This window comes from Duganella sp. CY15W, assembly GCF_009857555.1.
Lineage (GTDB): Bacteria > Pseudomonadota > Gammaproteobacteria > Burkholderiales > Burkholderiaceae_D > Rugamonas > Rugamonas sacchari.
This window is the reverse complement of the sequence record NZ_WWCQ01000009.1, coordinates 1-114,795: the sequence shown is the minus strand read 5'-3', so window position 1 is coordinate 114,795 and position 114,795 is coordinate 1. Positions and strand designations below refer to the sequence as shown.

Here is a 114,795-nt window from a genome sequence, read left to right as displayed (position 1 = left end):
ACATGATCCAGTGCTGGCCCTGCCAGTACAGCGGCATCGGGTCGGCCCAGAACACCTCGGGCGGCGGCACGATGAAATGGAAGCGGTCCAGCTGATGCCACGGCGTCGTGGCATCAAACGTGAAGGCCAGCTGCCACTGGTCCAGGTGGCGCTTGCGCTCGAGCCGGTTGTGCACTACCCGTTGCGCCACGCCCAGCAGTTGCGCCATGCCGCCCGGCGGCGTGGTGGTGGTGGTGGTGGCTGGCGCGGGCAGGTCGGCCTGGGCCGGCGGCACCAGCGGCCGGCCAGCCAGCCGCGCCGCCAGGCAGCGCGCCATGAAGGCTTGCGCCTTGTTGAGCGCGCGGCGGCGGGTGGCCGACAGCGAATTGGTCACTGCCGCGCTGACTGAGCGGTACAGCAGCGCCGGCGGCGTGGCGGCGTAATCGAGCAGCTGGGTTTCACACAGATGCGGTGCGTTCAGCATGGCGTGGGCGCCCGCGCGCGGGTCGGCGGCCGCCATGCCGTCCAGTGTCAGCAGCCACAGGCCCAGGCCTGGCGGCACCGCACTTTCCAGCTGCGGCGGCTGCGGCAGCAGCCATACCACGAGGTCGATGCCGGCCAGCTGCCAGGCGTGCAGCGCGGCGGCTGGCAGCTGGATGCGGCCATCCCGGCGCGGCCAGTCGGCGCCGGTGATGGCCGGTGGCTGCGGCAGCGTGGCTGGGGCGTCCACGGACGGTCCGGTGGCCATCAGGCGGCGGTCCACCGCGTGGTACAGGCGTTCTGCCAGGCCCAGCGTGGTGGCGCTGGCGGCCGCCACGGTCCAGCCCTGCCAGCTGGCGCCTGGCTGCGCCAGCATGGCCGCGACCATATTGCGCGCCCACAGCGGCAGCGTGGTGCTGCTGCTGACCAGGTGCAAACGGATGCTGTGGCCGCTCATCGCGCGTCCACCAGGCGGGACAGCAGTTCCAGATAGCGCTGCGCCGTCGCCGCCGGCGCGTGTTCGCGCTGGAAGTAGCTATGGCCCAGTTCTGCCAGTTCGGCATGGGCGGCCGGCTCGCTCATCAGGCGCGCCACCCATTGCTCGAGTGCGGCGTCGCTGTCGGCCAGCGCGTACGGCGGCTTGCCGTCCACGCGCGAGCCGGTGTCGAACAGGGCGGCGCTGGGGACTTTGCGCGACCATGCCTGCAGGAAGGTGTTGGGGAAGCCTTCATGGTCGGAGGTGTTGACCAGCAGCGCGGCGCGGTCGAAATAGCTGTCCGCCTCGGCAAACGGCACAAAGCCCATGAAGTGCAGATTGGGCAGGGTGGCCGCTTCGCGCGCGATGGCGTCGTAGTAGGCCAGCACCTCGGGCGCGTCGCCCATGGCGCCGCCGATCATGCGGAACTGCACGTGCGGCAGCGCGCGCGCCAGCGCCAGGAAGCGGTCAGGCCGCTTGACCTTGCGGATCATGCCGATCCACAGCACTTCGCGCGCGCTGCCGGCCGGTGCGGTCTGGCCGGCATGGTCGGGCGTGGCGTAGCAGCTCGGGATCAGCGTGCCGTCGCGGCCATGGTTGGCCTGCAGCAGCTCGCGCTGGCGCGGATTCTGCAGCACCACGGCTGCAGCCTGGCGCAGGCCGCGGTTGAACAGCCAGCGGTCGCGGCGGTTGTGCACGTTGGGCGGCCCCGGCTGGAAGTCGAGGTCGGACGCGCCGGCGTAGATGGCCGGCTTGTGATGCCAGCGGCACCAGGCCGTCATGAGGCCGGTGGTCATGCCGGAGCAGCGCTGGTAGTAGACGTCGGCGTTGGCGCGCCGCATGGCCTTGAACAGGCCGGTCACGCGCGGATGGAAAAAGCGCAGGCCGCGCACGCCGTCGTTGGGGCCGTAGGTGCGGATCACGCGGATGCCGTCAATCCATTCCTCTTCCGGCTGGCCGTAGTCCATGCAGATAAAGGTCACCTGGATGCCGGCGCGCACCAGCGCGCGCGCAATCATCACTTGCTGGACCTGGGCGCCGCCCAGTTCGCGCGAATCGCGGCGGCCGGCCAGCACCGGGTAGGCCGTCAAGGCCAGCATGCACAAATGGAGTGGTTTTGTCACAGTGTCGGGGTCGGCTGCGGGGCCGTATAAAGAGCGTAAATGGAAGCCAGGGTGTCGACCGCGCAGTCCAGCGAGGCGTGCTGGGCGACCCAGGCTTGCTGCTGGGCCGGCAGCGTGCTGTCGCTGGCGGCGCGGTCGATGGCCGCGGCAATCGCGGCGCCGTCGCGCTGGCCGACGACTTGCCAGGCGTTGGGCAGGATCAGGTGGATGTCGGAATACGCGGTGCTGACCACCGGCACGCCGGCCGTCATGGCTTCCAGCACCACGTTGGGGAAGCCTTCGCGCGCCGAGGTCGAGAACAGCACGTCGCACTGCGCCATGAGTTCGATCACCTGCTTGCTGTTGCCGAGCCGGTGTACCTGGCCATTCTGCGGCAAGCTGGCGAAGGCCGCTTCCACCTGGCTGGCGTAGCTGGTCAGTTCGGTGCGGCCGCCGGTGGTGTAATTGAGGAATTCGCCGATCGGCGCGCCGATGAACACGATGTGCCACGGCCGGCCGGCCTGCTGCTGCAGCGCGCGCGTGACCGCCACCGCCAGCAGGAAGTCCTTGTCCGGCTTGACCGAGCCGACAAAGCAGGCGATGCGCGCAGAAGGTGGAATGGCCAGTTCGGCACGCAAGCCCTGGGCCTGGGCGGCGCGGCGCTGCACGGCATCGACGTCGATGCCGTTCCAGGCGACGTGGATGTGCGGTTCCAGGCCGGGATACATGCGCTTGGCCAGCGCGGCGCCGGCCCAGGAATTGGCCACCACGCCCGTGCTGCGCCAGCGCGTGGCGCGGTGGGCCCACTGCTGGGCCGGACGCAGGTCGTAGTCGCTGCTGCGCTCGGCGCACAGCACCGGCAGGCCGGTGCCCAGCACGGCCAGGCGCGCGTACAGATTGCCGTCAAACAGATAGCCGTGCAGCAGGTCGGGCTGCCAGGCGCGGATCACGCCGCGCATGCGGCGCAGGACCTGCCAGTCCATGCGGCTGCGCTTGCTGTCTTCCCACAGCGGGATGCCGGCCGCGCGCACTTCCTCCACGCGCGCCGTGCCTTTCACCAGCAGGTACAGCGCCACGGCGTGGCCGCGCGCCTGCAGGCCGCGTGCCATGGCGATAATCTGGGTTTCCGCGCCGCCATAACCGAGGCCCGGGCATACAATCAGAATCCGCATGCTCAAGCCTTTCCGCGCAGTTGGCGCAGCCAGCGGTACAGGCGGCCGCGCCAGGTCAGTGCAAAGACGCCATCATATTCGCGCGTCACCTGGCCGCCGAATTCTTCCTTGAAGGCGTTGATCTGCAGCTTGGCCTTGTCGGTGCTGCCGGCGTACCAGCCGCCGAAATCGTAGGTGCTGCAGCCGGCTGCCTTGAGCGCCTGCATGTCCTTGAAGTGCAGCCAGCGGTTGGCGCGGCCGATCATGGTGCGCTGGGCGCTGTCGGCACTGGCGCGGAACAGCGAGGCCGATTGCAGCAGGCGCGCGCGGCCGCGCGACAGGATGTAGCTGTGGGTCACCAGCGGCGCCCCATCCTGTTCGGCCCAGCTCAGCAGCAGGGCGCCGGCCTGGGCCGCCTGCAGCAGGTAGTGGCGGTCGCACAGCGGCAGGCTTTTCTGCGCCGCAAAGGCGTCGTAGAAATCGCCATACTGCTGGACCTCGGCGGCGCTCGGCGCGTCCAGCAGGCGAAAGCCCAGCTGGTCCTTGGTCTCGGCGCGGCGCACCTGGTACTGGGTGTCTTTTTTATAGGCTTGCTGCCAGACCTCCTGCGCCGCGCTGAGGTCGACCAGCAGCGTGTGCTTTTCGCTGACGCTGCCTTGCCAGTCGGCGCTGGGCCACTGGCGCGCGATCATCAGGTCGCCGCGCGGCTGCCCCGCCGGCCGGCCAAACCAGGCTTCGGTGGTGTCGACCCAGCGGCCGCTGTGGTGGATGCAAGTGGGTTCGCTCATGCCGCCTCCGCGCTGCTGGAACCGGCTTGCCACTGGGCGGCAAAAGCGCCCAGCGTCATGCCGTGGTGGGTGCGGGCGATGGCCGCAAACAGGGTGCGCATATCGGCAAACAGCTGCTCGATATCGTGCGCGCCGGGGAAGTAAGGGCTGCCGCCCGGCATGAACTCTGACGAGTGGATCATGAATTCCAGGTAGGGCGAGCGCACGGCTTCGCGCTGCACCAGCTGCAGCACGCTGGCCAGGTTGTTGCGCTTGAGGCGCAGCCAGTGCACCGGTTCGGCGACGCGGTAGGCCAGCGAGCGCAGCACCGGGATGCGGTACAGCTGCGGCGCGCTGCGCTCGATCCACGAGGCGCGCGTGGTCATCGGCACTTGCAGCAGCGCGCGCTGGCCGGCGCGTGCCGGCCGTGCGATATTGTCCGGGTCCATATAGTAGGGCTGCTCGGGGAAGTGGCGGTAGTCGCTGCCGCCGGCGCCGTCCGGCGCGCCCGGCTGGCGCTGCCACGACACGCCCGGCGTCACCGAGCAGTCCACCGTGTAGCCGTGTTCCAGCAGCAGGCGCGCATAGCGCTCGTCCATGGCCCAGCGGCCGGCCCGGTGCGACACCATTTTGCAGCCAAACGTGTCTTCCAGCAGCTGCGTGTGGCCGGCCACCTTGGCGCGCATGACCTGGTCCGGATACTCGATCAGATACGGATGGTGGCGGTGGTCGTCCGCAGTGCGGGCCACCTGCGGCGGGCTGTCCCAGGCATGGATGTGGCAGCCGACCTCGGCGCGGTCCTCGGCAATGGCGGCGCGCGCCATGTGCACGAAAGGCTGGGCGTGCGCCATTTCCCAGTTGGTCAGGTAGGTCGGTTTGAAGCCGAATTCGTCGCACAGATCCTGGAAGCGCGGGATGTACTCGGCGTTGCGGGTGCCCGGGGCGCCGGCATGGCGGCCCCACAGGTTGTCGCCCTCGGTATCGATGGTGATGATGAATGGTTTCATAGTTCAGCTCTGACGTAGCGCTGGGGTCGCCAGCAGCGTGTGTGGCAGCCAGCCCGCTTTGCGGGCGACCAGGAAATAAGGCAGGGGCAGCACGGCGCCAACCAGCAGCATGCCGAGCAGCGGATGCATGGACAGCGGCCGCCATTCATAGGCCAGCCGGCCCAGCGCCGCCAGCGCCCCGGACAGCGCCAGCATGGCCAGCAGCATGCCCCAGGATTGCAGCTGGCCTACCGGTAATTGTAGCGTGCGGCTCAGCTGGCGCAGCAGCAGGCTGCGTTCCAGGAAGGCCATCACCACGCCGCCGGCCGCCGCGCCGGCCAGGCCAAAGGCATACGCGGCGCCAAAGCTGATCAGCAGCGACACCAGCAGCAGCGGACCGCCGATGCGCACCGCGTAGCGCATCTGCCCGGCCAGCATGATCAGGCTGTTCAATTCAACGATCTGCAGCAGCCAGCTCACGGTCAGGATGCGCATCACGGCCACTGCGCCCACATATTTTTCAGTATAGATCAGCGTATAGATCGGTTCGCCAAAGCACCAGATGAACGCCAGCAGCGGCACCGCAAAAAACGCCACCACCAGGTTGGCGCGGTTGTTGGTGTCGATCACGGCCTGCCAGTCGCCGCCGGCCTCGTGCTTGCTCATCGACGGCAAAAAGGTGCTGGAGACGGCGCGCCGCATCATCAGCACCAGCGAGCCAAACACGGCGCCCAGCGAGAACACGGCAAATTGCACCGGGCCGAACAGGAAGGCGGCAATCCACTGGTCGGCCTGGCGGCGTGCCGAGATCATCAGCGACGACAGGCCCAGCGGCCAGGCGCGGTCAACCTGGCGCCGCCAGTGCGCGGCACTGGGCAGGGTGCTGCCGAGCTGGTGGTGCACGCGCGCATAGCGCAGCAGCAGCAGCAGGCGCAGGGCGGCGCTGATGGCCAGCGCATAAAATACATACTCGACCTGGCCAAACGCCAGCGCGGCAGCCGAGGCCAGCGTGGTGCGCACCACGGCCACGCCAATCACCACGCGCGCCTGCCAGTCGCCGCGCTCGTCGGCCACCGGCAGATAGTCCAGCATGACGCCGGTGACCCACAGCGCGGTGAAGCCGCCGGTGATCCAGGCCATGGCGCGGAATTCAGCGCTGGGGCCGATCAGGGCGGCGCCCAGCGCCACCAGCAGGCCGGTCAGCAGGCCGGCCGCCACCATGTATAGCGCGGTCACGGCGACGTGGGCGCGGCGGCCGTCGCGGTCTTCGCGCGGCAGGAACAGCGCCAGCGTGTCGGGCATGCCCATCGGCACCATGGTGGCTGCGGTGGACGCGATCAGCCAGACCAGCCGGTAGTCGCCAAACGCGGCCACGGTCAGGTGGCGCACCAGCACCATGGGCAGGATCACCTGCAGGCCAAGCTCGACCATTTGCGACAAGCCCAGCCAGAAAGAGCGGCGGCCCAGACTCATGCTGGAATACCTTGCATCAAGTAAGTAACATGCGAAGGGCGCAACAAACGACAGAGACGGCTCAGGCTCATGATCAAGGGTAGTGGGTGCGAGGAAAGGAACAAGGTGTCCGGGGGCGGACCGTGATTGCTGGAATATTGTACAACATGCCGGTGAAAATTGGCGTACTGATAAGATTAGCGTGCGGCTACCAGATCGTTGTAAATTGAGTGACTTGCTGGTGCTTAGCAACAGATAATAGTGAGTGGCAACATGATTCCGTTGCCGACAGACGCCGTTCAGCGTATCGTACCAGTTCATACTGCCATCGCAGGGAAAATTTCTTTTACAGCAAGTCGTTGATCAGTGCACGTGAACTGGGGGCGTCCGTTGCAGACCCCGAGTCCGGTTCCGGCGCCCCAAACAGCATGATTTCCGGCTGTGCAACGCATGCCGGCGTAGGAGCCCCAGCAGCTTGGGCCACCACAGCCATGACCATTACTAATATCGATGAGTATTCAGGAGCATATTATGCTGAAATCTAAGCTGGGACGCCTGTCCGTTCCGATGATGCTGGTCTTGTCCGCCTACAACCTGCCCGCTGCAGCAGGTCCGGTGGCCACCCCGCTCGCTTGTACACCGACCAATCTGACCTCGGAATGGCCGCAGACCTCGCCGTTCTACCGTTCGCTGCAGCCGATCGACTGTGCTGTCATTGAGCATGATCCACCGGTCCTGGCCTGGTCGAATGTGAACGGCGCCACCGGCTATGAAGTCAAGGTGAGCCGTGCCAACGACGCCACCTTCAGCATACTGAATCCGCTGACCACCACGGCCAGCGCCACCCCGTGGCTGTATTACCCGACCAAGCTGGGCGCCGGCTATTACACCTGGAATGTGCGCGTCAAGGGCGCCACGGCCTGGGGACCGTCGCGCCGCTTCCAGATCAGCAGCGGCGCCGCCGACTTCAGCGTACCTAGCGTGGATACCGCATTTGCCAGAGCCTCAGCGCTGGCGCGGCCGCGTGCGCAGCCGGTCGGCGCTGAGCGCAGCGCCTGGCTGGCGGACCTGCGCACTGGCAGCCGTGCGGCCGATTACAGCGGCTTGCGCAAGCGCGTCACCGCCAAGCTGACCGAAGTCATGCCACTCGATCCGGCCTCCAAGTCGGCCGTGGCGGGCTACGCCACGGCAGCGATTGCCACGGCCAACCTGGCGTATATGAACCAGATGGTCAAGCTGGCCGAAGGCGCGCGCGAAGCGTCGCTGGTGGCCTCGCTGGAGCGCGAACCGGCGGTGCTGGCCGACGCCCGCCGCCGCGTGCTGTTCATGGCGCGCCTCGATCCCAACGGCTCGACCTCGTGGGCCACCGAAACCCTGTCCGCGTTCCGCCTGGTGTGGACCATGGCGGTGTGCTACGACTGGCTGTATGCCGATTTTACCGCCGCCGAACGGGCGGAAATCGAAGCCTCGGTGGCGGCGCGCGTGGCGCCGATGCTGGCTTCGCTGACCGACATCAAGGAAGGCCTGGCGGCCAAGCCGCTGGACAGCTTTGCCATTGATACGCTGCAGGCCACCGTGTCGATCGCGGCCCTGATGGCCGGCAATGTGGCCGATGCCAAGAACTGGTTTGCCGCGAGCTACCCGCTGTTCCCGCAATGGCTGAGCCCATGGGGCGGCGACGACGGCGGCTTTGCCGGCGGCACCAACTATTCGATCTGGGCGCTGGAGTCGGCCGAGATCTGGGACATCATCCGCTGGACCACCGGCATGGACATCACGCACAAGACCTGGACCCGCAATTTCGGCCGCCAGCTGGTGTACTTCTATCCACCGGGCAGCCCGTTTGGCATCTTTGGCGATGGCGCCGAGGGCGACAACACCGAGGCCAACGGCCGTCTGTTCCGTCCGTACGCGGCGCGCATCAACGATCCGCTGTACAACTGGTATAACACGCAGTGGGTGGGGGGCGACTACTCGCGCCTGCAAGCCATCCTGGCGCCGGTGTTTACGCGCCAGACCTCGCTGCCGGCGGGCACCCCGAATTCGATCTACCTGCCGTCCGTGGGCTGGACTGCGATGCACAGCGACCTGGCCGACCGCGCGCGGACCTCGGTCTACTTCAAGAGCAGCAACTATGGCTCGTATGGCCACGCGCATGCCGACCAGAACACCTTTGTACTCAACAGCAAGGGCCGCGCGCTGCTGGTGGAAACCGGTGTGTATGACTATTATGGTTCGTACAACTACGTCAACTGGCTCAAAACCACCGCGGCCCACAATGGCATTACCTACAACGGCGGCATCGGCCAGGGCAATTCGTCCAACGGTCGCGGCGATGTGACGTCGACCGGCAATGTCACCGCGTTCAAGAGCACCGCTGCCGTGGATATCGTGACCGGCGACGCCTCGAAAGCGTACAGCAGCGCCGTGGTGGCGAACAGCCCGGTCACCACCGCCACCCGTACCCTGGTGTATATCCGGCCGTCGACGGTGCTGGTGTTTGATACGCTGAGCGCCAAAACGGCCGTGACCTGGGAGTGGAATGTGCACGGCCAGGTGGCGCCGACCGCGTCCGACAATTCCAGCTTTACCATCAAGAATGTCGATGCCACGGCCTGCGGCAAGGTGTCCGGCGAAACGCCGCTGGTGCTCAAGCCGATCACGGCGCCTAGCGGCGCTGCCGTGGCTGGCCAGTGGCATGGCCGCTATGCGATGGCCACGCCGGCGCTGAACACCACGTTTGCCGCCGTGATGAGTGTCGACTGCGCCACGGCGCTGCCGACCGCAGCGCGCAAATCGGACGGCAGCTGGGTAGTGACCGGTCCAACCTGGACCGTGACCTACGCAGCAGGCAAGGCGACCTACAATCCCCGATGACGCTGACCCGATAACCACCGACGACTAAGGTATTGCCCTGAAGTATTACCCGGAAACCCCTGCAAGACAGCTGTCTTGCAGGGGTTTTGTATTAGCCGATGCGCGACGGCCCGCTGGACTTGAGGCGCTCCAGCAGCGTGGTCCATCCCTGGTGCAGGGTAAACAGCACGGCTTTGTGCGCCATGACGCGTTTTTCCACCAAGTGCCACGACGCCATGGCAAACAGCAGCGCCAGCGGGATCGATAGCAGCAGATTGCCATACCACTCGCGGCCAAACGGTACCAGCTGCACCACCACCTGCTGCAAGGGGTAGCCGTACAGGAAGATGCCGTAGGAATAATCGCCGCTTTCCAGGAAGGTGGATTTGCGCGGATTAAGCAGGCCCAGGTAGACGGTCACATAGGTGGCCGGCAGCGCCATGAAGTAGCCGGCCTTGGGATAGGCCAGGCAGGCCACGGCGGCCGCCAGCGCCACCAGCGCCGCCACGGCGTTGAGGCGGATGAATTCGCGGAACTGGTAGAACGAGACGCCGCTGCAGAAGCACAGCAGCAGCACCCGGCCCAGGTGGGCGTCTTCGCCGCGCAGCTGGATTTTGGCCTGGGAATAGGCCAGCAGCGCGCAAAATATCAGCAGCATGACGCGGCGGTAGCGGCGCAGGCCCAGCAGGCCCAGCACGCCCAGCACGATGTAGCACTCCAGCTCGACCGGTATGGTCCACAGCTGGCCGTTGACCTTGTGCGACGGATTGCTGTCGAACACGCCCGGCAGCTCAAAGTGGATGATGCCCAGGATGTTCTGGAAGTAGGCGTGGAATTGCGGATGGCTCAAATAATCGGCCAGCGGCAGCGTCGTCAGCAGCGGCCCCAGCAGCAGGGCGCACACCAGCGTGTCCATCGCCAGCGCCGGGAAGATGCGGAACACGCGCAGGCCGAGGAACACGGCAATGCTTTTTTGCCGCTCCAGGCTGCCCGCCACCAGAAAGCCGCTGAGCGCAAAGAACATCGGCAGGATCAGATTCCAGGCCACGCCCGGGAAGCTGCTGGTGATGTCGCGCTGCACCTCGGGGCCGTAGCAGGTGATAATGGCATGGAAGCAGATGACTAGCGTGGCCAGGCCGAAGCGCAGATAGTCAAAACCGGTGGGGCGGCCGCCGGTCGCGTCCATACGGTCGCTGAGGCGGGGGCTGGCGGTAAGCTGAGATAGCACAGTAGACTCCGGAAACAGTGTTTTGAAAACAAGAAATGCTAATATTCATGAAGAAACATTTCCAGGAAGGCAAGCAATCGACTCTACCTTAAAAAATTATTAAGTGGCGCAGCCTTGCGCTGTGCGGTCCCGGTTTATCCGTATAATTGTTGAGGGTGCACAATTCATGGTCTTTGTGTTAACATGGTGCGATACCGTCAGCGTGGTAGCACAGCCTTCGTCGTAGATTTCGTTAGGGAAAAAATGAGTACGAACACAGAGAGTATGCAGGTCGCCCGTGGTTTCAGCCTGCGCTCGCCGCACTTGCTGGCGTTGGTGCCGCTGGCCATCGGCCTGGCGGTACTGTATGGTCCGACCCTGTACACCCTGCTGACCGGCATCTGGAGCACCGACGAGCAGGCCCACGGCCCGATCGTGCTGGCGCTGTCGTGCTGGCTGCTATACCGCAAATGGCAGGAGATGCTGGCCGCCAGCGCGCAGTCCGGCGGCAGCGCCTGGGGCTGGGTGGTGGTGGTGTTTGCGCTGCTGCTCTACGTCCTGGGCCGCTCGCAGGATATTTCCCTGTTTGAAGTGGGTTCGGTGATCTGGCTGCTGGCCGGCCTGCTGCTGCTGCTGCGCGGCGGCAAGGCGCTCAAGGCCATGTGGTTCCCGCTGTTTTTCATGCTGTTCATGCTGCCGCTGCCCGGCCCGTTCGTGGACGCGCTGACGCTGCCGATGAAGACGGCGGTATCGTATGTGGCCGAGCATGTGCTGTTCTGGGTCGGCTACCCGATCGCCCGCACTGGCGTGATGCTGCAGATTGGCCAGTACAGCCTGCTGGTGGCCGATGCCTGCGCCGGCCTGCACACGCTGTTCACGCTGGAGGCGCTGGGCCTGCTGTACCTGAACGTGGTGCGCCATGACTCGACCTTCCGCAACATCGCGCTGGCGCTGCTGATCGTGCCGATCTCGTTTACCGCCAACGTGATCCGCGTCATGGCGCTGACCCTGATTACCTACCATCTGGGCGACGCCGCCGGCCAGGGCTTCCTGCACGGCTTTGCCGGCATGGTGCTGTTTGCCAGCGCGCTGATGCTGATCATCGGCGTCGACTCGCTGTTGCGCTTTGGCGCCCCGGACAGCGAGCACAAGCCGCCCCTCAACCCTACTACCGGGAGCCCGGCATGAACCGTCTGCTGTCCAAGTCCATCGCAGCCACCGCGCTGATGCTGCTGGCCGCCTGCGCCACCTCCTACCTGACGCCGACCAAGCGCCTGGTCAAGACCGAAGACGCGATCAACCTGGAACAGGCGGTGCCGACCAAGTTTGGCGACTGGTCGGTCGAGACCAACGGCGTGCCGTTGGTGCCGTCCGAGGATAGCAAGGAACTCATTGCGCGCATCTACGACCAGACGCTGAACCGCACCTACGTCAATTCGGCCGGCGAGCGCATCATGCTGTCGATCGCCTACGGCGGCAGCCAGACGCGCCAGCTGCGCGCGCACCGCCAGGAAGTGTGCTACACCGCCCAGGGGTTCCAGATCTCGCAGCTGGAGCATCCGACGCTGTCGATCCGCAACGCCAGCATCCGCGGCACCCGCATGGTGGCGCGCCAGGGCGACGCCCGCATCGAGCCGGTGACCTACTGGTTCACCATGGGCGACAGCGTGGTGCAGAACTTCACGGACCGCCAGGTGGCGCAGCTGAAGTATGCGCTGTCGGGCGTGATTCCGGACGGCTACCTGTTCCGGGTGTCGTCGCTGTCGGCCAATCCTGCCAGTGCCTATGCCAAGCAGGCCGCGTTTTCCAGCGAGCTGATGGGGCAGGTTGACCCGCGCCTGGCGCAGCGCCTGCTGGGCAGCGGCAGCCAGCAATAAGCAATTAGCAATTAGCATCCGCTCAGGGCCGGCGCGCTGCGCCGGCTTGCATCCAGCGCCAACTCCGTACTTTTACTTCTGCCACCACCGGGCTGCACATGACAGGCATCAAGCACATTGTTTTCTTTATCGGCATCCTTTTGTTTGCCACCCTGATTGGCATGCTGACCGCGCTGGGGGCCGGCCTGCCGCTGATTGCGGTGCTGATCCTGCTGTGCGGCATGGTGGCTACCATGTTCGACTTCCGCGTCGGCGTCATGCTGGTGGTGCTGATGATGCCGCTGGCGGCCACCGTGCTGATGCCGCGCCAGATGCTGGGCGTGCCGGGCTTTACGCCGCTGAACGCGGTGCTGGTGTGTACGCTGGCGGCGGCAATCGGCGCTTATCTGATCGGGCGCCGTCCGCTGCCGCCTGTGGCCTGGCGCCTGTATGCGCCGATGCTGCTGCTACTGGCGCTGGGCTCGTATATCGGTTCCAGCAAGGTGAGCCTGATCGCCGCGCATTACTTCATCGCCAGCCCGACCATGTACACCACGGCCAAGGCCTACTACCTTGCCGAACTGATCAAGCCGATGCTGATCCTGGCGGCGGTGTGGCTGCTGTCGGCGGCGGTGGCGCAAAGCAAGCAGCCGCAGCGCTGGGTGGCGCTGGTGGGGGTCTCCATCGTGCTGCTGCCGGTGCTGGTGTTCCTGGCCGCGGCCCTGTCCGGCCTGAGCCTGAGTGAAATGGCAACGCCTGCCGCGCGCACCTTCCTGAATGCCACCGGCCTGCATGCCAATGAGCTGGCCGTGGTGCTGCTGCCGGCCTACACGGCCGCGCTGTTCATGATGCCGGCCTACCGTTCGCCGGCCGGCAAGCTGTGGGGGCTGGCCGTGATGGGCGCCACCGTCGGCGCCTTGCTGCTGACGTTCTCGCGCGCCGCCTTCCTGGGCGCGATCCTGACCACCTTTACCTTCTTCTTCCTGCGCCGCAGCTACCGTTACATCTTCATGGGCGTGCTGGTGTTTGCGGTGGTGGCGGTGACCCTGCCGGAATCGTTTGTCGAGCGCGCCACCCAGGGCATGGGCCAGCGCGGCACCATCGGCGCCCACAACGACCCGCTGACGGCCGGCCGCGTGGGCGGCATCTGGCTGCCGCTGCTGCCGGAAATCCAGCGCCACATCGTGCTGGGCGACGGCATCAATTCCACGCTGTGGTCGGCGCCGGCGCGCCAGGGCCTGGTGCGCGAGGGCCACCCGCACAACGCCTATCTGCGCCTGCTCAAGGACCATGGCATTGTCGGCATTCCGCTGATCGGCTACTTCCTGCTGCAGGTATGGCGCTTGTACCGCCGCCTGGCGCGCGACGAGACCCAGCCGCCGCTGGTGCGCGGCTATTTCAACGGCATGTCGGTGGCGCTGCTGGTGTTCTTTGTGCAGTGCCTGTCCGGCTCGCGCCTGATCTTTGAGCAGCTGCACGTGTTCTACTGGCTGGCGATCGGCATTGGCCTGGGGCTGGAGCATATCCAGCGCCGCCAGGCGGTTCAGCCGGCGGCGGCCCAGCCTTACGTGCCTGCGCCTGCCGCTGGCTACGCCACCGCTGCCGCCTGACGCACCGGGACCAGGAGAGAGTACGCGTATGCCGATGGAAGACATTATTCATCCGTTCCTGAAACACTACACCGCGGCGCCGCAGTGGATCAAGACCACCATAGGCGGGATTTATTCCCGCATCCCGACCAGCTTGCGCTACGGCGTCAAGTACGACAAATTCCTGGATGAGATCGCCCGCAGCGGCGATCCGGCGTGGCTGGCACGGCGCGCCGATGAAAAGCTCATGGAGACGCTGCGCTGGGCCGCGGAGACGGTGCCGGCCTATGCCGGCCTGCGCGCCGAGCTGGCGCGCGACCGTTCACCGCAGGAGTTGCTGCAAGCATTTCCGCTGCTCGACAAGGCCAGCCTCAAGGGCGATACCAGCCGCTACCTGTCGACCCGCATGGGGCCGGCCAAGCGGCTGGTGGCCCACACGGGCGGTTCGACCTCGATCCCGATGAAGGTCTACCTGGAAAAATACGTCTCGCGCTCCAAGGACTTCGCCTACAACGGCACGTTTGACCGCATCGCCGGCATCGGCCCGCAGGACTGCATCCTGGCGCTGCGCGGACGCACCGTGCCGGGTGCCGACCGCCCGGACGGGCCGATCTGGATGTACGATCCCATCAAGCGCTATCTGCACCTGAGCTCCGACCACCTGGAGCTGCCGCATATGCCGCGCTACCTGGCCGCGATCCGGCAATGGCAGCCGACCTTCATCCACGCGTTCCCGTCGGCACTGGTGCCGCTGGCCAAGTGGCTGGAAGCCAATCCGGCGCCCGATTTCACGCGCCAGGTGCGCTGCGTCCAGCTGTTTTCCGAAAATATCTACGATTACCAGATCGACCTGATACGCCGCGTGTTCAACTGCCCGGTGCTGCTGGACTATGGCCACACCGAGCGCGCCGTCAAGGCGATTTCGCTGCCGGGCGACCAGCGCTACTTCTTCTGGCCCCTGTACGGCAAGCTCGAGCTGGTAGACTTCGACGGCCGCCCGGTCACCCGCCCTGGCGAGCTGGGCGAGATCGTCGGCACCGGCTTCGATAACCATGTGATGCCGCTGATACGCTACCGCACCGGCGACCTGGCCATGTGGAGCGCCGCGCCGAATACCGCGCGCCCGGGCTTCCCGGTGGTGGACCGCATCGAGGGCCGCCTGCAGGAATTCCTGGTCTGCCACGACCAGCGCCTGGTGTCGATCTGCACCATAGGCGCCGCCCACTTCGAGCAGCTGGCCGATGCCGACCGCATGCAGTTCGAGCAGCACCAGCCTGGCCATGCCACGCTCAAAGTGCTGTCCAGCCAGGACCTCAGCGAACAGGCCAAGGCGCAGCTGGCGGCCGGCATCCGCGCCAAGACCCAGGGCGGGCTGGAGGTGGACATCGTGCGCGTCGATGAAATTGCCCGCACCGGCGTTGGCAAGCACAAGCTGCTGGTGCAGCGGCTGGACATCAGCCACTATCTGGGCGCGTCGCATGTGGCAGGTGAAGCATGAAGCGCGTCATCATGATCGGCCCAGCGCCCAGCGCCAAGGGCGGCATCGCCACGGTGATCGGCATCCTGCTGCGCCACGGCTATGCGGCGCACGGCGATTGCGAGTTCGTGCCGACCCACGTCAGCGGCAGCACGGCGCGCAAGGCGCTGACGGCGGCGCGCGCGCTGCTGCGCGTGAGCTGGCTGCTGCTGAGCGGCCAGGCCGGCCTGCTGCACGCCCATGTCGCCTCGGACGCCAGCTTCTGGCGCAAGGCGCTGTTCATCCGCCTGGCGCAGCTGTGCGGCTGCCCGGTGATTTTCCACCTGCACAGCGGTGAATTCCGGGTGTTCCTGCACCAGCGCATGAGTCCGCGCCAGCGCCGCTTTGCGCTGGACCTGATGCGCCGTTCCACCTGCGCGCTGGTGCTCAGCGACGACGCCACCCGGCTGCTGCAGCAGGAAGTGGGCGTGGCGCGCGTGGAACTGCTGCCCAATCCGATCCCGGTGGCGGTGACGCAGCCGCGCGCGCCGTCTGCCGACGTGCTGTTCCTGGGCCGGCTGGACACCAAGAAAGGCGTGTACGATTTGCTGCGGGCATTTGCCACGGTCAAGGCCCAGGTGCCTGGCGCGCGCCTGATCCTGGCGGGCGAGGGCGAAGTGCCGCAAGTGCAGGCGCTGGCGGCGCAGCTGGGCGTGCTGGACGCGCTGGTGCTGCCGGGCTGGGTGGGCGAGGAACAGCGCGCGGCGCTGCTGGCAACTGCCGGCGTGTTTGTGCTGCCGTCCCACTTTGAGCAGATGCCGATGGTGGTGCTGGAAGCCATGGTGGCCGGCACGCCCGTGGTGGCCACCAGTGTTGGCGGCGTGCCGCGCATGCTGGTGGACGGCGCCTGCGGCCACCTGGTGGCGGTGGGCGACGAGGCCGGCCTGGCGGCGGCGATTATCGGCGTGCTGACCGACGCGCCGCAGGCGGATGCCATGGCGGCGCGCGCGCGCAGCCGGGTGGTGGAGGAATATGCGGCGGACGTGGTGCTGGCGCGCTTGCGGGCCCGTTATGCGGAGCTCAAGCGCTAGCTGTGCTGGGGCGCACAATTGAGTTGACTATATTGCCATATATGGCTTGCATAGTGTAAAGTGTGGCGGCTTTCATGCGCGATATTGCGTTGCGGCATTTCCTTCTGCCAGGGTATTGCACGGCAGCAAGAATGGCATTTTTTAACTGGCGAAACCACTCCTCCTTATGAACAAGCCTCTGCTTTACCTCGTTGCCGGCGCCCGGCCGAACTTCATGAAGATCGCGCCCATTGTGCGCGCATTGCGGGCGCATGGCGGGTTGGATTACAAAATCATCCACACCGGCCAGCATTACGACCACGACATGAACGACGTGTTCTTTGAGGAACTGGGCATCCCTGCGCCCGACCTGTTCATGGCGGCCGGCGGTGGCGGCCACGCCCAGCAGACCGGCAAGATCATGGTGGCGTTTGAAGAACTGTGCCAGCAGCAGCGCCCCAGCGCGGTGCTGGTGGTGGGCGATGTCAATTCGACGCTGGCGTGCTCCATTGTTGCCAAGAAGCTCACGATTCCGGTGGCCCACGTCGAGGCCGGCCTGCGCAGCGGCGACCTCAGCATGCCGGAGGAAATCAACCGCCTGGTGACCGACAGTATTTCCGACTGGTTCTTCGTGACCGAGCCCAGCGGCGTGAGCCATCTGCGCCAGGAAGGCAAGCCGGAGACCGCCGTGCACTATGTCGGCCACGTCATGGTCGACAACGTGCTGTACCAGGCCGACAAGCTGGCCCAGGACGGCGGCGCGGCGCTGGATCCGGCCGGCTTCAAGGCCGCCCACCAGGGCCGCCGCTACGGCGTGCTGACCCTGCACCGCCCCAGCAATGTCGACGACCCGGTGACCATGGCGCGGATTGCCCGTGGCGTGCGCGACATCGCCGCCGAGCTGCCGCTGATCTTCCCGGTGCACCCGCGCACCCGCGCCAACCTGGACAAATTCGGCATCGACCTCGGCCCGCAAGTGACCCTGGTCGGCCCGCAAGGCTATATGGCCTTCCTCAATCTGTGGAAGGACGCCGCGGTGGTGCTGACCGACAGCGGCGGCCTGCAGGAAGAAACCACGGCGCTGGGCGTGCCCTGCATTACCATCCGCGACAACACCGAGCGTCCGGTCACGGTGGACGAGGGCACCAATGTGCTGGTGGGTACGGATCCGGTGCGCCTGGTCGAGCAGGCCCGCCTGGTGCTGAGCGGCCAGGGCAAGCAGGGCCGCCGGCCGTCGCTGTGGGATGGCAAGGCGGCCGAACGCATTGTTGCCGTGCTGGCGCAGGTGCTGGCATGAGCGGCCAGGTTTCCGCCCCGGCCCCGGTCGCGGCGCTGCCGCCCGAGCGCATCACCATGATGGGCTGCGCGATGGACAACCTGACCATGGAAGAAACGCTGCAGCGGGTCGAGGGCTTTATTGCCAGCGGCCAGCCGCACCAGCACGTGGTGGTCAATGTGGACAAGCTGGTCAAGGCCCAGCACGATCCCGAACTGCGCCGCATCATCAACGAGTGCGCGCTGATCAATGTCGATGGCATGCCGGTGGTCTGGGCCTCGCGCCTGCTGGGCAAGCCGATCAAGGAACGCGTGGCCGGGGTCGACCTGTTCGAATCGCTGATGGGCCGCGCCGCGCAGCGCCAGTGGCGCGTCTACCTGCTGGGCGCGCGCGAGGAAGTGGTGGCCGGCGTCAAGCAAGTCTATGAGCGCCGCTATCCGGGCCTGGTGGTGGCCGGCTACCGCAATGGCTACTGGAAACCCGAGGAAGAGGCGGGCGTGGTGGACGCGATCAGCGCGGCGCGCGCCGACCTGCTGTTCGTGGCAATCAGCTCGCCCAAGAAAGAGCATTTCCTGGGCCGTTACCAGGAACAAATGAAGATCCCGTTTGCGATGGGCGTGGGCGGCACGTTTGACGTTGCCGTGGGCCGCGTGCAGCGCGCGCCGTTGTGGATGCAGCGCAATGGACTGGAGTGGTTTTACCGTTTTCTGCAAGAGCCGCGCCGCATGTTCCGGCGCTATTTTATTGAAGATATGGCGTTTATCGGTCTGTTCCTCAAGGAATGGCTGCGCCGCTAGCGTGCCCCTGTTTAATTTTCTGGTGAAGGAATTGTTATGACTATTATCGCTGTGATCGGACTGGGCTATGTAGGCCTGCCGCTGGTGGTCGAATTTGGTAAGCATGCGCGTACCATCGGCTTTGACATTGCCCAAAACAAGGTGGATGCCTGCCTGCGCGGCACCGACCCGTCGCGTGAGTTGAGCGACGAGGAAATGGCGGCCTCCAAGTTTGCCGAATACACCTCCGACCCTGCCAAGCTGGGCGAGGCCGACATCATCATCGTGGCCGTGCCTACCCCGGTCGACGATGCCCGCCAGCCGGACTTCACGCCGCTGATCGGCGCCAGCAAGAGTGCTGGCAAGCACCTCAAAAAAGGCGCGATCGTGGTGTACGAATCGACCGTCTACCCCGGCGCAACCGAAGAAATCTGCATCCCGGTGCTGGAGCGCGAGTCGGGCCTGAAGTGGAAGGAAGGCTTCTTTGTCGGCTACTCGCCAGAGCGCATCAACCCGGGCGACCGCGAGCACACGCTGACCAAGATCCTGAAAATCGTTTCCGGCGACACCCCGGAGACGCTGGAAGCCGTGGCCAAGATGTACGAGCAGATCGTCATCCCGGGCGTGCACCGCGCGTCCTCGATCAAGGCGGCCGAAGCGGCCAAGGTGATTGAAAACACCCAGCGCGACCTGAACATCGCGCTGATGAACGAACTGGCCATCATCTTCGACAAGCTCGACATCGACACCAGCGAAGTGCTGAAAGCCGCTGGCACCAAGTGGAACTTCCTGAAGTTCAGCCCGGGCCTGGTCGGCGGCCACTGCATCGGCGTGGATCCCTACTACCTGACCCACAAGGCGGAGAAGATCGGCTACAACCCGCAGGTGATCCTGGCCGGGCGCCGCATCAACGACGGCATGGCCAAGTACATCGCCGAGCAGACCATCAAAAACATGATTGCCGGCGGCAGCTACATCAAGGGCGCGCGCGTCAACGTGCTGGGCCTGACGTTCAAGGAAAACTGCGGCGACCTGCGCAATTCCAAGGTGGCGGATGTGATCGCGGAACTCAAATCCTACGGCGTGGAAGTGTTTGTGCACGACCCGCACGCGGAAGCGGAAGGCGCCCAGCACGAGTACGGCGTTGAGCTGACCAGCTGGCAAGACCTGCCACGCGCCGACGCCATCGTCGCTGCCGTGTCGCACCGCGAGTTTGTTGCCATGGCAGCCGAAGACTTCGCCTCCAAGCTGGTCAAGGGCGGCGCCTTCATTGACGTCAAGGCAGTGTTCAACCAGGCCGAACTGCAGCAGGCTGGCATCCGCGTCTGGCGCCTGTAAGATAGGGGACGACATGACTGCGTATCAACAGTTGCGCCAGCGCCTGGCCGAACAGCCGCGCGTCTGGCTGGTGACCGGGGTGGCCGGCTTCATCGGTTCGAACTTGCTGGAAACCTTGCTGGCGCTGGACCAGCAGGTGGTGGGGCTGGACAGTTTTGTCACGGGCCACCAGCACAATCTCGACCAGGTGCGCGCGGCTGTGACGCCGGACCAGTGGGCGCGGCTGCGCATGATCACCGGCGACATCCGCGACCCGCAAACCTGCCGCGACGCCTGCGCCGGGGTCGACTATGTGCTGCACCAGGCTGCGCTGGGCAGCGTGCCGCGCTCGATCGAGGATCCGCTCAGCACCAACGCCAGCAATATCGATGGCTTCCTGAATATGCTGGTGGCGGCGCGCGACGCCAAGGTGCAGCGCTTTGTCTATGCGGCGTCGAGCTCGACCTATGGCGACCATCCGGCGCTGCCCAAGGTGGAAGACGCGATTGGCAAGCCGCTGTCGCCGTATGCGGTGACCAAGCTGGTCAACGAGCTGTACGCCGACGTGTTTGGCCGCACCTATGGCATGCAGAGCATCGGCCTGCGCTACTTCAACATCTTTGGCCCGCGCCAGGATCCGAATGGCGCGTATGCTGCGGTGATCCCGAAATGGATCGCTGCCATGATTGCGGGCGAGCCAGTGCAGATCAACGGCGACGGTGAAACCAGCCGCGACTTCTGCTATGTGGCCAATGCGGTGCAGGCCAATCTGCTGGCGGCCACCACCGCTGACGCTGCGGCGGTCAACCAGGTCTACAACGTGGCCGTGGGCGACCGCACCACGCTGAACCAGGTGTGCGAAAGCATGCGCGCCGCGCTGGCGCCGCACTTCCCGCATCTGGCACAGTTCCAGCCCGGCTACCGCGATTTCCGCGCCGGCGACGTGCGCCACTCGCAGGCCGACGTCAGCAAGGCCGTCAAGCTGCTGGGCTATGCGCCCAGCCACCGGATCGGCCAGGGCCTGGAAGAATCGCTGGCCTGGTATGTGCGCCGGCTGAGCTAAACCCGGCGCATCGCCAGACCAGACGCGCACGCTGGCCGCCGGGCTGGCGTGCGCGTTTTGCCATGTGGCCGGCGTGGCGGCGGCAGCGCCTGCTGCGCTTTTTCCGGTATAACCCCCAAACGCCGTTACAATGGCGGCTTCTTTCATTTTTGCAGCACCGGCCTGGCCCGGCGGCTGCGCTTCCCGACCTGACCATGGCAGTTATTTCTCTCACTTCCGCGCAACTGGCGTTTGGCCACGTGGCGCTGCTGGACCACGCTGAATTTTCGCTGGAAACCGGCGAACGCGTCGGCCTGATCGGCCGCAACGGCACCGGCAAATCGTCGCTGCTCAAGATTCTTTCCGGCCGCACCAAGCTGGACGACGGCCTGCTGGTCATGCAACAAAACCTCCACATCGTCTATGTCGAGCAGGAACCCGTGTTCGAGCCGGCCATGTCGGTGCACGACGCGGTGGCGGCCGGCCTTGGCGAGCTGCCGCTGCTGCTCAAGGAATACGAGACGCTGACCGGCCAGTTTGGCCAGGGCGACGATGACGCGCTGATGGCGCGCATGCACGACATCCAGGTGGTGCTGGATGCGGCCGACGGCTGGAACCTGGCCAACAAGGTGGAAACCGTGCTGGACAAGCTGAACCTGCCCGGCACGCTGCGCATGAACGAGCTGTCCGGCGGCATGCAAAAGCGCGTGGCGCTGGCGCGCGCGCTGGTGTCGGCGCCCGACGTGCTGCTGCTGGACGAACCCACCAACCACCTGGACTTCAGCTCCATCATGTGGCTGGAAGGCTTGCTGCGCGATTTCAAGGGCAGCGTGCTGTTCATTACCCACGACCGCTCCTTCCTGGACAATGTGGCCACCCGCATCATCGAGCTGGACCGCGGCCGCCTGCTGTCGTTCCCGGGCAATTTCAGCACCTACCAGGCGCGCAAGGCCGAGCTGCTGGAAAACGAGGAAGTGGAAAACGCCAAGTTCGACAAGGTGCTGGCGCAGGAGGAAATCTGGATACGCAAGGGCGTCAAGGCCCGCCGCGTGCGCGACGAAGGCCGGGTGCGCCGCCTGGAAGCGCTGCGCCTGCAGCGCGCCGCGCGCCGCGACCAGCAGGGCCAGGTACGGCTGGAAGTGTCGGTGGGCGAGCGCTCCGGCAAAATCGTTGCCGAGCTGGAGAATATCAGCAAGTACTATGGCGAGCGTGCCATCGTCAAGCAGTTCACCGGCACCATTTTGCGCGGCGATAAGGTCGGCCTGATCGGGGCCAACGGCGCCGGCAAGACCACCTTGCTGAAAATGATCCTGGGCGAGCTGGCGCCGGACAGCGGCACGGCCAAGCTGGGCACCAAGCTGGAGGTGGCTTATTTCGACCAGATGCGGACCCAGCTCAATGAGGAAGCCAGCCTGCTGGACACCATTTCGCCGGGCAGCGACTGGGTCGAAATCAATGGCCAGCGCAAGCATTCGATGAGCTATCTGAGCGACTTCCTGTTCTCGCCCGAGCGCGCGCGTTCGCCGGTCAAGTCGCTGTCTGGCGGCGAGCGCAACCGCCTGTTGCTGGCGCGCCTGTTTGCCAAGCCGGCCAACTGCCTGGTGCTGGATGAACCCACCAACGACCTGGACATCGACACCCTGGAACTGCTGGAAGAACTGCTGGAAGACTATAGCGGCACCGTGTTCCTGGTCAGCCACGACCGCACCTTCCTGGACAATGTGGTGACCCAGGTCATCGTGGCCGAAGGCGAGGGCCTGTGGCGCGAATACGTGGGCGGGTATAGCGACTGGGAGCGCGTCAAGGCCAGTGCGCCGGCGCCGCTCAAGAGCGCCGCCAAGCCGGCGGCGGCAGCGCCTGCCGCCGCTGCCGCGCCGGCACGGCAGAAAAAGCTCAGCTACAAGGAGCAGCGCGAGCTGGAGGAATTGCCGGCCCTGATCGCCAGCCTGGAAGATGAGCAGAGCGCGCTGTCGATCGCGCTTGCCGCCCCCGATATTTACAGGCAGAATCCAGCCGAGGCCAAGCGCATGACGGCGCGCGTTGAAGCAATCGAAGCGCTGCTGCTGGACGCGCTCGAGCGCTGGGAGCAGATCGAAGCGCGCGGCCAGGGCTAGCGCGGTAGCGGTGTGCCCTCGCAGCATGCGCTGGCACACCACACCTTATCTACCGCCAACCCAGGGAGTCGCATGTCCGTTCTGCCGTTGTCCGATTTGCCCACCGATTTGTTCCCGTCCCCGCGCGCCATCCTGCCGCCTGCCGTGCTGCTGCGGAGGCGCCATGTTTGAGCGCGCCGCCTTGGCGCGCATCTTGCCGTTTGGCGCCTACATGCTGTTCATTTTCATTGCCGACATGCTGGCCAGGGCTGGCGTGCCGGACAGCGTGCTGCTCTGGCTGTACCCGCTCAAGATCGCCGTGGTGGCGCTGCTGCTGTGGGTGTTTTGGTCACATTACGAGGAGCTGCGCGCGCCGCGCCTGCGCTGGCCGGACGCGGTGCTGGCCCTGGTGGCCGGGGTGGTGGTGCTGCTGCTGTGGCTGTGGCTGGACAGCGGCTGGATGGTCATGGGGCAGCCGGGCGGCTACGAGCCGCGCGTCAACGGCCAGCTGAGCTGGACGCTGGTGGCGATCCGGCTGGCGGGCGCCAGCCTGGTGGTGCCGCTCATGGAGGAGTTGTTCTGGCGTTCCTTCCTGATGCGCTGGATCACCACGCCAGCGTTTCAGGGGCTGTCACCGCACGCCATAAATTATAAAAGTTTTATTGTTACTGTGATATTATTCGGCGTCGAACACAACCTGTGGCTGGCCGGCATGGTGGCGGGCCTGGCCTACGGTTTGTTGTATGCCCGTACCGGTAAATTATGGGTGGCAATCCTGGCACATGCAGTGACCAACGGCCTGTTAGGGGTTTGGATAATTGCAACCGCGAGCTGGACTTACTGGTAATATGGCATGCTCTGGCTGTTTTATTAATTTTCAAAGACGAATAACACATGTTGAGTTCCCTGTATGCGCCTTTTGATTGCAGCTCGAAAGCCAGCTGGTCCCCACGGCCCTCCCGGACGCCGCTGGCACAGTGTGCCTTCCTGATCGCGCTGCTGGGCTGCGCTGGCGCCGCCCAGGCGGCCGCCGACGATGGCTTTTCGCCGTACGCATCGCTGGGCTATAACTACGATGACAACCTGTTCCGGCTCGGCGATGGCCAGCCTGGCTATGACAATACGCGCGGCGACTATTCCACCTCGCTGCAGGCCGGCGGCCTGTTTTCCAAGACCTACGGCCGCCAGGACATCGCGCTGCAGGCCAAGGTGAGCCGGGTCAGCTTCCGCCATTTCAGCCAGCTCGACTACAACGGCAAGGACATGCTGGCCGACTGGCACTGGCGCCTGGGCAACCACCTGGAAGGCAAGGCCGGTGTCAGCTATTCCGAAGTCCTGGCGCCGTACACCGATATCGTCACGCGCGACCGCAATCTGCGCACCCAGCGCCATGCCTACGCTGACGGCGGCTGGACCTTCCACCCCAGCTGGCGGGTCCGCCTGGCGTATGTGCAGGACCGTTACAAGTACGACCTCCAGAGCCAGACCTATAACAACCGTGTGGATGAGGTGAACGAGGCCGGTCTCGACTACCTGGCGTCCAGCGGCAGCACGATCGGCTTGCAGGTGGACCAGGTCAAGCGCAAGTACGACCAGCTGCGCAGCATCGGCAACCAGCTGATCGACGCTGGCAGTACCCAGGACGATGTCAAGCTCAAGGTGGTGTGGCGCGCAACCCCGGTCACTACGCTGCAGTTCCTGGGTGGCTGGGCCGACCGCAAGCATGCTTTTTATACCGAACGCGATTCCAGCGGCGTCAATGCGCGCCTGCAGGCCACCACGGTGCTCGATGGCAAAGTCACGCTGGATGGCGCGGTATGGCGCCAGTTTGAGGGCGTGGAAAGCGCGCAGACCAGCTATGCGCTGAATACCGGCGCCAGCGTCAATGCCAACTGGAATCTCAGCGCCAAGCTGCTGGCCAATGCCTCGGCGCGCTACCAGAAACGCGACTACAACGGCTTGCTGGTGGCTGCCAGCGGTCTCAGCATCAATGACAGTTCGCGCAACGTCTCGGCCGGCCTGACCTATGTGCCGCTGCGCCTGGTGCAGCTGAATCTGTCGGCCTACCGCGAGTCACGCAACGGTCTGGCTGCCGCCATTTTCGGCAACGGCTCCTACCGTGCCAACGGCGTCAGCTTTAACATCAATCTGCAATACTGATAGTTCCCATGACGCTCAATGATATTCCGCTGATTTCGTTTTTTCAACGGGTGCTCGATCCGTTGGTGATCATGGGAACCCTGTACCTGTCTTCGCTGGCGCTGCACGAGCCGTTTACCGGCTACGCGCTGGTGCTGATGGTGCTGGCCTTCTTTATTTCCTCCTCGGTGTACCAGTACGTCGACCCCTACCGCACCTGGCGCAGCGGCCGCATGCTGGCCTATGCGCGCGATACCGTGGTGGGCTGGGTGATTACGGTGGGCATCCTGTGGTTCATTGGCGTCGTCAGCGGCCTGGCGTACCGCCTCGGCCATGATGTGGTGCTGGCCTGGTTCATCATCACCCCGTTCGGCCTGCTGGTCAGCCACCTGGTCATGCACCGCGTGGTGTTTGGTCCGGGCAAGGACGGCGGCATGCGCTCGGTGGTGATTTGCGGCGTAAACGAGGTCGGTCTCAAGTTTGCCAGCGTGTGCAAGCGCAATCCGAGCCTGTTCATGCAGGTGGCCGGCTTTTTTGACGACCGCCTGGAAGACCGTTACCCGGGCGCGCTGCGCGAGCCCTTGCTGGGCCGCATGGCCGACATCGCCACCTATGTGCGCGAACACAATATCAAGATGGTGTTCATCAGTCAGCCGATCTCGGCCCAGCCGCGCATCCGCAAGCTGCTTGACGAGCTGCAGGACACCACCGTATCGGTCTACTTCCTGCCCGATATCTATGTGTTTGACCTGATGCAGGCGCGCTTTGACAACGTCGGCGGGATGCCGGTGGTGGCCATCTGCGAGTCGCCGTTCACCGGGATTAACAGCATGGTCAAGCGCGCCAGCGACATCATCCTGGCGCTGCTGATCCAGATCCTGCTGCTGCCGCTGATGCTGCTGATTGCGCTGGCCGTGAAGCTCAGTTCGCCTGGGCCGGTGATTTTCCGCCAGCGCCGCTACGGCCTGTATGGCGAGGAAATCATTGTGTACAAGTTCCGCTCCATGACGGTGACGGACGATGGTGCCACCGTGGTGCAGGCGCGCGTCAACGATGCGCGCGTGACGCGGGTCGGCGGCTTCCTGCGCCGCACCTCGCTCGATGAGCTGCCGCAGTTCATCAATGTGCTGCAGGGGCGCATGAGCATCGTCGGACCGCGTCCCCATGCGGTCGCCCACAATGAGCTGTACCGCAAGCTGATCAAGGGCTATATGCTGCGCCACAAGGTCAAGCCGGGGATCACCGGCTGGGCCCAGGTCAACGGCCTGCGCGGCGAAACCGACACGCTGGACAAGATGGAAGCGCGCGTCCACTACGACCTGGATTATCTGCGCAAATGGTCGCTGTGGCTGGACGTGTGGATTATCTTTAAGACGGTGCACGTGGTGCTCAAGCGCGAAAACGCCCACTGAGCGGCGCGCAGGGCGCGCACGATTGGCGGCTGAGTTTATAATATTGACAATCGCCCAAGAGAACGTGCATACTCGACATTGATATATGTAGATTTTTGTTAATATTATTTGTCATTTATCTATGTGTGGCCATTCCTGTTGCGCGCCCAGTGCCACGGGAGTGGTCAGTGCGCAATACTGGACAACCGAGGACCCCACTTTGAATCAGATCCCTATGGCCAACTCTCACAACCGTACTAAGATTGCCGCGGCACTGCTGCTGGCGACCACGCTGGCTGCCTGCGGCGGCAGCAAGGAATCCAAGCCGGGCCAGTCGCTGGCCCGCGTGAATGGCGAGGAGATCACGGTCTCGCAACTGAATGAAGAACTGCAGCGCGCCAATGTCCAGACGGCGCAGCAGGAAGCCGCCAGCAAGCAATTGCTGGAATCGCTGATCGACCGCCAGCTGCTGGTCAACCAGGCCACCCAGGACAAGCTGGACCGCGATCCGAAAGTGCTGCAAGCCATCGAACGCGCCAAGGCGCTGCTGCTGGCGCAGGCTTACCTGCAAAAGAAAGTCGGCGCGCCAGTGCGCCCGACCAAGGCCGAGATCGAAGAATATTTCAACCAGCATCCGGAATTCTTCAGCAACCGCAAGCAGTTCGACATGCGCCAGCTGGTCATGGCCACCAAGGATATTGAAGCGCCGCTCAAGGCCCAGATCGACAACGCCAAGTCGCTGGACGAGGTGTCGGCATGGATGGACCAGAACAAGGTCAAGTACACGCGCGCCCAAGTGTCGCGCACCAGCGCCGACTTGCCGCAGGAATTGTCCAAGCGCTTGCTGGACATGCCGAAAGGCCAGCTGTTCATCGTCAAGGAAGGCGAGCGCAGCCTGCTGATCACGGTGAGCGACATCAAGGAATCGCCAGTGCGCCTGGACGCCGCCGCAGGCCAGATTGAACAGTTCCTGTTCAACAAGAAGAACAAGGATGCCGCGGACGCCGAACTGGCGCGCCTGCGTGCCAATGCCAAGATCGAATACCTGAATGGCCGCACGCCGCCGGAAAAAGCCGCTCCGGCAGCGCCCGCCGCCGCCGCCAGTGCCCCGGCCGCCGCGCCTGCCGCACCGGCTGCCGCTGGTGCAGAGGGCGGCGCCACCGACGCGCAAAATGCGCGCGGCGTGGCAGGCCTGAAGTGATCTCCCGATTCTGACCCATTCAAGCACGAGGTAGCGAAATGATGAAACACATGAAGAAATGGCTGGCAGCGCTGGCAATGTTGACGCTGTTCGGCGCGGCGCACGCGGCCGATGCGGTGCTGGGACCGGGCGATGTGCTCAAGATCAGCGTGTATGGCAGCCCCGACCTGGCCACCGATACCCGCGTCAGCGATGCCGGCACCATTACCTTCCCGCTGCTGGGACCGGTGGAAGTGAATGGCCTGACCGCCAGCGGCGCTGAAAGCAAGATCAGCAGCCTGCTGGAGTCGGGCGGCTTTGTGCGCAAGCCGCAGGTGAATATCCTGATCACCCAGATCCAGAACCAGCAAGTGTCGGTGATCGGCCAGATCAACCGCCCGGGCCGTTATCCGATCGAAGGCAAGCGCACCGTGCTGGACATGCTGGCAGTGGCTGGCGGCATCTCTGCCGATGGTGGCGATACCGTGGCGCTGATCCGCAAACGCAATGGCACCACCACCAGGGAAGTGATTGATATCATTGGCATGGTGCGTTCCGGCGAACTGTCGTCCAACATCGAAGTCAGCGCCAATGATGTGCTGTACGTCGAACGGGCGCCACGCTTCTATATTTACGGCGAAGTCCAGCGCCCTGGCCCGTTCCGTCTGGAACGTGCCATGACGGTGCTGCAGGCGCTGTCGGCGGGAGGGGGCTTGACGCCGCGTGGTACCGAGCGCGGCTTGACGATCAAGCGCCGCGATGCCAATGGCAAGCAGCAAGTGATTGATGCCAAGCAGGATGATCTGGTGCAGAACGATGACGTGGTCTACATCAAGGAAAGCCTGTTCTAATTCATCGCGGCTGTCGTATGCGGCCGGCGCGAGCCGGCGTTTGTCCGTCTTATCTACTTCTCTATCGAGAGTCTCACCATGAACGCAACCCAATTCCTGCACATGCTGCGCGCCCGCAAGTGGATCGTGCTCAGTGTGCTGTTCGTCACCGTGCTGGCCACCCTGGTGGTCAGCCTGGTGCTGCCGAAGAACTACAAGGCCACCGCCTCCATCCTGCTCAACTACAAAGGCGTGGATCCGGTCACCGGCATGACCATGCCGGGCCAGCTGCTGCCTGGCTATGTGGCCACCCAGACCGACATCATCGGCAGCAAAAACGTCGCGCTGCGCGTGGTTGACCAGCTGGGCCTGGCACGCAATCCTGCCGTCATCGAACAGTTCCGCGACGCCACCGAAGGCAAGGGCAATGTGCGCGACTGGCTGGCCGACCTGCTGCTGAAAAAACTCGACATTGCGCCATCGCGCGAGAGCAGCGTGGTGGAAATCAGTTTCAAAGGCAATGACCCGGCGTTTGTGGCTGCCGTGGCCAACGCGTTTGCCGATGAGTACCAGAAAATCAGCGTGCAGCTCAAAGTCGAGCCGATGAAACAGGCGTCGACCTATTTCAATGGCCAGCTCAAGCTGCTGCGCGACAATGTGGAAGCCACCCAGGCCCGCCTGTCGAAATACCAGCAGGAACACGGCATTGTCAGCGTGGACAACCGCCTGGACGTGGAAAGCAACCGTCTGAACGACTTGTCGGCCCAGCTGGTGGCAGCCCAGGGCCAGCTCATGGAAGCCAACTCGCGCGCCGGCATGGCCAACGGCTCCACCGAATCGCCTGACGTGGCCGGCAATCCGCTGGTGCAGAACCTGCGCATCGGCCTGGGCAATGCAGAAGCCAAACTGGCGGAATTGGCCCAGCGCCTGGACCGCAACCACCCGCAATACCAGAGCGCCAAGGCCGAAGTGGACAAGCTGCGCAGCGACCTGAATGCCGCCGTGAAGAGCACCAGCAACAGCGTTGGCAACAATGCCGCCATCCTGCGCGTGCGTGAAGCCGAGCTGCGCAATGCGCTGGCCGAGCAAAAGAAAAAAGTACTGGAACTGAACCGCACCCGCGACGAACTGGGCGTGCTGGCCAAGGATGCTGAAAGCGCCCAGCGCGCCTTCGACGCCACCGCCATGCGCTCCTCGCAGACGCGCCTGGAAGGCCAGGTCGAGCAGTCCGATGTAGCCTTGCTGAACCCGGCGGTAGCGCCGGTCGATGCGGCGGGCCCGAAAGTCATGCTGAACGTGCTGCTGTCGATCGTGCTGGGCAGCATGCTGGGCGTGGGCCTGGCGCTGGCTGCCGAGCTGGTGGACCGCCGCGTGCGTTCCGAGACCGACCTGTCGGACGCCCTGGATATTCCGGTGTTTGGTGTGATCGACTGGAATATGACTTCGCGTAAGCCAACCGGCTTGCGCCGCCTGCTGTCGCCGCGCCGTTTGCGTTTGAATTAACAAGGACCTTGCCATGAATGCCCCAGCCCACCCTATCGCCACGCCCGCACCTGCGGCGGCAGTGCCGCGCAGCGCCGATTCCAGCATTGGCGGCCTGCTGCTTGAATCCGGCAAGATCACGCCGGAAAACGCCGAGCGCGTGCTGCGCATGCAGAAAGAACTCGGCATCCGCTTCGGCGAGGCCGCCCAGCGCCTGGGCCTGATCACCGAGGCCGACATCCAGCAAGTGCTGGCGCGCCAGTTCGACTATCCCTACCTGCAGGCGGGCGAGAGCAGCTATTCGCCCAAGCTGCTGGCGGCCTACCAGCCGTTCAGCCACCAGGTGGAGCAGCTGCGCGCCATCCGTAGCCAGCTGATGCTGCGCTGGTTCGCCCGTGGCCACAAAGGCCTGGTGGTGATCGGCGTCGGCTCCGGCGAAGGCACCAGCCTGTTTGCGGCCAACCTGGCCGTGGTGTTTTCCCAGCTGGGCGAACAAACCCTGCTGGTTGACGCCAATCTGCGCAAGCCAAGCCAGCACGAAGTGTTTGACCTCAAGGGCCGCCAGGGCCTGTCCGACATCCTGGCCGGCCGTGCCGGCACCGAAGTGGTGCACAAGGTCGCCTCGTTTGTTGACTTGTCGGTGCTGGCCGCGGGGACGCTGCCGCCCAACCCGCAGGAACTGCTGAGCCGCAGCAGCTTTGCCGCGCTGACGCCGCGCCTGGACGAACACTTTGACGTGGTGCTGTATGACGTGGCGCCGTTCTCGGCCGGTGCCGATGCGCTGGCCATCGCGGCCCGCGTTGGCGGCGTGCTGCTGGTGGCCCGCAAGAACCACACCCGGGTGGAAGACATCAATGCGCTGCGCGAGCAGATGCGCCACAGCGGCGCCCAGGTCATCGGCGCGGTACTGGTCGACTTCTAGGCCACTGGCCGGGCAAGCCATGCACAGCGCTGTGCGCCACCATGGGGCACCGCGCCAGGCGGGCGCAGCCCTGCTGGCGCTGCTGCTGCTGTTGGTGCTGGGCACCAGCGCTGTGCTGCTCGGCGCGTTCAGCCCGGTGGACCACGAGCGCCAGCGCGAGCTGCTCACGCGGCAGCGGGTAGCCGCCGCGCGTGAGGCCTTGCTGGGCTATGCCATGGCGCATGGCCGCCTGCCGCGTCCAGCCGCCTCGGCGCTGGACGGGCGCGAAACGGAGCGCAGCTGCAGCAGCGACAGCGACTGCACCGGCTATCTGCCCTGGGTGGCGCTGGGCATCGCCGGCAGCGATGGCTGGTACCATCTGCTGCGCTACAGCGTCTCCCCGGAATTTACCAGCACCATCGACCGCAATGCGGCCGCCAGCAAGGTGGTGCTGACGCGCCAGCTGGATGGCAGCGAACGCTATCTGAGCGGCCAGGAGCAGTGCTCGATGGCGCTGCTGTGTGCGGCGGCCGTGGTGCTGTCCACGGGCCGGCTGAACTTTGGTGTCAGCGAGCAGGGGGTGCTGCAAACCAGCCTGGATGACAGCGGCACCAACCTCGATGAAATCGCCAACGCTAGCGCCAGCCGGCGCTTCATGGCACGCCCCTACAGCGACGACCCTGCAGCGCCCGGCGGCCGCTACGACGACCAGGTCAGCTGGATCGATGCCGCCGCCCTATTGTCGCGCCTTAACCGCACCGGGCTGCTACACTGAGGCGCCCGATCAATTGCAGCAACCAAGGAATATCAATGAGAATACTGGTAACTGGCGGTATGGGCTATATCGGCTCGCATACCTGTGTGGAACTGATGCAAGCTGGCCATGAAGTCATTGCGCTCGACAACCTGAGCAACAGCACGGCCTCGGTGGCCGAGCGGGTGGCGCGCATCACCGGCCGCGCGCTCGATTTTGTCGAAGCGGACGTGCGCGACCGCGCGGCCATGGAAGCCGTGTTTAGCGCGCGCGCGCCGCAGGCAGTGATCCATTTTGCCGGCCTCAAGGCGGTCGGCGAATCGGTCGAGCAGCCGCTCAACTACTACGACAACAACGTCACCGGCAGTCTGGTGCTGTTTGAAACCATGGCCAAGTTTGGCGTCAAGACGCTGGTGTTCAGCTCGTCGGCCACGGTGTATGGCGACCCGGCATCGGTGCCGATCACCGAGCAGTTTCCGCTGTCGGCCACCAATCCCTACGGCCGCAGCAAGCTGATGATCGAAGAAATGCTGCGCGACCTGTACCGCGCCGATCCCAGCTGGCGGATCGCGCTGCTGCGCTATTTCAATCCGGTGGGCGCGCATGAGAGTGGCCTGATCGGCGAAGCGCCCAACGGCATTCCCAACAATCTGGTGCCGTATATTGCCCAGGTAGCCGATGGCCGGCGTGAGCGCCTGTCGGTGTACGGCAGCGATTATCCGACCCCGGACGGCACCGGCCTGCGCGACTATATCCATGTGGTGGACCTGGCGCTGGGCCATCTGGCCACGCTGGCCAAGCTGGCGACAGGCGTTGGCATTTATACATACAATTTAGGCACCGGCAGAGGTAATAGTGTGCTGGAAATGGTGCGCGCTTTCGAAGCGGCAAGCGGCCGGCCTGTGCCTTACCAGATCGTGGCGCGCAGGGCGGGCGATATTGCTGCTTGCTATGCAGACCCGGGCTTGGCGGAACGTGAGCTGGGTTGGAAGGCGACGCGAAATATTGCGCAGATGTGCGCCGATGCCTGGCGTTGGCAGAGCGCGTCCGTCTGAATAAAGGATAAGCCGCATGAAAGCAATGATACTGGCCGCAGGCAAGGGCACGCGGGTGCGCCCGCTGACGTACGACTTACCGAAACCCATGATTCCCATCCTGGGCAAGCCGGTGATGGCCTATCTGATTGAGCATCTGCACAAGTATGGCGTGACTGAAATCATGGTCAACGTCAGCTATCTGCATGAAAAGATCGAAGAGTATTTTGGCGAAGGCCACCAGTACAACGTCCAGATCGGTTACTCGTTCGAGGGCTATACCAACGACCAGGGCGAGATCGTGCCGCAGCCGCTGGGCTCGGCAGGCGGCATGAAGAAAATCCAGGAATTCGGCGGCTTCTTTGACGACACCACGATTGTGCTGTGCGGCGATGCGCTGATCGACCTGGACATCAAGTCGGCGCTGTTTGAACACCGCCGCAAGGGCGCGCTGGCGTCGGTGATCACCAAGGAAGTGCCGTGGGACAAGGTGTCAAGCTATGGGGTGGTGGTGACCGATGCCGCCGGCCGTATCACCGAGTTCCAGGAAAAGCCGAGCCGGGAAGCCGCCAAATCCAATTTTGTCAGTACCGGCATCTATATTTTCGAGCCGGCCGTGATCGACCTGATTCCCAGCGGCCAGGCGTTTGATATCGGCTCCGAGCTGTTTCCGCTGCTGGCCGAGAAGGGGTTGCCGTTCTATGCGCAAACGCGCGGCTTCAACTGGACCGATATCGGCAGCGTCACCGACTACTGGGAAACCTGCCAGAGCGTGCTGATGGGCGAAGTCGCCAACCTGCATCTGCCCGGGATCCAGCTGGACGACGGCTTGTGGGTGGGCCTGAACACCAGCATTGACTGGGAAGGCACGGTGATCGAGGGGCCGGTGTACATTGGTTCCGGCACCCGCATCGAGGCCGGTGCGCATATCGTCGGCCCGACCTGGATCGGCCATGGCAGCCATGTCTGCGCCGGTGCCAAGGTGGTGCGCAGCGTGCTGTTTGAATATACCCGGGTGTTACCGAATGTTTCTTTAGACGAAATGATTGTCTTTAAGGATTATAGTGTCGACCGCGCAGGCAATATGCTGCACGTGTCCGAGTCTGATCCGGATTCCTGGGCCAACGCTCGTGACCGGCGCAGCAAGCGCCGAACTGAGCATAATAATGAATTAATCGATAAGAGAATCAGAGCATGAAAATTTATCCCGTGATCTTGTCCGGCGGCGCTGGAACCCGTTTATGGCCGTTGTCGCGCGCCGTGCTGCCCAAGCAGCTGCTGCCGCTGGTCTCGGACAAGACCATGTTGCAGGAAACCGCCTTGCGCCTGCATGGCCGTCCGCAACTGATGCCGCCGCTGGTGGTGTGCGGCAATGAGCACCGTTTTCTGGTGGCGGAACAGCTGCGCGAAAGCGGCGTCCGGCCGCTCGGCATCCTGCTGGAACCGGTAGGCCGCAATACTGCGCCGGCGGTTGCGGCAGCGGCGCATTTCCTGCAATCGGTGGACCCGGAAGCGGTCATGCTGGTGCTGCCGGCCGACCATGTGATTAACGACGTGGACGCGTTTTATGCGGCCATCCAGCACGCTGGCGCGCTGGTGGGCGAGGGCGCGCTGGCCACCTTTGGCATCGTGCCGGCCGGTCCGGAAACCGGCTATGGCTATATCCAGAGCGGCAAGCCGGCCGCTGCCGAGCAATGCTACGCGGTCAACCGCTTTGTTGAAAAGCCGGACCGCGCGACGGCGCAAGGTTTTGTCGACGCCGGCAATTACTTCTGGAACAGCGGCATGTTCCTGTTCCGCGCAGACAGCTATCTGAAAGAACTGCAGGAATATGCGCCAACGATCGCCAGCGCCAGCGCCGAGGCCATGGCCAAGGGCTACCGCGACCTCGACTTCTGCCGTTTGGATGAGGCGGCATTTACCGCCTGCCCGTCGGACTCGATCGACTATGCCGTCATGGAACACACGCGCCATGCCGTGGTGGTGCCGGCCGACATCGGCTGGAGCGACGTTGGCTCGTGGTCGGCGCTGTGGGATGTGCAGCCGCATGATGGCCAGGGCAATGCCACGCGCGGCGATGTGTATCTGGACGATGTGTCCGGTTCGCTGGTGCGCGCCGAGGGCCGCATCGTGGCGCTGGTGGGGGTCAAGGACCTGGTGGTGGTGGAAACCGCCGATGCCGTGCTGGTGGCGCACAAGGACCAGGTGCAGCGCGTCAAGCAGATCGTCGACCACCTGAAGCAGCAGGACCGTACCGAACACCTGCACCACACCAAGGTCTACCGTCCATGGGGCTGCTATGAAGGCATCGACATTGGCGAGCGCTTCCAGGTCAAGCGGATTACCGTCAATCCGGGCGGCAAGCTGTCGCTGCAGATGCACCATCACCGCGCCGAACACTGGATCGTGGTCAGCGGCACCGCCCGCGTGACCTGCGGCGATACCGTCACGCTGCTGACGGAAAACGAATCGACCTATATTCCCATCGGTATGAACCACCGCCTGGAAAACCCCGGCAAGCTGCCCTTGCACCTGATTGAAGTCCAGTCCGGCAGCTACCTGGGCGAGGACGACATCGTGCGCTTTGAAGACGTCTATCAGCGCAGCTAAGCTGCGTCCGCGCGTCCGATTCTCACGCATTCTCACGCATTCTCACATGATGTTATAGCAGACTTTATTTTGCCTGCGACGGAATACAACGCTGTATTTAAGCTAATATAAAAGTTGTATTTCCGTTGTTGTAATTGTATATTTGCAATTGTCGCATGATCCTGTGGAGATGAAAAAGTGGATGCTTTAACGAAACGCGTTGCCGTAGCGGCTATCTTTAGTCTGGCCGCCAGCGGCGCGCAGGCAGCAAAAGTGTTTGATGCTGGTAAAGATACATCAAACGCCAATTGCGCCTTTAATACCGTTTGCGGTCCAGCTACTGGCACGGCAGACGACTATGCAGCCCAGTTGTTTACGCTGGGCAGCAGCACAACGCTGAAGTCGGCGAGCTATGTGGTGATCAACCAGGGCTATGATTTGCCGACCGAGGCCAAATGGCAGATCCTGGCCGCCGACGGCACTGGCGGTTTGCCCGGCACGGTGGTGGCATCCGGCACCAGCAATGTACTGGCTCAGACTTTCTACTATGGCCATGTGATGGGCATGAGCGCAGATGCGCAGTTCTTTGGCTTTAACGGCGTGACCCTGGCCAGCGGCTCCTACTACTTTGCGATCCAGGCAGTATCGCCAAGCTTCACTAACTTCCTGGCGGCCGGTACCCTGGCTTCCGGTGCTGCCGAGTACTACCAGGGCAACTGGCGCACGGATTACCAAACCTTCCCAAGTATTTCCCTGGCGCTGTATGACCATGAGGCCGCCATCCCGGTGCCTGAACCGTCGAGCTATGCCATGATGTTGGGCGGCATCGCGCTGCTGGGTGTGGTTGCGAGCCGCCGTTCCCGTACTGCACAGTCCGCCACGTAAGCAGGGCGCATGGCGTGATGCGCTGTACTTGCTGGAGGCTGACGCACGATATGCTACAGTGCCGTTTATCTCACAAGCAATGATCGGAACTGTAGTGCGGAAGATGATAGTTGGATTGCTGACACTGCTGTGCTGGCATAGCGCAGCCCATGCGCAACTGGTGGCCAAGGCGGCTGGATTCAAAGCCGCGCAGCTAGCCTTGGTCATTAACGACGACGAACCGAATAGTGTGGAAATCGGCGAGTACTATCGCCAGGCACGCAATGTGCCTGCAGAGAACATCGTTCATGTGCGGATTCCGCACCGCCCCCGCAAACTGGATGCCGAACAGTTCCGCCAGCTCAAGGAGCAGATCGACGCCAAGCTTGGCCCGCACATCGATGCGGTGCTGATGGTCTGGACCGCGCCGTATGCCGTCGAATGCAATTCCATTACATCGGCCTACACCCTGGGCCTGGACGCCAATTTGTGCACCGCGCCGTGCGGCCCGGCCAAACCCAGCCCGTATTTCAATGCCACCTCGGCCCACCCGTATGCCGAGCATGGTATGCGCTTGTCGATGCTGCTGCCGACCGACTCGGTGGAGGCGGCCAAGGCCCTGATCGGGCGCGGCATGGTGACCGGCTTCAGTGCGCCGGCCGCCAGTGCGTATTACCTGACCACCAGCGAAACCGCGCGCAACAGCCGCGCGCCATTCTTTCCGCGCGCCGGCGTGATTCCCACGCGCAAACTGACGGTCAAGCGCCTCAGCGCGGATGCGCTGGAAAATGAAAAAGACATCATGATTTACCAGACCGGCATGGCGCGGGTGGCCAAGCTGGACACGCTGCAATTTTTGCCGGGCGCGCTGGCCGACAGCCTGACCTCGTTTGGCGGCGACTTGATGGGGACCAATCAGATGAGCAGCCTGCGCTGGCTGGAGGCCGGCGCAACTGCCAGCTATGGCACGGTTACCGAACCATGCAATTACTGGCAGAAGTTTCCTCAGCCAACCGTGCTGCTGTCGCACTACCTGCGTGGTACCAGCGCGATTGAAGCTTACTGGCGCAGCGTGGCCTGGCCGGCACAAGGCGTATTTATCGGCGAGCCGCTGGCCGCACCATACCGCCGCTAGGCAGTGCGCCGCCTGCGCGCGGCGTAGCCGGCAACGATGGCCAGGCCCGCCAGCAGCATGGCACCAGACGATGGTTCGGGCACGGCAGGAATGCCGGCCTGGAGTCGGGCCTCGCCCTGGCGCAGCGGCGTCTTGCTGTCCCCGGATGGATACAGCGGATTGACCTGCAGCGCAATACTGCCGGGCGCGCCGGATGGCGGCGGCTGCCAGCCATCGGCATCGCCCTCGCGGCGCGGCAGAACCAGCCATAGCTGATGGGACTCAGGGGTGTCCATGCCGATCCGGCTCAGCATCATGATGTGGTCCAGCAGCGCGCTGGTATCGCTGGGCGGTGTGCCTTCGTTCACGTATGGTTCTTCGGCTTTTTCCGCATCCAGCAGATGGCACTGGCGGCGCCAGTGCTTGCGCACATCTTGCGGTGCCGGCTGGCCAGCCGGGTGTTGCGCCAGGCAGGGCGACAGCGGCGGGACGGACAGCGGCGGGACGGACAGCGGTACGGCCATGGCGGCGCCGCTCATCACGGCACAGCACAGCAGCAGGGTGGGGCGGACAAGTCGTGGCAACATGGCGCTCTCAGCTTCACTCAAGTCTGACAACTTCGCTGATAAATTATCAATTGGAAATATTTATTTCACTATAGAAAATAGTATAGCAGCTTTGCATCAAATTACTATCCAATTCAGTGAACCGGGATTAGTCCGTTCGGTCTAACTCAGCGTCATGATGGCGTCATGACGAAGTCCTAATATGCAAATTGCAAGCTTCAAAGCCTTTTTGTTAATATCTCCAGGACTGTTCATGAAAAAAATTCTTCCTCCGCCGGCGCGTACCGTAATCGCTGCCGCCCTGCTGGCCGGCCTGTCGGCCCAAGCTGCCGCTGTAGCCGTGGCGCCGGTATCGTCCCAAGTGGTGATCAGCCAGGTGTATGGCGGCGGTGGCAATTCCGGCGCCAAGTACAAGAACGACTTTATTGAACTGTTCAACCGCGGCAATACCGCAGTCGACATCAGCGGCTGGAGCGTGCAATACGCCAGCGCGGCCGGCACCAGCTGGCAGCTGACCAAGCTGGCCGGCAATACCGTGCTGCAGCCTGGCCAATACTTCCTGGTGCAGGAAGCCAACGGCACCGGCGGCACCGATGACCTGCCGACCCCGGACGCGACCGGCACGCTGGCGCTGAGCGGCACCACCGGCAAGGTGGCGCTGGTGGCCAATAGCACGGCGCTGGCGGGTGGCTCGCCGGCGGCCGGCACTTTTGCCGACCTGATCGGCTTTGGCACGGCCAGCTATTTTGAAGGCACGGTGGCGCCGACCCTGAGCAACACCACGGCGGCCCTGCGCGCTGCCGGCGGTTGCACCGACACCGACAACAACGGCGCCGACTTCAGCACCGGCGCGCCGGCCCCGCGCAACCGCGCCAGCGCCCTCAATGTGTGTGGCGCGCCGACCGCGCCACCGATCGTGGCCACCTGCCCGGGCAACCTGTCGCTGGCGTTTGGCGTCAACGGCGTTGCCGACCTCAGCGCCACCGATGCCGACGGCATCGTCAACAGCGCCATCATCACCTCGGCGGCGGTGCCTGGCATCAGCCTGGTCAACTTCCAGCCGGCGTCGGCAGCGGGTGGCGTCGCCACCGCCAGCCTGAACGTGGCAACCAGCGTCAAGGCCGGCACCTATCCTGTCACCGTCAAGTTCGGCAACGACCAGACGCAGGAAGCCAGCTGCGCGATCAGCGTGGCGATTAGCGCACCGGCCGGCATCACCCACACCATTCCGCAGATCCAGGGCGAGGGCGATGCCAGCCCTTACGCCGGCAGCGTGCAGACCACCGAAGGCGTGGTCACGGCCAAGGTCGGCTCCGGCTTCTTCCTCCAGGACCCGGACGGCGACGGTAATCCGCTGACCTCGGACGGCATGTTTGTGTTCACTACGGCCGGCAATATCGGCACCGTGCAGGTCGGCGACAAAATCCGCATCACCGGCACCGTCAGCGAATACACCCCGTCCGGCGCCAGCCGTTCGTACACCGAACTGACCACCATCACCAACATCGCCAAGCTGGCCGGCGGCATCAGCGTCACGCCAACCAATGTTCAGCTGCCGCACGCCAACCTGGGCCAGGTGGAAGGCATGCTGGTACGCTTCAGCCAGCCGCTGACCGTATCGCAGCTGGAGTTCCTGGGCACGCGCGGCGAAGTGACGCTGTCCTCGGGCCGTCTGGAAATCGCCTCCAACCGCTATCGTCCCGGCACGCCGGAAGCGATCGCGCAAGCGGCCGCCAACCAGCGCAACCAGATCATTCTGGATGACGGCATCTTCACCACGCCGACCACCATCCCCTACCTGGGCGACGATGGCTCGCTGCGCGCGGGCGACACCGTGTCCGGCCTGACCGGCGTGGTGGACTTTGGCGCCAAGGGCGGCGGCGGTGCGGGCTTCAAGCTGCAGCCAACCGAAGCACCGGTGTTCTCTCAGGATAATCCACGCACGGCGCCGCCAGCGCTGGCGGCCGGCAACATCAAAGTGGCCAGTGCCAACGTGCTGAACTACTTCACCACCTTCACCAATGGCACCGATGTGGCCGGCAACACCAATGTCGGCTGCTCGCTGGGCAGCAGCATCTCGAAATCGAACTGCCGCGGCGCCGACAATCTGAACGAGTTCAACCGTCAGACCGCCAAGATCGTGGGCGAACTCAAAGCCATCAACGCTGACGTCTACGGCCTGATGGAAATTCAGAACAGCGGCGAGTACACCGTCACCAAGCTGGTCGATGCGCTCAACGATGCGATCGCGCCCGGCACCGGCCTGAAAACCTATGCGGTGGTACCGAAGCCAGCCGCGACCGGCACCGACGCCATCCGCGTGGCCATGATCTACAAACCGTCGGCACTGACGCTGGTGGGCGGCGCGCTGTCCGACGCCGACGCCATCAACAACCGTCCACCGATGGCGCAGACCTTCCGTGCCGCCAACGGCGCCAAGTTCACGCTGGTAGTCAACCACCTGAAATCCAAAGGCAGCTGCCCGGCCGGCGGCGCGGACGCCGACCAGAACGACAGCCAGAGCTGCTGGAACGCCACCCGTATCCAGCAGGCCAAGCGCCTGCTGAACAGCTTCGTGCCGCAAGTGGTGGCCTCGGCCAACGATGCGCGCGTACTGCTGATTGGCGACTTCAACTCCTACGGCTTTGAAGATCCGATCGCTGCCATCACCGCCACCGGCTACGTCAACCAGCTGGAGCGCTTCGTGCGCGGCAGCGGCAATATGCCGTACTCGTTCGTCTTCAACGGCGAAACGGGCTATCTGGACCACGCGCTGGCCAGCCCTGCGCTGAGCCCGCAAGTGGTGGATGCTGCGGAATGGCACAACAATGCGGATGAACCGACCGTGATCGACTACAACACCGACGGCAAGCCGCAGGACAAATACACCAGCGCGCCTTACCGCGCGTCGGACCATGACCCGGTGGTCATCAGCCTCAACCTGCAAGCGCCAAATACCGACGTCAGCGCCAGCATCCGCACCGTGGCTGCGCCCGTGGTGTACAACCGCGCCACCGCCAAGTGGACCGGCAACGTCACCCTGACCAACACCGGCAGCACCGCGCTGAGCGGCCCGTTCCAGGTGCAGTTCGATGGTCTGGTGGCCGGCGCCACGCTGGTGGGCAGCAACGGCAGCCATGACGGTTCGCCTTACCTGACCATCAACCAGGCCACGCTGGCCCCAGGCGCCAGCCTGACCGTGCCGACCGCGTTCACCAAGACCGGCACCGGCAGCGTCACCTACTCGGCAGTCAAAATTTACAGCGGTAACTTCTAAGAAAGCACACGATCATGTTTAACCAAGCACTCAACTTCCGCCGCGCCGTGATGGCGCTGGCACTGGCCGCCTGCGCCAGCCTGGCCTCCGCTGCCGGCACGCTGCACGTCGAACTGAATACCGGCAGCTATGGCAGCAACGGCTATATCGACATCCAGCTCAACAGTTCGCCGCTGGGCGCCGTGAGCACCTTTGCCAACCTGAGCAACTTCGGCAACTGGGGCAGCAGCGCTGACGCCGAGCTGTCGAACGTGACGGGCTCGCTGCTGACCGGCTTCCGCATCGAGAACGTGGCGGGCGGCTACAACGACCTGTTCCACGCGGTGGACTTCAGCAAAGGCAAGGTCAGCTTTGACGTCGCCTTCAGCGGCGACGCCGATCCGTCCGCCCAGTTTGGCTCGACGCTGTCGGTATCGTTGTTTGGCAGCGACAAACAGACGCTGCTGGGCAATAGCAGCAACGTCAATGGCAGTCTGCTGAGCCTGAACTGGACGCCGTCGCTCACGCCAGGCGGCCAGGGCAGTGTGGCCAGCGAAGTATTCGGTTCGGGCGTGGTGACCACGCCAGTACCAGAGCCGACCACGTGGGCCATGCTGGCTGGCGGCCTCGCGCTGCTGGGCTTTGCGCGCCGCCGCCAACAGGCTTAATTTACTGCTCTTCCTAAAAGCGCACCTTCGGGTGCGCTTTTTTGCTTATTTATACGTAAAAACTCTAAATCTACCAAAGAAATCATATTAGTAAAGCCACATTGCTTATTGCATAGTATTTCCTTTACAGGGAACCGCTATGCCAGCCGCTCACATTCTCATCGTTGAAAGCACGCCAGCAATCCAGGAGCTGATCGCCCTGAATCTCGGCATGGCGGGCCACCAGATCAGCCGCGCGGCGGACGCCGAAAGCGCCTTGCTGATGCTGGAAGACCAGTTGCCCGACATGGTGCTGCTGGACTGGAATCTGCCGGGCCAGTCCGGCCTGTCGCTGGTGCGCCGCTTGCGCGCACAGTCGCGCACGCGCGGCCTGCCGATCATGATGGTGACCGCCCGCTGCGGCGAGCACGACAAGATCATGGCGCTGGAAAGCGGCGCCGATGACTACATGACCAAGCCCTTCAGCCCGCGCGAGATGGTGGCGCGCGTGCATTGCCTGCTGCGCCGCTGGCAGCCGCAATCGCTGGCCGACGCGCCGGTACAGCTGGCCGGCCTGCGGCTCGATCCGTGCACCCAGCGCGTAACGGCCGGCGCGCGCGAGCTGGCGCTGGGCCGCGTCGAATTCAAGCTGCTGAACTTCCTGATGAGCCACCCGGAGCGCGTGCACACGCGTGCCCAGCTGCTGGACCAGGTGTGGGGCAATGGTTCCTACCTGGACGAGCGCACCGTCGATACCCATGTCGGCCGCCTGCGCAGCGCGCTGCAGCCAAGCGGTTACCAGCAGCGCATCGAAACCGTGCGCGGCAGCGGCTACCGCTTCGTCGCGGCCCAGGCGTGAACATGGAACAGCTGGTCATACTGAGCAAGCTGGAGCAGGAATACCTGCTGCACGCGATCGAGGCCGCATTGCCGGTGCAGGATGCGCGCCAGTTCTTCCTGTGGACCCAGGGGCAGTTGCAGAGCCTGCTGCCGCACCAGGTCATGGTCTGCCTGCAACTGGGCGCGCAGGACGAGCTGCAGCACGTCGAGTGCCTGCACAGCACGGTGCTGGATGCCGAACTGCGCAGCCGCCTCAGCAACCGTGAGGATGGCCTGGCGCTGCGTCTGGCGCGCCACTGCCGCCACAGCGGGCGCCTGCCGGCCATGCTGGATGCCGGACCCGGCGCCGATGCGCCCAAAGCCGGCCAGGGCCTGGCGCCGTTCCAGGGCGAGCTGCGCGAGCTGGGCATGGAAAACCTGCTTCTGCATGGCTCGGAACGCCTGCCGGGCGGTTCCACCTTCTTTGTGCTGTTCGGCCTGCCGCACCGGCCGCAGCCGCGCCAGGCCTACTTCCTGGAACTGCTGCTGCCGTATCTGCACATGAGCTTGCAACGCATCAACCGCCAGCAGGCGCAGGCGCGGGTCGGCACGCTGGCGCGGCCGGTCAGCGCGCGCGAGGCGGAAATCCTGCACTGGGTGCGCGAAGGCAAAAGCAACGAAGAAATCGGCTTGATCCTGGGCATCAGCGGCTTGACGGTCAAAAACCATCTGCAGCGTTTGTACCGGTTGCTGGGCGTATCCAACCGTGCGCAGGCGATCGCGCGCGGCATGGCGTTGCATTTATTCGACCGGGCACCGCTACCACTGGCGCGCGCGGCATAAAAAGATTGTCGGAACTGCAAAGCGCATGGTAGCCTCTGGCTTTGAGCCGGCGGGCTTAACGCTGAGGAGTACCTGGGATGGAAGTTGTAAAGAATGGCCGCAAGACCAGCGCGCACAAGGCAGCTGGCTTCACCTTGCTGGAACTGCTGGTGGTTATCGTCATCATCGGTTTGCTGGCAGCGTATGTTGGACCGAAATACTTTGCCCAGCTGGGTAAATCGGAAGTCACCATCGCCAAGGCGCAGATCGAGGCGTTTGAGAAATCGCTGGATACCTACCGTCTCGACGTGGGCCGCTATCCGACCACGGAAGAGGGCCTGGGCGCGCTGATTACCGCGCCCGCCACGGCCGGCGCCAAATGGAACGGTCCCTACCTGAAAAAAGGCATTCCGCCTGATCCATGGGGCCACCCTTACCAGTACAAGGCGCCAGGCACCAAGAGCGAATTTGAGATTACCTCGCTGGGCCGCGATGGCCAGCCAGGTGGCACGGGTGAGGACGCCGACATCAGCTCGCAATAAACCACGCCCCTAGAAAGCCGCACCCATGCAGTTTGATGTCCGTACTTTGTCGGCCGATATGGTCATCTCCCATCTGGTGATCGATGGCCGCGATGAGGCGGACGCGCGCCGCCAGGTGGAAGCGCGCGGTTTGTTCGTGAGTTCGATTGCTCCGGTACGCAGCGGCCTGCCGGGCCGTGGCGGCAAGCGCCGCGCACTGTCGCTGGTGCTGTTCAGCCAGGAGCTGCTGGCGCTGCTGACGGCGGGCCTGGGCATTGTCGAAGGGCTGGAAGCGCTGCTGGAGAAGGAAACCAATCCGGCCACGCGCGGCGTGCTGGAACGGCTGCTGGCCGGCCTGCGCGAAGGCCAGCGCTTTTCCGCCGTGCTGGCTGAACAGCCGGACCTGTTTCCGCCGCTGTATGTCGGCATCGTCAAGGCGGCTGAGGGCACTTCCGACCTGCCGCGTTCACTATCGCGTTTCATCGATTACCAGCAGCGCATCGACCTGGTGCGCGGCAAGCTGGTGTCGGCTGCAATCTATCCGTGCATCCTGCTGCTGGTCGGCGGCGGCGTCAGCCTGTTCCTGATTGGTTATGTGGTGCCGCGCTTTGCCGAGGTGTACCAGGGCGCGGGCCGCAACCTGCCATGGCTGTCGCAGCAGATGCTGAACTGGGGCCAGTTCGCGGGCGCCCACACCACGCTGCTGCTGGCGATCATCGGCGCCGTGCTGGGCACGCTGGTGCTGGGCGTGCGCCAGCTCATGGCCAATGGCGGCATGGTGCGTCTGCTGAGCCGCCTGCCTGGCATCGGCGAGCGTGTCCGCATCTACGAACTGTCGCGGCTGTACCTGACACTGGGCATGCTCAGCGAAGGCGGCATCACCATCGTGCATGCGATTGAAACGGTGCAGGGCATGGTGTCGGCGGCGATGCGCGGCAACCTGCAAACGGCGCGCGCCGCCGTGGAATCCGGCCTGCCGCTGTCGACCGCATTTGACGCCGCACAACTGACCACGCCGATCTCGCTGCGCATGCTGCGCGTGGGCGAGCGCACCGGCGACATGGGACCGATGCTGACCCAGTCCGCGGCGTTTTACGACGGTGAAATCAGCCGCTGGATCGAACGCTTTACCCGTACTTTTGAACCGCTGCTGATGGCGGCCATCGGCCTGGTGGTCGGCGCCATCGTGGTACTGCTGTATATGCCGATCTTTGATCTGGCTGGAGATATGTCATGACGGCTGTACAGGCCATCGATATGGCGCTGGTGGCGCGTGCGCGCCATCTGCGCCAGCAATCGAAACGCACGCTGGTGGAAGAGCTGGAAGCGCTCACCGGCACCGAGCCGCGCCTGCTGGTGCAGGCGCTGGCGCAGCCCTTCGGCATGGCGGTGCTGGAGACGGTCGATATGCTGGCCTACACGCCGGCCTGGGACTTGCTGCCGCTGTCGCAGGCCATGGCACGCCACTGCGTGCTGCTGCGCGCGCACGACCAATCCGTGATCGGTGTCATCGCCGATCCGTTCGACCTGGATTTGCAGACCTGGCTGGGCACGCAGGCGCGCGCCACGCCCGCTGCGCCGCTGCCAACGCGGCTGGCGCTGCAGGCCGATATCCAGGCTTACCTGTCCAAGCAGGAGGAGTCCGCGCGCGCCACCGATACGCTGCTGCCCGGCGCCAGCGAAGGCCGGCGCGATGGCAAGACGGCGGCCGTGCTGTCGTTTGCCTCGGTCTCGGAAGGCGCCAGCCCGGCGGTCCGGCTGGTCAACTCGACCCTGTACGATGCGCTCAAAGCTGGCGCCTCGGACATTCACCTGGAAAGCACGGCCGGCGGCCTGGCGGTCAAGTACCGCGTCGATGGCGTGCTGGATCACGCCACCGCCGTCAATGGCGTCGATGTGGCCGAGCAGATCATCTCGCGCCTGAAAGTGCTGGCGGAACTGGACATCGCCGAACGCCGCGTGCCGCAGGACGGCAGCTTCCGCGTGGAAGCCAATGCGCGCGAGATCGACCTGCGCGTGTCCATCATGCCCAGCATCCATGGCGAAGATGCGGTGATCCGTATTCTCGACAAGCGCGCCATGATCGAGGCCTACGGCTCGCTGACGCTGGAGGCGCTGGGCTTTGATGCGCCATCGCTGGTGTCGCTGCGCACGCTGGCGCAGGAAGCCTACGGCATGCTGCTGGTGACGGGACCGACCGGTTCCGGCAAGACCACCACGCTGTACGCGGCGCTGACCGAAATCCACAACGGCCGCGAGAAGATCATCACGATTGAAGACCCGGTGGAGTATCAGCTGCCGGGCATCCTGCAAATCCCGGTCAACGAAAAGAAGGGCCTGACCTTTGCCAAGGGCCTGCGCTCCATCCTGCGCCACGACCCGGACAAGATCATGGTCGGCGAAATCCGCGACCGCGAGACAGCGGAAATCGCCGTGCAGTCGGCGCTGACGGGCCACCTGGTGCTGACCACTGTGCACGCGAATAACGTGTTTGACGTGTTTGGCCGCTTTACCCACATGGGCATCGATCCGTATGCGTTTGCGTCGGCGCTCAACGGCATCTGGGCGCAGCGCCTGATTCGTACCAACTGCCCGCACTGCGCCACCGAATACACGCCCGACGACCACGAGCTGGCCAGCGTCGGCATGACGCGCGCCGACGCCTACGACTTCCGCTTCATGCAGGGCAAGGGCTGCGGCGATTGCCGCGGCACCGGCTACAAGGGGCGCCGCTCGATCGCCGAGATCCTGACGCTGAACGATGAAATCCGCGAACTGATTGTGGACAAGAAGCCGATCCGCCAGATCAAGCAGGCCGCCTATGAGAACGGCACGCGCAGCTTGCGCCAGGCCGCACTGGAACTGGTCAAGCGTGGCGGTACCACGCTGACTGAAATTAAACGGGTGACCCTGCATGCGTAGAGCGATGGGACAGTTTTTACGCATTGACGTGGCGCCGCACGCAGTCAGCGTGCAGCGCGTCAGCCGCTGGCGCAACGCCGCGCCGCAGACGCTGGCCGAGCAGGCGATCGCGCCATCCGGCGAGCATCCATTCGACGCCATCGCCAATGCCTTGCGTGCGCTGCTGGGCGAGGTGCAGGCGGACGGCTGGCCTGTCAGCTTTGTGCTGGCCGATGAATTGACCCGCATGTGGCGCGTGACGCCGCCGTCGGGCGCGGCCCGCATGGCGGACATCGAGGCGGCGGCCGGCTTCCGCTTCCAGTCGCTGTATGGCGAGCCGGCGGCGGCATGGCAGATCTGCGCCGACTGGGATGCAACCCGGCCTTTCTTTGCGGCCGCCATGCCGCGCGTGCTGCTGGCCGCATTGAGCGCAGTGGCGCAGGACTGCAAGCTGTCCATCGTCGCTGTCGAGCCGCGCTTTGTCAGCGCCTGGAACCGCTGTCGCGGTGGTGTCAAAAAGGGCGCGTGGTTTGGCCTGGTGCACGACAACCTGTTGACGCTGGCTGCAACCGAAGCGGATGGCAAGGGCCTGCGCGCCATCCGCGCGCTGCCGATCCCGCATGGCGCCGATCATTACTGGCTGACGCAGACGCTGCAACGTGAAGCGCTGCTGCTGGAGCTGGAGGCGCCGTCGCTGCTGCAGTTGAGCGGCAGCGCGCCGGCGGCGTGGACCAAAGCCGTCACCAATGCGTCGCACATTCCCTGCATGGCACTGCAAGGGAGCGCCGCATGAAAGCGATGAAGATCGATTTTGCCCCGCGCACGCTGCGCCGCGTGCTGTTCCATCTCCATCCTGCAGTGCTGGCGCTGGCCGGCGCTGGTGCGCTGCTGTGCGCCGGCGCGGCGGTTGGCACGTATGCGCTGGTGGAGCAGAAGCGCGAACGCCAGCACCAGCTGCAGCATTTACAGACGCGGGTGGCGGCGCTGTCGGCGCGTCCGGTGGAAGTGGCCAAGGTGGCGATTCCAGAAGCGCAGGCAGCCTTCGTCAACGGCGCCGTCCTGCAACTGAACCTGCCATGGCGCGAGCTGCAGGACGCCGTGCTGGCCGCGACGCCGCGCAAGGTGGCGCTGGTGGCCATGGAGCCCGACCCACGCAAGCGGGTGCTGAAGATCACCGCCGAAACCAAAAGCAGTGACGATATGGTGGACTATGTGGCCGCGCTCAAGGAGCAGGAAAGCTTTAGCGGCGTGATACTGACCCGCCACGAAATCAACGAGCAAGACCCGAACCGGCCATTGCGATTCCAGCTGGAGGCGACATGGCAGGCGCGATGAACCAGGTGAACCTTCCCGCGCTGTTGCTGCGTGTCCGTATCGCCTTGCTGCGCCTGGGTGTGCCGGCTTGCGTGGCGATTGTGCTGTGCGTTGCCGGTATCGCGGCCTGGGCCTGGCTGCTGCCGCAGCGTGCCGCACAAGCGCAGCTGATGGCAAAGCCGTTGCCCGCACCATCGACACTGGTGACAGCGCCGCCACCGCCATCGGCCAACCAGAACCTGGCGGCGTTCTACGAAGTGCTGGGTGAGAAGCGCTATGCGGAGCAGCAGGTCAAAGTGCTGTTCGACCTGGCGGCCAAGGCCAATATCACGCTGTACCAGGGCGAGTACAAGGCCAGCTACGACAAGGCCAGCCGCGTCAGCACCTACCAGATCAACCTGCCGGTGAAGGGGCCATATCAGTCCATCTGGCAGTTCGCCATGCAGGGCTTGCGCGAAATGCCGTTTGCTTCGCTGGATGAAGTGGCCTTCCGCCGCGACAATATCGCCGATACCACCGTCGAAGCGCGTCTGCGCTTTACCCTGTACCTGAAGGATGCCGAACCATGAAGCCGTATCAGATCCTGATGGCCGTGGCGCTGGCGGGGGCAGCGGGGCTGGCGCTGTTTGGCGATAACTCGTCCTCCGGCGATATCGCCGAACCGGTGGCGCGCGCGCCTGGCGCAGCGGCGCCGGCAGCCGCGCCACGCAGCACCAGCAAGGATGGCAAGCCGCAGGTGGAAGCCGCGATCCTGCCATTGATTCCGCGCGCGCAGCTGGTGGGCGAGTCCGGCGAGGCGACGTTTGCCTCGGGCGAGGGCGTGTTCATGGGGCAGAACTGGAATCCGCCGCCGCCACCGCCGCCACCGCCATCGAATGCGCCGCCGCCAGCACCGGTGGCGCCGCCCATGCCGTTCACCTATCTCGGCAAGGCCGTGGCGGATGGCGCGTGGGAAGTGTATCTGGCGCGCGGCGACAAGACTTACTCGGTGCGCGTACAGACCGTCATCGATGGCACTTACCGCGTCGAGCGGATCGCACCGCCGCTGATGTCCGTGACCTATCTGCCTTTGAATCAGCAACAACAGATGAATATTGGAGTCCTTGAGTGATGGCTAGCCCTTTGAAGAATATCGCCCGCTGCGCTGCGCTGGCCATCCTGCTCAGCGGCTGCGCTGCGCAGCTGGCCTACCGCGACGGCAATGACCTGATCGCGAAGAATCAGATCGAGGCAGGCCTCGCCAAATATCAGGAAGCGGTGAAGGCCGAACCGGGCAATGCGCAGTACCGTTCCGCGTATCTGACGGCCCGCGATCGCGCCGTGCAGCGGATTCTGGACACTGCGGAACGCGACCAGGCGGACGGCCGCACCGGGCAGGCGGAGCAGGGCTTCCGCCGCGTGCTGGGCATGGATGCGCAAAACGAACGCGCCGTGACGGGCTTGCGCGCGCTGGAGCGCGACGGCCGCCAGGCCAGGCTGCTGGAGGCGGCGGCCCAGCATCTGAACCGGAACGAACTTGAGCTGGCGAAGCAAAAACTCAACGCCGTGCTGACTGAATCGCCAGGCAACGAGAAAGCGCGCGCGATGCTGCGCGAGGTGGCGGAAAAGACCGCGCCGCCGCCGGCGGAATCCGGCCTGGCCAAGAGCTACAAGCAGCCGATCTCGATTGAATTCCGCGATGCGCCGCTGAAGCAGGTGTTTGAAGTGATTTCGCGCCGCTCCGGCCTGAACTTCGTGTTTGACAAGGATGTGAAGACGGACCAGCGCACCACGGTGCTGCTGAAGAACAGCACGGTGGAATCGGCGATCTACTTCCTGCTGCTGACCAATCAGCTGGAGCAGCAGGTCATGGATGCCAACACCATCCTGATCTATCCCAACGTCGCGGCCAAACTCAAGGAATACCAGGAGATGACGGTCAAGACCTTCTTCCTGGCGAATGCGGAGGCCAAGCTGGTGGCCAATACGCTCAAGACCATTCTCAAGTCGCGCGATGTGGTGGTGGATGAAAAGCTCAACCTCATCATCGTGCGCGATACGCCGGAAGCGATCCGCCTCGCCGAGCGCCTGATTAACCTGCAGGATGCGCCGGAAGCGGAAGTCATGCTGGAGGTGGAGATCCTGGAAGTGAAGCGCTCCACGCTGATGGACCTGGGCGTGGTGTGGCCGACCAAGTTGGGCTTCTCGGTGCTGTCGACGTCGGGCGGTACCGGCATTACCATCCGCGACCTGAATAATCTGAACCAGCGCACCATTGGTGTCACCGGCACCGACCTGTCCATCAACGCCAACAGGAATGCAGCGGACTCCAACCTGCTGGCCAATCCGCGCATCCGCGTGCGCAACAAGGAAAAGGCCAAGATCGTCATTGGCGACAAGCTGCCGGTGATTACCTCCACCGTGTCGTCCGGCGTGGGCGGCTTCGCCAGCGATTCGGTGACGTATGTGGACGTGGGCCTGACGCTGAACGCGGAACCGACCATCTACCTGAATAACGAGGTGGCGATCCGCATGCAGCTCGAGGTCAGCAATCTGGTCAACACCATCACTACCAAGAATGGCACCACGGCCTACCAGCTCGGCACCCGCCAGGCCTCGACGATGCTGCAGCTGAAGGATGGCGAGAACCAGGTGCTGGCCGGCCTGATTAACAATGAAGAGCGCAACTCGTCCAACAAGGTGCCGGGCTTCAGCGAGCTGCCGATCGTCAGCCGCCTGTTCGGCAGCCAGCGCGACGACAATCAGAAGACGGAAATCGTGCTGTCGATCACGCCTCACCTGATCCGCAACGTGCAGCGTCCGGAAGCGTCGGCGTCCGAGTTCTCGGCCGGTACCGAGGCGAGTTTCCGCCGCCGTCCGGATACGACGCCGCGCGCCGCCGTCGCCATGCCGGCGCCACCGGGCGCGGTGGCCGCACCGGCGGTACCTGCCGTGCCGCCGCCGCAGGCGCCGTCGCCGGTGCAAGCTGCGACGATTTCGGCCACCCAGCCTGCGCCGCTGCCGCCGACGCAGGGCGTCCAGCCGCAAGCCGTGCAACCGCCAGCCGCCGAACCATCGCCGGCGCCGGCCACCGAAGCCGCACCGGTGCAGCAGTAATCATGCGCGCGCGTGGATTCACCCTGATCGAGCTGCTGGTGACGCTGGCGATACTTGGCCTGCTCAGCGCTCTGGTGATCCCGACCGCGCAGGTGGTGGTGCAGCGGCGCCAGGAGCAGGACCTGCGCGAATCGCTGCGCGACATCCGCCATGCGCTGGATGCGTACAAGCTGGCGTATGACCAGGGCCACATCACCAAGTCGCTGGTCTCGACCGGCTATCCGAAGACTCTGGAGGTGCTGGTGGAAGGCGTGCCGGACCTGCAAAATCCCAAGCATGCCAAGATCTACTTCCTGCGCCGCGTGCCGCGCGACCCGTTCAACAGCGATGCCGCGCTCAGCGATGCGCAGACCTGGGGCAAGCGCAGCTATGCCAGCGAGGCCGACCAGCCGCGCGACGGGGAGGATGTCTACGATGTCTACAGCCTCAGTGAAAAGACCGGCCTGAACGGCGTGCCGTACAAGAAATGGTGACCATGAAACACAAAGGCTTCACGCTGATTGAACTGCTGGTGGTGCTGGGCATCGTCGCGTTATTGCTGACGCTGGCCGTGCCGCGCTATTTCCCCAGCATCGACAAGTCCAAGGAGGTGGTGCTGGCGGATAACTTGCGGAATGTCAGGCAGGTGCTGGACCAATATTATGGCGACACAGGACGCTATCCCGATTCGCTGGAACAGCTGGTCGAGAAAAAATATCTGCGTGCATTACCTGTTGATCCACTGACAGAAAGCGATACGACCTGGACCATTGTGCCGCCGGAAGACAGCACCAAGGGTGGCGTCTACAACATCCGTAGCGGCGCGCCCGGCAACGACCGCAGCGGCAAGCCTTACGCTGACTGGTAATGGCTGCAACACCGACATGGCGGCGGCATCCGCGGGCGCGCGCAGTCAGCGGCGGCTTTACCTACCTGAGCCTGATTATTTTCATTGCCGTGATTGCGCTGGTGACTGCGGCCTCGCTGAAGCTGGGGTCGGTTTTGCAGCGCAGCAGGGCCGAGCAGGAATTACTGGACATTGGCGCGGCCTTCAGCGACGCCTTGAAAAGCTATGCGGATGCCACCCCGCAAGGTCAACTGGCGCAACCGCCGTCCCTGAAAGAGCTGCTCAAGGACCCGCGCTTCCCGGGGACACGCCGGCATTTGCGCAAGATCTTTGTCGATCCCATGACGGGCAAGGCGGAGTGGGGCGTGGTGTATCTCGCGGACAAGGCGGGTGTGCTGGCCGTCTACAGCCTATCGGACGCACGGCCGGTGAAGGTCGGCAACTTCCCGCAACGGTTTGCCGGTTTTGAAGGCAAGAGCCGGATTTCTGAATGGAAATTCGTCGCCGCCAGCGATAGCCGTAATACGTCGCAAACGTCACAACCTCCCGCCAATCAAGCGTCTAGTGCGCCACCCGTTGTGGAACCACAACAAAACCCGGTGGTGCCATCGCCACCTGTCCAAAAAACGCCGGAAGAGCCGCTCATTCCCCCCGAAGAACCGGCGCCGCCCTCTGAGAACGTCCCCAACCAGGGGGCGGAAAGGCGCCCGGATGAGCCGGTTACGGATTAACAAAACTTGAACTTGCATGCTTAAACCAAGGGGAGGCTTATCAAAATGATGCAGTGCAGTGAAGTGCCTTTTTGCAATGCGAAAAGCTTTACCGTGCGGCAACAACGATAAAAAAAATGTAATACTAAAAATGTTTTTATGTTACTATTTGTCTCAGCAGTACTCCTATTAACCTACACCGTGGTTGGCGCAAGCGCAGCCACAATTCGTTTGATTAAGGAAATCATAATGAAATTGAAAAACATTGCTGCTGGCGTATTACTGGCTGCTGCATCGGTAAGTGCTTTCGCAGGCGACAAATCGGTCTCCGTTACTGCTGACGGCGCGAGCCATAACTGGGCTGGTGAGCTGGGTGATGGCATCCTGTCGGGCAATCTGGACGTTATCGATTTTGGTAGCAACCTGACCGCAGGTACCTACAAAGTAGGTATCACCGTTACCGGCCAGAATCTGGAATTCTGGAATACCTCGACGCTGAACGGTCAAACCGGCGCAGCTTTCCAGTTCAACGGTCTGCAGTTCTTCGGCGCTACCTTCCAAGGCGGCAGCCCATTCATCCTGAACCTGCGCGGTCTGGCAGGCGCTGGTGCTAGCTACACCGGCACCTACACCGTGACCGCCGTTCCAGAACCAGAAACCTATGGCATGCTGCTGGGTGGCCTGGCTCTGATGGGCGTGGTTGCTCGTCGCAAAGCTAAAAAAGCAGCTTAATTTCTGCTTGCAATAAAAAACCCGCCTCGGCGGGTTTTTTTTCGTCAAGCGGAATGCTGTCAGCGCGCGATGCGCCTGAAGTCGCGCAGGCGGAAGCCCATTGCCAGCAGTGCAGCGAAGTAGACCGCGCCACATACGGCCACCAGCAGCAGCAGGGCGCCCAGGCGCAGGATGGCGTGGTGCTGCAAGCCCAGCCAGTCGATATGGTGCGCGCCAAACCAGGCGGCGGCGCCCATCAGCACACATGCAATGACCAGCTTGGTGCAAAACGCCAGCCAGCCTGGCTGCGGGCGGTAGATGCCGCGCTTGCGCAGGCCGATGTACAGCAGGCTGGCATTGACGCAGGCGCCGACGCCGATTGACAGCGCCAGTCCGGCCACCTGCAGATACGGCACAAACAGCAGGTTCAGCAGCTGTGTCAGCACCAGCACGCCGGTGGCGATGCGGACCGGTGTGCGGATGTCCTGCTGCGCGTAGAACGCGGGCGCCAGGGTTTTCACCAGAATCAGGCCCAGCAGGCCGACGCAGTAGGCGATCAGCGGCCGCGCAGACTGGACGGCGTCGGCGTCGGTAAAGGCGCCGTAGTGGAACAGCGTGGCGATCATGGGCTCGGCCAGCACGGCCAGGCCGACCGCGGCCGGCAGGGCGAGCAGGAAGGTCAGACGCAAGCCCCAGTCCAGCAGGTCGGAATACTCTTGTGGGTCATCGTCGGCCTTGGCTTTGGACAGGCTGGGCAGCAGGATGGTGCCCAGCGCCACGCCCAGCATGGCGGTCGGGAATTCCATCAAGCGGTCGGCATAGGACAGCCACGAAATGCTGCCTTCCACCAGCCGCGAAGCGATGCTGGTGTTGATCATCAGGCTGATCTGCGCAGCCGAGACGGCAAACACTGCCGGCGCCATTTTCTTGAGTACGCGGCGCACGCCCGGATCGGTCAGGCCGGCCGCAGGATTCCACGACAGCCGCGGCAGCATGCCGATCTTGACCAGCGCCGGGATCTGGATCGCCACCTGCAGTAGGCCGCCGACGAACACGGCAATCGCCATGGCGTAGATCGGGCGTTCCAGATGCTGTTGCAGGAACAACGAAGCCAGGATCGACGCGATATTGAGCAGTACCGGTGTAAAAGCGGGAATCTTGAATTCGCGCCAGGTGTTGAGTACGCCACCGGCCATGGCCACGAAGGCCATGAAGGTAATATAAGGGAACATCACGCGCGTCATCCAGACGGCCGCGTCAAACTCTTCCAGCCCGTTGGCAATCAGGTAGATGAAGGCCGGTGCCGCTATAATGCCAATGATGGTGACGATCAGCGTGGCCCACACCAGTGTGTTGGCCACATGGTCGGTCAGCTTTTTGCTGGCTTCATGGCCCTGTTTGTTTTTGTATTCGGCCAGGATCGGCACAAAGGCTTGCGAGAACGCGCCTTCGGCAAACAGCCGGCGTAGCAGGTTGGGAATGCGGAAGGCGACGATGTAGGCGTCAGTCATGCCGCCGGCGCCAAAGGCGCGGGCGATCAGGGTTTCACGCAGGAGGCCGGTTATCCGGGACAGCATCGTCATGCTGGAGATGGCGGAGAGTGTCTTAAGCAAGTTCATGGGACGTGATTATAGTTGCTCCTGCTGAAAAATATCGCTATAATCATAGGCTGTACAAAATTCTGTTGCGCAGACATTATTGTTTGGCAAGCAGTAGTTTGACTCACACGGTTCGCTCTTTCGCAACCTGAACGTACCTGTGTTGGCAAACAATAATGTTTGCAAACGCATCATTTACCTGATTTAGGAAATTTCATGGCAAATACCGCACAAGCGCGTAAACGCGCTCGTCAAGCAGTTAAGCAAAACGCTCACAACTCGGCTCAGCGTTCGACCCTGCGCACCGCTATCAAGGCTGTGCGTAAGGCTATCCAAGCTGGTGACAAAGCTGCTGCGACGACCATCTTCCAGTCCTCGGTGTCGACCATCGACAGCATCGCTGACAAGAAGATCATCCACAAAAACAAGGCAGCTCGTCATAAGAGCCGTCTGGCAGCTGCCCTGAAAGCACTGTCCGCTTAATTCCTTTCGGGGAGTAAAGCAAAAAGCCGCGCTGGCATGCCAGTGCGGCTTTTTTCGTTGGTACCGCCGGTTTATGGCCGCAAATGCCGCAGCAAATCGTGCAAGGGCTGAGGTGACAGGCCCAGCAGCTCCGCCGAGCGGCGGTCGATCTCGTTGGCAAGGTCCAGTTGCAGCCATTCGATCTCGTCCAGCATGGTGCGCAGTTCCACCAGCACGGCGGGATCGTCCTGGGCGATGTACAACATGCTTTCGCTGCGGTCGGGATCGAAGCCGGCCTGCAGCACCAGCTGGCGGATGGTGCTCATGCGCTCGAACAGGAAGGCCAGCGGCGAGCGCTCCGGCTCGGCTGGCGCCACCAGGTGCGCAAACACGCTGCGCAGCGCGAACCAGGCGCGCAGCACATCGGCCAGCCGCGCCAGCTTGGTGGCGGCGTCCAGCTGCTCCTGGGGCAGGTGGTGGGCATCTTCCGGCGTGGCGTGGATCAGGTCGCGCAGGGCGTCGGCAGCAGCGCGGTCGAAGCGGTTCTGGTGCAGACGGGCCAGCATGTCCAGGCGCGGCAGGTCGAAGCGGCGGATCACGGTTTCCGCGACGTCGGCCACCGCCAGCAGCTTGGCCAGCGGGCTGATCTTATCGGCGCGCAGCCCGTGCGGATAGCCGCTGCCATCGAGCCGTTCGTGATGCTGCAGCACGGCCAGCCGGGCCGGCGCGGGAAAGCCCGCGATGGCGTTGAGCACCACATGGCTGGTCAGCGGATGCACGTGCACGTAGCGGCGCTCGTCGGGCGTAATGGCGTGGCCGCTTGCCAGCAGTTGCGGGTCGGTGTGCAGTTCGCCCAGGTCGTGGCATAGCGCGGCCAGCAACAGCAGTGCGCGTTCTGCCGGCGCCAGCTTGAGCCGCTGTGCCAGCGCGTCGGCAATCATGGCGGTGCGCAGTGAATGCTGGAACATGGCGGGGCGCTGGTCGCGCATCACCGTCAGGCGCATCAGCAGCGGCGGCGGCAATTTGAGCGCGGCCAGGCCGTGCTTGACAGCCAGCGCGTCGCCGCTGCGGTTGCCCATGCGGGTGTAGATGGGATCGTGTTCGAGCACCTTGTCCGCTTCGATCGACAGGCTGGCGGCATCCAGCGCGCGCTCGCTGGTCAGCATATTGTCCAGCGGTTCGCTGAGCTTGTGGCGTGCCAGCCGCTGAAACTGCGCTTCGTCCAGCGCGGTGCCCTTGGCCACCAGCTTCATGCCGCTGTCGCAATAGATGTCTTCGTGCGCGGTGACGGTCTGGCGCTGCGCCAGTGCGGCCACGGCTTGCAGGTAGTAGGGGCTTTCGGTGTAGCTGACGCTCGATTCGGCAGGCATGGCATCCTCCAGGCGCGGCGGCGCCTACCGCATCAGCATAGGCCAGGTGTTGCCAAACTGCCAGATCTACAGATCTTTTGGCGACACTTCCATCCACTCGCCCGGCATCAGCGGATGCGTGGCCAGTGCAATATTGCCGATGGCGCTGCGCACCAGCCGTAGCGTCGGCAAGCCCACTGCGGCCGTCATGCGCCGCACCTGGCGGTTTTTTCCTTCCTGCAGCGTGATGGCGAGCCAGCTGGTCGGCTGGCCGGCGCGCTGGCGGATCGGCGGGTTGCGCGGCCACAGCCATTCGGGCTCGGCAATGTGCATGGCCTGGCAGGGCTGGGTCACGAAATCGCCCAGGTCGATGGGCGCCTGCAGCCTGGCCATGGCGGCGGCGTCGGGAATGCCGTCCACCTGCACCAGATAGGTCTTGCCGGCCTTGTGGTCGGGGTGGGCGATGGCGTGCTGGAGCTTGCCGTCGTCGGTCAGCAGCATCAGGCCTTCGCTGTCGTAGTCCAGGCGGCCGGCCGGGTAGATATCGGGGATCGGCAGATGGTCGGCCAGCGTGGCCTTGTCATCCTGCGGCGAGAACTGGCACAGGACCTGGAACGGCTTATTGAATAGAATCAGGGGCATCTTGAAAACTGAAATGGGGATGGGCTTGAAAACTTTGGCGCCTCGCTACATACTCGTGCATAATGTGAAACAACCGTCTTATATCTTATAGAAGACTTGGACCATTCCCCTTCGGAGAATCACGATGTATCAACATATCAAAGTACCTGCGGACGGCCAGAAAATCACCGTCAACGCTGATTTTTCCCTGAATGTACCAGATAACCCGATCATTCCCTACATCGAGGGTGATGGCACCGGTCTCGACGTCACCCCGGTGATGCTCAAGGTGGTCGACGCGGCCGTGGCCAAATGCTATGGCGACAAGCGCAAAATCCGCTGGATGGAGATTTACGCCGGCGAAAAATCGACCAAGGTCTATGGCCCGGACGTGTGGCTGCCGGAAGAAACCCTGGGCGCGGTCAAGGATTACGTGGTCTCGATCAAGGGCCCGCTGACCACGCCGGTGGGCGGCGGCATCCGTTCGCTGAACGTGGCGCTGCGCCAGCAGCTGGACCTGTACGTCTGCCTGCGTCCCGTGCGCTACTTCACCGGCGTGCCGTCGCCGCTCAAGGAACCGGAAAAAACCAATATGGTGATCTTCCGCGAAAACTCGGAAGACATCTATGCCGGCATCGAATACGCGCAGGGCACCGAAGGCGCCAAAAAGCTGATCGACTTCCTGGTCAAGGAAATGGGCGTGAACAAGATCCGCTTCCCGGAGACGTCGGGCCTGGGCATCAAGCCGGTATCGATTGAAGGCACCGAGCGCCTGATGCGCAAGGCGATCCAGTACGCCATCGACAACGACAAGCCATCGGTCACCATTGTCCACAAGGGCAATATCATGAAGTACACCGAAGGCGGCTTCCGCGACTGGGCCTACGCGCTGGCGCAAAAAGAATTCGGCGCCGAGCTCATCGACGGCGGTCCATGGTGCAAGTTCAAGAATCCCAAGACTGGCCGCGACATCACCATCAAGGATTCGATTGCCGACGCCTTCCTGCAGCAGATCCTGCTGCGCCCGGCCGAGTACAGCGTGATCGCAACGCTGAACCTGAACGGCGACTATGTGTCGGACGCGCTGGCCGCCCAGGTGGGCGGAATTGGCATCGCGCCAGGCGCCAACCTGTCGGATTCGGTGGCGATGTTTGAAGCGACCCACGGCACCGCGCCGAAGTATGCCGGCAAGGACTATGTGAATCCGGGCTCGCTGATCCTGTCGGCGGAAATGATGTTGCGCCACATGGGCTGGACCGAGGCGGCCGACCTCATCATCAAATCGATGGAAAAGGCGATCAATTCGAAGCGCGTTACCTACGACTTCGCACGCCTCATGGAAAGCGCCACCCAGGTCTCGTGCTCGGGCTTTGGCGACGTCATGATCGAACAGATGTAATACCGGATCGGGCCGCATGCCGGCCCGATTCTGCTGCGCTTAGCCGCAGTTCAGCATGCACTCGTCCAGCTCGACGCTGCAGTCTTCCGATACGCCGGCGGCAACGCAGGCGTGGTAGGCATTGATGCAGCCACGGGTGCAGGTCGATGCCTGTGCCTGCGCGGCGACCGATGCGGCGCCGACGCCCACTGCAAACAACAAGGCGGCCAGTTTTTTATTGATGTTCAACATGGTGACTCCTCCATAGACTGGACGTTGACGACAGGCGAAACCGCGCCGTCCATTTACACGGCTTCCAGAAACGAAAAGGAATTTACTGGGCCTGCGGCGGCTTGATCCGGGCCAGCGCGGCCTCAATCACCGGCTGCTTGAAGCCCGTGATGCGGCGGCTGCCGATCAGGATTACGGGCACGGCCTTCTCGCCCAAGCTGCGGTAGTCTTCCTGGCCCTTGCCGGGCTGGGTGACGTCGATATCGGCGTAGGGGATGTTGTGCTGCGCCAGGTAGTCGCGGGTCTGCTGGCAGAACGGGCAGGTCTTGGTGCCGTAGAGCACGACCTTGGTGGCGGCGTCGGGATAGTAGGCCTGGTAGTTGCCCTCGACATATTCGGCTTTGAACCACTGTGGCGCCTGCATGCCCAGGCGGCCAATCGCCAGGCCCAGCACCAGGATGACGCCATAGGACAACACGGTTTTGATGTGGCGGGTATGTTTGCCGTTCATAAGGTCCTTGTGAGATCAGCACGAAAAGCGCCATGGCATGCCGTATCGGCATCTTAGGTTTCCGCATAAGATTATGCATTTTTCAATTTTGCACATTCTCTTGAATTGTCACAAAGCCAATAAAATTAGTTGGCGACTGTGCTGGGGATACAACAGTTCCGGTGGGGGGATGCGTCAGGCAGGGACGAAAAAAAACCCCGCAGGCGGGGTTTTTTACATCTGTTGCTTAAGAAATTAAGCGGACTGGATGTTGGAAGCTTGCTTGCCTTTAGGGCCTTGCGTGACTTCGAATTGAACTTTCTGACCTTCTTTGAGGGTCTTAAAACCGTTCATGTTGATTGCGGAGAAGTGAGCGAACAAATCTTCGCCGCCGTCATCAGGAGTGATGAAGCCAAAACCTTTGGAATCATTGAACCACTTAACAGTACCTGTTGCCATAAAAAGAACTTTCAAATATTAACTGATCACACGAGCCATAAAAGCAAGAAGCTTCTTGCCCCTCTCCTCACGCCCACTTCTTATCAACATGTACATTTCTGCACTTAGCCGATAACGCATTGTTAGCGGACCAAATTTGAAAGTCAAGCAGATTTGTGGGCATTTTGCTACTTTTAAGACGATTGGCGAAAAAGCAACTCTTGATTTTGCGGAATAGGGCGCCATCTGCGTCAAGTTCAGAAAGCGCGTAAGATGGAAAACAATTGGATCTGTGCAGCGAAATGCACATTGCAACAACCTCGAAAGCATTAGAATATAAGCGTATGGCAACCAAGCATGACACTGAAACCCTCTTGGAGCGGCAAACGCTGAAGCCGCCACCTCTTTACCAGGTGGCGTTGCTGAATGACGACTACACGCCGATGGAATTTGTGGTCGCGATTATCCAGGAGTATTTCAATAAGGACCGGGAGACGGCCACGCAAATAATGCTGAGTGTTCACCGCTACGGCAAAGGAGTGTGCGGCGTGTTCTCGAAAGATATAGCCTGTACCAAAGTGGAATTCGTTTTAACGCATGCGCGCAAGGCAGGGCACCCCCTGCAGTGCGTGATGGAGGAAGTATGATTGCGCAGGAATTGGAAGTAAGTTTGCACATGGCGTTTGTCGAAGCCCGACAAGCGCGCCACGAATTCATCACGGTGGAGCACTTGCTGCTGGCCTTGCTGGACAACCCTTCGGCTGCCGAAGTGTTGCGCGCATGCGCCGTCAACATTGAAGATCTGCGCAAAACCCTGACCAATTTTATTGGCGATAACACCCCAACCGTGCCCGGCACCGGCGAGGTGGATACCCAGCCTACGCTCGGCTTCCAGCGCGTGATACAGCGCGCCATCATGCACGTGCAGTCCGCGTCGAATGGCAAGAAAGAGGTCACGGGCGCCAATGTGCTGGTGGCCATCTTTGGCGAGAAGGATTCGCACGCGGTGTACTACCTGCACCAGCAGGGCGTGACGCGCCTGGACGTGGTCAACTTCATCTCGCACGGTGTGCGCAAGGACCAGCAGTCCGATACGGCGAAAGCCTCGGAAGGCGTGGAAGAGGGCGCACCTGGCGGCGAAGGCCAGACCAAGGAAAGCCCGCTCGACCAGTTCACCCAGAATCTCAACAAGTCGGCCGCCGAGGGCAAGATCGATCCGCTGATTGGCCGCGAGGACGAGGTCGACCGTGTGATCCAGATCCTGTGCCGCCGCCGCAAGAACAACCCGCTGCTGGTGGGCGAGGCCGGCGTGGGCAAGACCGCGATTGCGGAAGGCCTGGCCTACCGCATCACCCAGGGCGATGTACCGGAAATCCTGTCGAATGCCGTGGTGTATTCGCTGGACATGGGCGCGCTGCTGGCCGGCACCAAATACCGCGGCGACTTCGAGCAGCGCCTCAAGGCCGTGCTCAAGCAGCTCAAGGACAATCCCAACGGCATCCTGTTCATTGACGAGATCCACACCATCATTGGCGCCGGCTCGGCCTCGGGCGGTACGCTGGATGCGTCCAACCTGCTCAAGCCGGCCTTGGCCAATGGCCAGCTGAAATGCGTCGGTGCGACCACCTACACCGAGTTCCGTGGCGTGTTTGAAAAAGACCACGCGCTGAGCCGCCGCTTCCAGAAAGTGGACGTCAACGAGCCGACCGTCGAGCAGACCGTGCAGATCCTGCGTGGCCTGAAGTCGCGCTTCGAAGAGCACCATGGCGTGAAATACTCGTCGTCGGCGCTGTCGACCGCCGCTGAACTGGCGGCGCGCTTCATCAACGACCGCCACCTGCCGGACAAGGCGATTGACGTGATCGACGAGGCCGGTGCTGCGCAGCGCATCCTGCCAAAATCGAAGCAGAAAAAAACCATCGGCAAGACCGAGATCGAGGACATCATCTCCAAGATCGCGCGCATCCCGCCGCAGACCGTCAACCAGGACGACCGCAGCAAGCTGCAAACCATCGACCGCGACCTGCGCAACGTGGTGTTCGGCCAGGATCCGGCGATCGAAGCGCTGGCGTCGGCCATCAAGATGGCACGTGCCGGCCTGGGCAAGACCGACAAGCCGATCGGCTCTTTCCTGTTCTCCGGTCCGACCGGCGTCGGCAAGACCGAGGTGGCGAAACAGCTGGCCTTTATCCTCGGCATCGAGCTGGTGCGCTTCGACATGTCGGAGTACATGGAGCGTCACGCCGTGTCGCGCCTGATCGGTGCGCCACCGGGCTACGTTGGTTTCGACCAAGGCGGCCTGCTGACCGAAGCCATCACCAAGAAACCGCACACGGTGCTGCTGCTGGACGAGATTGAAAAAGCCCATCCGGACATCTTCAACATCCTGCTGCAGGTGATGGACCATGGCACGCTGACCGACAACAACGGCCGCAAGGCGGACTTCCGCAACGTCATCATCATCATGACCACCAATGCGGGCGCCGAGAGCCTGCAGAAGTCGACCATCGGTTTCACCACCAGCAAGCAGGCTGGCGACGAAATGGGCGATATCAAGCGCATGTTCACGCCGGAGTTCCGCAACCGCCTGGACGCGATCATCAGCTTCCGCGCGCTGGACGAGGAAATCATCCTGCGCGTGGTCGACAAGTTCCTGATGCAGCTGGAAGAGCAGCTGCACGAGAAAAAAGTCGAGGCCGTGTTCACCGAGAAGCTGCGCACCTTCCTGGGCAAAAAAGGTTTCGACCCGCTCATGGGCGCGCGGCCGATGTCGCGCCTGATCCAGGACATGATCCGCAAGGCGCTGGCCGACGAACTGCTGTTTGGCCGTCTGGTCACCGGCGGCAAGGTGGTGGTCGACCTGGACGACAAGGATGTGGTCAAGCTGGACTTCCCGGAACCGCCAGATGCGGCGCCGAGCCAGCCGCCAGAGACGGTCGAAGTCGACTAAACTGCACTGTTTCCCCCAAGCCCGCTTACCCAGCGGGCTTTTTTTATCTGATCCAGATCAACACCGCTGTATCGTGCGCGGCGCAAGCTAGTTGGAATTGGCGCGCTGTCAACACGGTAGTGGAGGATGTGATGATCGATTATTTCGGCCATATGGCCGTGGTGGATGAGCTGCACGGCCTGTTGCGGACCACAAGTTACAGCAATGCCGACGAGCAGAAAGCGCAGGCCCGCACGCTGGCAGCCCTGGCCCAGGATGGCGACCTGGCCTGCCTGGGGGCGCTCACCGATCATCTGCTGGCCCATGCGGCCAGTGATGGCGCCGAACTGGATATGCTGCAACAGGCCGCCGACCTGTGGCGCGACGGCCTGGACGTCTATGCGGACGTCGGCAAGGTGCGGGCCGCGCTGGAGTCCGCGCTGACCGATCCTGCCGCACCGGATGCGCTGGACAAATTCAACCAGGCACAGGCGTTGATCGGCGGGCTGGAGCAGCGTGCCACCCAGGTCATCACTGTCGCCATGGCCTTGCCGGCGCAAATGTCGCCCCCACGTTACCTGGCGCGCCATCCGCGTCAGGACGACCGCAAGACGCCGGAGTGGAACTGGGGCGACCTGTTCCTGGCCCGCCGCACGGACGCCTTTGTGCGCAGCGTCGCCGCACAGGCAGGGAAGGACAGCGGCGCGCGCGCGTTTGCGTTTGGCGTGCTGGCGGGCTATGGCGGCAACGTTGCCGGCAGTGCCTACCTGGGGCGCACCGTCGGCGGCCCGCGCCGTAGCCACCCCTATCGCGACCGCCTGTCGCGTTATGCGAGCGGCAGCTGGCTGCGCCAGCACCGCAGCGGCCTGCCGCCAATGAAAAAACTGGCACAGATGCTGCGCTGGGGTGTGCCTGGCTTGCCAGCGCAACTGCCCGCCAGCATCGCGCAGCTGCTGCAGGACAGCCTGACCGCAAGCTACGATCTGCGCATCACGGCGCCGCTACCCGACTTCAATATCGGCTACCAGCGCCTGCTGCGGCATCTTGAACTGCTGGCCAGCTTTGACATGCCGGCAGCGCCTGCACCGCTGGCACTGGCGCTGGAAACGCGCAAGGACGCCAACCCTGCAGCGTTTCCACCACTGGAGGCCAACCTCAAGCCCACCAGCGGCAGTGGCGGCTCGCCGCCGGGTGGCGGGACGTCCAACGCCGACAGCGAAGAGACCAAAAGCAAGACCTGCTGGGCTGGTCTGCTGTCCGTGCTGCTGGTCATCGGCATCGTCTTCGTGTGCATCATCACGGGCGGCGCAGCGTGTGGCGCCGGATCACCGCCCAAAGATCCCAGCCATCCTGATCCGCAACCCGGCACCAATAGCCAGGCATTGACGGCGTTTGCCGGTACCGATCAGGCCGTCCATATCTGCGATGTGCTGGAGCAGTTGCAGCAATACTTGTGGCAGGGCTTTTCCAATGCGGCCGACTATCTGGCCGTGTTCGGCATCATCTACCCCAATGCGCTGCAACTGCTGCAACCTGCGCACGCGCAGTTCACCGCCTCGCCACCGCCCGCAGCTTACCCGCACCGCGCCACTGCCCAACCCAATGTGGGCTATGAAAGCATGCCGGCCACGCCAGTCGAGCACGCAGCAGGCGGCCCGCCAGCACACCCGCCACTGTCGACGCCTGATAGTTACGTCACCGCTGCTGCGCGCCTCGCGCACCAACTCTGGCAGCAACTGGCGCGTGGCGACGCTGACAGCGCCAACCTCGACATGGATGCCGACCGCGATGCCGGGCGCCAATGCTGGGACATTGCCACTGGCTCCATCAAAGACGATCCGGTGCCGGAAGTGGCGCTGGCCTACGCGCAAACTGCCTTGTAAGGAACCATCATGGACCATGATCCCGCGCCCGATGACGCCATCGATACGTCCCATCCGTGGCTGGTGATTCCCTACTTTACCGGCGATGAGGGCCGTGCTTCGCAGCGGCCGCTGAGCAAAATCACGCCGCCCGTGATCAGCTGGCTGTGCCCGTCCATCCACGTGCAAGGCCTTCACTACACCACACCGACGGGCACCTATCTGCCCGACGAACCGCTGGAAATCAGCGTCAAGGTCGACAACCGCGGCGTGCCGAATGCCTACGTCAAGCTGCGCATCTACTGGTCGGACCCGGCCACCGGCTTTGCCAACCCCCAGCTGATACTGTCCGACAGCCAACCGGTAGCAGGGCGCTCGGTGCTCGGGCCGACGGCGTTTCCGCCTATGGTGTGGACACCGGAGCACGCCAGTATTCCCGCGCACTTCTGCCTGCTTGCCCACGTCAGTTGCACGCCGCAGGAACTGGATCCCGGCCCATCGGCGTCAGCGCCCATGAGCAACCGCCATTGGGCGCAGTACAACCTGCAATCGGCCGTGCTGAATGGCGCCGGAAGCAATACCTTCGTGTTCTGGGCCGGCAACCCCGGGCTGGAGGCCGGCGCTTATACCGTCACGGCGCAAGCGCTGGCCGAACCAGCGTTGCAGCGCCTGGCGCGCACCGCGCGCGCTGAGCCGGTTGCGGTGCGGTCGCAGCAATTTGCGCTGCAGCGCGCGCTGGATGCACGTGCCAGCGGCAGGAGCAGCAAAAGCCATGAAGCCAGCGTGGTGCTGGAACTGCGTGGCGGGGAACGGCAGGCACTGGTGTTGAGCGCGCAGGATTTGCAGCTCGGGCCGCAGCAATTCACGGCCGTGGAAGTGCTGCAAACCCGCGTCGGCCAGGAGCATGAGGGCGATGCCACTGGCAGTCTGGGGGTGGTGCTGTTTGGCTATGCGGAGCAGGACTGCCAAAAACGACGACGATAGTCTATCTGTACCGGGCAAGCTGTGCCAAAATTGCCGTTCCATTAGACAACCTTTGACACTGTCCCATGAACCTGTCTCGTCCGCTTGCCCTGATGTTGATGTCCGCCGGTCTGCTGTCCACTGCCACTGCCGCCGACGCTTATTACCGTTTTCCTGCTGTCCGTGGCGACAGCGTGGTGTTCACCGCCGAGGGCGATCTGTGGCGCACCAGCGCGCACGGCGGCCAGGCGCAGCGCCTGACGACGCACCCATCCGCCGAAACCAACGCCGCCATTTCGCAGGATGGCCGCTGGGTGGCATTCTCTGCGTCGTACGAGGGCGCGCAGGAAGCCTATGTGATGCCGCTGGCCGGCGGCCTGCCCAAGCGCATCACATTTGAAAACGGCGCCGTGTCGGTGCTGGGCTGGAGCGCGCAGGGCGAGGTGCTGGTCAGCATGGCGGACGGCAAAGGACCAGGCCGCGCGCTGGTGATTGCGGCCGTCAAGCCGGACGATCTGCAACGCCGCATCTTCCCGCTGGCTGACGCCAACGACGCGGTGCTGGATGACACCGGCAAAACGCTGTATTTCACGCGCAACGGCCTGGCCATGACCAACGATAACGTCAAACACTATCGTGGCGGCGCCTACGCGCAGCTGTGGCGTTACGAGCTGGGCGGCAATGCGGAAGCCACCCAGCTGTTGGCTGCCGATACGGGCAACAACAAGCGGCCGATGTGGTGGCAGGGCCGGCTCTACTTCATCAGCGACCGGGGCGGCTCGGACAATCTGTGGACCATGGCCGCCGACGGCAGCGAGCCACGCCAGCTGACCAACTACACCGACTGGGATGTGCGCAACGCCAGCATGGGCGATGGCCGCATCGCCTATCAGCTGGGGGCAGATGTTCACGTATTGGACCTGGCCACCAACAAGGATGAGCAACTGGCCATCAACCTGGTGTCGGACTTTGACCAGCAACGCTCGCGCCAGATCCGTTCTCCGCTCGAGAACCTGACCAATGTGCAGATCGCCGGCAAGTTCGAACGCATCGTGCTGACCGCGCGCGGCCGCGTCAGCGTGGCAGGCACGGGCGCGCAACGCCGCGTGGAAATCGCCATCCCGGAAGGCGCGCGTGCACGCCAGGCCGTGTTCAGCCATGACGACAAATTCATCTACGCGATTGTCGATACCACCGGCGAAAACGAAATCTGGAAATTCGCCGCCGACGGTTCCGGCAAGGGCGAGCAGCTGACCAAGGATGGCAACAACCACCGCTGGCAACTGTACCCATCGCCGGACGGCCGCTGGCTGGGTCACACCGACAAGAAGGGCCGCTTCTGGCTGCTGGACCTGGCCACCAGGGCCAACACGGTGATCGACGATGCGGGCAAATCCGGCATCGGCGAGTACGAGGAAATCCTGTGGTCGCCGGACAGCAAAAACCTGGCCCTGGTACGTGCTGCCAGCACCGAGCAGCGCGACCAGATCGGTTTGTACAACACCGAATCGAAACAGCTGGCCTTCGTGACCAGCGATCGCTACACCTCGCGTTCGCCGGTGTTCTCGCCGGACGGCAAATGGCTGTACTTCCTCTCGGCCCGCAACTTCCAGCTGGCGAACGGCTCGCCTTGGGGCGACCGCAATATGGGGCCGGTGTTCGACAAGCGCACAGGCATCTACGCGCTGGCGCTGCAGGCAGAGAACCGCTTCCCGTTCAAGCCGGATGATGAGCTGAACAAACCAAGCGACAAGCCGGCCGAAGGCGCGACCGAACAGGCAGCAGAAAAGGCCGCAGAAAAAGCTGTCGCCAAGGCTGCACCGAAGGCCAGCGGAAAATCGCTGCCGGCGATTGCCTACGCGGGCCTGGCGGAGCGCCTGTATGAAGTGCCTGTCCCGGCGGGCAATTACCGCAGCCTGCAGATCGACGACAAGCGGCTGTACTTCATCGACGCCGACGGCAGCGATGGCAAGGCCGCAGTCAAGACGCTGGCGATTGCCAACAACGAGCCGAAGCCGGAAGTGTTTGCGGCCGGCGTGCGCGAGTTCGATCTGTCGACCGACAGGAAGCACGTCTACTACCGCACGGCGGGCGCCGGCGCGGGCGATATGCTGATCGTTGAAGCGGGCGCCAAGGCGCCGACTGACACCAGCAAGGCCAAGGTCAAGGTGGATGACTGGACCTTCACCTCCAATCCGCGCCTGGAGTGGAAGCAGATGTTCAATGACGCCTGGCGCATGCATCGCGACTTCCTGTACGACGCGAAGATGCGCGGCGCCGACTGGCCGGTTGTGCGGACCAAGTACGCGCCGCTGGTGGACCGTGTGACCGACCGCGCGGAGCTGGACGATGTGCTGGGGATGATGATTAGCGAAGTGGGCGCGCTGCACTCGCAGATCCGCCCTGGCGACATCCGCCGTTCGGCGCCGGAAGGCACGCCCGCCGGCCTGGGCGCGCTGCTGTCGCGTACCGCAGAAGGCTACCGCGTCGACCATATCTACGCCAGCGAACCGGAGCTGCCTGCACAACGCGGCCCGCTGGCGCAGGCTGGCGTGGATGTGAAAGAGGGCGACATCATCACCGCCGTCAACGGCAAGTCCGTACTGGAGGCGCGTGACATCGCCGACCTGCTGCTGAACCAGGCCGACAAACAGGTGCTGCTGCAAGTGAAGCGCAAGGCGGAAACGCGCGCGGTGATTGTGCTGCCGGTGACGATGGCCAAACAGAGCGTGCTGCGCTACAGCGATTGGGAGCAATCGCGCGCGCGCCAGGTGGAAGCTGCATCCAAGGGGCGTATCGGCTATCTGCATCTGCGCGCGATGGGACCGAATGATATCGCCTCGTTTGCCCGCGACTTTTACGCCAACGTGAATCGCGAAGGGCTCATCATCGACGTCCGCCGCAACAACGGCGGCAATATCGATAGCTGGATCATCGAGAAACTGCTGCGCAAGGCGTGGGCGTTCTGGGCGCCGCCGGGCGTGCAGCCGTCGCCGAATATGCAGAACACCTTCCGCGGCCATCTGGCCGTGCTGGTGGATGAATACACGTATTCGGACGGCGAGACCTTCGCCGCCGGCATCAAGGCGCTGGGCCTCGGTCCGCTGGTCGGCAAACGTACCGCTGGCGCCGGGGTCTGGCTCAGCGATAACAACCGCCTGAGCGACAACGGCATGGCGCGCGTGGCGGAGATGGGGCAGTTCAATTCCGAAGACGGCCAATGGCTGATTGAAGGCGTTGGCGTTGCGCCGGACGTGGTGGTGGATAATCCGCCGCACGCCACCTACCAAGGTCAGGACCGCCAGCTGGAAGTGGCGCTGCAGCTGCTGTCCAAAAAAATGACGGAGCAGCCGGTCAAGCCCTATCAGCCGCAGGTGATCCCGGGACTGAATCAGCAAGCTGTCCGGAAGTGAACAGCACAAGCGTCCACTTTTGAACACATCGATGCGAAATCCGCGTGGCATGGATGTTGCAGTCTGTCGTGACAACTTCACTACGGACTGAAACCTATGGATTTTCGCATCGCCTGGCGCACGCTGATACAAGAACCGGCTTATACGCTGGCCGTCATGCTCGGATTGAGCGCCGGCCTGGCCGCGTGCCTGCTGTTGCTGGGCTTTGTGCGCTACTCGCTGGAATACGATGCACAGGTGCCGGACGCGGATAACATCTACGTCGTCCGTCACCGGTTCAATGTCGATCCTTCCGAACCGGTGTACGATCTGGCGCCGATGTTCCTGCGGGCGGCGGCGCTCCAGCTGCCAGGCGTGGTGGATGCGACCTGCTACATCCCGGCACGCCAGGAGGTGCTGCCGCTGGCGGTACGCATCGATCGCAAAATTCTGCGGGTGCGGGCGCTGACCGTCATCCCGGGATTCCAACAGGTACTTGGCCTGCGCACCTTGTACGGCGATATTGCCGTGGCACTGGAACGCCCGGACCAGATCGTCCTGACGGCGGCTGCGGCACAACGCCTGTTTGCCACGGCCGACGTGGTCGGACGCGTGCTGCATGCGGAAGGCAAGCCGCTGCGGGTCGGCGCCGTCGTCGCCACGCCGCCATCCAATACCACCATCCCGTTTGAGCTGCTGTTTGGCGTGAACTCCACGTTTGCCGACGAGGTGCGGCATGAGATGCTGACCGGCGAACATGGCTGGATGGGCAAGCTGCTGATACGCGTCCGTCCCGGCGCCTCGGTTGCCGCGTTGACGGATAGCCTGCAGCAGGTCGTCGACCGCACGCCAAGCGTACAAAGCTTCCCGCCCGACGTCATGGCGCGCCTCGGCAAGCGCAAGACGCTGGAGCTTTCCATGTCGCCCTTGCGCAGCGCCTATTTCGCCACCCAAGTGCGCGACAACCCGATTGCGGTGGCAGGCGACCGTGGCGACCCAATGGTGATCGGCGGCCTGGCGGCCATCGCCGTGCTGATACTGGCGCTGGCGGCGATCAACTATGTCAATCTGGCGACGGTGCGCGTATTGCGGCGCCAGCGCGAAGTGGCGATGCGCAAGGTGCTGGGCGCCAGCGTGCCGCAGATCGTCATGCACTTCATGCTGGAGTCGCTGCTGATGTCGATGCTGGCCACGGCGCTGGGATTGCTGCTGGCCTGGCTGGCGCTGCCGGCCTTTTCGCAGCTGGTCGCGCGGCAGCTCGACGATGTGTTCAATCTGCAGAATATTGCCATGGCAGTGGCGCTGGGTGGGCTGCTGGGTGTGGCGAGTGCCGTGTATCCGGCACTGATCGCGCTGCGTGTGCATCCCACGCGGGTGCTGGCAGGGCGTCCAGGTACGGAGTCGGGAGCCAGCATGCGCTTGCGCCGCGTGCTGACGGTAGTGCAGATTGCCGCCGCCATGGGCCTGGCCGGCGTCACGATCGCGATTGCGTGGCAGACGCACTATGCGATGACGTCTTCGCCCGGCTTTGAGCCATCGCCGTTGCTGGTGGTCGAAATGCCGGAACGTGTACGCGACAACGCTGCTGCACGCGGCCTGTACACGGCGCTGTCAGCGCAGCCAGGTGTGGAAGGCGTGGCGATCTCGGAAGATCCGGTCGGTCGTCTCGACTGGCTGTGGACACGGGAGTTGAAACGTCCCGGTGGCCAGGCTGCGGCCATGGAAATGAAATCGGTCAGCGCGAATTTCTTCGAACAGCTGCGCCTCAAACCGGTGGCGGGGCGCCTGTTCAAGAGTGGCTTTGACAGGGATGACGACAAAATCCCGGTGGTCATCAATGCCATCGCTGCGCGCGAGCTGGGCTTCGCGACGCCGGAGGCGGCAATCGGTGAAACGGTGCTGTTCACCGGATTCGATAATGTCACGATAAACAAGACTGTCGTCGGCATCGCGCCGGAATTGCGCTTCCGTTCATTGCATGAGGCGCCACGCGCCACTGCTTACGAGCTGTGGACTGCCGGTGGCGCGTTGACGATACGTGTGCATGGATCGATGGCGCAGGTAGAAAACAGCGTGCAGGAACTCTGGCCGCGCTATTTCCCCGAATCGCTGCTGCGCATGCATCGCGCTGGCGAGATCCTGGCACAGAACTATGCGGATGATGCACGCATGGCCAAGTTGCTGGCTGTGGCGACAGGCATTGCCCTCATCATCGCTGGCGTAGGCACCTATGTTTTATCGGCCAACACGGTGCAGCGGCGCGCGCCGGAGATCGTCATGCGCAAACTGCACGGCGCGCGCGCTGGTGACATCGGCCTGCTGGTCATCCGCGAGATCGGCTTGCTGGTGCTGGCCGGCGCGGCTATCGGCCTGCCGGCGGCGGCCATCGCGACCCACCGCTATCTGTCTGGCTATGTGGAGCATGCGCCTGTGGGTTACTGGACCTTGCTGATCGCACTGTGCCTCACGCTCGCTATCGCGCTCGGCGCGACCAGCCGCCACACCTGGCTGGCGATGCGCATATCACCAGCAGAGGCATTGCGCAGCTAGAGCATTGTCAGGGCCTTGAACTGCGGGGCGCGGCGACGGGAGACTTCGACGGCAAGCTGGTCGCGCAATGTCAGATCGAGACCACCGGCATCATTGGGTTCTGCCTGCTCGATGAAATCGAGGTTGACGATGTGGCGGCGGCTGGCGCGGAAGAAGCGTTGCGGATCCAGCTTCTCTTCCAGCTGGTTCAGAGAACGCAGCATCAACGGCTGCTGATCGTCGAAATAGACGCGCGTGTAATTGCCGTCCGATTCAAACAGGCGGATATCCTGGACCGCGACGAACCAGCATCGCTCGCCATCCTTGATGAACAGCTTGCGCGCCGCCGACGGCATGGCCGAGGCGATGTGCAGTCGGCGTGCGGCGCAGCGTTGCAGCGCGCTTGCCATGCGCGCCGCCTGTATCGGCTTTTGCAGATAGTCCAGCGCATTCACTTCAAACGCCTGCAATGCATAGTGATCGAACGCGGTGGTGAAGATGACTTCCGGCGCTTCCTCCAGTGCTTCCAGCATGTCGAAGCCGCTGCCGCCGGGCATTTGCACGTCGAGGAAAATCAGATCGGGCTTGAGTGCATTGATCTGCTGTACACCATCGGCGGCATTGACTGCCTCGCCCACAATCTCCACATCAGGATGCGCCGCCAGCAGGCGACGCAGTTCGGCGCGCGCCAGGCGCTCGTCGTCTATCAGTAATGCCCGCATCAGGCGGCCTCCGGCAAGGTAAGCGTGGCGCGTACCCAGCCACTGTTTTCAGACAGATCCAGCTGCGCGTTAGCGCCCAGCGCCAACGCCAGGCGCTTGCGCGTGTTGACCAGGCCAACTTTGGTGGAATTCGCAAACGGCACAATCGCACCCAGATTGGCGATCTCGATATGCACCGCACCGTTGTCCAGACGCTGCGCGCGGATGCGGATGTCACTGCCAGTAGGGCTGGTTTCGACGCCATATTTAACGGCGTTTTCGACCAGCGTCTGCAAGGCCATGGGCGGAATGCGTACCCGCTCCAGGCCCATGCCGATATCCACGCTGACGCGCATGCGTTCTTCAAAGCGGATTTTTTCAATCGCGAGATAAGCCTGAACAGCCTCGATCTCGGCCGCCAGCGGCACGGTGTCATGATGGCCGGACTGCAGTGCGTAGCGCATCACGCTGGCCAGCTGGTCGATCATCTGCGCGGCAGCATTCTGGTCTTCATAAATCAGCGCGCGCACGCTGTTCATGCTGTTGAAGAAAAAATGTGGGTTGACCTGTGCCTGCAGGGCGCGCAGTTCCGCATCCTTGGCGGCGACTTCCAGCCGCAGTGTTTCGGCTTCCGCGCGGTTGGCGCGGCGCAGCGATAGCACGGCCATGTAGCAGATGTTCCAGACCATGTGCGCGGCCCACCAGAACAGCAGCGCGCCTGGCAGCCAGGCGACGCCATGCCATTCGCCGAATGGTTTAATCAGCGCATAGCCCAGCGTTTGTGTGCCGGTGTTGATGACGCCCAGGACCAGCACCGCGCGCAGCATCATCGCCCAGTTCACCGCAATGCCGTAGTGGATGCGGCGCTTGAGGATGCGGTGCCAGATGTCTGAAAGGATGATGCCGGACAGCGCACCCCAGCTGGCGATGATCAAACCGTTGAGGCGCACCTCGACCGGCATGGACGCGGTCATCATCAGCGGCAGGAAGCTCCAGCCGGCAAGTTGAAATATCCAGTACCAGTTCAAACGCGGAAGCAGGGAATGGTCGTTGTTCATGATTAGTTTAGGAAGTTATCAATACGATCATACATCCATGCAGGATCGTCGTACATGATGAAATGGCGGGCGTTGTCAGCCAGCTCCACTTTGACGTTGGGCAGTTGCTGGTACTGGGATTTGTACAACTGCGTGAAGCTGTCCTTGTTGCCGTAGTTTTTGTAGGCGATCCAGCTGCCCAGTACCAGCGTCGGCGCGGTGATGTGGTTCAGGCCAGGGCGCAGGTCGTCGGCCGTCATCTCTGCCAAGGTATTAATCACGGTCATGCGGTCGGACTGCTTCGCCCAGCCCATGGCGCGGTCAATGTCTTCCTGCTTGCTGATCATGCTGCGCAGCGATTCGAGCGTGCTGGCGCTGGCTGCCTGGGCATCCTGGCCCAGCATGCGGGTTCGCATGTCTTCGGCGATCAGTTTCAGCTGTTCTGGCGTGGTGCCGGGAATGCGTGCGGCCATCAGTGCCGGCAGGGTATCGACAATGACCAGGCGCCCGACCTGCGCGGGGTGATCGGACGCCAGCTTCATACCGATAAAACCGCCCAGGCTATGGCCGATGACGACTGGATGTTCAAGCTTGTGTTCCCGGATGTAGTCGCTGAGCTGCTGTTCGACCGTGGCGATCAGCGGCGTGCCGATGGCTGGCTGGCCCGCAAAACCTGCTAGCGACAACACGTGGCACTGGCGCTTGCCGCAGTAGTGCGCCACCGTGCTAGCCCATACTTCACCGGGCGAACCAAGGCCGGGAATCAGGATGACAGGTGCGCCCTGGCCAGTCACATCGACCTTGAACGAAGGATGGTCGGCCGCTGCAGCATGGCCCAGGACCAGGCTGGCAGCGATCATGACGACGGTTTTGAGCAGCGAACGTGGCATCTGTTTCTCCGTGAGTGAAGTTGGAGATCTCATGCTATCGGCGCGCTACGCCGGCCGCGACGGCTTTGGGATGAGTGGTTTGATCGGCTGGATGAACGGTTGTCAGTTCTCTGCTTTGAGTTTGCGCCACAGCGTGGTGCGGCTGATGCCCAGGTAATCGGCCGCAGCGTCACGCCGACCGCCGAAGCGGGCCAGGACTGCGTGGACGCTTTCGCCGCTTTGCGGCAGCGCGGTCGGCGCAGGTGGTGGCGGGCCAGCCGGCGCGGCGGTGCGGGTAGCCAGTTCCGGTGCGACGCTGAGCATGAAGGCGGGCGTCAGTGCCTGCAGCGGTTCAGCTGCGAGGAACAGCGCCAGGCGCTCGGTGAGGTTGCGCAGTTCGCGCACATTGCCAGGCCAGTCGTAGCGTTGCAGCAGAGGCGCGCAGGCGGCCATCTCGGCGTGCAGATTGGGATGCGGCCGTGCGCTCAGCGATGCCAGCGCGTTTTTCAGCGACCATTCGGCCAGCGCTACCACGTCGTCCAGACGCGCACGCAGCGGCGGCAACGTCAGGCGCAACACCGCCAGCCGGTAGAACAGATCCGCGCGGAAGCGGCCTTCGCGCACGCGCTGTTCCAGGTCGCAGTGCGTGGCGCTGATGATGCGGACGTTGACCGGTATCGGCCGTGTGCCGCCGACGCGCACGACTTCACGTTCTTCCAGCACGCGCAGCAAACGGGTTTGCAGCGTCAGCGGCATCTCTCCGATCTCGTCGAGGAACAAGGTGCCGCGGTTGGCCGCCTCAAACAAGCCCGCATGGCCGCCGCGTCGGGCGCCAGTGAACGCGCCTTCCTCATGGCCAAACAGTTCGGACTCCAGCAGCGATTCTGCAATGGCGCCGCAGTTGACGGCGACGAAGGGGCGGTTCTGGCCCAGCGTGCGCGGCGCTTCGCGGTGGATGGCTTGCGCCACCAGCTCCTTGCCGCAGCCGGTCTCGCCCTGTATCAGCACGGTGGCGGGCGATTTCGCATACAGCACCACGGACTGGCGCACGTTCTCCATCGCCGCCGAGTCGCCGCGCAGGTCATTGATGCCATGTTTGGCGCGCAGCGTGTCTGTCACCACCGCGTTGCGTGAGCGGCTGTGATTGGATTCCAGCTGCGTCAGGCGCGCCATTTCCAGTGCATCGTCAAATGCGTGGCGGATCGAGGTGGCCGAGTACACGAACACGCCCGTGAGGCCGGCTTCCTCGGCCAGGTCGGTAATCAGGCCGGCGCCGACGATGGCCTTGATGCCTGCCGCTTTGAGGTCGTTGATCTGCGCGCGCGCATCCTCTTCGGTGACATAGGTGCGCTGTTCGACGTCGAAACCAAAGGTCGCCGAGAACTCCGCCAGCTCCGCCAGCCGGTCCTGATACGTGATGATGCCGATGCGCTCGGACACGCGCCGCGCGCGCGCCAGCGCCTGCATCACATCCAGCCCGCTGAATTTGGTGATCACCACCGGCACGGACAAGCGGCCTTTCAGGTAGGCGGCGTTGGAGCCGGCCGAAATCACCGCATCGCAGCGCTCTGTCGCCAGCCGCTCGCGGATATGTCTGGCCGCTTCGTCGAAGCCCAGGTTGATCGGTTCTATGGTCGCCAGGTTGTCGTATTCGAGTGTGATATCACGGAACAGATCGGACAGGCGCGATACCGAAACCGTCCAGATAACCGGCTTGTCGTTGGCGTCGAAGGGCAGGGGCGTGGAATGTCGCATGTTTCAATTATAGTTCAAATTTGTTTCGGTGTTCCATGATGAAACGACGTGGATGTCGTAAGTTGTTGATTTATATGGATTGGTGCTCTGGCATAGCCCTTGCACTACAAAGCGCAACTTCAACGCAATATCGAAAGGTCACAATATGAGTCACTACTCCGCAGGCGCGGCGTTCCGCAAAGCCGTCCAGGAAGAATCCCCGTTGCAGGTGGTCGGCGCCATCAACGCCAATCACGCATTGCTGGCCAAGCGGGCCGGCTTCAAGGCGATTTACCTGTCGGGTGGCGGTGTGGCTGCGGGCTCGCTCGGCCTGCCGGACCTGGGCATCTCGAATCTGGATGATGTGCTGACTGACGTGCGCCGCATTACCGACGTCTGCGACTTGCCGCTGCTGGTCGATTCGGACACCGGCTTTGGCGCCTCCGCCTTCAACGTCGCGCGTACCGTGAAATCGCTGATCAAGTTCGGCGCCGCCGCGACCCATATCGAAGACCAGGTGGGCGCCAAGCGCTGCGGCCACCGCCCGGGCAAGGAAATCGTCAGCAAGGAAGAAATGGTTGACCGCATCAAGGCCGCCGTGGACGCGCGTACCGACGACCAGTTTGTCATCATGGCCCGCACCGATGCGCTGGCCGTTGAGGGCCTGGACGCTGCCATCGACCGCGCAGTCGCTTGCGTGGAAGCCGGCGCCGACATGATCTTCCCGGAAGCGATGATCACGCTGGACATGTACAAGAAATTCGCTGCCGCCGTCAAAGTACCGGTGCTTGCCAATATCACCGAATTCGGTTCGACCCCGCTGTTCACCGTCGACGAGTTGCGCAGCGCAGACGTGGGCCTGGTGCTGTATCCGCTGTCCGCCTTCCGCGCCATGAACAAGGCGGCGGAAAACGTCTACGGCGCGATCCGCCGCGACGGCACGCAGCAGAACGTGGTCGACACCATGCAGACCCGCGCTGAACTCTATGAGCGCATCAACTATCACGATTTCGAACAGAAGCTGGACGCCCTGTTCGCCGCACAGAAGAAATAAGAGGAGATACCGACATGACCGAAGCCACTACCTTCAAACCTAAAAAATCCGTCGCCCTGTCGGGTGTCGCCGCTGGTAACACTGCGCTGTGCTCCGTCGGCAAAACCGGCAATGACCTGCACTATCGCGGCTACGACATTCTGGACGTCGCCAACACCTGCGAGTTCGAGGAAATCGCCTACCTGCTGGTGCACGGCAAACTGCCGACCACCGCAGAACTGAAAGGCTACAAGGCCAAGCTGAAATCGCTGCGCGGCCTGCCGCAAGCGGTGAAAGCCGCACTGGAAGCCCTGCCGGCATCGGCCCACCCAATGGACGTGATGCGTACCGGCGTCTCCGTGCTGGGCTGCGTGCTGCCGGAAAAGGATGACCACAACACCCCAGGCGCGCGCGATATCGCCGACCGCCTGATGGCGTCGTTCGGTTCCATGCTGCTGTACTGGTACCACTTCAGCCACAATGGCAAACGCATCGAAGTGGAAACCGATGACGACTCGATCGGCGGCCACTTCCTGCACCTGCTGCATGGCGAGAAGCCACAGGAATCGTGGGTACGCGCGATGCATACGTCGCTGATCCTGTACGCGGAACACGAATTCAATGCCTCGACTTTCACCAGCCGCGTGATCTCGGGCACCGGCTCCGACATCCACTCGGCCATCACCGGCGCGATTGGCGCGCTGCGTGGTCCCAAGCACGGTGGCGCCAACGAAGTCGCTTTTGAAATCCAGAAGCGCTACGAGAATCCGGATGAAGCGGAAGCGGATATCCGCAATCGCGTCGCCAACAAGGAAGTGGTGATCGGCTTCGGCCACCCGGTGTACACCGTATCCGATCCGCGCAACGTCGTCATCAAGGAAGTCGCGCGCCAGCTGTCCGAGGAAGCCGGTTCGACCAAGATGTTCGACATCGCTGAACGTCTGGAATCGACGATGTGGGAAATCAAAAAGATGTTCCCTAACCTGGACTGGTTCTCGGCTGTGTCCTACCACATGATGGGCGTGCCGACGGCGATGTTCACGCCGCTGTTCGTCATCTCGCGTACCTCCGGCTGGTCGGCGCACATCATCGAACAGCGCATCGACAACAAGATCATTCGTCCAAGCGCCAATTATGTTGGTCCGGAAGACCTGAAGTTCGTTCCGATCAAGGACCGTCAATAATCATGAATACTGCATTCCGCAAGAATTTACCGGGCACCCAGCTAGACTATTTCGACACGCGTGAAGCCGTTGATGCGATCCAGCCAGGCGCCTGGGCCAAACTGCCATACACCTCGCGCGTTCTGGCTGAAAATCTCGTACGCCGTTGCGAACCGGCGATGCTCACTGCCTCGCTGTCGCAGCTCATCGAGCGTAAGCGTGACCTGGACTTCCCATGGTTCCCGGCGCGCGTGGTGTGTCACGACATTCTGGGCCAGACTGCGCTGGTCGATCTGGCCGGCCTGCGCGATGCAATCGCAGAGCAGGGCGGCGATCCGTCGCTGGTGAATCCTGTCGTGCCAACCCAGCTGGTGGTGGACCACTCGCTGGCCGTGGAGTGCGGCGGTTTCGATCCCGATGCCTTCAACAAGAACCGCGCGATTGAAGACCGCCGCAACGAAGACCGTTTCCACTTCATTGACTGGACCAAGAAGGCCTTCCTGAATGTGGACGTGATCCCGCCAGGTAACGGCATCCTGCACCAGATCAATCTGGAGCGCATGTCGCCGGTGATTCAGGTGACGGATGGTGTGGCTTATCCTGATACGCTGGTCGGCACCGACTCGCATACGCCGATGGTCGATGCGCTCGGCGTGATCGCGATTGGCGTTGGCGGCCTGGAAGCGGAAACCGTGATGCTGGGCCGCGCATCGTGGATGCGTTTGCCTGACATCGTCGGCGTTGAGCTGAGCGGCAAGCCGCAGCCAGGCATCACCGCCACCGACACGGTGCTGGCGCTGACGGAATTTCTGCGCAAGGAAAAAGTGGTGTCGGCCTACCTGGAGTTCTACGGCGAAGGCGCGACCTCGCTGACGCTGGGCGACCGCGCCACCATCGCCAACATGGCGCCGGAGTTTGGTGCGACAGCGGCGATGTTCTCCATCGACGAGCAGACCATCAAATACCTCAAGCTGACCGGCCGCGATGATGCACTGGTGGCGCTGGTCGAACAGTACGCGAAGCACACCGGCCTGTGGTCGGACAGCCTGAAGACGGCCGAATACGAGCGCGTGCTGAAGTTCGACCTGTCGACCGTGGTGCGTAACATCGCCGGCCCATCGAACCCGCACAAGCGCGTGCCCACCAGCGAACTGGCGGCACGCGGCATTTCGGGCGTGGTGGCGAACGAGCCGGGCAAGATGCCGGACGGCGCGGTCATCATCGCCGCCATCACCAGCTGCACCAACACCAACAATCCGCGCAATATGATTGCAGCCGGTCTGCTGGCGCGTAATGCCAACAAGGCTGGCCTGCTGCGCAAGCCTTGGGTCAAGTCCTCGCTGGCGCCAGGCTCGAAAGCGGTCACGCTGTACCTGGAAGAGGCAGGCCTGATGCCTGAGCTGGAAAAGCTGGGCTTCGGCGTGGTGGCGTATGCCTGCACCTCATGCAACGGCATGTCCGGTGCGCTGGATCCGGTGATCCAGAAAGAAGTGGTGGACCGCGACCTGTATGCCACCGCTGTCCTGTCGGGCAACCGCAACTTTGACGGCCGTATTCACCCTTATGCCAAGCAGGCCTTCCTCGCCTCGCCACCGCTGGTGGTGGCGTACGCAATTGCCGGCACCATCCGCTTCGACATCGAGAAGGATGTGCTGGGCCATGACGCCAGCGGTAAACCGGTTACGCTGAAAGACCTGTGGCCAAGCGACGAAGAGATCGACGCCATCGTGGAGGCCAGCGTCAAGCCGGATCATTTCCGCAAAGTCTACATCCCGATGTTTGCACGCAGCGAAGAGGCAAGCGAACTGGCCGCGCCTTTGTACGACTGGCGCGCGCAATCGACCTACATCCGCCGTCCGCCATATTGGGAAGGCGCGCTGGCAGGCGTACGCACGCTGAAAGGCATGCGTCCGTTGGCGGTCCTCGGCGATAACATCACCACCGACCACCTGTCGCCATCGAACGCGATCATGATGGATTCCGCTGCGGGCGAGTACCTGCATAAAATGGGCCTGCCGGAAGAGGACTTCAACTCCTACGCCACCCACCGCGGCGACCACCTGACCGCGCAACGCGCCACCTTCGCGAATCCAACGCTGAAGAACGAGATGGTGCGCGATGCGGACGGCAATGTGAAAGCCGGCTCGCTGGCGCGCGTGGAGCCGGAAGGCAAAGTGCTGCGCATGTGGGAAGCGATTGAAACCTATATGGACCGCAAGCAGCCGCTGATCATCGTCGCTGGCGCAGATTATGGCCAGGGCTCGTCGCGTGACTGGGCGGCCAAGGGCGTGCGCCTGGCTGGCGTGGAGGCGATTGTGGCGGAAGGCTTCGAGCGTATCCACCGTACCAATCTGGTGGGCATGGGCGTGCTGCCGCTGGAGTTCAAGCCGGGCGTGAACCGCCTGACGCTGGCGCTGGACGGCACCGAGAGCTATGACGTCATCGGCAAGCGCGAACCGCGCGCGACGCTGACGCTGGTGATCCACCGCCGCAATGGCGAGCAGGTCGAGGTGCCAGTCACCTGCCGTCTCGATACCGCAGAAGAAGTGTCCATCTACGAAGCCGGCGGCGTGCTGCAGCGCTTCGCACAGGACTTCCTTGAATCGGCAAAGGCAGCGTAAATGAGCCACAAACCGCAAATCAAAATCGCCGCCACGTATATGCGTGGCGGTACCAGCAAGGGCGTGTTCTTCCGCCTGCAGGATCTGCCGGAAGCGGCGCAGCAGCCGGGCGCCGCGCGCGACCAGCTGCTGCTGCGCGTGATCGGCAGCCCGGACCCCTATGGCAAGCAGATCGACGGCATGGGCGGCGCCACTTCGAGCACCAGCAAGACAGTGATCCTGTCCCGCAGCGAGCGCCCGGACCACGACGTCGATTATCTGTTCGGCCAGGTCTCCATCGATAAAGCCTTTGTGGACTGGAGCGGCAACTGCGGCAACCTGTCGGCAGCAGTCGGCGCTTTCGCCATCAGCGGCGGCCTGGTTGATCCAGCCCGCTTGCCGCGCGATGGCGTGGCCGTAGTGCGCGTGTGGCAAGCCAATATCGGCAAGACCATCATCGCCCACATTCCGATGACCAACGGCGAAGTGCAGGAAACCGGCGACTTCGAGCTGGATGGCGTCACGTTCCCGGCGGCGGAAGTGCAGCTGGAGTTCATGGACCCGGCAGCGGAAGAAGAGGGCGCAGGCGGCTCGATGTTCCCGACCGGCCAACTGATCGACGATCTGGAAGTCCCTGGCGTCGGTACGTTGAAGGCGACCATGATTAATGCCGGCATCCCGACCATCTTCATCAATGCCGATGCTGTCGGCTACACCGGCACCGAGCTGCAGGACGCCATCAACAGCGACAGCAAGGCGCTGGCGATGTTTGAAACCATCCGCGCCCACGGCGCGCTGCGCATGGGGCTCATCAAGGACCTGAGCGAAGCGGCCACGCGCCAGCACACGCCGAAGGTGGCGTTTGTAGCGCCGCCCAAACCGTACACGTCGTCCAGCGGCAAGGCTGTCGCGGCGGGCGATGTGGACCTGCTGGTGCGCGCGCTCTCGATGGGCAAGCTGCATCACGCCATGATGGGCACGGCGGCCGTCGCGATCGGTACGGCCGCCGCGATTCCCGGCACGCTGGTGAACCTGGCGGCGGGCGGTGGCGAACGCGGTGCGGTGCGTTTCGGCCATCCATCTGGCACCTTGCGTGTCGGCGCCGAAGCGGTGCAGCAGAACGGAGAATGGAGCGTGACAAAAGCGGTAATGAGCCGCAGCGCGCGGGTATTGATGGAAGGCTGGGTACGCGTACCCGCTTAACGCTTTACACAAAACACCGGAGGAGACATGAAGTACGCTGAGTTCTATCAGCGCTCTATCGTCACGCCTGAACAATTCTGGCAGGACGAGGCAGCGCTCATCGACTGGAACACGCCTTTCACGCAAGTCCTGGATTACGCCAAGCCGCCGTTCGCCCGCTGGTTCGTGGGCGGACATACGAACCTGTGCCACAACGCGGTGGACCGCTGGTGTGCAACGCAAGGCGACCAGCCCGCGCTCATCGCCATCTCCACCGAAACCAACACGGAGCGCAGCTACTCCTTCAACGAGCTGCGCGCGGAAGTGGAGCGCTGGGCGGCGATGATGCAGTCGCTGGGCGTGCGCAAAGGGGACCGCGTCCTCATTTACATGCCGATGATCGCCGAAGCGGCTTTCGCCATGCTGGCCTGCGCCCGCATCGGCGCGGTGCACTCGGTGGTGTTCGGCGGCTTTGCTGCCAACAGCCTGGCCAGCCGTATCGACGATGCCAAGCCGGTGCTGATTGTCTCTGCCGATGCCGGCTCACGCAACGGCAAGGCGATTCCGTACAAGCCGCTGCTGGACGAGGCCATCGCGCTGTCGTCGGCCAAGCCGTCGCGCGTGCTGCTGGTGGATCGCGGCCTGGCGCCGATAACAATGGTTGAAGGCCGCGACGTGGACTATGCGGCGTTGCGTGCCGCGCATCTGGCAGCCCATGTGCCGGTGACATGGCTGGAGTCGAACGAACCTTCATATATTCTCTATACCTCCGGCACCACTGGCAAGCCGAAAGGCGTGCAGCGCGATGTCGGTGGCTATGCTGTCGCGCTGGCGGCGTCGATGAAGTACAACTTCTGCGGCAAGGCCGGCGAAACTTTCTTTGCGACGTCCGACATTGGCTGGGTGGTGGGGCATTCGTACATCGTCTACGGCCCGCTCATCGCCGGCATGGCGACCATCATGTACGAGGGGCTGCCGATTTGTCCGGACCCTGGCATCTGGTGGAGCATCGTCGAGAAGTACAAGGTAACGCGCATGTTCTCGGCGCCGACCGCAATCCGCGTGCTGCGCAAGCAGGCGCCGGAATTCATGCGCAAGTACGACAAGTCTTCGTTGAGGGCCTTGTACCTGGCTGGCGAGCCGCTGGATGAAACCACATCAAGCTGGATTGCTGGCGAACTGAATGTGCCCATCATCGACAATTACTGGCAGACCGAAACCGGCTGGCCGATCCTGTCTATCGCCAAAGGGATAGAAGACACTCCGACGCGGCTGGGCAGTCCCGGCCTTGCCATGTACGGCTACAAGGTCAGGCTGATTAACGAAATCAACGGCCAGGAATGCGGCGCCAATGAAAAAGGCGTGGTGATGGTGGAAGGCCCGCTGCCGCCGGGCTGCATGCAGACGGTGTACGGCGACGATCAGCGCTTTGTCGATACCTACTGGTCCGAACATGAAGGCAAGATGGTCTACTCCACCTTTGACTGGGGCTTGCGCGATGCGGATGGCTACTACTTCATCCTCGGCCGCACCGACGACGTGATTAACGTTGCAGGCCACAGGCTGGGTACGCGCGAGATCGAGGAGTCCATCACCAGTCACCCCAACGTGTCGGAAGTGGCGGTGGTGGGTGTCGAGGACAAGCTCAAAGGGCAGGTGGCTGTGGCGTTCGCGATTCTGAAAGATGCCAATGCCGCGACCAGCGAGCAGGATGTGATGTCGGTAGTGGACCGCCAGCTTGGCGCCGTGGCGCGGCCAGCGCGTGTGTACTTCGTCACGCAGCTGCCGAAGACCCGTTCCGGCAAGCTGCTGCGCCGTTCGATACAGGCCATCTGCGAAGGCCGCAATCCCGGCGACCTCACTGCCATCGAAGATCCGGCATCGCTACAACAGATACAACGCGCGTTGCAGTTGTAAGGCCCCGGTAAGGCTGCTCTTCTATTCTGCGTATAAGCTCGAATAGAAGAGCATCAATAACGGAGACTCACCATGCAACAAGATCTGGTTCAAAAGATCAAACAAGATCCCAATTATCACCAGCTGGTCCGCCAGCGCTCGCGGTTCGGCTGGCTGCTGACCTCACTCATGATGGTGGTCTATTACGGCTACATCCTCCTCATCGCCTTCGACAAGGAATTCCTGGCAGCGAAAACCGGCACCGGTGTCATGACCTGGGGCATGCCGATCGGCTTATTCGTCATTGTATTCACGGTGCTGGTCACCGGTATCTACGTCCGCCGCGCAAACAGCAAGTACGACGCGCTGACCCAGGCCATCCAGGCGAAGGTGCAAGCATGAGCGCCGCTAAACGTCTGATTCCGGCAGCGCTGCTGCTGGCCGGTGGTGCGGCGATGGCCGCAGGTGGCGATCTCGGTCAGGCCGAGCGCCAGCCGACCAACTGGGTGGCGATCACCATGTTCGCCGTGTTCGTGGTGTTCACGCTGTTTGTGACCAAATGGGCTGCGGCCAAGACCCGCTCCGCGTCGGACTTCTACACCGCTGGCGGCGGCATTACCGGCTTCCAGAATGGCCTGGCGATTGCGGGCGACTTCATGTCGGCAGCATCCTTTCTCGGTATTTCCGCTTCCGTGTTCCTGAACGGTTACGATGGCCTGATCTACGCGATTGGCTTCCTGGTTGGCTGGCCTATCATCACCTTCCTGATGGCGGAGCGCTTGCGTAACCTGGGCCGCTTCACGTTTGCCGACGTTGCGGCTTACCGTTTCAAGCAGGCGCCTATCCGCATCTTCTCCGCTTCCGGAACGCTGGTGGTGGTGGCGTTCTACCTGATCGCGCAGATGGTTGGTGCGGGCCAGTTGATCAAGCTGCTGTTCGGCCTGGAGTACTGGGTGGCCGTGGTGCTGGTCGGTACGCTGATGATGATTTACGTGCTGTTCGGCGGCATGACCGCGACCACCTGGGTGCAGATCATCAAGGCCGTAATGCTGCTGGGCGGCGCAAGCTTCATGGCCATCGCCGTGCTGGCGCAGTTCAACTTTAGCCCGGAGGCGCTGTTTGCCAAATCGGTCGAGCTGCACGCGAAAAAAGACGCCATCATGGGACCTGGCACCTTCATCAAGGATCCGGTGTCCGCGATCTCCTTCGGCATGGCGCTGATGTTCGGTACCGCCGGCCTGCCGCACATCCTGATGCGCTTCTTTACCGTACCTAGCGCGAAGGAAGCGCGCAAGTCGGTGTTCTGGGCGACCACCTGGATTGCTTACTTCTACATCCTGACCTTCATCATCGGTTTCGGCGCCATTGTTTTGGTAAGCACCAATCCGGAGTTCAAGGACGCCGCCGGCAAACTCCTGGGCGGTAACAACATGGCTGCGGTCCACCTGGCGAAAGCGGTGGGCGGCAATGTGTTCCTCGGCTTTATTTCGGCCGTGGCGTTCGCCACCATCCTCGCAGTGGTCGCTGGCCTGACGCTGTCCGGTGCATCGGCCGTATCGCACGACCTGTACGCCACCGTGATCGCCAAAGGCCAGGCCAGCGGCGCCAGCGAACTCAAAGTGTCGAAGATCACCACCATCGCACTGGGCATCGTTGCTGTGGTGCTGGGCATCGCGTTTGAGAAGCAGAACATCGCCTTCATGGTATCGCTGGCGTTTGCGATTGCCGCATCGGCCAACTTCCCTGTGCTGTTCATGTCCGTGCTGTGGAAGGACTGCACCACGCGCGGCGCCACCATCGGCGGCTTTGTGGGCCTGACGATGGCGCTGGTGATGACGGTGCTGTCCAAATCGGTGTGGGTGGACGTGCTGGGGAATGCACATGAAGTATTCCCGTATGCTTCGCCCGCCATCTTCTCGATGCCGGCTGCCTTTGTCTGCATCTTTGTGTTCTCGCTGCTGGACCGCAGCAACCGCGCACGCATCGACCGCGCAGGCTTTGAAGCGCAGGAGATGCGCTCCGAAACCGGCATCGGAGCAGCAGGCGCCAGCGCGCACTGATAATTTGACAAGATGTGCGTAAGACGATGCCCGGTTCGCCGGGCATTGTCGTTTTTAGGCCCGCGCACGATGCACCAAAATGGCATCATCAGGCAATTGTGGTTTATGATCTGCCAACTATGCTGCCAAGGTTTCGAGTGTCGACCAATCCGGATTTCGTAGCCGACGCGCTGGCGCTGATCGGCGTACCTGCCTGCGCCTGCGCTGCGGACGGCACGGTGTTGGCTGCGAACAGGGAACTGGTGGCACTGCTCGGCGTTGATCCGGGCGGGCGTCCGATCAGCGACCTGTTTGCCCGTCACGTGCGTGCCGCCAGTCTGGCCAGCCTGCGTGGCGAAGGGCGCTGGGACAGCTGCCTGACCTGCGCCGACGGCCAGTACCTGTCGGTGCAAGCGTGGTCCAAACCGCTGCCCGCCAGCGCCGATACCGATGGCGTGACCATCGTCTTTCACGACATCACCGACGTCCAGCGCGACCAGCGTGCGTTGCGTAAAACACTGCTGGAGCAGCAGGCCATCCTGGAAAATGCCGCTGTCGGTATTTTGTTCAGCAAGGATGGCGTTATCCAGGAATGCAATATCCGCTGCGCCGAAATGCTCGGTTACAGCCGCGATGAGCTGGAGGGCGCGTCGAGCGTCGTGGTGCACCCAAGCGAGTCGGCCTTCGTTCAGCTGGGCGTGGATGCGAGACCATTGCTGTCGCAAGGACAGTCTTTCATTTCGGAGATTCAGCTGCGCCGCAAGGACGGCACGCTGTTTTGGGCGCGCCTGTATGGCCGCGCCATCGATCCCATGCACACCACCGAAGGTACGGTGTGGATCATGGAAGACATCAACGAGCATAAGCTGGACGAAGAGATCATGCGCCGCATGCTGCTGGAGCAGAATGCGATTCTGGATAATGCATCGGTCGGCATCCTGTTCAGCAAATCGCAAATCATGATGCGCTGTAATGCGCGCATGGCGGAGATGTTCGGCTATGTGCCTGGCGAGATGGAAGGGCTGCACTCGTCCATCGTATTCCAGTCGCCTGGGCACTACGAGGAATTTGGCCGGGAGGCCGCGCCGCAGCTGGGTGTCGGCCAGCCGTTTGAAAAGAAGGCGTATCAGTTCAAACGCAAGGACGGCAGCTTGTTCTGGTGCCGCGTACGCGCACGGGCGGTTGATGCTGAGCAGCGCGGCGGCGGTACTATCTGGATTCTGGAAGACGTCACGCACTCGCTGCAAACGCAGATGGAGGTCGAGGCGATCATGACCAACGCCTCAATGAGCATCCTGTTCACCAAGAACCGGCTGATTACCCGCTACAACCGTGGTTTCGCCGAGATGTTCCGTTACGACGAGACGTCCGGACTTGGCCTGCCGGGCCGCGCGCTGTATCCATCGCAGGAAGCCTACGACAAGCTGGGCGCGGAAGCCTTCCCCTTCCTGTCGATTGGCCGGCCGTTCCAGACCGAGATCGAAATGCGCCGCGCCGACGATAGCACCTTGTGGGCGCAGCTGATCGGCTATGTGGTGAATCCGGACGATCCGACGCAGGGCACCATCTGGGTGATCGAGGACCGCACCGAACAAAAACGCGCGGAAGAAGCGCTGCGCAATGCGCTGCTAGAGAACCAGGCGATACTGGACAGCGCGGTGCTGGGCATCTCGGTGGTGGAGAATGGCCGTAACCTGCGCTGCAACCGCAAGATGGAAGAGCTGTTCGGCTATGGACCGGGTGAAATGAATCACCTCAGCGTGCAGGCCTTCTACGCCGACAAGGAAGCATGGGAGCATGCGCGTTCCGAGACCGTGCGCGATTTTCGCGCAGCGCAGGTCAACGTGTCGGAATATGAACTGGTGCGCAAGGACGGTACGACCTTCTGGGCGCGCCTGTCCGGCCGCCCATTCGACCTGGCGCACAACAGTGGCCGTTCGGTGTGGCTGGTGGATGACATCACGGCGCGGCGCGAAGCCGCAGAAGCCGTCGCCCGCGCGCGCGATGAGCTGGAGCTGCGGGTGCAGGAGCGCACTGCCGAACTGGCCGGCGCCAACGCGCAGCTGCAAGGCGAGATTGTGGAGCGCCGCCAGGCCGAGGCGCGCGTGCATCACATGGCGTATCACGACAGCCTGACCGGCCTGCCGAACCGCGCGCTGTTGTCAGACCGGCTGGACCGCGCCATGCTGGCCGCGCAGCGTACCGAGCGCAAACTGGCGGTCATGTTCATCGACCTTGACCGCTTCAAGACCATCAACGATTCGCTGGGCCACATGACGGGCGACCAGCTGCTCAAGGAAGTCGCCAGCCGCCTGTGCCGCGCGGTGCGCGCCAGCGATACCGTGGCCCGCCTGGGCGGCGATGAATTCGTGGTGCTGGTGCCGGGCATCCGCACGGTGGAAGAGGCCAGCCAGGTAGCGGAGAAAATGATCGAGGCCTTGTCGGACAGCTTCCCGCTCGAAGGGCGCAACCTGCATATCACGCCATCGATCGGCATTAGCGTATACCCCGATGATGGCGAGGACGTCGAAACACTCATGCGCAATGCCGACGGCGCGATGTACCACGCCAAGGCCAATGGCCGTAACAACTACCAGTTCTTCAAGGAGGCGATGAATCTGACGGCAGCGCGCCACTTTGAACTGGAGTCCAGCCTGCGCGGTGCGCTGGCGGCCAATGAATTTGAGCTGTACTTCCAGCCGATCATGGACATCGGCACGCGCCGCCTGCACGCGATGGAAGTGCTGCTGCGCTGGCGCCGGGGTGGCGCCGGCGGCGAACTGGTGACGCCGGACCAGTTCATCCCCATCATCGAGGAAAACGGCATGATCGTGCCGATCGGCGAGTGGGTGATACGCGAGGCCTGCAGGCAAAGCATGCTGTGGCAAAGCCAGGGCATGACGCCGGTGCCGCTGGCGGTCAACCTGTCGCCGCGCCAGTTCATGCATCGGGGACTGGTGGAATCCATCCGCGCCATCCTCGACGAAACCGGCATCGATCCGGCGCTGATTGAATTCGAGATTACGGAGACGGCGCTGATGCAGCACGGCGAGCAGACGCTGGAGATCCTTGGCCACATCAACGCCATGGGCATCCGCCTGTCGATCGACGACTTCGGCACCGGCTATTCGTCGCTGGCTTACCTGAAGCGTTTCCCGGTCAAGAAGATCAAGATTGACCGTGCTTTCATCAAGGACCTGGAGCAGAGCGCGGAAGACCGCGCGATTGTGGCGGCGATTATCGCCCTGTCGGACAGCTTGCAGCTGTCCGTTGTGGCGGAGGGGGTGGAAACGGAAGGGCAGTATGCGCTGCTGCAGCAGCACGGCTGCCAGTACGCGCAAGGCTATCTGTTCTCGCAGCCGGTGCCGCACATCACGGCCCAGCTGCTGCTGCCGCGTACTTAAGAGAAGGTGGCGATCACCGGAGTGTGATCGGACGGCTGCTCCCACTTGCGTGGTACGCGGTCGATCACGCAGGCAGTGCAACGCTGCTTGAGCGCGTCGGACAGCAGGATGTGGTCGATGCGCAGGCCTTTATTCAGGCGGAAGCCCAGACCGCGGTAATCCCACCAGCTATACGATTTGTCGGCCTGCTCAAACAGGCGGAAGGCATCGACCAGGCCGATGTCCAGCAGGCGGGTCAGCGCAGCGCGCTCCTTGGGCGAGACGTGCACCATGCCTTCCCACGCGGCCGGATCGTGGACGTCGCGGTCTTCCGGCGCAATATTGTAGTCGCCGACGACCGCCAGCTGCGGGTGCTGCGCGGCTTCTTCCTTGATCCAGTCGTGGAAGGCCGACAGCCAGGCCATTTTGTATTCGTACTTGTCCGAATCGACGGCTTGACCGTTCGGTACATATGCGCATACCACGCGCACGCCATCGATTGTTGCGGCAAGGATACGCTGCTGAAGATCTTCGAACTTTGGATTATTTTTAACAACATCCGTAATCGGCAGCTTGGAGAGGATGGCGACACCGTTATAGGTCTTCTGACCGGTGTAGACCACATGGTAGCCAGCGGCCTCGATAGTGCTCACGGGAAACTTGTCGTCAGTTAATTTTGTTTCTTGAATACATAGCACATCAGTGGGGTTCTCCTCTAGCCACTTCATAACGTGCGGCAGTCTTACGTTCAAAGAGTTAACATTCCAGGTGGCTAATTTCATGAGACAGTGATTCCTAGCGGGGTTCAAGGGGGGCGATTGCCCTGAGTGACTTGCATCTTACCGTATCCAGATTTAACACATGTAATTATCAAACTAAAAAGTTGTATGAAAAAACATGAAAAACCCTTTCCTGAGTCGTGGTCGAGGGCCTAAAATGTTGCAAAATGTGTGAAATTAAAAAAAAATTGCCAATACTGTCTCGTTGTTGTCAAAATAGAACGGAAGGGCAAGACAAAGCAAGCAGAATAGAAATATACTAATACAAATTGAGTGGAAAACTTGTGTTTCCGTTTAGCAACTATAACAGTCAAGCCTGCGTATATTTATGTGTTGTGATGACGCAATAAATGATACTATACGGAAATTACTTGTGGTTTTTTACAGTGAATGGCGCTTAGCGCATTTGCAAAGGAATAAAAATGCGATCTGCATTTGAGGCATGGGCACAGCGCGACGGACATATCGTTCGCCGCCGTGAAGACAAACCAGACGAATATCTGGTCTTCGAAACGCAACGCCGCTGGGTCATCTGGCAAGCGGCGCTGGAACATGGCAAACCGCCAGGCGGCCGCAAGACCGCTGCGCAGAAGGAAGCCGCTGCCGCTGACAAGCGCGCCGCTGCCGCCGCTCTGGAGCGACCACAGGAAATCAACCCCGATGAAGCCGCAGTGCGTAATCAGGTGCTGAACGAGGTGCTGGATGCCTTTTCTTCGCTGGGTGGTGAGCGCGGCATGGATGATATCCTGAAAGTCGTGCAGGGCCTGAAGAAGAAGCAGCAGGAACAAGCGGCAGAGCCAGTGGTCGCCAAGACCACCGAACGCCAGAACGCGTAAAGTGCAAGGCTTTACGCCGCTTGATTAAGCAAATAAAGCCCGCGGCGGGCTGATACACTGCCTCTATCTTTATTCCAGAGGCAGACCATGTATCTCCGCCCCACCGCAGCGGCTTCGGTGCTGCTGGCCTTGCTGGCCGGCTGCGCTTCCCTCACTGAATCCACTGAACAAAGCGTATTGGTGCAAACCGTGCTCGATCATCGCGAGATCGCCGGCGTGGGCTGTGTGCTATATAACGATACGGGCAAATGGTTTGTCACGACCCCGGGCCGCGTGACCTTGCGCAAGAGCGCCGGACCGCTGCGCATTGATTGCCAGAAGGCGGGCAAGGGCTGGGCCTATGAAAAGGTCGAATCCAAGGTGGACGCCAACCTGTGGGGGAACCTGGCGCTGACGGCCGGCGTTGGCTACTTCGTCGACAAGAATACCGGCGCAGGCTATGACTATCCGTCGACGCTGACCGTGGTCATGCATCCCGCGCAGGAAAAAGAAGAAGGGCCAGCGCCGGCGCCCGGCGTGACCCTGTTCTAACGTCGCTCCCGCGTACGCGGGAATCCATACTAATTAAGCTGATCGCTTAATTCGCGCGCTTAGTTTGCACGATTAATCAGGAAGTTCGACAGCAGCGGTACCGGACGGCCGGTCGCGCCTTTTGCGCCGCCCGATTTCCATGCGGTGCCGGCGATATCCAGATGCGCCCAGGTGTACTTGCGGGTGAAGTTTTCCAGGAACGCCGCTGCGGTGCACGACGCGCCGCCCGGAGTGCCGATGTTGGCCAGGTCGGCGAAGTTGGACTTCAGCTGCTCGTTGTACTCCTCGCCGATCGGCAGACGCCATGCGGTGTCGCTGGCGTTCTGGCCTGCTGCCATGATCTCGTCAGCCAGCTTGTTGTGGGCTGCGTCGTCGCGCGTGAACAGGCCGCTCTTATGGTGGCCCAGGGCCACGATGCAGGCGCCGGTCAGGGTGGCGATGTCGATGACGGCGGCCGGGTTGAAGCGCTCGGCGTAAGCCAGTGCGTCGCACAGCACCAGACGGCCTTCGGCGTCGGTGTTCAGGATCTCGATGGTCAGACCGTTCATCGAGGTGACGATGTCGCCTGGCTTGGTGGCGCGGCCCGATGGCATGTTCTCGCACGCAGCGATAATGCCGATCACGTTCAGCTTCAGGTCCATCTCGCCGATGGCGCGGAAGGTGCCCAGCACCGAAGCGGCGCCGCCCATGTCGTACTTCATCTCGTCCATGCCTGGACCGGCTTTCAGCGAAATGCCGCCGGTGTCGAAGGTGATGCCTTTACCGACCAGCACCACCGGTGCATCCTTGGACTTGCCGCCCATGTGCTTGATGACGATGAACTTCGGCGGCTGCTCGCTGCCGTTGGTCACGGACAGGAAGCTGTTCATTTTCAGCGCTTCCAGCTGTTTGCGGTCCAGCACTTCCACTTCAAACTTGAAGTCCTTGCCCAATTTTTTGGCAACGTTGGCCAGGTGGGTCGGAGTGCAGACGTTGGCCGAGGTGTTGCCCAGCTCTTTGGTCAGGTCCATGCCGTTGGCGATCGCCACCGCCTGGGCCAGCGCCAGCTTGGTTGCCGCATTATTAGGCACGGCCAGGGCGATTTTCTTCACGCCGGCAGCGGCCGGGTCTTTCTTGCTCTTCTGCGCATCGGTGCGGAACACGGCTTCGTGGCCGCTCTGGACCACGCAGCGGATCGCCCAATTGACGTCGCGGTCTTTCACTTCGGTCATCGGCAGTGCGATAATAGCGTCGCTCGTGCCCAGGGTGGAGAATGCCTTCAGGGCTGCGGAGACGCCGCCGGCAAAGCTTTTTTCGCTGACGGCTTCGTCGCTGCCCAGGCCAACCAGCAGCACGCGCTCGGCCGCCGCACCTTTGGCGCCGCGCAGCAGCAGGGTGGTGCCGGCTTTGCCGGTAATGTCGCCGGACTTGAGCGCAGCCGTGATTTCACCAGCGCCGTCCAGCGCCTTGGCGGCTTGCGACAGCTTCTTGTTCTCGAAGACCGCAACGGCGATAACGCCTGCTTTTGCGGTAGCGATGGTGTTTTTTGTGTCGAATGCTTTTATGCTAAAGTCCATTTGATTCTCCGTGTCGTGTACGTGTGCCAGCCCTGCGTGGCCCGATAAGGCCGGGCTGTTATTTTAAAACTTGTGGCCCCGTCTGAAAATATGACGGGCCAAACTACCGAATTATAATCTTCAATGATCTTTCAACGCGCCCTACGACGTGAAATGGCCAGTGCCGCCGGGGCTACCTTTACTGTGCTGTTCAGCGTCAGTGTCGTCTTCGTGCTGATTGGTGTGCTGGGCAAGGCTGCCGGCGGCAAGGTCGCATCCAGTGACGTCATCGCGCTGATCGCTTTCGCAGTGCTGAATTATCTGCCAACTCTCGTCATCCTCACCAGCTTTATTTCCGTGCTGATGGTGGTGACCCGGACCTATCGCGATTCCGAAATGGTGGTGTGGTTTGCCTCCGGCCTTAGCCTGGTGCGCTGGATCCGTCCGGTGCTGACGTTTGGCTTGCCGCTGGTGCTGCTGACCGCAGGCCTGAGCTTTATCGCCACGCCATGGGCCAAGCAGAAAAGCTCCGAGTATGTGGAGCGCTTTGAAAAGCGCGAAGACCTGCAGAAGGTGTCGCCAGGCCAGTTCAAGGAATCGGCATCGGCCAACCGCATCTTCTTCGTGGAAGGCGTGGCCGGCAAATCGGCCGTGGTGCAGAACGTGTTTGTGAATACCGTCGATGAACATGGTACCGCCGTGATCGTGGCGCGCGAAGGTGTGGTCAGCAACGGCCCGAAAGGCGAACGTTATCTGGTGCTGAAGAACGGCCGCCGCTATCAGGGCACGCCGGGGCAGGCGGACTTCCAGACCATGGAGTTCGACAGCTACAGCATGCGCGTGACGCAGCGCGCACAGGATCTGGAAGCCGAGCATGAAGCCGTCGCCATGACCACCATGGAACTGCTGGCGGCAAATACCAACATCGCGCGTTCGGAACTGTTGTGGCGTATCGCCCAGCCGCTGACCTGCCTGGTGCTGATCCTGCTGGCGATCCCGCTGGGCTTTGTGAATCCGCGTGCCGGCAGTTCGGCCAACCTGATTATCGCGTTACTGGTGTTCTTCAGCTATAGCAATCTGGTGAAGCTGGTGGAAGCCAGCGTCAAGCAAGGCAAATCGGCGTTTGCGCTGTCGTGGTGGCCGCTGCACCTGGCCCTTGCGCTGGTGGTGCTTGGCCTGTTTGCATGGCGCCTGAACCTGAACCACCGCTACCATCCGCTGGCGCTGCTGGCCGCGTACAAACGCTCGCGTAACAAGAAAGACTGATCGTAATGAAAATCCTGCAACGCTATTTCGCGGTCTCGATACTGCAAGCGGTGGCCTTTGTGCTGGTGGCCTTCCTGGCGCTGCAAGCCTTTATGGACCTGACCGGCGAATTGCCGTCGGTGGGCAAGAACGGCTATGCGATTCAGTATGCCTTCCTGTATGTGCTGGTGCAGCTGCCGGGCCACGTGTATGAAGTGATGCCGCTGGCGGCGCTGATCGGCACCATCTATACGATGGCGCAGTTTGCGGCGACGTCGGAATTCACCATCATGCGCGCGTCCAGCATGTCGACCGGCATGGTGGCACGCATGCTGGCCAAGGTTGGCCTGGTGCTGGTGATTGTGACGTTTATCTTTGGTGAGCTGATTGCGCCGCGCACGGCGCCGCTGGCGGAGAAGATCAAACTGAGCGCGCGTGGCGCGGCGATTTCGTCGGAGTTCCGTTCCGGCCTGTGGACCAAGGACATCGTCAAGTCGGAAGGCATGAATGGTACCGTGACCGGTTCGCGGTTCTTCAACGTGCGCGAAGTACGTCCTGACGGCACGCTGATTGGTGTGAAGCTGTATGAATTCGATACCAATTTCCGTCTGCGGTCGATCACGCTGGCGAAAACCGGCACCTTCCAGGGCAGTAACCGCTGGCGTCTGGAGGATGTGACGGAAAACCTGTTCACCAATCCCGAACTGCTGAAACCGGGCGCGGAAGCCAATCTGGAAAATAACTTTGCGCAGGAATCGAGCCTGATCGAAACGCGCCATAGCCCGAGCAAGGATTTGCTGTCCGAGATTACGCCGAAGATTCTGTCGGTGGCGGGTTCCGATCCTGAGCGCATGTCGGCCAACGAACTGGCGGTCTACACCCGCCACCTGCAGGAGAACAAGCAGGAGACGGAGCGCTTCAAGATCGCGTTCTGGAAAAAGCTGTTCGACCCGCTGGCCATTTTTGTCATGATGGCGCTGGCGCTGCCGTTCGGTTATCTGCATACGCGTAGCGGTGGCGTAAGTCTGAAGATTTTCGTCGGCATCATGATCGGCGTGAGCTTCCTGCTGGTGAATACGCTGTTCTCGCACCTGGGCATGCTGAGTACCTGGCCGGCGGTCATGACGGCGATTGCACCGAGCCTGTTATTCCTGCTGCTGGCGCTATGGGCCTTGTGGTGGGTGGAGCGGCACTGATGGCGACACAACGTGCACTGATCCTGTTTGCGCATGGCGCGCGTGCGGCGTCCTGGGCGGCGCCATTCGAGCGTTTGCGCGATCTGACGCAGGCGCGCGAGCCGGAGGTGCGCGTGTCGCTGGCGTTTCTGGAGCTGATGTCGCCGCGCCTGCCGCAGCTGGTGGCAGCGCTGGTGGCAGATGGTGTGCTGGATATCACCGTGGTGCCGGTATTCCTGGGCCAGGGCGGCCATGTGCTGCGCGACCTGCCAGTGATGCTGGACGACCTGCGCGTGGCATACCCGCAAGCCGCGCTCAAGGTGGTTGAGGCGGCCGGCGAGAATGCTGCCGTACTCCAGGCACTGTCCGACTACTGTGTCGCTTCCTTAGTGCACCCGTCGCCACACTGATACGGGTATCTGGCCATCCGGCCGCACGGGGACGCGGTAGCTTAATTCATCTCCTTTCAATTCATAGCGGCGTTCCTGCCGTGTGCCTTCCCAGTTTGAGAATGCCGCGCTGGCGATATGGAAGCTCAGCGTGTGCGTCATCTCGTCCATCGAGAGCGTGCCCATATGCGTGCTGGCGCCCAGCACTGCTGCTTCGAATTCCTGCCTGGTGCCGGTCTTCTTTTCGCCGCCGGTAAAGTGCGGGCGGCCTTGCTGGTAGATTTGCAGCATGTAGCGGCCATCCGTGTCGATCATCAGCAGGCCGGATGGCGCTTCGCCGTAGTCGTGCTGCCGGCTACCGTCCGGCATGATCTTGTCGGCAGCCACCAGCGACCAGGTGCCGGCCAACGGGAAGGGCGGGACGGCCATTGCAGCTTGCTGTGCGGGCATGCACATGGCGAGGCAAAACAATCGGGTCAACATTTTCATCGCATCTCCTTAAATAAAGACACGATAGCCGTGTTGGCGGCTGCTTGAAATTAGCAAAACCTGCGCATTTTGTGTGCATAATTGCACAATGAGCCAACCTGACTGGGATGACCTGCGCTACTTCCTTGCCTTGCACGACGCTGGCACGCTGTCCGCTGCTGCGCGCACGGCAGGTGTCGAACATACCACCGTGGCGCGGCGTATCGATGCGTTGGAGGCGGCGCTTGGCGTCCGACTCTTTGACCGCTTTCCGAAAGGCTGGTCGCTGACAGCCGCAGGCAAGGCGCTGGCGCCGCATGTCCGCAAGATGGAAGACGGCCTGCATGGCGTGCTGCGTGCGGCAACCGGCGCGGCCGAACTGCACGGCAAGGTGCGCGTCTCTGCACCTCCGGCGCTCGCAGCCTGGTTGCTGGCGCCGCGCTTGCGGCCAGCGCTGCATCGCCTGCCGGGCATCGAGCTTGACCTGCGTGGGGAGGCGCGTGAGACGGATCTGATGCGGCGCGAGTCCGACATCGCCATACGCTACAACCGTCCGACGGCGCTGGGGCTGGCCGTGCGCAGTGTGGCGACAGTGCACTACCGTCTGTGCGCCAGTGCCGGGTATCTGGCGTCGCGCGGCCCGGAGGAGTGGGAATTTCTCGGCTACGATGAACAACTCCAGCACACGCCGCAGCATCAGTGGCTGGAGAAAATACGTGGCGAGCGCCGTTACTGCCTGCGTTCCAACGACCTGGGGGCGCTCTATCAGGCGGCACTTGCCGGCTGTGGCGTGGCGGTGTTACCCGACTACCTGCCGCTGGCTGGCTTATTGGACGTTACAGCGCCAGCTTGTCCGGTCAAACGCAAACTCTGGATCGTCATGCACGAAGACGTCCGCCGTGCCGCTCCGGTTCGCGCAGTGGCCGATGAGATCATCGCGTTGCTGGCGCCGGAAGGGTGATATTCTAGGCTGCATGACCATTCGCACCCTTACCCCCTCTGATGACCTGAAGCGTCCCACGCCGGCGCCGTTGCGCGAGCGTGATGTGGTGGGGTTGATCGCATCGTTCAATGCAGGCCGCGATGCCGAACGCGTGACGCAGAAATATCGTCTGCTCGCGGATAATCCCTTCGCTTTCCTGCGCGGTACCTGCCATCTGTTCTACCAGGATTTTCCAGACCTCGGCCAGTCGCCGCTGGCGTGGATCTGTGGCGATCTTCACCTCGAAAACTTCGGCAGCTACAAAGGCGACAACCGCCTGACCTATTTTGACATGAACGACTTCGACGAAGCCGTGCTGGCGCCAGCCAGCTGGGAGCTGGTCCGCTTTCTCGTCAGTGTGCTGGTGGCTGCCGACGCATTGACAGTGCCGCCGGCACAAGCGATCGCCCTGTGCCACAGTTTTCTGGATGCGTACGTCGGCAATCTGGTCGAAGGCAAAGCACGCTGGGTGGAACGGGCGACCGCCGACGGCATGGTGCGCGACCTGCTGCGGGACTTGCGCCTGCGCGAACGTCCCGCCTTCCTCGACCGTCGCACCGATATCCGGAAAGGCAAACGCAAGCTGCGGCTGGACGGCATCAAAGCGCTGCCGGTCAACGAAGCGGAGCGCGAAAAGGTCACGCAGTTCATGGCATCCTATGCGGAGACTCGGCAGACACCGGCGTTCTTCCGCGTGCTTGATGTGGCTCGCCGCATCGCTGGCACGGGTAGCCTCGGGCAAGAGCGCTATGCGGTTCTGGTGCGTGGACGCGGTGGATTGGACGGCAACTTCCTGCTCGACCTGAAACTGGCCTCCAGTTCCGCATTGTCGCCCTATCTGCCGGTGGTGCAACCACCATGGCAAACCGAAGCCGAGCGCATCGTCGCGGTACAGAAAAGAATGCAGGCCATATCACCAGCCTTCCTGTCAGCGGTGAGCATCGGCGACCAATCGTATGTGCTCAAAGAACTGCTGCCACAGCAGGATCGTCTTTCGCTGGAGCGGTGGGGCGGCAAACTGCGCCGCCTCGAAAGCGTCATGCGGACCATGGGCAGTATTGTCGCCTGGTCGCACCTGCGCTCCGGCGGTCGTCAGGGGGCCGCCATTGCCGATGAATGGATCGCTTATGGCCACGACGGCAAGCAATGGCGCCCCGCGCTGATCGACTACGCCCAGACCTGCCATCAGCAAGTGCTGGCCGACTGGAGGCAGTACGCCAGCGCATACCGCGCAGCGTTGCAGGCGCGCTGATGCCGGCTAATTGGCTGGCGTCGGCAGCGGCGGCAGGCCCATGGTTTTTCTGCGCTGGTTCAGGTTTTTTGGGTCGTCGATCGGCGGCATCTTGTTACTGCCATATTCCTGCTGCGTGCCGTAGAGCTGTCCCTTGCCTTGTCTCAGCCTAACCCTGTCGACAAACATGGCGTAGATCTTATTCGGAATTTCGCCTCGCTTGTTTGCGGCGGCAAGCAAATCAGCGTGTTTAAGCTGATAGTCCAGGTCCGCATGCTGAATGATGAGGAACGCTGCATCTGCCGCGCGGTTGGCGTCAAGCTTGCCGGGCCAGCCGCACTGCCCAATCAATTTGTCCAGGTTGCGCTGATTACTTTCGTCGATGTCCGAGATGGTGTATTCCAGCTGATCTTTTTCCTTGGGATCGAACTTCTCCTTGCGGTGCTCCATCTCCAGGATGTGGATGTAGCGGCCGCGCAGTGACTGGTCGTCGCTCCGCATCTTTGCGTACTGTTGGGCCAGCGCGGTTTTCTCGCACGGCTCCGCAAGTGCCAATAAAGGCAGGAATGCCAGTGCAAGAACAGCACGAGATAAATTCGATGTTTTCATTGATTGAATGGTCCTCGACATGATTTGTTCGCATGGGTGGTTGCCTCCTCAGTGTACGAGTTTCATTAATCTCTTGGCAAGTTGAGTTCAGCTTTCGTCGCGGGTGAGAAGCACGTGGTCGATCAGGCCATATTCTTTGGCGTCTGCGGATGACATATAGTTGTCGCGGTCGGAGTCTTTTTCGATCCGGGCCAGCGTTTGCCTGGTGCGCTCGGCCATGATGGAGTTGAGGCGGTGGCGCTGGTAGAGCACCTCGCGTGCCTGGATTTCAATGTCGGAGGCGACGCCTTGCGAGCCGCCATGCGGCTGATGGATCATGATGCGCGCGTTGGGCAGGGCATAGCGCTTGCCGATTGCGCCAGCGGCGAGCAGGAAGGAGCCCATGCTGGCGGCAAAGCCGGTGCACAAGGTGGAAACCTCTGGTTTGATGAATTGCATGGTGTCGTAGATCGCCATGCCGGCATACACCGAGCCGCCCGGAGAATTGATGTACAGTGAGATGTCTTTGTGTGGATCAGCCGATTCCAGGAACAGCAGCTGCGCCACGATCAGGTTTGCCGATTGTTCGGTCACTTCGCCCACCAGGAAGATCACGCGCTCTTTCAGCAGGCAGGAATAAATATCGAAGGCGCGTTCGCCACGGCTGGTCTGTTCGATGACGGTGGGGATGAGGCCCAGGGAATTGGTCAGCATGATGTTCCTTTCGCGGTCAGGTTGGTTCACTGCCCGCTTGACGCCTGCGCCGGTGCGCAGTGTGACGGCAAAAAAATAGATAGTTGATGTGTCACGTTTGGCGGCTACCCAGCGTCATGTCGTGTCCGCACCATGAGAGGAGAATCACCATGTCACGTACTACCGATACCGACGGCGCCATGTTCGAGCAGCTGCGCCCGCGCCTGAAGGCGATCAGTTCACGCATCGTAGGCAGCGAGGCGGAAGCGGAAGAAGTGGTACAGGACTGTTTTTTGAAGTGGCACAGCGCTGAAAGGGATGCGCTGGTGACGCCTGCCGCCTGGCTGACCACCGTTGTGCAGCATCAGTCAATCGACCATTTGCGCAAACGCGCGCGCGATGCGGTGGCCGCCCAGGTTGCAAAGGAATTGTCGCCCGATGTGCTGCCGCTGTCACCAGAGGAAGAGCTGCTGCGGTGTGCCGACGTGGAAGCCGCATTTGCGCGGATGCTGGCGCGTCTGTCGTTTTCTGAGCGGCTGGCGCTGGTCCTGCATGAGGTGTTTGAATGCGGACACGCTGATATTGCTGCAGTACTCGGGACGAAAGCAGAAAACGCGCGCCAGTACCTGGCACGTGCGCGCAAGCGGTTGAAGCAAGCGGATGATGACATGCCGCCCGAGGAGAAGCTGTCGCGCGAGCTGATACGCAGGTTTCAACTGGCGATCAACACCCGTGATGTGCCGGCCGTGGTGACCCTGCTGACGGACGGGCAGCCCCTGGCCGTCTGCCTTCAACAACAGCGGCCGCGCGTGCGCGGCTTTAGCGCATGCGCCAATGATGCGTCGTATGCGGTGGCGGCCTAGATGCAGCGTGTGACAGCTTATGGCCGGCGCGTGATTTTTACTTCGTAGATCTTGGGCCACAGTTTGCCGGTGACGAACAGGCGTTTTTTATCGGCGTCGTAGGCGATGCCGTTCATGACGTTTTCGCCGTTCGGTCCTTTGCCGGCATCGGGATAGAGTTTGCTGAAATCGATCCAGCCAACGATCTTGCCGGTGGCAGGATCAATGCGGGCGATGGTGTTGGTGTGCCAGATGTTGGCGTAGATTTCGCCTTCCACCACTTCCAGTTCATTGAGCTGGTCGACCGCAATGCCGTCCGCCGTTACTTTCACGCGGCGTACTTCGAGGAAGGTCTTGGGATCGAGGAAGCGCAGCGTGGCGCTGCCATCACTCATGATGAGTTCTTTGCCGTTCTGCGTCAGGCCCCAGCCTTCGCCCGGGTAGGCAAACTGGCTTTTGAATTCAAAGGTCTTCAGATCGAAGACAAAACCGGTCTGGGTTTGCCAGGTCAGGCCGACCAGCGTATCGCCCCAGGCGGTCAGGCCTTCGCCGAAGTACTGGGGCGGGATGTCTTTGCTTTGCAGGACCTTGCCGGTTTCCAGGTTTACTTTGCGGATCGAGGATTTGCCGTTCAGGCCCGTGCTCTCGTACAGGAAGCCATCGCGGTACAGCAGGCCTTCGGTGAAGGCTTGCGCGTCATGCGGATAGCTGCGCACCACCTTAAAATCGTAGGTGGGGAGTGCAGCCGATGCAACAGCGGGCAGGAAAGTGGAGAGGAGGAGGGCTTGAGCGTAAATCTTTTTCACTATGCAGTCACCGAATTTTGTAGTTCAACCATGGCGTCCAGCGTGGTGCCGGGAGCATTGAGCTCCGCTTCCACGCAGGCGCGGGCTTCCGGCGTTTGCACCAGCGAGACGGCTTGCTGGCGCGCGATCGCCGCCGCAGCAGTATCGCCGCAGCCGTTCAGCAAGTCCAGTACCAATGCAACTTCGGTAGTGTAGTTGAATACATCGGCCAGCAGTTCTGCCATGCCTTCGGAGGTAAGGACGTTAATCTGGTTCTTTTGCTGGTTCAGCTTCATGGCCGCCTGCGCCAGATGTTCTTCCGGCTGCTGCAGATAACGGCGCGCCAGCTGATAGTCGCCACAGGCCATCAGTGAGGGCAGGGCGATGCGGGCTGTCTGCTGTTTCAGCGCGTCGGGTAGCCGCTGGAACAGGTGGTAAGTATTCTGCAAGTCGCCCAGCTTGTCGTTGACCACGCGGATGTCATTGAACAGCGCTGTATCGGTCGGCTCGCTCAGCAGCTGCTCAGCCATGTGGTTGCGCAGATCAACCAGCGCGTGATGGGCGGGCAGGTATTCTTCCGCAAGCTTGGCCCATGCGGCCAGCACGTAGGACAGGCGCAGCGATGCGGTGTCCGCGTCCTTGGCGGTGGCCTCAAATAGCCAGATGTATTCCTGCAGGGCTTCTTCAAACTTGCCCTCGGCGTGGATACTCCAGGCGTTTTCCAGTCTTTGAACGATATCCATTACTACCTCGAATGGTAAGAATGGACATTTTAATACCGAAAAATAAAACTCAGGCGCGGAGTTGGATGGCTATTGTGCTGCTAATCTCGTTGATGGGGGCGGGCGCGCATGGCTTCACCGATCATGACCAGCACCGGGCCATGTGGTGTGCCCAGGCCCTGGCTCAAGGTGGTGATGTCCATACGGTGGGTTTGCTGGTCGGCGCGGCTGACGTTTTCGATGACGACCACCGGCGTATCCGGTTTGTGGCCATGTGCCAGCAGGCGCTCTGCGGTGGCGATGGCTTCGCGGCCGCCCATATACTGCACCAGCGTGTCGGTTTCGGGAATGGCGTCGTGGTCCGCGTGTTCAGCTGCGGTGGACGAGGTGAAAAAACCGACGCTGCGCGCCACGCCGCGCTTGGTCAGCGGCTGCTTGGTGGTCGCTGCTGCCGCCAGCGCGGTGGTGATGCCGGGGACGACTTCCACCTCGATGCCAGCTTCTTCCAGCGCACGCAGCTCCTCATCGGCGCGGCCGAAGATCATCGGATCGCCGCCTTTCAGGCGCACCACCAGCCTGGCGCGCTGCGCGCATTCGACCAACTGCTGGTTGATGATCTGCTGCGCGACCGAACGCTGGCCGCTGCGCTTGCCGACCGGGATTTTTTCGGCCTGCTGACACAGGTCCAGCATTTCGGATGTCACCAGTGCGTCGTGCAGCACGATGTCGGCTTGCGCCAGCAGGCGCGCGCCGCGCAGGGTAATCAAGTCCTGGGCGCCAGGACCGGCGCCGATCAAATACACTTTTCCGAGAGCTGGCATGAAAAATCCTTGGCTCCCCGCAGGCGCGGGGATGACGCTGGCTAGGTTTATTGGTCCAGGCGGATCATACCAGCGGCCACGGTCTGATGGGTCACCTCATCGATCAGAATGAAAGCACCAGTGGCGCGGATGTCACTGTAGGCGTCGGCCGCCAACGGCTGCTGCACTGCCAGCTCGATGGTGGCGATGTCGTTGAGCTTGAGGCCTTCGGCGCTGTGGCGCTGCTGGGTGTTGATGTCCAGCAGGGATTCAATCGCTTTCACTTTCGCCGACGTCTGCTTGGTGCCGTGCTTGATCCAGTACTTGCGGCGCACGTCCAGCGGCTCGTCGGACATCCAGCACACGTCGGCCTTCAGCTGTTTCAGCTGCGTGGCCGGCTGTGCGGCATTGGCCAGCAGGTCACCGCGCGAGATGTCCAGGTATTCGTTCAGCAGCAGCGTGATCGACTGGCCGGCGACGGCCGACTGGTGCGAGCCTTCGAGCGTGACGATGTCTTTCACGGTCGCAGCCTGGCCGGATGGCTGCACCACCAGCGTGTCGCCCACCGAGACCTTGCCCGACTCGATACGGCCCATGTAGCCGCGGAAGTCATTGGCTTCGTGGCCGTTGTGGCGCGCCACCAGCTGCACCGGGAAGCGGAATGGCGCGTCGTGCGACTCGTCGTAGACGGACAGCGATTCCAGCAGCTCGATCAGCGTCGGGCCTTGGTACCAGCCCAGCTTCTCGCTCTTTTCCACCACGTTGTCGCCGCTCAGGGCGGACAGCGGAATCGGCGTGATGTCTTTCAGGCCCAGCGAGGCAGCGAATTCGCCATAGGCTTTGACGATGCGGTTGTAGATGTCCTCATCGTAGTTCACCAGGTCCATCTTGTTGACGGCCACGATGACGTGCTCGATTTGCAGCAGGTGGGCGATGGTTGAATGGCGTTTGGTCTGGATCAGCAGCTCCACGCCGCCGTCTTCGCGCAGCTTCACTTTCGATACGTCCACCAGGATGATGACGGCATCGGCGGTCGACGCGCCGGTCACCATATTGCGGGTGTACTGCTCGTGGCCTGGCGTGTCGGCGATGATGAATTTGCGTTTCGGCGTGGCGAAGTAGCGGTAGGCGACGTCGATGGTGATGCCTTGTTCGCGTTCGGCTTCCAGGCCGTCGGTCAGCAGCGACAGGTCGACGGTGTCGCCGACGGTGCGCTTGTGCTTGGAGCGCGACATGGCGTCCAGCTGGTCGGCGAAGATGCCTTTGCTGTCGAACAGCAGGCGGCCGATCAGGGTGGACTTGCCGTCATCGACGGAACCGGCGGTGATAAAACGCAGCAGGCCGCGTTCGTTCGAAGTAGTCGTAGTCATTAGAAGTATCCTGCTTTTTTACGTTTTTCCATCGATGCTTCGGAGGTCTGGTCGTCCATGCGGGTGGCGCCGCGCTCCGTCACCTGGGTGATCGCGGTTTCAGCGATGATCTGCTCCACGGTGGCCGCGTCCGAGGACACCGGGCAGGTGCAGGAGATGTCGCCGACGGTACGGAAGCGCACCACTTGCGTTTCGACGGTTTCGCCTTCGCGGGCCGGGGTCAGATCCGTCAGCGGCACCAGCAGGCCATTGCGCGGAATCACCTGGCGCTCATGGGCGAAGTAGATCGGCGGCAGTTCCAGTTTTTCACGGGCGATGTACTGCCACACATCCAGCTCGGTCCAGTTCGAGATCGGGAACACACGCATGTTCTCGCCGGCATGGACGCGGGTGTTATACAGGTCCCACAGTTCCGGGCGCTGCGACTTCGGGTCCCACTGGCCGAATTCATCGCGGAACGAGAAGATGCGCTCCTTGGCGCGGGCTTTCTCTTCGTCGCGGCGGGCGCCGCCGATGCAGGCGTCGAAGCCATGTTCGGCGATGGTTTCCAGCAGCGTCACCGCCTGTGAGGCGTTGCGCGAATCGGTTTGCGGATTGCGCAGGCGTACCGTGCCTTTTTTGATCGAGTCTTCGACCGAGCCGACGATCAGGCGTTCGCCCAGTTCGGCCACGCGCTTGTCGCGGAAGGTAATCACCTCCTGGAAGTTGTGGCCGGTGTCGACGTGCACCAGCGGGAACGGGAATTTACCAGGACGGAAAGCCTTCTCCGCAATGCGCAGCAGGACCACCGAGTCTTTACCGCCCGAGAACAGCAGGGCCGGGTTGCTGCATTCGGCAGCGACTTCGCGCATGATGTGGATGGCTTCCGATTCCAGGGCATCGAGGTGGCGCGAGTTCACTTGCGCGTTTTGTTCAACTAAAGCGTTCATTGGACTAGCCTATTCTTTGAAGCCGCTTATGCAGCGACAGATTTAATGCGTATCAGTTTGCCGTCGACGACGTGGAGGCCGCATTCTTTCGATTCCGGGTTCTCCCACCACCAGCGTCCGGCGCGGACATCTTCACCTGGCTGTATGGCTCGGGTACACGGTTCGCAGCCGATCGATGGATAACCCTGGTCGTGCAGCGCGTTGTACGGCACGCCGTTGTCGCGGATGTAGTTCCAGATGTCGTCCTCGGACCAATCGGCCAGCGGATTAAACTTGGTCATGAAGTGCGCCGGATCGTCCTCTTCCACCAGCAGCGAGGTGCGGGTCGCCGCTTGCGTGCGGCGCTGGCCCGTGACCCAGGCCTTGTTGCCGGACAGTGCGCGGTTGAGCGGCTCGACCTTGCGGATGCGGCAGCATTCCTTGCGCATCTCGACGCTGTCGTAGAAGGCGTTCAGGCCATGCTGTGCGACGTAGCTATCGACCGCATCCTGCTGCGGCTTGTAGACAGCGATGTCGTAGCCATAGTGCTGCTTCACCTTGTCCAGCATGGCCAGCGTTTCTTTATGCAGGCGGCCGGTTTCAAGCGAGAAGATGCCGATGTTGTGCTTGGCCTTCAGGATCATATCGGTCAGCACCATGTCTTCGGCCGCCAGCGAGGAGGCGAAAACGGCGGGGCTGAAATCGCTGGCGATGCGGGACAGCGTGGCGTGCGTGTCCGCAATCAGCTTGCTCAGGTCACTCATTGCAGCTCCAATCAAATACCGGCGCCGTCGTTGTTGGCCGTAGCCGGCACCGGGCGTGCGTGGCGGCGGAACAGCGGCACTTTCTGATCGACCGAAGCCTGATAGGTTTCGGAGAAATCGGACAGGCCTTTCAGCGCATCATGTACATCGCGGTCGGCGCGGATGGCGTAGGCGTCAAAGCCCACGCGCTGCATCGAGAACAGCTGGTCGCGCAGCACATCGCCGACGGCGCGCAGTTCGCCGGTCCAGCCCAGGCGGGTACGCAGGTTGTAGGCGATCGAGTAGCCGCGGCCATCGGTAAATTTGGGGAAATCGACGGCGATCAGCGGGAACTGGTCCAGCAGGTCTTTCAGCGTTTCAGGGCGCTCGTCCGATGCGATCCACACGGCGATCTCGCCGGCGGCGGTGCGTGCCGCCAGCACCTCGCGCTGCACCAGCCACAGGCTCAGTGGCACGATGAATTTGCCCTCCGGGACCGCCACGGTGGCGGCATCGACAACGGGTGCGCCTTCGACGGGCTCGGCCAGGCGCAGCACTTGCCAGTCGTCGGCGACAACTTCACGGCCCTTGATGATCAGGTTTTTTACTGCTTCAGACATATTCATCCTCTCCAACCAGACGGCCGCCTTTTTCAGCGATCGGCGTGGCGTACACAAATTCCTTGAATGGTGCGACGCCCAGGCGATGCACACAGGCGGCAAACGATTCATCTTCAAAACGCTCGCGCAGATAAACCTGCAGCAGGCGGTCGATCACTTCCGGCATCTGCAGCGCGGAGAACGATGGGCCGATGATCTTGCCGATGGCGGCGTTGTTGCCTTGCGCGCCGCCGATCGACACCTGATACCATTCGCTGCCGTCCTTGTCCACGCCCAGCACGCCGATGCTGCCGACGTGGTGGTGGCCGCAGGCGTTGATGCAGCCGGAGATATTCAGTTCGATCTCGCCGATGTCATGCTGGTAGTCGAGGTTATCGAAACGCTCCGAGATGGCTGCCGCAATCGGCAGCGACTTGGCGTTGGCCAGCGAGCAGAAGTCGCCGCCCGGGCAGCAGATCATGTCGGTCAGCAGGCCGATGTTCGGCGTGGCCAGGCCATGGGCCTTGGCTTCCTGCCACAGCGCGAACAACTGCGATTGTTCGACGTCGGCCAGCACGATGTTCTGTTCGTGGGTGACGCGCAGTTCGTTAAAGCTGTAGCGGTCTGCCAGGTCGGCCATGAAGTCCATCTGTTCAGCCGTGGCGTCGCCCGGCGGCACGCCGGTCTTTTTCAGCGACAGCACCACGGCGGCGTAGCCCGGCACCTTGTGCGGCTTGACGTTGCGCTTCAACCAGTTGGCGAAGGCCTTGTGCTCCGCGGCTTGCGCCTGCAGGGCGGCGTCGCTGTCTTCCAGCGCTTTGTAGGCTGGCGGCTGGAAGTAGTCGATCACGCGCTGCATCTCTTCGACGGTCAGGGTTTCAGGACCGTCCTTGAGATCGACCCATTCTTCCTCTACCTGGCGCGTGAATTCTTCCACGCCCACGGCTTTCAGCAGGATCTTGATGCGGGCTTTGTATTTGTTGTCGCGGCGGCCGTACTGGTTATACACGCGCATCACGGCTTCGGTGTAGGTCAGCAGGTGCTGCCATGGCAGGAATTCGCGGATCACGCTGCCGATGATGGGCGTACGGCCCATGCCGCCGCCGGCCATGAACTTGAAGCCGATTTCACCGGCTTCGTTGCGCACCACGGTCAGGCCGATGTCGTGAATCGCGATCGCGGCGCGGTCTTCCACGGCGCCGTTGATGGCGACCTTGAATTTACGCGGCAGGGCGATGAACTCCGGGTGGAAGGTCGACCATTGACGCAGCACTTCGGCGTACGGACGTGGATCGATGATCTCGTCGGCGGCCACGCCGGCATACGGGTCGGAAGTGGTGTTGCGGATGCAGTTGCCCGAGGTCTGGATGGCGTGCATCTCCACCGAGGCCAGGTCGCTCAGGATATCCGGTGTCTGTTCCAGTTCAACCCAGTTAAACTGGATGTTTTGACGGGTGGTGAAGTGGCCATAGCCGCGGTCGTACTTGCGGGCGATATGGGCGAACATACGCATTTGCTTGGATGCCAACAGACCGTACGGCACGGCAATGCGCAGCATGTAGGCGTGACGTTGCATGTACAAGCCGTTCTGCAAGCGCAGCGGCAGGAATTCGGCTTCGGTCAGCTCATCAGCCAGGCGGCGGCGTACCTGGTCGCGGTACTGGGCGATGCGCTCGCGGACGATGAGGTGGTCGTACTGGTCGTATTGATACATGTATATTCTTCCTGGATAGTCGCTGATTCCCCAAACTGGTGCTAATAGTAATAAACTTCGTCTTTATTCCATACGACTTAGTCTTTATTTGCTTATATAAGGATTGGGCATAAGCATGGACGCTAATAATTTTAAGATGGGCCAAGACCTGCAATGAACCTTCATCAATTGCGCTTTGTGCGCGAAGCAGTACGCCAGAACTACAACCTGACCGACGCCGCCAAGGCGCTGTTTACCTCGCAGCCGGGCGTGTCCAAGGCGATTATCGAACTGGAGGAGGAGCTGGGAGTCGATATCTTCACCCGCCACGGCAAGCGTATCCGCGGCCTGACCGAGCCGGGGCGGCTGGTGCTGGAGTCGGTGGAATTGATTATGCAGGAGATCGACAGCCTCAAGCGCATCGGCAAGGAATATGCGGCCCAGGACAGCGGCAGTTTTACCATCGCCACCACACACACACAGGCGCGCTACACGCTGCCGAAAGTGGTGCAGGCCTTCATGGTCAAGTTCCCCAAGGTGCGCTTATCTTTATTGCAAGGCAATCCGCAGCAGATTGCCGAGATGGTTCAGCGCGACCAGGCCGACCTGGCAATTGCCACCGAATCGATTGCTGGTGTGAATGGTTTGGTAACATTGCCATGCTATCAATGGGAGCACGTGGTGGTGGTGCCACCCGACCATGCGCTGCTGCGCACCAAGCAGCCGACGCTGGAAGAGATCGCCGCTTTCCCGATCATCACGTATGATGGCGCCTTTGCCGGCCGCAGCAAGATCGACCATGCGTTTGCCCTGCGCGGCCTGAAGCTGGACGTGCTGCTGGAAGCCATCGACGCCGATGTCATCAAGACTTATGTGGAGCTGGGCATGGGGATTGGTATCATAGCGGGGATGGCCTTTGACGCCGAGCGCGACAAAAACCTGCGCGCCATCCCGGTGGGCCACCTGTTCGGCATGAATGTGTCGCGGGTGGCGGTCAAGCAGGGCGCCTATCTGCGCAGCTATATCTACACCTTTATCGAACTGCTGGCCCCGACGCTCAACCGCAAGTTGATCGAACAGGCCATGAGCGGCGAAAAAGAGAACTACGAACTATAAAGAAGAAAGCATCATCATGATTACCAACCAGTTGACCCAATATTACGCCGTCAACGCGGATAACTATGACCAGGTCTACGCCAATGAAGAGCGTTTCGACGATCTGGACGATTTGCAGGAAATGGTGGCAGAGCTGTTCACCGGCCATAAAGTGCTGGAACTGGGCTGCGGCACTGCGTACTGGACCGACCTGATCGCGGAAACGGCGGAGTCGGTCTATGCGACGGATATTCTGCAGGAAATGATCGACCTGGCTGAAACCCGTGGCCTTGACGAGGACATCGTGACGTTTGGCGTCATGGATGCGTTTGACCTGCCGGAGGGCCTGCAAGGCCTGTACACGGCAGTGTTTATTGGCAATCTGTGGCGTCACGTGCGCCGTGAGCAGCAGGAAAAATACCTGAAAACCCTGCGCGCCAAGCTGGGCAAGGATATCCTGCTGGTGGTGCTGGACGAGTCGCAGATCGACGGCGAGGTGGTCATCGCCCGCACCGATGCGGACGGTAATACGTATCAGATCGTCACCGCCGATGATGGCGAACGCTATGAAATCATGACCAATTATTTGACCGATAGTACCTTGCGCAAGCGTTTTGCCGACCATGCGCGCCAGATCAAGATCGAGCGCATGGAGCACTACTTCCTGCTGAGCTGCCGCCTGAAATAACGCGGTTCAGTAAGCCGTTTCATCAAAAGCCGCTGCCAGCGGCTTTTTTTTCACTTGTGATGTTGATTTACAACAAATGGTGATTGTCACATTGTTGAAGTAATTGATAGGCATGATCTCGGCCGTGGAATTCAATACTGCAGTTTTTCTTTCAACCTCAAGTAGAGAACATCAAGTGAAAAAACTTACTCTGGCAGCAATGATCATCGGCGGCTTCGCTGCACAAGCTCAAGCTCAATCGAACGTGACGATCTACGGCCTGGTGGATGCCGGTATCGTTGGCGAGCGCGGCGGTGCTGCCGGTTCCGTCACCAAAGTGACCAGCGGTATCGGCGGCCAGTCCCGTCTGGGCTTCCGCGGTACCGAAGACCTGGGCAATGGCCTGTCGGCGATCTTCCAGCTGGAAGCCGGCTTCAAAGCGGACGACGGCACCATCGACAGCGCCGGCACCCTGTTCAACCGCCAGGCTTTCGTTGGCCTGAAGAGCAAAGAAGCTGGTCAGCTGACCATCGGCCGTCAGTACACCCCGCTGTACCTGGCACAAAGCCAGGTGGCTGACCCGTTCGGCGCCGGCTACGCTGGTTCGATCAAAAATCTGTTCCCATCGGCTGGCGCCAACACCCGCGCGAGCAACGCGCTGGTGTACTCGACCCCAACCGTGGAAGGCTTCAGCGGCGACGTGCTGTACTCGCTGGGCGAGCAGGCTGGCAGCGCCACCGCCGGCCGTCAATTCGGTCTGGGCCTGAACTACGCCCAAGGCCCGCTGAACGCGCGCCTGGTGTACAACAACAAGAACAACGACACCGCTGCTGTCGGCGCCACTCCAGCCAAGCTGCAGGATACCGGCCGCAACACCATGTTCGCGATCAACTACGACTTCCAGGTTGTGAAAGCCTTCTTCGCTTTCAGCGCAGACAAAGGCGTGAACAGCGCCCAGATCCCGGTCGCCAACGCCTACGGCTACACCGTAGCGCCGAAGCCTAGCCTGGACAGCAACGACGTGCTGATCGGCGCCACCGTACCAGTTGGCAACGGTTCGATCATGGCTTCGTACATCCGCAAGAACGACAAGACCGTCAACAACCAGGACGCCGATCAGTGGGCACTGGGCTACCTGTACTCGCTGTCGAAGCGTACCGGCGTGTACCTGGCCTACGCCAAGATCAAGAACAAGAACGGCGCTGGCTACACCGTTGGTAACAACAACGAAGCTGGTAGCGGCGACAAGGCCTTCAACGTCGGCTTCCGTCACGCGTTCTAAGCTGTATCTGGCGGCAGCGGCAGGCGTATCATGATGCGCGTGCCGCCGTCGTTGACGATGGCGATATCGCCATGCAGTGCCCAGACGCGCTCGCGCATCCCGATCAGGCCGAAGGACGAGGCTTTGTCCATGTCCTTTTCGGCGATGCCGCGACCGTCGTCATGGATCGAGATGTGCAGGGCGTCGTCCTTGCGGTACAGCGACAGCCTCACCGTGCGCGCTTCAGCGTGGCGCGTGATGTTGGTCAGCGCTTCCTGCACGATGCGGAAGATGGCCGTGCTGTAGGCATCATCGAGTATCAAATCCCCTTCGTTGGCGCTGAGCGTGCAGCTGATGCCGTGGCGCGCGACAAATTCCTGGCGCAGGCTGTGCAGCGCAAAATACAACCCTCCCTCATCCAGCGCCCGTGGTCGCAAGTTGCTGGCAATACGCCGCAGCGAGGTGATGGCTGACATCAACAGCTCATCCATGCCGGCCTGCAGCTTGCGCGTGGCCGCGTGATTATTGCCCTGGCGTTGCAGCAGGGCCAGATCACCGCGCAGGGTGGCCAGCAGCTGGCCCAGATCGTCGTGCAGTTCGCGTGCGATGTGCTTGCGTTCTTCTTCGCGGATGGTTTGCAGCGCGGCGGATAGCTCGCGCAGCTCGGCATAGGATTGTTCGGTAGCGGGGGAGGCGCGGTCGTGGCCGAGGCGCCAGCACAGGCGGCCGGTTGCCGCGAGGGCGGCGAGCAACAACAGGGCACGGGTGGGGCGCATGTGGATCTCCCTGCGGCCGGAAATCGGCCGCGAGGAGTCACACTAAATCAGGCTGGGTGGAGCAGGTTTGATGTGCCGCAGTTACATCTGCTTGAACAGATGCAGGAAGCTGCGGCTCACTTCCAGCTTTTCCGGACGGCCTTTGATCATCACCAGGTGACGGCCGCGGATGTCGCGCGTCACGCCTTCAATGGCGTTGACGTTGACCAGCGTGGCACGGTGGATTTGCCAGAACAGCGCCGGGTCCAGTTCGTCGGCGAGGTCGCGCACGGGCTTGCGGATCAGCGCCTCGTACTTCTCGGTCTGCACACAGGTGTACTTTTCGTCCGAGCGGAAGAACAGGATCTCTTCGACCGGAATCATGCGCAGGTCCTGGCCGATGCTGGCCTGTATCCACTGCAGGTGCGCTGGTTTTGGTGCGGCGATTTTCTCGGTCAGCTGCGCCAGCATGGCGGTGACGCTGGCGTTGATGTCGGCGCCTGCGGCCGGTTTGTTCATGCGGCCTTTGAGGCGGTCCACCGTCACCTGCAGGCGCTCCTGCTCGGGCGGTTTCAACACGTAATCGACCGCGCCCCGTTCGAAGGCTTCCACCGCATAGGCATCGTAGGCGGTGACGAACACGATCTGGCTCTTGTTGCCGATGATGGCGGCCGCTTCCATGCCGGTCTTGCCGGGCATGCGGATATCGAGGAAGGTGAAGTCGGGCTGGAGCTCGTCGACCAGGTCGATGGCTTCGTCGCCGTTTTTGGCTTCGCCAATAATGTCCAGCTCAGGCCATACCTGGCCCAGGCGCATGCGCAACTGGTCGCGCATTAAACGTTCGTCATCTGCAATGATTGCTGTAGGCATCGGTCTCGGGTGTGCGTATTAATTATTCAATCAGTTATTCAATCAATTATTCAACGAATCGTCGTAATAATCAATTGCTGTTATTGGCCTTGGCCAGCTGGTACGGTACTTCAATGGTGACGATCACGCCGCTCGGGCTGTTGGCGGCGATCAGCAACTGCGCCTGGTCGCCGTGCAGCAGTTTCAGGCGTTCGCGGATATTGGTCAGACCCAGGCCGGTGCCGTCGCTGGGCTTGGCGCCGAAGCCGAGGCCGGTATCACTGACAATCACGCGCAGCTTGTTGTGGGCGACGTCGGCGCGCACTTTCAGCGTGCCGCCTTCCGGTTTGCCCTCGAGGCCGTGCTTGATGGCGTTTTCCACCATGGATTGCAGCATCATGGGCGGGAAGGCGGCGGTGCGCAGGCCATCGGAGACGTCAAAGTCCACGGTGAGGCGTTCTTCCATCCGCATTTTCAGCAGATTGAGGTAGGCCAGCACCATATCGGCTTCGCGCCCAAGGTTGGTGATCAGCGAGCTGTCGCGCATTTGCGGCAACACCGCACGCAGGTATTTGATCAGGCTGCGCTGCATGGCGGAGGCGCGCGGCGGGTCGGTTTCGATCAGGTGCTCGACCGACGCCAGCGTGTTGAATAGAAAATGGGGCTCGACCTGGGCTTGCATCATTTGCATCTTGGCTTCGCTGAGCTGGCGCTGCATGGATTCGCGCTCGGCGGCGGCGTTGGCGGACTGGGTCTCGGCCTCGGCGCGCTTTTTGCCGCCCATCAGCGCCTTGGTGCCGAACAGGGCCAGCACCAGCAGGGTGATGAAGCTCTTGAACCAGGTGGAAGCCTGGCCGTGGTAGCGGGCGACTTTCTGTTCGGCGGCATCATCCACGGCTTCCTCAATGGCATTGGACAGCTCTTCGCCAATTTGCGGCGGCAGGTCAATGTGGACTTCCTCGCCAGGCAAGGTGGGCAGGGCTGGCACCGAGGCCGCACCGCTCTTGCCGGCTTTTGCCGATGGGGCGGCTGGTGCGGCAGGGGCTGCTGGTGCTGCCGGCGCCTCCGGCGTGGCGGGAGCTTCCGGCGCTTCCGGCGGAGCAGCGGTGCTGTGTTCGTTGTTATCCTCGGCATTCTTGTTGCGGATCTTGCCGCGCGGGTTGAAGTGAATGCCGCTGTCGTCAATCAGGATATTGGTGTCAGCGCCTTTGCGCTTGGCTTTGACCATGCGATCGCCACGATCGATGTCATCCTGGGCCGGATTGGACGAAAACAGCTCATCTTGCAGGATGGAGCCGGCAATCAGCATCAGGACGGCAAACACCAGGAACTTCCACCAGGACAGCTGGGTAACCCAGGTGGCGGTGGCGTCAAACCCCCGGTGCAGCCAGCCGCCGGCAGTTTTCAGGGTGTCTTGCACTTTTGGCGTGGGAAACATGTGAGCCTTCAATCTTAATATGAGGCAAGTGTAGCGATCATCGTCTGGTGACGCCATGCGATTGCGACAGTCTGCAAAAAACGGGGATTGGACGGCAAAGTAAAAGGAAGCACTTGCCAAACTGCGGAGGGGTTGCTATAGTTCGGTCCCTCGCGAAACGAAGCATGCAAATGCAGAGTGAAACGAAGAAAAAGAAGAGCTTGACGAGATGTACGAAACGCCTCATAATCTTGCCTCTTCGCTGATGAACAAAACGCTTTATCAGCAACGCAGTACAGAATGATCTTTAAAAAATTACAGTCGATAAATGTGGGCGTTTGATGCTGCAACAAAAAGCATTAAATGCTCCACAAGAAATAAGCAGTAGTAATACTGTCAGTATTTTGAGTGAGCGAACCATCCGGTAAAACGGATAAAACAGAGATTAAACTAAAGAGTTTGATCCTGGCTCAGATTGAACGCTGGCGGCATGCCTTACACATGCAAGTCGAACGGCAGCACGGAGCTTGCTCTGGTGGCGAGTGGCGAACGGGTGAGTA

General features: G+C 62.5%; 101 protein-coding genes and 1 rRNA gene (1 of these 102 only partly in view). 68 read left to right on the top strand and 34 right to left on the bottom strand.

Going from position 1 to position 114,795, the window contains the following annotated elements:
* The 6 genes in view from GTP58_RS29815 to GTP58_RS29790 are tightly spaced (at most 20 nt apart) and all read right to left on the bottom strand, a layout consistent with a single transcriptional unit that may run on beyond the window.
* A protein-coding gene (locus GTP58_RS29815) for a hypothetical protein (RefSeq protein WP_161080560.1) crosses the window boundary here: on the bottom strand, window positions 1–916 show its 5' portion. 668 nt of this gene lie to the left of the window's left edge; only the first 916 of its 1,584 coding nucleotides appear in the window; its start codon is at window positions 914–916; its stop codon lies beyond the left edge, outside the window.
* Entirely contained in the window at window positions 913–2,034 is a 1,122-nt protein-coding gene (locus GTP58_RS29810; protein WP_161080559.1) for a glycosyltransferase family 4 protein, read from the bottom strand. Before GTP58_RS29810 ends, GTP58_RS29815 begins: the two co-directional genes overlap by 4 nt.
* Before the next feature lie 20 nt (window positions 2,035–2,054).
* A complete protein-coding gene (locus tag GTP58_RS29805; RefSeq protein WP_161080558.1) occupies window positions 2,055–3,209 on the bottom strand; it encodes a glycosyltransferase family 4 protein in 1,155 nt (384 codons plus the stop codon).
* A 2-nt stretch (window positions 3,210–3,211) separates the two neighbouring features.
* Window positions 3,212–3,976, bottom strand: a complete 765-nt coding sequence (locus GTP58_RS29800) for a hypothetical protein (protein ID WP_161080557.1) — start codon at window positions 3,974–3,976, stop codon at window positions 3,212–3,214.
* Complete coding sequence (locus GTP58_RS29795; RefSeq protein WP_161080556.1) at window positions 3,973–4,962, bottom strand: deacetylase; 990 nt, start codon at window positions 4,960–4,962, stop codon at window positions 3,973–3,975. Before GTP58_RS29795 ends, GTP58_RS29800 begins: the two co-directional genes overlap by 4 nt.
* Before the next feature lie 3 nt (window positions 4,963–4,965).
* Window positions 4,966–6,414, bottom strand: coding sequence for a lipopolysaccharide biosynthesis protein (locus GTP58_RS29790; protein WP_161080555.1), 1,449 nt, complete (start codon window positions 6,412–6,414; stop codon window positions 4,966–4,968).
* A 510-nt stretch (window positions 6,415–6,924) separates the two neighbouring features.
* Here GTP58_RS29790 and GTP58_RS29785 point away from each other — a divergent pair.
* Entirely contained in the window at window positions 6,925–9,270 is a 2,346-nt protein-coding gene (locus tag GTP58_RS29785; RefSeq protein ID WP_161080554.1) for a heparinase II/III family protein, read from the top strand.
* Window positions 9,271–9,361: 91 nt separating this feature from the next.
* On the opposite strand, the gene GTP58_RS29780 is transcribed toward GTP58_RS29785, so the two are convergent.
* On the bottom strand, window positions 9,362–10,477 hold the full coding sequence (locus GTP58_RS29780) for an acyltransferase (protein WP_161080553.1): 1,116 nt from the start codon (window positions 10,475–10,477) through the stop codon (window positions 9,362–9,364).
* Between the two features lie 243 nt (window positions 10,478–10,720).
* Between GTP58_RS29780 and xrtB the strand changes: the two genes are divergently transcribed.
* The 23 genes from xrtB (at window position 10,721) to GTP58_RS29665 (ending at window position 37,230) form a co-directional block, all read left to right on the top strand.
* The gene (gene xrtB / locus GTP58_RS29775; protein WP_373924798.1) at window positions 10,721–11,644 is read left to right on the top strand and encodes an exosortase B; all 924 of its coding nucleotides are present in this window, start codon (window positions 10,721–10,723) and stop codon (window positions 11,642–11,644) included.
* Window positions 11,641–12,333 (top strand): exosortase-associated protein EpsI, B-type, encoded by a 693-nt coding sequence (epsI, locus tag GTP58_RS29770; RefSeq protein ID WP_161080552.1) that lies wholly within the window; start codon window positions 11,641–11,643, stop codon window positions 12,331–12,333. The genes xrtB and epsI overlap by 4 nt, the downstream gene beginning before the upstream one ends.
* A 98-nt stretch (window positions 12,334–12,431) precedes the next feature.
* Entirely contained in the window at window positions 12,432–13,922 is a 1,491-nt protein-coding gene (locus GTP58_RS29765) for an O-antigen ligase (RefSeq protein WP_161080551.1), read from the top strand.
* A gap of 28 nt (window positions 13,923–13,950) precedes the next feature.
* On the top strand, window positions 13,951–15,399 hold the full coding sequence (locus GTP58_RS29760) for a hypothetical protein (RefSeq protein WP_161080550.1): 1,449 nt from the start codon (window positions 13,951–13,953) through the stop codon (window positions 15,397–15,399).
* The gene (locus GTP58_RS29755) at window positions 15,396–16,448 is read left to right on the top strand and encodes a glycosyltransferase family 4 protein (protein ID WP_161080549.1); all 1,053 of its coding nucleotides are present in this window, start codon (window positions 15,396–15,398) and stop codon (window positions 16,446–16,448) included. The genes GTP58_RS29760 and GTP58_RS29755 overlap by 4 nt, the downstream gene beginning before the upstream one ends.
* A gap of 166 nt (window positions 16,449–16,614) precedes the next feature.
* On the top strand, window positions 16,615–17,724 hold the full coding sequence (wecB, locus tag GTP58_RS29750; RefSeq protein ID WP_161080548.1) for a non-hydrolyzing UDP-N-acetylglucosamine 2-epimerase: 1,110 nt from the start codon (window positions 16,615–16,617) through the stop codon (window positions 17,722–17,724).
* Complete coding sequence (locus GTP58_RS29745) at window positions 17,721–18,500, top strand: WecB/TagA/CpsF family glycosyltransferase (protein ID WP_229215802.1); 780 nt, start codon at window positions 17,721–17,723, stop codon at window positions 18,498–18,500. Before wecB ends, GTP58_RS29745 begins: the two co-directional genes overlap by 4 nt.
* A gap of 36 nt (window positions 18,501–18,536) precedes the next feature.
* Window positions 18,537–19,817 (top strand): nucleotide sugar dehydrogenase, encoded by a 1,281-nt coding sequence (locus GTP58_RS29740; RefSeq protein ID WP_161080547.1) that lies wholly within the window; start codon window positions 18,537–18,539, stop codon window positions 19,815–19,817.
* Between the two features lie 13 nt (window positions 19,818–19,830).
* Window positions 19,831–20,859, top strand: coding sequence for an NAD-dependent epimerase/dehydratase family protein (locus GTP58_RS29735; RefSeq protein WP_161080546.1), 1,029 nt, complete (start codon window positions 19,831–19,833; stop codon window positions 20,857–20,859).
* A gap of 194 nt (window positions 20,860–21,053) precedes the next feature.
* A complete protein-coding gene (locus GTP58_RS29730) occupies window positions 21,054–22,952 on the top strand; it encodes an ATP-binding cassette domain-containing protein (protein WP_161080545.1) in 1,899 nt (632 codons plus the stop codon).
* Between the two features lie 163 nt (window positions 22,953–23,115).
* Window positions 23,116–23,778 (top strand): CAAX prenyl protease-related protein, encoded by a 663-nt coding sequence (locus tag GTP58_RS29725; protein ID WP_161080544.1) that lies wholly within the window; start codon window positions 23,116–23,118, stop codon window positions 23,776–23,778.
* A 47-nt stretch (window positions 23,779–23,825) separates the two neighbouring features.
* Window positions 23,826–25,091 carry an XrtB/PEP-CTERM-associated polysaccharide biosynthesis outer membrane protein EpsL gene (epsL, locus tag GTP58_RS29720; protein WP_161080543.1) on the top strand — a complete coding sequence of 422 codons (1,266 nt, stop codon included), beginning with the start codon at window positions 23,826–23,828 and terminating at the stop codon, window positions 25,089–25,091.
* Window positions 25,092–25,099: 8 nt separating this feature from the next.
* On the top strand, window positions 25,100–26,482 hold the full coding sequence (locus GTP58_RS29715; RefSeq protein WP_161080542.1) for an undecaprenyl-phosphate glucose phosphotransferase: 1,383 nt from the start codon (window positions 25,100–25,102) through the stop codon (window positions 26,480–26,482).
* 214 nt (window positions 26,483–26,696) lie between these two features.
* On the top strand, window positions 26,697–27,662 hold the full coding sequence (locus GTP58_RS29710; protein ID WP_161080541.1) for an EpsD family peptidyl-prolyl cis-trans isomerase: 966 nt from the start codon (window positions 26,697–26,699) through the stop codon (window positions 27,660–27,662).
* A 41-nt stretch (window positions 27,663–27,703) separates the two neighbouring features.
* Entirely contained in the window at window positions 27,704–28,492 is a 789-nt protein-coding gene (gene epsE, locus GTP58_RS29705) for a polysaccharide export protein EpsE (protein ID WP_161080678.1), read from the top strand.
* A 78-nt stretch (window positions 28,493–28,570) separates the two neighbouring features.
* Window positions 28,571–29,974 (top strand): chain length determinant protein EpsF, encoded by a 1,404-nt coding sequence (gene epsF / locus GTP58_RS29700; protein ID WP_161080540.1) that lies wholly within the window; start codon window positions 28,571–28,573, stop codon window positions 29,972–29,974.
* A 13-nt stretch (window positions 29,975–29,987) separates the two neighbouring features.
* Window positions 29,988–30,875, top strand: a complete 888-nt coding sequence (gene epsG, locus GTP58_RS29695) for a chain length determinant protein tyrosine kinase EpsG (RefSeq protein ID WP_161080539.1) — start codon at window positions 29,988–29,990, stop codon at window positions 30,873–30,875.
* Window positions 30,876–30,894: 19 nt separating this feature from the next.
* Entirely contained in the window at window positions 30,895–31,629 is a 735-nt protein-coding gene (locus GTP58_RS29690; RefSeq protein ID WP_161080538.1) for a hypothetical protein, read from the top strand.
* Between the two features lie 35 nt (window positions 31,630–31,664).
* A complete protein-coding gene (gene galE / locus GTP58_RS29685) occupies window positions 31,665–32,663 on the top strand; it encodes a UDP-glucose 4-epimerase GalE (RefSeq protein ID WP_161080537.1) in 999 nt (332 codons plus the stop codon).
* 16 nt (window positions 32,664–32,679) lie between these two features.
* Window positions 32,680–33,840 carry a sugar phosphate nucleotidyltransferase gene (locus GTP58_RS29680; protein ID WP_161080536.1) on the top strand — a complete coding sequence of 387 codons (1,161 nt, stop codon included), beginning with the start codon at window positions 32,680–32,682 and terminating at the stop codon, window positions 33,838–33,840.
* Window positions 33,837–35,252, top strand: coding sequence for a mannose-1-phosphate guanylyltransferase/mannose-6-phosphate isomerase (locus GTP58_RS29675; RefSeq protein WP_161080535.1), 1,416 nt, complete (start codon window positions 33,837–33,839; stop codon window positions 35,250–35,252). Before GTP58_RS29680 ends, GTP58_RS29675 begins: the two co-directional genes overlap by 4 nt.
* 177 nt (window positions 35,253–35,429) lie before the next feature.
* A complete protein-coding gene (locus tag GTP58_RS31985; protein WP_373924797.1) occupies window positions 35,430–36,116 on the top strand; it encodes a PEP-CTERM sorting domain-containing protein in 687 nt (228 codons plus the stop codon).
* Window positions 36,117–36,219: 103 nt separating this feature from the next.
* A complete protein-coding gene (locus GTP58_RS29665) occupies window positions 36,220–37,230 on the top strand; it encodes a TIGR03790 family protein (protein WP_161080534.1) in 1,011 nt (336 codons plus the stop codon).
* Here the strand turns inward: GTP58_RS29665 and GTP58_RS29660 are convergent.
* Window positions 37,227–37,796 carry a PEP-CTERM sorting domain-containing protein gene (locus GTP58_RS29660; protein WP_161080533.1) on the bottom strand — a complete coding sequence of 190 codons (570 nt, stop codon included), beginning with the start codon at window positions 37,794–37,796 and terminating at the stop codon, window positions 37,227–37,229. The two genes, GTP58_RS29665 and GTP58_RS29660, sit on opposite strands and share 4 nt — an antisense overlap.
* Window positions 37,797–38,028: 232 nt before the next feature.
* On the opposite strand from GTP58_RS29660, the gene GTP58_RS29655 reads away from it, so the two are divergent.
* From GTP58_RS29655 to GTP58_RS29580, 16 genes are all read left to right on the top strand, one after another.
* Window positions 38,029–41,052, top strand: a complete 3,024-nt coding sequence (locus GTP58_RS29655) for an ExeM/NucH family extracellular endonuclease (RefSeq protein ID WP_161080532.1) — start codon at window positions 38,029–38,031, stop codon at window positions 41,050–41,052.
* A 14-nt stretch (window positions 41,053–41,066) separates the two neighbouring features.
* The gene (locus tag GTP58_RS29650; protein ID WP_072787107.1) at window positions 41,067–41,699 is read left to right on the top strand and encodes an NF038129 family PEP-CTERM protein; all 633 of its coding nucleotides are present in this window, start codon (window positions 41,067–41,069) and stop codon (window positions 41,697–41,699) included.
* Between the two features lie 139 nt (window positions 41,700–41,838).
* Window positions 41,839–42,537: a winged helix-turn-helix domain-containing protein gene (locus GTP58_RS29645; RefSeq protein ID WP_161080531.1), complete on the top strand. Its 699-nt coding sequence runs from the start codon at window positions 41,839–41,841 to the stop codon at window positions 42,535–42,537.
* Between the two features lie 2 nt (window positions 42,538–42,539).
* A complete protein-coding gene (epsA, locus tag GTP58_RS29640) occupies window positions 42,540–43,340 on the top strand; it encodes an XrtB/PEP-CTERM-associated transcriptional regulator EpsA (protein ID WP_161080530.1) in 801 nt (266 codons plus the stop codon).
* 77 nt (window positions 43,341–43,417) lie between these two features.
* Entirely contained in the window at window positions 43,418–43,861 is a 444-nt protein-coding gene (gene gspG / locus GTP58_RS29635; protein ID WP_161080529.1) for a type II secretion system major pseudopilin GspG, read from the top strand.
* Between the two features lie 25 nt (window positions 43,862–43,886).
* Entirely contained in the window at window positions 43,887–45,077 is a 1,191-nt protein-coding gene (locus GTP58_RS29630) for a type II secretion system F family protein (protein ID WP_072787103.1), read from the top strand.
* Window positions 45,074–46,762 (top strand): GspE/PulE family protein, encoded by a 1,689-nt coding sequence (locus GTP58_RS29625; RefSeq protein WP_161080528.1) that lies wholly within the window; start codon window positions 45,074–45,076, stop codon window positions 46,760–46,762. The genes GTP58_RS29630 and GTP58_RS29625 overlap by 4 nt, the downstream gene beginning before the upstream one ends.
* Window positions 46,755–47,534, top strand: coding sequence for a hypothetical protein (locus tag GTP58_RS29620; protein ID WP_161080527.1), 780 nt, complete (start codon window positions 46,755–46,757; stop codon window positions 47,532–47,534). The genes GTP58_RS29625 and GTP58_RS29620 overlap by 8 nt, the downstream gene beginning before the upstream one ends.
* Complete coding sequence (locus tag GTP58_RS29615; RefSeq protein ID WP_161080526.1) at window positions 47,531–48,076, top strand: hypothetical protein; 546 nt, start codon at window positions 47,531–47,533, stop codon at window positions 48,074–48,076. Before GTP58_RS29620 ends, GTP58_RS29615 begins: the two co-directional genes overlap by 4 nt.
* Window positions 48,061–48,624 (top strand): hypothetical protein, encoded by a 564-nt coding sequence (locus GTP58_RS29610; protein WP_229215801.1) that lies wholly within the window; start codon window positions 48,061–48,063, stop codon window positions 48,622–48,624. The genes GTP58_RS29615 and GTP58_RS29610 overlap by 16 nt, the downstream gene beginning before the upstream one ends.
* Window positions 48,621–49,166: a hypothetical protein gene (locus GTP58_RS29605; RefSeq protein WP_161080525.1), complete on the top strand. Its 546-nt coding sequence runs from the start codon at window positions 48,621–48,623 to the stop codon at window positions 49,164–49,166. The genes GTP58_RS29610 and GTP58_RS29605 overlap by 4 nt, the downstream gene beginning before the upstream one ends.
* Window positions 49,166–51,151: a secretin N-terminal domain-containing protein gene (locus GTP58_RS29600; protein WP_161080524.1), complete on the top strand. Its 1,986-nt coding sequence runs from the start codon at window positions 49,166–49,168 to the stop codon at window positions 51,149–51,151. Before GTP58_RS29605 ends, GTP58_RS29600 begins: the two co-directional genes overlap by 1 nt.
* Before the next feature lie 2 nt (window positions 51,152–51,153).
* Window positions 51,154–51,624, top strand: coding sequence for a type II secretion system protein (locus GTP58_RS29595; protein ID WP_161080523.1), 471 nt, complete (start codon window positions 51,154–51,156; stop codon window positions 51,622–51,624).
* Window positions 51,618–51,998, top strand: a complete 381-nt coding sequence (locus tag GTP58_RS29590; protein ID WP_161080522.1) for a type II secretion system protein — start codon at window positions 51,618–51,620, stop codon at window positions 51,996–51,998. Before GTP58_RS29595 ends, GTP58_RS29590 begins: the two co-directional genes overlap by 7 nt.
* The gene (locus GTP58_RS29585; RefSeq protein WP_161080521.1) at window positions 51,998–52,708 is read left to right on the top strand and encodes a type II secretion system protein; all 711 of its coding nucleotides are present in this window, start codon (window positions 51,998–52,000) and stop codon (window positions 52,706–52,708) included. Before GTP58_RS29590 ends, GTP58_RS29585 begins: the two co-directional genes overlap by 1 nt.
* Before the next feature lie 228 nt (window positions 52,709–52,936).
* Window positions 52,937–53,419 carry an FxDxF family PEP-CTERM protein gene (locus GTP58_RS29580; protein ID WP_161080520.1) on the top strand — a complete coding sequence of 161 codons (483 nt, stop codon included), beginning with the start codon at window positions 52,937–52,939 and terminating at the stop codon, window positions 53,417–53,419.
* A 59-nt stretch (window positions 53,420–53,478) separates the two neighbouring features.
* Here the strand turns inward: GTP58_RS29580 and murJ are convergent, their stop codons facing one another.
* Window positions 53,479–55,017 carry a murein biosynthesis integral membrane protein MurJ gene (gene murJ, locus GTP58_RS29575; RefSeq protein WP_161080519.1) on the bottom strand — a complete coding sequence of 513 codons (1,539 nt, stop codon included), beginning with the start codon at window positions 55,015–55,017 and terminating at the stop codon, window positions 53,479–53,481.
* A 195-nt stretch (window positions 55,018–55,212) separates the two neighbouring features.
* On the opposite strand from murJ, the gene rpsT reads away from it, so the two are divergent.
* A complete protein-coding gene (rpsT, locus tag GTP58_RS29570; protein WP_072787092.1) occupies window positions 55,213–55,479 on the top strand; it encodes a 30S ribosomal protein S20 in 267 nt (88 codons plus the stop codon).
* Window positions 55,480–55,550: 71 nt separating this feature from the next.
* Here rpsT and GTP58_RS29565 read toward each other — a convergent pair whose 3' ends face one another.
* Window positions 55,551–56,828, bottom strand: a complete 1,278-nt coding sequence (locus GTP58_RS29565) for an HD-GYP domain-containing protein (protein WP_161080518.1) — start codon at window positions 56,826–56,828, stop codon at window positions 55,551–55,553.
* A gap of 66 nt (window positions 56,829–56,894) precedes the next feature.
* A complete protein-coding gene (locus tag GTP58_RS29560) occupies window positions 56,895–57,449 on the bottom strand; it encodes a pseudouridine synthase (protein ID WP_161080517.1) in 555 nt (184 codons plus the stop codon).
* A gap of 124 nt (window positions 57,450–57,573) precedes the next feature.
* Between GTP58_RS29560 and icd the strand changes: the two genes are divergently transcribed.
* A complete protein-coding gene (icd, locus tag GTP58_RS29555) occupies window positions 57,574–58,827 on the top strand; it encodes an NADP-dependent isocitrate dehydrogenase (protein ID WP_072787089.1) in 1,254 nt (417 codons plus the stop codon).
* Between the two features lie 39 nt (window positions 58,828–58,866).
* Here icd and GTP58_RS29550 read toward each other — a convergent pair whose 3' ends face one another.
* The 3 genes from GTP58_RS29550 to GTP58_RS29540 all read right to left on the bottom strand — a co-directional run bounded on the left by GTP58_RS29550 (window position 58,867) and on the right by GTP58_RS29540 (window position 59,986).
* Complete coding sequence (locus GTP58_RS29550; RefSeq protein WP_072787088.1) at window positions 58,867–59,058, bottom strand: hypothetical protein; 192 nt, start codon at window positions 59,056–59,058, stop codon at window positions 58,867–58,869.
* Between the two features lie 82 nt (window positions 59,059–59,140).
* Window positions 59,141–59,548 (bottom strand): glutaredoxin family protein, encoded by a 408-nt coding sequence (locus tag GTP58_RS29545; protein WP_202413913.1) that lies wholly within the window; start codon window positions 59,546–59,548, stop codon window positions 59,141–59,143.
* Window positions 59,549–59,782: 234 nt separating this feature from the next.
* Complete coding sequence (locus GTP58_RS29540) at window positions 59,783–59,986, bottom strand: cold-shock protein (protein ID WP_008446468.1); 204 nt, start codon at window positions 59,984–59,986, stop codon at window positions 59,783–59,785.
* A gap of 323 nt (window positions 59,987–60,309) precedes the next feature.
* Between GTP58_RS29540 and clpS the strand changes: the two genes are divergently transcribed.
* The 6 genes from clpS (at window position 60,310) to GTP58_RS29510 (ending at window position 71,661) form a co-directional block, all read left to right on the top strand.
* Window positions 60,310–60,612 (top strand): ATP-dependent Clp protease adapter ClpS, encoded by a 303-nt coding sequence (gene clpS, locus GTP58_RS29535; RefSeq protein ID WP_008446470.1) that lies wholly within the window; start codon window positions 60,310–60,312, stop codon window positions 60,610–60,612.
* Entirely contained in the window at window positions 60,609–62,915 is a 2,307-nt protein-coding gene (gene clpA / locus GTP58_RS29530; RefSeq protein WP_161080516.1) for an ATP-dependent Clp protease ATP-binding subunit ClpA, read from the top strand. The genes clpS and clpA overlap by 4 nt, the downstream gene beginning before the upstream one ends.
* A gap of 131 nt (window positions 62,916–63,046) precedes the next feature.
* Window positions 63,047–64,777, top strand: coding sequence for a hypothetical protein (locus GTP58_RS29525; RefSeq protein WP_161080515.1), 1,731 nt, complete (start codon window positions 63,047–63,049; stop codon window positions 64,775–64,777).
* A gap of 9 nt (window positions 64,778–64,786) precedes the next feature.
* Window positions 64,787–65,740, top strand: a complete 954-nt coding sequence (locus tag GTP58_RS29520; RefSeq protein WP_161080514.1) for a hypothetical protein — start codon at window positions 64,787–64,789, stop codon at window positions 65,738–65,740.
* Window positions 65,741–65,805: 65 nt separating this feature from the next.
* Window positions 65,806–69,132: a S41 family peptidase gene (locus GTP58_RS29515; RefSeq protein ID WP_229215800.1), complete on the top strand. Its 3,327-nt coding sequence runs from the start codon at window positions 65,806–65,808 to the stop codon at window positions 69,130–69,132.
* Window positions 69,133–69,228: 96 nt separating this feature from the next.
* Window positions 69,229–71,661, top strand: coding sequence for an FtsX-like permease family protein (locus tag GTP58_RS29510; RefSeq protein ID WP_229215799.1), 2,433 nt, complete (start codon window positions 69,229–69,231; stop codon window positions 71,659–71,661).
* Here GTP58_RS29510 and GTP58_RS29505 read toward each other — a convergent pair.
* The 4 genes from GTP58_RS29505 to prpR all read right to left on the bottom strand — a co-directional run bounded on the left by GTP58_RS29505 (window position 71,658) and on the right by prpR (window position 76,002).
* The gene (locus GTP58_RS29505) at window positions 71,658–72,362 is read right to left on the bottom strand and encodes a LytTR family DNA-binding domain-containing protein (RefSeq protein WP_161080513.1); all 705 of its coding nucleotides are present in this window, start codon (window positions 72,360–72,362) and stop codon (window positions 71,658–71,660) included. The two genes, GTP58_RS29510 and GTP58_RS29505, sit on opposite strands and share 4 nt — an antisense overlap.
* The gene (locus GTP58_RS29500; RefSeq protein ID WP_161080512.1) at window positions 72,362–73,399 is read right to left on the bottom strand and encodes a sensor histidine kinase; all 1,038 of its coding nucleotides are present in this window, start codon (window positions 73,397–73,399) and stop codon (window positions 72,362–72,364) included. The genes GTP58_RS29505 and GTP58_RS29500 overlap by 1 nt, the downstream gene beginning before the upstream one ends.
* Window positions 73,400–73,401: 2 nt before the next feature.
* Window positions 73,402–74,268 carry an alpha/beta fold hydrolase gene (locus tag GTP58_RS29495; RefSeq protein WP_161080511.1) on the bottom strand — a complete coding sequence of 289 codons (867 nt, stop codon included), beginning with the start codon at window positions 74,266–74,268 and terminating at the stop codon, window positions 73,402–73,404.
* A 102-nt stretch (window positions 74,269–74,370) separates the two neighbouring features.
* On the bottom strand, window positions 74,371–76,002 hold the full coding sequence (gene prpR, locus GTP58_RS29490) for a propionate catabolism operon regulatory protein PrpR (RefSeq protein WP_161080510.1): 1,632 nt from the start codon (window positions 76,000–76,002) through the stop codon (window positions 74,371–74,373).
* Window positions 76,003–76,147: 145 nt separating this feature from the next.
* Here prpR and prpB point away from each other — a divergent pair, with 145 nt between their 5' ends.
* The 8 genes from prpB to GTP58_RS29450 all read left to right on the top strand — a co-directional run bounded on the left by prpB (window position 76,148) and on the right by GTP58_RS29450 (window position 89,298).
* On the top strand, window positions 76,148–77,035 hold the full coding sequence (gene prpB, locus GTP58_RS29485) for a methylisocitrate lyase (RefSeq protein ID WP_072790543.1): 888 nt from the start codon (window positions 76,148–76,150) through the stop codon (window positions 77,033–77,035).
* 14 nt (window positions 77,036–77,049) lie between these two features.
* Window positions 77,050–78,198 carry a 2-methylcitrate synthase gene (prpC, locus tag GTP58_RS29480; RefSeq protein ID WP_161080509.1) on the top strand — a complete coding sequence of 383 codons (1,149 nt, stop codon included), beginning with the start codon at window positions 77,050–77,052 and terminating at the stop codon, window positions 78,196–78,198.
* 2 nt (window positions 78,199–78,200) lie between these two features.
* A complete protein-coding gene (gene acnD, locus GTP58_RS29475) occupies window positions 78,201–80,798 on the top strand; it encodes a Fe/S-dependent 2-methylisocitrate dehydratase AcnD (RefSeq protein ID WP_161080508.1) in 2,598 nt (865 codons plus the stop codon).
* Window positions 80,799–81,980, top strand: a complete 1,182-nt coding sequence (prpF, locus tag GTP58_RS29470) for a 2-methylaconitate cis-trans isomerase PrpF (protein WP_161080507.1) — start codon at window positions 80,799–80,801, stop codon at window positions 81,978–81,980.
* 27 nt (window positions 81,981–82,007) lie between these two features.
* Window positions 82,008–83,876 (top strand): propionate--CoA ligase, encoded by a 1,869-nt coding sequence (locus GTP58_RS29465; RefSeq protein WP_161080506.1) that lies wholly within the window; start codon window positions 82,008–82,010, stop codon window positions 83,874–83,876.
* A 72-nt stretch (window positions 83,877–83,948) separates the two neighbouring features.
* Window positions 83,949–84,257, top strand: coding sequence for a DUF485 domain-containing protein (locus GTP58_RS29460; protein ID WP_161080505.1), 309 nt, complete (start codon window positions 83,949–83,951; stop codon window positions 84,255–84,257).
* A complete protein-coding gene (locus tag GTP58_RS29455; protein WP_161080504.1) occupies window positions 84,254–85,915 on the top strand; it encodes a cation acetate symporter in 1,662 nt (553 codons plus the stop codon). Before GTP58_RS29460 ends, GTP58_RS29455 begins: the two co-directional genes overlap by 4 nt.
* Window positions 85,916–86,052: 137 nt before the next feature.
* On the top strand, window positions 86,053–89,298 hold the full coding sequence (locus tag GTP58_RS29450; RefSeq protein WP_373924796.1) for an EAL domain-containing protein: 3,246 nt from the start codon (window positions 86,053–86,055) through the stop codon (window positions 89,296–89,298).
* On the opposite strand, the gene xth is transcribed toward GTP58_RS29450, so the two are convergent.
* Window positions 89,295–90,059 (bottom strand): exodeoxyribonuclease III, encoded by a 765-nt coding sequence (gene xth / locus GTP58_RS29445; protein WP_161080502.1) that lies wholly within the window; start codon window positions 90,057–90,059, stop codon window positions 89,295–89,297. The two genes, GTP58_RS29450 and xth, sit on opposite strands and share 4 nt — an antisense overlap.
* A 419-nt stretch (window positions 90,060–90,478) precedes the next feature.
* Between xth and GTP58_RS29440 the strand changes: the two genes are divergently transcribed.
* A complete protein-coding gene (locus GTP58_RS29440; protein ID WP_161080501.1) occupies window positions 90,479–90,892 on the top strand; it encodes a hypothetical protein in 414 nt (137 codons plus the stop codon).
* A gap of 87 nt (window positions 90,893–90,979) precedes the next feature.
* Entirely contained in the window at window positions 90,980–91,423 is a 444-nt protein-coding gene (locus GTP58_RS29435; protein ID WP_072790513.1) for a hypothetical protein, read from the top strand.
* A 59-nt stretch (window positions 91,424–91,482) separates the two neighbouring features.
* Here GTP58_RS29435 and GTP58_RS29430 read toward each other — a convergent pair whose 3' ends face one another.
* On the bottom strand, window positions 91,483–92,979 hold the full coding sequence (locus tag GTP58_RS29430) for a leucyl aminopeptidase (protein ID WP_072790510.1): 1,497 nt from the start codon (window positions 92,977–92,979) through the stop codon (window positions 91,483–91,485).
* Window positions 92,980–93,102: 123 nt separating this feature from the next.
* Here GTP58_RS29430 and lptF point away from each other — a divergent pair, with 123 nt between their 5' ends.
* From lptF to GTP58_RS29415, 3 genes are read left to right on the top strand one after another with little or no spacing between them, the layout of a single operon-like run.
* On the top strand, window positions 93,103–94,224 hold the full coding sequence (gene lptF / locus GTP58_RS29425) for an LPS export ABC transporter permease LptF (protein WP_072790506.1): 1,122 nt from the start codon (window positions 93,103–93,105) through the stop codon (window positions 94,222–94,224).
* 5 nt (window positions 94,225–94,229) lie between these two features.
* A complete protein-coding gene (lptG, locus tag GTP58_RS29420) occupies window positions 94,230–95,399 on the top strand; it encodes an LPS export ABC transporter permease LptG (RefSeq protein WP_161080500.1) in 1,170 nt (389 codons plus the stop codon).
* Complete coding sequence (locus tag GTP58_RS29415) at window positions 95,399–95,788, top strand: sirohydrochlorin chelatase (protein WP_161080499.1); 390 nt, start codon at window positions 95,399–95,401, stop codon at window positions 95,786–95,788. The genes lptG and GTP58_RS29415 overlap by 1 nt, the downstream gene beginning before the upstream one ends.
* Here the strand turns inward: GTP58_RS29415 and GTP58_RS29410 are convergent.
* Window positions 95,765–96,256, bottom strand: coding sequence for a lipocalin-like domain-containing protein (locus tag GTP58_RS29410; protein ID WP_161080498.1), 492 nt, complete (start codon window positions 96,254–96,256; stop codon window positions 95,765–95,767). The genes GTP58_RS29415 and GTP58_RS29410 overlap by 24 nt on opposite strands.
* Window positions 96,257–96,344: 88 nt before the next feature.
* Here GTP58_RS29410 and GTP58_RS29405 point away from each other — a divergent pair, with 88 nt between their 5' ends.
* Window positions 96,345–97,196 (top strand): LysR family transcriptional regulator, encoded by an 852-nt coding sequence (locus tag GTP58_RS29405; RefSeq protein ID WP_161080497.1) that lies wholly within the window; start codon window positions 96,345–96,347, stop codon window positions 97,194–97,196.
* A gap of 13 nt (window positions 97,197–97,209) precedes the next feature.
* Window positions 97,210–98,469 (top strand): DUF2252 domain-containing protein, encoded by a 1,260-nt coding sequence (locus GTP58_RS29400; protein WP_161080496.1) that lies wholly within the window; start codon window positions 97,210–97,212, stop codon window positions 98,467–98,469.
* A gap of 6 nt (window positions 98,470–98,475) precedes the next feature.
* Here GTP58_RS29400 and GTP58_RS29395 read toward each other — a convergent pair whose 3' ends face one another.
* Window positions 98,476–99,057, bottom strand: coding sequence for a DUF6624 domain-containing protein (locus GTP58_RS29395; protein WP_161080495.1), 582 nt, complete (start codon window positions 99,055–99,057; stop codon window positions 98,476–98,478).
* 87 nt (window positions 99,058–99,144) lie between these two features.
* Window positions 99,145–99,750, bottom strand: coding sequence for an ATP-dependent Clp endopeptidase proteolytic subunit ClpP (gene clpP / locus GTP58_RS29390; RefSeq protein WP_161080494.1), 606 nt, complete (start codon window positions 99,748–99,750; stop codon window positions 99,145–99,147).
* 149 nt (window positions 99,751–99,899) lie between these two features.
* Here clpP and GTP58_RS29385 point away from each other — a divergent pair, with 149 nt between their 5' ends.
* Window positions 99,900–100,592 carry a sigma-70 family RNA polymerase sigma factor gene (locus GTP58_RS29385; RefSeq protein WP_161080493.1) on the top strand — a complete coding sequence of 231 codons (693 nt, stop codon included), beginning with the start codon at window positions 99,900–99,902 and terminating at the stop codon, window positions 100,590–100,592.
* A 17-nt stretch (window positions 100,593–100,609) separates the two neighbouring features.
* Here GTP58_RS29385 and GTP58_RS29380 read toward each other — a convergent pair whose 3' ends face one another.
* From GTP58_RS29380 to GTP58_RS29345, 8 genes are all read right to left on the bottom strand, one after another.
* Window positions 100,610–101,377 carry a glutaminyl-peptide cyclotransferase gene (locus tag GTP58_RS29380; protein WP_161080492.1) on the bottom strand — a complete coding sequence of 256 codons (768 nt, stop codon included), beginning with the start codon at window positions 101,375–101,377 and terminating at the stop codon, window positions 100,610–100,612.
* On the bottom strand, window positions 101,377–102,099 hold the full coding sequence (locus GTP58_RS29375) for a hypothetical protein (RefSeq protein WP_161080491.1): 723 nt from the start codon (window positions 102,097–102,099) through the stop codon (window positions 101,377–101,379). Before GTP58_RS29375 ends, GTP58_RS29380 begins: the two co-directional genes overlap by 1 nt.
* Window positions 102,100–102,179: 80 nt before the next feature.
* Complete coding sequence (gene cobA, locus GTP58_RS29370) at window positions 102,180–102,899, bottom strand: uroporphyrinogen-III C-methyltransferase (RefSeq protein WP_161080490.1); 720 nt, start codon at window positions 102,897–102,899, stop codon at window positions 102,180–102,182.
* 47 nt (window positions 102,900–102,946) lie between these two features.
* Window positions 102,947–104,248: a sulfate adenylyltransferase subunit 1 gene (locus tag GTP58_RS29365; RefSeq protein ID WP_161080489.1), complete on the bottom strand. Its 1,302-nt coding sequence runs from the start codon at window positions 104,246–104,248 to the stop codon at window positions 102,947–102,949.
* Complete coding sequence (cysD, locus tag GTP58_RS29360; protein WP_161080488.1) at window positions 104,248–105,177, bottom strand: sulfate adenylyltransferase subunit CysD; 930 nt, start codon at window positions 105,175–105,177, stop codon at window positions 104,248–104,250. The genes GTP58_RS29365 and cysD overlap by 1 nt, the downstream gene beginning before the upstream one ends.
* Before the next feature lie 26 nt (window positions 105,178–105,203).
* Window positions 105,204–105,920 (bottom strand): phosphoadenylyl-sulfate reductase, encoded by a 717-nt coding sequence (locus GTP58_RS29355; RefSeq protein WP_161080487.1) that lies wholly within the window; start codon window positions 105,918–105,920, stop codon window positions 105,204–105,206.
* An 11-nt stretch (window positions 105,921–105,931) separates the two neighbouring features.
* Entirely contained in the window at window positions 105,932–106,519 is a 588-nt protein-coding gene (locus GTP58_RS29350; RefSeq protein ID WP_161080486.1) for a DUF934 domain-containing protein, read from the bottom strand.
* Window positions 106,512–108,212 (bottom strand): nitrite/sulfite reductase, encoded by a 1,701-nt coding sequence (locus GTP58_RS29345; RefSeq protein ID WP_161080485.1) that lies wholly within the window; start codon window positions 108,210–108,212, stop codon window positions 106,512–106,514. Before GTP58_RS29345 ends, GTP58_RS29350 begins: the two co-directional genes overlap by 8 nt.
* 153 nt (window positions 108,213–108,365) lie before the next feature.
* On the opposite strand from GTP58_RS29345, the gene GTP58_RS29340 reads away from it, so the two are divergent.
* From GTP58_RS29340 to GTP58_RS29330, 3 genes are all read left to right on the top strand, one after another.
* Window positions 108,366–109,307, top strand: a complete 942-nt coding sequence (locus GTP58_RS29340) for a CysB family HTH-type transcriptional regulator (RefSeq protein WP_072790451.1) — start codon at window positions 108,366–108,368, stop codon at window positions 109,305–109,307.
* A gap of 16 nt (window positions 109,308–109,323) precedes the next feature.
* Complete coding sequence (locus tag GTP58_RS29335; RefSeq protein WP_161080484.1) at window positions 109,324–109,974, top strand: class I SAM-dependent methyltransferase; 651 nt, start codon at window positions 109,324–109,326, stop codon at window positions 109,972–109,974.
* Window positions 109,975–110,173: 199 nt separating this feature from the next.
* Window positions 110,174–111,235 (top strand): porin, encoded by a 1,062-nt coding sequence (locus GTP58_RS29330; RefSeq protein WP_072790444.1) that lies wholly within the window; start codon window positions 110,174–110,176, stop codon window positions 111,233–111,235.
* Here the strand turns inward: GTP58_RS29330 and GTP58_RS29325 are convergent.
* The 3 genes from GTP58_RS29325 to GTP58_RS29315 all read right to left on the bottom strand — a co-directional run bounded on the left by GTP58_RS29325 (window position 111,232) and on the right by GTP58_RS29315 (window position 114,256).
* Window positions 111,232–111,990: a sensor histidine kinase gene (locus tag GTP58_RS29325; protein ID WP_308937382.1), complete on the bottom strand. Its 759-nt coding sequence runs from the start codon at window positions 111,988–111,990 to the stop codon at window positions 111,232–111,234. The two genes, GTP58_RS29330 and GTP58_RS29325, sit on opposite strands and share 4 nt — an antisense overlap.
* An 81-nt stretch (window positions 111,991–112,071) precedes the next feature.
* Window positions 112,072–112,839 (bottom strand): LytTR family DNA-binding domain-containing protein, encoded by a 768-nt coding sequence (locus tag GTP58_RS29320; protein WP_161080483.1) that lies wholly within the window; start codon window positions 112,837–112,839, stop codon window positions 112,072–112,074.
* Between the two features lie 70 nt (window positions 112,840–112,909).
* On the bottom strand, window positions 112,910–114,256 hold the full coding sequence (locus tag GTP58_RS29315) for a sensor histidine kinase (protein WP_161080482.1): 1,347 nt from the start codon (window positions 114,254–114,256) through the stop codon (window positions 112,910–112,912).
* A 426-nt stretch (window positions 114,257–114,682) separates the two neighbouring features.
* Here GTP58_RS29315 and GTP58_RS29310 point away from each other — a divergent pair.
* Window positions 114,683–114,795 (top strand): 16S ribosomal RNA (locus GTP58_RS29310); the annotation flags it as partial.

Bases quoted from the DNA above. Each gene is read 5' to 3' on its own strand.
- GTP58_RS29810 (WP_161080559.1), bottom strand. From the start codon at position 2,034: ATGCTGGCCTTGACGGCCTACCCGGTGCTGGCCGGCCGCCGCGATTCG.
- GTP58_RS29805 (WP_161080558.1), bottom strand. From the start codon at position 3,209: ATGCGGATTCTGATTGTATGCCCGGGCCTCGGTTATGGCGGCGCGGAA.
- GTP58_RS29800 (WP_161080557.1), bottom strand. From the start codon at position 3,976: ATGAGCGAACCCACTTGCATCCACCACAGCGGCCGCTGGGTCGACACC.
- GTP58_RS29795 (WP_161080556.1), bottom strand. From the start codon at position 4,962: ATGAAACCATTCATCATCACCATCGATACCGAGGGCGACAACCTGTGG.
- GTP58_RS29790 (WP_161080555.1), bottom strand. From the start codon at position 6,414: ATGAGTCTGGGCCGCCGCTCTTTCTGGCTGGGCTTGTCGCAAATGGTC.
- GTP58_RS29785 (WP_161080554.1), top strand. From the start codon at position 6,925: ATGCTGAAATCTAAGCTGGGACGCCTGTCCGTTCCGATGATGCTGGTC.
- xrtB (WP_373924798.1), top strand. From the start codon at position 10,721: ATGAGTACGAACACAGAGAGTATGCAGGTCGCCCGTGGTTTCAGCCTG.
- epsI (WP_161080552.1), top strand. From the start codon at position 11,641: ATGAACCGTCTGCTGTCCAAGTCCATCGCAGCCACCGCGCTGATGCTG.
- GTP58_RS29765 (WP_161080551.1), top strand. From the start codon at position 12,432: ATGACAGGCATCAAGCACATTGTTTTCTTTATCGGCATCCTTTTGTTT.
- GTP58_RS29760 (WP_161080550.1), top strand. From the start codon at position 13,951: ATGCCGATGGAAGACATTATTCATCCGTTCCTGAAACACTACACCGCG.
- GTP58_RS29755 (WP_161080549.1), top strand. From the start codon at position 15,396: ATGAAGCGCGTCATCATGATCGGCCCAGCGCCCAGCGCCAAGGGCGGC.
- wecB (WP_161080548.1), top strand. From the start codon at position 16,615: ATGAACAAGCCTCTGCTTTACCTCGTTGCCGGCGCCCGGCCGAACTTC.
- GTP58_RS29745 (WP_229215802.1), top strand. From the start codon at position 17,721: ATGAGCGGCCAGGTTTCCGCCCCGGCCCCGGTCGCGGCGCTGCCGCCC.
- GTP58_RS29740 (WP_161080547.1), top strand. From the start codon at position 18,537: ATGACTATTATCGCTGTGATCGGACTGGGCTATGTAGGCCTGCCGCTG.
- GTP58_RS29735 (WP_161080546.1), top strand. From the start codon at position 19,831: ATGACTGCGTATCAACAGTTGCGCCAGCGCCTGGCCGAACAGCCGCGC.
- GTP58_RS29730 (WP_161080545.1), top strand. From the start codon at position 21,054: ATGGCAGTTATTTCTCTCACTTCCGCGCAACTGGCGTTTGGCCACGTG.
- GTP58_RS29725 (WP_161080544.1), top strand. From the start codon at position 23,116: ATGTTTGAGCGCGCCGCCTTGGCGCGCATCTTGCCGTTTGGCGCCTAC.
- epsL (WP_161080543.1), top strand. From the start codon at position 23,826: ATGTTGAGTTCCCTGTATGCGCCTTTTGATTGCAGCTCGAAAGCCAGC.
- GTP58_RS29715 (WP_161080542.1), top strand. From the start codon at position 25,100: ATGACGCTCAATGATATTCCGCTGATTTCGTTTTTTCAACGGGTGCTC.
- GTP58_RS29710 (WP_161080541.1), top strand. From the start codon at position 26,697: ATGGCCAACTCTCACAACCGTACTAAGATTGCCGCGGCACTGCTGCTG.
- epsE (WP_161080678.1), top strand. From the start codon at position 27,704: ATGAAACACATGAAGAAATGGCTGGCAGCGCTGGCAATGTTGACGCTG.
- epsF (WP_161080540.1), top strand. From the start codon at position 28,571: ATGAACGCAACCCAATTCCTGCACATGCTGCGCGCCCGCAAGTGGATC.
- epsG (WP_161080539.1), top strand. From the start codon at position 29,988: ATGAATGCCCCAGCCCACCCTATCGCCACGCCCGCACCTGCGGCGGCA.
- GTP58_RS29690 (WP_161080538.1), top strand. From the start codon at position 30,895: ATGCACAGCGCTGTGCGCCACCATGGGGCACCGCGCCAGGCGGGCGCA.
- galE (WP_161080537.1), top strand. From the start codon at position 31,665: ATGAGAATACTGGTAACTGGCGGTATGGGCTATATCGGCTCGCATACC.
- GTP58_RS29680 (WP_161080536.1), top strand. From the start codon at position 32,680: ATGAAAGCAATGATACTGGCCGCAGGCAAGGGCACGCGGGTGCGCCCG.
- GTP58_RS29675 (WP_161080535.1), top strand. From the start codon at position 33,837: ATGAAAATTTATCCCGTGATCTTGTCCGGCGGCGCTGGAACCCGTTTA.
- GTP58_RS29665 (WP_161080534.1), top strand. From the start codon at position 36,220: ATGATAGTTGGATTGCTGACACTGCTGTGCTGGCATAGCGCAGCCCAT.
- GTP58_RS29660 (WP_161080533.1), bottom strand. From the start codon at position 37,796: ATGTTGCCACGACTTGTCCGCCCCACCCTGCTGCTGTGCTGTGCCGTG.
- GTP58_RS29655 (WP_161080532.1), top strand. From the start codon at position 38,029: ATGAAAAAAATTCTTCCTCCGCCGGCGCGTACCGTAATCGCTGCCGCC.
- GTP58_RS29650 (WP_072787107.1), top strand. From the start codon at position 41,067: ATGTTTAACCAAGCACTCAACTTCCGCCGCGCCGTGATGGCGCTGGCA.
- GTP58_RS29645 (WP_161080531.1), top strand. From the start codon at position 41,839: ATGCCAGCCGCTCACATTCTCATCGTTGAAAGCACGCCAGCAATCCAG.
- epsA (WP_161080530.1), top strand. From the start codon at position 42,540: ATGGAACAGCTGGTCATACTGAGCAAGCTGGAGCAGGAATACCTGCTG.
- gspG (WP_161080529.1), top strand. From the start codon at position 43,418: ATGGAAGTTGTAAAGAATGGCCGCAAGACCAGCGCGCACAAGGCAGCT.
- GTP58_RS29630 (WP_072787103.1), top strand. From the start codon at position 43,887: ATGCAGTTTGATGTCCGTACTTTGTCGGCCGATATGGTCATCTCCCAT.
- GTP58_RS29625 (WP_161080528.1), top strand. From the start codon at position 45,074: ATGACGGCTGTACAGGCCATCGATATGGCGCTGGTGGCGCGTGCGCGC.
- GTP58_RS29620 (WP_161080527.1), top strand. From the start codon at position 46,755: ATGCGTAGAGCGATGGGACAGTTTTTACGCATTGACGTGGCGCCGCAC.
- GTP58_RS29615 (WP_161080526.1), top strand. From the start codon at position 47,531: ATGAAAGCGATGAAGATCGATTTTGCCCCGCGCACGCTGCGCCGCGTG.
- GTP58_RS29610 (WP_229215801.1), top strand. From the start codon at position 48,061: ATGGCAGGCGCGATGAACCAGGTGAACCTTCCCGCGCTGTTGCTGCGT.
- GTP58_RS29605 (WP_161080525.1), top strand. From the start codon at position 48,621: ATGAAGCCGTATCAGATCCTGATGGCCGTGGCGCTGGCGGGGGCAGCG.
- GTP58_RS29600 (WP_161080524.1), top strand. From the start codon at position 49,166: ATGGCTAGCCCTTTGAAGAATATCGCCCGCTGCGCTGCGCTGGCCATC.
- GTP58_RS29595 (WP_161080523.1), top strand. From the start codon at position 51,154: ATGCGCGCGCGTGGATTCACCCTGATCGAGCTGCTGGTGACGCTGGCG.
- GTP58_RS29590 (WP_161080522.1), top strand. From the start codon at position 51,618: ATGGTGACCATGAAACACAAAGGCTTCACGCTGATTGAACTGCTGGTG.
- GTP58_RS29585 (WP_161080521.1), top strand. From the start codon at position 51,998: ATGGCTGCAACACCGACATGGCGGCGGCATCCGCGGGCGCGCGCAGTC.
- GTP58_RS29580 (WP_161080520.1), top strand. From the start codon at position 52,937: ATGAAATTGAAAAACATTGCTGCTGGCGTATTACTGGCTGCTGCATCG.
- murJ (WP_161080519.1), bottom strand. From the start codon at position 55,017: ATGAACTTGCTTAAGACACTCTCCGCCATCTCCAGCATGACGATGCTG.
- rpsT (WP_072787092.1), top strand. From the start codon at position 55,213: ATGGCAAATACCGCACAAGCGCGTAAACGCGCTCGTCAAGCAGTTAAG.
- GTP58_RS29565 (WP_161080518.1), bottom strand. From the start codon at position 56,828: ATGCCTGCCGAATCGAGCGTCAGCTACACCGAAAGCCCCTACTACCTG.
- GTP58_RS29560 (WP_161080517.1), bottom strand. From the start codon at position 57,449: ATGCCCCTGATTCTATTCAATAAGCCGTTCCAGGTCCTGTGCCAGTTC.
- icd (WP_072787089.1), top strand. From the start codon at position 57,574: ATGTATCAACATATCAAAGTACCTGCGGACGGCCAGAAAATCACCGTC.
- GTP58_RS29550 (WP_072787088.1), bottom strand. From the start codon at position 59,058: ATGTTGAACATCAATAAAAAACTGGCCGCCTTGTTGTTTGCAGTGGGC.
- GTP58_RS29545 (WP_202413913.1), bottom strand. From the start codon at position 59,548: ATGAACGGCAAACATACCCGCCACATCAAAACCGTGTTGTCCTATGGC.
- GTP58_RS29540 (WP_008446468.1), bottom strand. From the start codon at position 59,986: ATGGCAACAGGTACTGTTAAGTGGTTCAATGATTCCAAAGGTTTTGGC.
- clpS (WP_008446470.1), top strand. From the start codon at position 60,310: ATGGCAACCAAGCATGACACTGAAACCCTCTTGGAGCGGCAAACGCTG.
- clpA (WP_161080516.1), top strand. From the start codon at position 60,609: ATGATTGCGCAGGAATTGGAAGTAAGTTTGCACATGGCGTTTGTCGAA.
- GTP58_RS29525 (WP_161080515.1), top strand. From the start codon at position 63,047: ATGATCGATTATTTCGGCCATATGGCCGTGGTGGATGAGCTGCACGGC.
- GTP58_RS29520 (WP_161080514.1), top strand. From the start codon at position 64,787: ATGGACCATGATCCCGCGCCCGATGACGCCATCGATACGTCCCATCCG.
- GTP58_RS29515 (WP_229215800.1), top strand. From the start codon at position 65,806: ATGAACCTGTCTCGTCCGCTTGCCCTGATGTTGATGTCCGCCGGTCTG.
- GTP58_RS29510 (WP_229215799.1), top strand. From the start codon at position 69,229: ATGGATTTTCGCATCGCCTGGCGCACGCTGATACAAGAACCGGCTTAT.
- GTP58_RS29505 (WP_161080513.1), bottom strand. From the start codon at position 72,362: ATGCGGGCATTACTGATAGACGACGAGCGCCTGGCGCGCGCCGAACTG.
- GTP58_RS29500 (WP_161080512.1), bottom strand. From the start codon at position 73,399: ATGAACAACGACCATTCCCTGCTTCCGCGTTTGAACTGGTACTGGATA.
- GTP58_RS29495 (WP_161080511.1), bottom strand. From the start codon at position 74,268: ATGCCACGTTCGCTGCTCAAAACCGTCGTCATGATCGCTGCCAGCCTG.
- prpR (WP_161080510.1), bottom strand. From the start codon at position 76,002: ATGCGACATTCCACGCCCCTGCCCTTCGACGCCAACGACAAGCCGGTT.
- prpB (WP_072790543.1), top strand. From the start codon at position 76,148: ATGAGTCACTACTCCGCAGGCGCGGCGTTCCGCAAAGCCGTCCAGGAA.
- prpC (WP_161080509.1), top strand. From the start codon at position 77,050: ATGACCGAAGCCACTACCTTCAAACCTAAAAAATCCGTCGCCCTGTCG.
- acnD (WP_161080508.1), top strand. From the start codon at position 78,201: ATGAATACTGCATTCCGCAAGAATTTACCGGGCACCCAGCTAGACTAT.
- prpF (WP_161080507.1), top strand. From the start codon at position 80,799: ATGAGCCACAAACCGCAAATCAAAATCGCCGCCACGTATATGCGTGGC.
- GTP58_RS29465 (WP_161080506.1), top strand. From the start codon at position 82,008: ATGAAGTACGCTGAGTTCTATCAGCGCTCTATCGTCACGCCTGAACAA.
- GTP58_RS29460 (WP_161080505.1), top strand. From the start codon at position 83,949: ATGCAACAAGATCTGGTTCAAAAGATCAAACAAGATCCCAATTATCAC.
- GTP58_RS29455 (WP_161080504.1), top strand. From the start codon at position 84,254: ATGAGCGCCGCTAAACGTCTGATTCCGGCAGCGCTGCTGCTGGCCGGT.
- xth (WP_161080502.1), bottom strand. From the start codon at position 90,059: ATGAAATTAGCCACCTGGAATGTTAACTCTTTGAACGTAAGACTGCCG.
- GTP58_RS29440 (WP_161080501.1), top strand. From the start codon at position 90,479: ATGCGATCTGCATTTGAGGCATGGGCACAGCGCGACGGACATATCGTT.
- GTP58_RS29435 (WP_072790513.1), top strand. From the start codon at position 90,980: ATGTATCTCCGCCCCACCGCAGCGGCTTCGGTGCTGCTGGCCTTGCTG.
- GTP58_RS29430 (WP_072790510.1), bottom strand. From the start codon at position 92,979: ATGGACTTTAGCATAAAAGCATTCGACACAAAAAACACCATCGCTACC.
- lptF (WP_072790506.1), top strand. From the start codon at position 93,103: ATGATCTTTCAACGCGCCCTACGACGTGAAATGGCCAGTGCCGCCGGG.
- lptG (WP_161080500.1), top strand. From the start codon at position 94,230: ATGAAAATCCTGCAACGCTATTTCGCGGTCTCGATACTGCAAGCGGTG.
- GTP58_RS29415 (WP_161080499.1), top strand. From the start codon at position 95,399: ATGGCGACACAACGTGCACTGATCCTGTTTGCGCATGGCGCGCGTGCG.
- GTP58_RS29410 (WP_161080498.1), bottom strand. From the start codon at position 96,256: ATGAAAATGTTGACCCGATTGTTTTGCCTCGCCATGTGCATGCCCGCA.
- GTP58_RS29405 (WP_161080497.1), top strand. From the start codon at position 96,345: ATGAGCCAACCTGACTGGGATGACCTGCGCTACTTCCTTGCCTTGCAC.
- GTP58_RS29400 (WP_161080496.1), top strand. From the start codon at position 97,210: ATGACCATTCGCACCCTTACCCCCTCTGATGACCTGAAGCGTCCCACG.
- GTP58_RS29395 (WP_161080495.1), bottom strand. From the start codon at position 99,057: ATGAAAACATCGAATTTATCTCGTGCTGTTCTTGCACTGGCATTCCTG.
- clpP (WP_161080494.1), bottom strand. From the start codon at position 99,750: ATGCTGACCAATTCCCTGGGCCTCATCCCCACCGTCATCGAACAGACC.
- GTP58_RS29385 (WP_161080493.1), top strand. From the start codon at position 99,900: ATGTCACGTACTACCGATACCGACGGCGCCATGTTCGAGCAGCTGCGC.
- GTP58_RS29375 (WP_161080491.1), bottom strand. From the start codon at position 102,099: ATGGATATCGTTCAAAGACTGGAAAACGCCTGGAGTATCCACGCCGAG.
- cobA (WP_161080490.1), bottom strand. From the start codon at position 102,899: ATGCCAGCTCTCGGAAAAGTGTATTTGATCGGCGCCGGTCCTGGCGCC.
- GTP58_RS29365 (WP_161080489.1), bottom strand. From the start codon at position 104,248: ATGACTACGACTACTTCGAACGAACGCGGCCTGCTGCGTTTTATCACC.
- cysD (WP_161080488.1), bottom strand. From the start codon at position 105,177: ATGAACGCTTTAGTTGAACAAAACGCGCAAGTGAACTCGCGCCACCTC.
- GTP58_RS29355 (WP_161080487.1), bottom strand. From the start codon at position 105,920: ATGAGTGACCTGAGCAAGCTGATTGCGGACACGCACGCCACGCTGTCC.
- GTP58_RS29350 (WP_161080486.1), bottom strand. From the start codon at position 106,519: ATGTCTGAAGCAGTAAAAAACCTGATCATCAAGGGCCGTGAAGTTGTC.
- GTP58_RS29345 (WP_161080485.1), bottom strand. From the start codon at position 108,212: ATGTATCAATACGACCAGTACGACCACCTCATCGTCCGCGAGCGCATC.
- GTP58_RS29340 (WP_072790451.1), top strand. From the start codon at position 108,366: ATGAACCTTCATCAATTGCGCTTTGTGCGCGAAGCAGTACGCCAGAAC.
- GTP58_RS29335 (WP_161080484.1), top strand. From the start codon at position 109,324: ATGATTACCAACCAGTTGACCCAATATTACGCCGTCAACGCGGATAAC.
- GTP58_RS29330 (WP_072790444.1), top strand. From the start codon at position 110,174: ATGATCATCGGCGGCTTCGCTGCACAAGCTCAAGCTCAATCGAACGTG.
- GTP58_RS29325 (WP_308937382.1), bottom strand. From the start codon at position 111,990: ATGCGCCCCACCCGTGCCCTGTTGTTGCTCGCCGCCCTCGCGGCAACC.
- GTP58_RS29320 (WP_161080483.1), bottom strand. From the start codon at position 112,839: ATGCCTACAGCAATCATTGCAGATGACGAACGTTTAATGCGCGACCAG.
- GTP58_RS29315 (WP_161080482.1), bottom strand. From the start codon at position 114,256: ATGTTTCCCACGCCAAAAGTGCAAGACACCCTGAAAACTGCCGGCGGC.